This is a genomic window from Levilactobacillus tujiorum, assembly GCF_012641185.1.
Classification (GTDB): Bacteria; Bacillota; Bacilli; order Lactobacillales; family Lactobacillaceae; genus Levilactobacillus; species Levilactobacillus tujiorum.
Genome location: NZ_JAAXLK010000013.1, coordinates 1 through 82,395, shown reverse-complemented (window position 1 = coordinate 82,395; position 82,395 = coordinate 1). Strand labels below are relative to the sequence as shown.

The window sequence follows — 82,395 nt, the reverse complement described above, 5'->3', positions numbered from 1 at the left end:
GGTCCCACTGAGCATCTTCTAGTTCGTATCGTTTAGGTGTTGTCATCGGAATGCCTCGATTCGTTTTTCCTCAGATTATACCTGAATTTTTAGTTTTCAGACAGTCCCTAGTCTCCCCCATTAGATTATCCGCATATTTTCTCTAGTTGTCATTATACCCTTAATGATCATGAAACGGTAGGTCACGGAGACTTTTGGCAATGTCCGCTACCGATTTCTCAGTAGTCGTGTGCTTGGCCTCCGGTGTCGTTGCCTTAGCCTGTGGAGCCTTGGCGGCAGTCGCCTGGGACGGTTCCCGTTGAACCGCTGTCTGGTGGCGCTCCTGTCCCATTTGATCCATCGTCTCATTTAACAAATGATCGACGAACACATTACCTTGATTAGTCGCGTGGCCCTTCGTCCATTGGTAACGCAAGTGGGCAAATTGCGGCAACAGCTGATCGACAGCTTGCCATAATTCAGCGTTAGCCAGTGGCCCCGCGCTACGTTTCCAACCGCGGCGTTTCCAGCCTGCCAACCAGCCCTTGGTGACTGCGTTGAGGACGTACTGCGAATCCAACACGAATTCAATGCTTACCTGCGTCTGCTCTAGCTCAACCAAGCGCTGTAAGGCATTGCGAAAGGCCATAATCTCCATTCGATTGTTACTGGCACCAAATTCACCAGCCGACCCCGTCACCACCTCGGTGGGCAGCTCGATACGGTAGGCCCAAGCGGCCTTATCACCGGTGCGAACGTGGCCGCCAGCCACGTTCCCCGTGTTCCGGGAGCCACCATCCGTATAGACCGTAATCACTACCGGGTCCGCGTGTGATTCAGTTGTGCCGGCTGTTCTGGCCGTTGGTTGCGTTTGACGTTGTCCCGCCGAACTCGCCTGGCCTTTCATAAAGGCGTCAGCGGCACTCGCCGTCGTAAAGCTCTTGTACTGTGCACCGGAGAAGCCCGTCACCTGTGCCTGAGTTTCCGGCCAAGTTCGATAGATTCCCGGTTTACGGCCGCGTCGAACCGCATAGTATTTCTGTGCCAAATTCATTCCTCGCTTTCGACCTTATCTAAATTAGTTTACCATAGTTTGTCACATTCTAAATAAATCCATCATTACCAAGCTTATGAAGCCGATACCAACCTTACTGGCACCTTGAAAACTTTTTTTAACCCCTGACCCCGTCAAACCTTAAAAATCGATAATTTTAAAGTGTAAATTGTTTTCATAACTTTTAGATTATGCTAACCTAGTAAGTGTGAGTAATGGTCGGAGACTGTCTTTTTTTACTTATTTTCCAAATCTTTAAGGGGGTTTTTGATGAAGAATCCAATCCATGCGTCCATAATTACCGTCGACCAAGCCCGCGCGATGCTTAAAGACCAGCGTGATCAACGTGACGAACGTTTCCCACAGCTGGCCCCCTCCGGCCAATATATCTTACCAGACTATCGGTTAACCCGTAAGCGTGAGGCCTTTAAGATTCGGCGGCATACTTTTTTGAAGAAGCATTTCCGTTCCTACGTGGCCTTTGATTCTGATAACGGTCAAACCTTGTGGATTCATAACTTCTCAAGTTTGTCCGAAGCTTGCTTCTGGTTAAATACTGGCCTGAAGCCCAATGACACTGATTCTGCAGGCTCTTACCAAGGCTGGAAGGAAGCACATGTGACTGAAATCGAAGCATTGAAGGATCAGCTGCGCGCGCAACACCAAGAAAAGAAAAAGCCCGTTGCGGCACCGAAGCCGGTTACCGTAACGACCGTTAAAAAAGTAAAACACGCAAAATCTAAGAAGTAATATCGTTGCATCATGATCTTCCGAACCCCGATACCACGGGGACCGGAAGATTTTTTATTTGGATGGGACTGGTCGCCTTACCGTTCGCCAAATTTGAGCTGGAACGCTGTAGGAAGGCCGGTCCGAGCCACAGAACGGTCTCGAACCTCGCTTTTACTAATATAAAAACATCACAACCCCCGCTTCAACGGCAAGGTTGTGATGCTTATTTTATAGCGTATTTAACGCAGCTAATTTACTGTAAGTTCAAGTGAACCTGCTTAGGATCAGTCTTAACGATGACCTTTCCGTGGTGAATCGAGTACAGCACTTCTGAGCGCTGGTTCAAGGCGTTGTAGAAGTTATCATTGTTCATGATGACCAAGTTGGCTGGCTTGCCTTCTGCGATACCATAGTGATCACTGACGTGCATGGCCTTAGCCCCATTGGTTGTGACAAACTTATACGACCCCATAATATCATCGTAACCCATCATCTGCGTCACGTGGATTCCCATGTGAAGAGCGTCCAGCATATTTCCGTCGCCCATTGGGTACCAAGGATCCTTGATGTCATCTTCACCAAATGCCACGTTAACCCCAGCTGCATTGAGTTCCTTAACCCGCGTCAAGCCACGCCGCTTAGGATACGTATCGAACCGGCCACCCAAGTGCGTATTGATTAGTGGGTTAGAAATCATGTTGATATGTGACATCTGCAACAGACGCATGAGCTTGTAGGCGTAGGCATTGTTGTAAGACCCCATGGCAGTGGTGTGGCTGGCCGTGACTTGATCGCCCAAGCCAGTTTCCAAGGCCAACGTCGCCAAAGTTTCCAATCCCCGTGAAGCCGGATCATCAATTTCATCACAGTGTGCGTCGACTAACTTGCTGTATTTTTGAGCCAAATCAACGGCAAAGTGTAGGGATTCTACACTGTATTCCCGAGTGAATTCAAAGTGAGGAATCGCCCCAATCACGTCGACGCCCAATTTGGCTGCTTGTTCCATCAATTCCTTACCATGTGGAAATGACAGAATCCCTTCTTGCGGGAAAGCCACCAGTTGTAATTCGATAAAGTCTTTGACCTCGTCACGAACCTGAATCAAGGCTTTCAACGCAGTTAAGTTAGGATCAGTAACATCGACATGCGAACGGACAAACTGAACCCCATGACTCGCCTGACGTTCTAGCGCTTGCCGCGAACGGGTCTTAACGTCTTCAATGCTCAGCGTCTTCTTGCGTTCTGACCAGATACGAATACCGTCAAATAGGGTCCCTGACTGGTTCCATTCAGGATCGCCCGCCGTCATGGTACTGTCCAAATGAACGTGTGGATCAACAAATGGCGGTAAAATTAATTTCCCCTGCGCATCGATCACCTGTTCATTATCCTTAGGCGTTAAGTGATCGGCAATTGCCGTAAACTTCCCGTCCTCAATTCGAATATCCTGTGGCTGTTGTGCGTTTTCGATGAGACCTTGTTGAATTAACATGCGCGTTAACCTACCTCCTACACTTTTTCATCAGATTAATAAAAACCAGGAATAGTCAGTCCTAACAAAAGGAGCGTACTGTCGGCAACTAACCCCAGTATCACGGCAATCGCACTCACCGTAACCGGAACTAGGCACCACCACGGCCCCCTTCTGCTCGACCAAACCAACCCTATTAAGCTTATCACAGTTAGCGCGAATCCGAACAATAAAGTGAGCGGTTCGTTGGAAATCCAGCGGTAAACTGTGTCAACAGCGCCAATCAACGCGTACCAACTACTCACAAATCCAACCAAGCTCCACCCCAGCACCCGTAATTGTTCACGTCTCATCCGTTTTCACTTCCTCAATCTTAAATACTGCCATCTCGTTTGCTAACTTTGCTCTAAACTTACGCACTTTCTCCCCCGTTTGCGAGGATTCAGTCACCGTTAACCACCTCACTTAACCTAGCAACCAGCACCAATTGTGTTGGCCTGCCGGGGCCCCTTCGCTTATGAATAAATTTATCGAACGTGGCAGTCGTCATTTTCCAGTGGTCTATGCTATGCTGGAAACTATAATATTGATTTCGGAGGTCGATTGACTATGGTAAATTCATACCCACAAGCCCTGACCATTGCGGGCTCAGACAGCGATGGTAGCGCCGGCATGCAGGCCGACCTGCACACCTTTTTTGCGCGTCACGTTTACGGCGCTTCCGTGATGACGGCCTGTGTCGCCGGCAATTCTTACGGCATTCACGCCAGCGTGCCCATGCCCACGGATTTCATCGACCAGGAGTTTAAGGATCTCGCGGACGATTACCACATTCGGGCCGCGAAGACCGGGATGCTTGCCGATTCCGAATTGATCAACACGGTCGTGAAGAATTACCAAGCCGCCGACTACGGTCCGTTAGTGGTTGATCCCGTGATCATGACGAAGCATGGCAATCAACTCCTCGAAGAAAGCGCGTTTAACACGCTCCGAACTCATTTAATTCCACTGGCAACCGTCCTGACGCCGAACTTTTTTGAAGTCGAGAAAATCGCGGAAATGAACATCACGACGGAAGCCGACATGGAAGCGGCGGCCCACAAACTACAAGATATGGGTGCTAAGAACATTATCGCCAAGGGCAGTCACGCCGATCCCCATCAAGCAGTCGTAAAGGATTTCGTCTTGCTGGCATCCGGCGAACACTTCTGGCTAAGTGAACCTTATCACCAAACTGACCGGGTCAACGGTACCGGCGATTCGCTGTCCGCCTGCATCACCGCCGAATTGGCTAAGGGCACGCCCATGAAGCGCGCGATTGAAATTGCCAAGCAATTCGTTAATGCGGCAATTGGCTCCCCCATTGAAGTTGGCCACAAATTCGGTCCAGTCAATCATTGGGCCGCTATGGAGCGCGATTTTAAGTAATCTAAAAGACCATCCCTTTGGAATTTTTTCCGTTGGGATGGTCTTTTTATTTCAACTTATACTTCTTACCAGTGATCCGGCCGCCAAGTCCGGCCATCTACTTCACCACTGAGCTGATCACTGCGGCGTTCTTGTTCAGCGGTGACTTTCTTTAGCGCCAACCAAAACGCCCGCTCCGTAAACTTTTCTTGTTGGCCCGCCAGTTGATCAATCTGTTGGCGTAGCCATTCTGATTGTTCAGTCATCTTCCTGCTCCTTAATCATCGCCAAGGTATCCGTCAGCTGATCCAGCTGTTCCCTATTTTGATCGAACACACTGGCAATCAGCTTTCCCGTTGCCTGTTGTTCCGCCGGCAAGTGGGCCACCATTCCCGGTAGCTGCTGGGCGAACCAGTCCTGCCGATTAGCCAAGCTGTCCGGCTGGCGTTGTGTCAGATAACGCTGATAGTCGATGACCAATTGTAATTTTTCCGGTTCTTCCAGATATCCAAACTGATAAATGGGAAAAACGGGTAGCCACGTCATCCGTGCCCGGTGAGCGAGCGCTGCTAACGGCGCTAATACCGCGTCCAACGTCAGCCCCTCCGCACCACCACGCTGGAACGCCTGTTGCGGCATCCCCGTGGTGACAACAATGCCCAGTTCCTTACCGGCCAAAGGGTAACGATGGTCGCCGTAGACGAAGGTCCGCGTCAAGACCGTATCTTCCCACGTCTTCAGACCAGCCGGTGCCGCATACCAATAAAGCGGAAATTGAAAAATAATGCGATCGGCCTGGCGCAACTGGGCCTGTTCTTGGTCCACATCTAACGCTTGCTGACCCTCGATATGTTCCCATTTGACCCCAGTACTCGGCAAGCTTTCTTTCAAAAACTGCTGACTAGTCGAATCCGCCAACTGCGGATGGGAAACTAAAACTAACGTGGTCATTTAGCCATCAACTCCCTTACGTTTTATCACTACGCTTACTTTAGCATACTTCACGACGTGTCAGCGACCACCACGCTCAGTAGAAAAATGGCCAAAAGAAAAGGCCCTTAGCGCGGAGCTAACGACCAGTTGACTGAATTAACTTAAGCGGCGATTAGAATCATCGTGAAATTTACTTCCGCGGGTTGCCAGGTGCTTACTGTTCTTCCGGAATTCTTCCCGGTTGTTCAGATACAACTGCCCGATCCCGGCTAAAGTAATAATGAACAAAATAATAACTAGTGCTTGCATAGCAAATCCCCCCGTCAACTTTAGATTACAGTTATATTATCTAAATGTTACAGGAATATTGCAAGCATTCCGTTATAAAAATTAGAAAATCTTGGTATTTTTAGCAAATCATTAGATTGTTCACTAATCAGTCGTACTGCTTGCCGATTGCCGCGACTCCCGTTTAGACTGCGACTCAGGCTGGGAATGATGCTGCTGGCCCTTACGAACCTGATTGGAAACTCGATCCGTGGAACTGCCCGTCTTTTGTCGCGACCAGTTTGCTACCGGAGCGGCCAACAATAATACAATCACCGCGGATAAACAGTACACGAAGTTCTGTCGCTTATTTCCCAAGCCCTGTGTGATCTGAAAGAAATAATAGATAATGCAGATTGTGGCAAAGAGAACCACAATTTCCGCAACAACATGAATGACCACCATCACCATACCACCTAGCTGATCCATCTCCACTCTAGCGAACCGTTCGGCGTCCTGTCAACCAGTTTACCCCGCTAATCGGCAATTGACACGGCGCAATGGCTTCTCTATAATTAAGAAGTTGTTGGTGCTTAGCTAACTTTAGGTCGCAATAGCTCAGCTGGATAGAGCAACGGTCTTCTAAACCGTAGGTCGAGGGTTCGAATCTCTCTTGCGACATCATGATCACTGGATCGGGAAAGTCAGTCGACTTTTCCGATTTTTTGTCTCTTTTCACAACTAACTATGAGCCAAAATAAAAAGCCGGCTTAACTTAGCCGACCACGTCTCTATCTACGCTTCGTATTTGCCGACAACTGGTAATTTGGCCAGAACTTTTCGACCATGCGGTGACTGACCATCAATCACGCTGGTCAGTTCTTGCCCGGCTAAGTTTCCGTGGTGCTTACCACCCGCCCAAGCCTCGACACCCGAAACATCATAAACAACGCCATCAATCGCCACGTAGGCTGGTTGACCCTGCTGCCCGTCAAACTTGGCTAACTCACTCTTGGAAAAAATCTTTTCACTCACAACTATCACCGCCTCATTGATTTAGTCCCATCATAAACTGCGGGGCGCAACAACACAAGTAATTCACCTTTCAGCTGATAACTAAATGCACAGAAAAAAACCACCAACCGAAGTTGATGGTTTTTTACGATTTAGGCTAATGTAAATTAGTCAACTACCGTAACGTTAGCAGCTTGTGGGCCACGGTCGCCTTGTTCTACATCAAGGGATACGTGTTGGCCTTCTTCAAGCGTCTTGAAGCCTTCACTGTTGATAGCAGAGAAGTGAACGAAAACGTCTGAGCCGTTTTCCAAAGTGATGAAGCCGTAACCTTTATCAGCGTTGAACCATTTAACAGTACCTTGTTCCATAAGAATGAAACCTCCATGCGCATAGCGCAATAATATTTGCATTTGAAAGCTGGGGTAAAAAGGAGCCATTCTTATAAGAACGTCGAGCCTTTAAAACTTCCGAACCATAAATACATTAACCATAGGATAACAGGTATTTCCCAGAATAGCAAATGCAAACCTCGATATTTTCAAAGTATTTTTGATAAGGTGCTAATTATTTTCCGATAACCAGTCTTTCGCTGCCGCAACTTCTTGGGGCGTCAACATATGACTGCCCCCGGTCTGAAAAAGTGTGGTGTGGACCCCACTTTTCTCACAATCCGCCGCAACCTGAGCGACCGTATCCACAGTAACTAGCGGATCGCGTTGCCCCGCAGATAACCATGCCAAATAATTCTGCCGTTGCACCCGCTGAGGCGTCGCCAACCACAGTGGGTGGAACAGCAGCGCACGCTGGCCGGGTAAATCCCCCGTCCGAATGCCGTAAGCTGCCATGGCCGCGCCATTAGAATAACCGACCGTTACCAGTTCGTCAATTGCCCAACGATGCTGCTGACAGATGCGGGTAACTTCTGCGCCCAGCCACTGCGCTGCCGCGGCCACTTGTTCGGCGTCTACTGGTCCGGCAGCGGTTTGCCGATAATATTGGCGTTCTGCTCCCGTGCCACAGCGGCCAGCAATCGTAATCAACGGACTCTGGGACGCCAATCGCCGCCCAAAATTCAGCATCTCCGTATTAGTTCCGCCGGTGCCTTGCAGGAGCAATACTGGTGGGGCTGTATTCGCACCGGGCGCCGTTTCGATTAAGTCATCAGCCACGTGTCTTCCTCCTAGCGCCGAACAATCAGCTCGATCTGACCCTTTTTAGGGGCGAAATTAAGGCCATAGCACCGTTCCCCTAAGATCTTACCGTATTCTGATAAAACGTCGTCAGGCAACGGCGTATGCGTCTTTAATTGCTCGATCAATCCGGAAGCTGAACTCACGTCGCGCAACGCCACAAACAACAGTGCATTATCAATTAAGTCCCGCAACAGATCGGTCAACAAGCCATTGGGTTTTCCCTTTTCATCCGTCACTACCACCTGATGACTCTCTACTTCCTGATGATTGACGGAAACTGTCTTTAACACATCAAAAATCGTTTGCATGACTACCCACTCCCTCAAGAATCCGTTTTCAGTTTAACTAGATAATACAGCAAATAACGCTCGACTGAAACTAATTCTTTTCGAACGCCCGTGAATCCCGTTGACTAGCAAACCGCTGCATCATTTTTTCTTGCACTTTGGGCAGCGGTAAATCGGCAATCTCAGCCGCCGACACCCATTTTCCCGGGAAGAAATCCAGCGGTCGCGCAGTTGGTAAGTCCGCCATCAAAAGTGTGACCTGCCACCGTTGATGGGTATAGGTATGACTGACTATCCGCCCGCCAACTGACGTCAGGGTCAGTGGCAATTGAAACTCCGCGACCCACCGCCGTTCAATCTCAGCGATATCTTCTGCGACAGTCGCCGGCGCTGTTGATTCGTCGCTCTGTAACGTCTCTTTTAAAATCAACGGGAAAGTCCAATAGCCCGTTAGCATTTCGTTGGCACCTCGTTGGGCCAACAAATACCCCGCTGGCGAATGAATCACTAAACCATAGTAGGCCATTGGCTTGGGCCGCGGTTTCTTCGTCTTAACGGGAAAGTCCAGCACCCGGCCTGCTCGATAGGACGCGTCGAATGCCTTGACTGGCGAATGTTCTGGATCAGGATTCTTCGCGGTCATGTAACTGGACCCGAGATCCATGATCGCCTGATTAAAGGCGCCTGGCCGCTTAGGATCAACGATTGGTTGAATAATCTGTGTAAATAGTTGGCGCGTCTTGGGCTTGGCGATATCGGCGTCAATCATGAGCAGTCGGGCAAAGACCCGAAAGGCATTTCCATCCACCGCTGGCACCACTTGATCAAAGGCAATGCTGGCAATCGCACTAGCCGTGTACGGTCCGATGCCCACTAGGTCTTCTAGTTCTGCGGCCGTCTGGGGCCACTCACCATGATAATCCGTCATCAGTTGCTGCGCTGCCCGTTGTAAATTGCGTGCCCGTGAGTAATAGCCTAACCCCTGCCACACTTTCAATAGGGTCGGTTCGTCCGCCGCAGCCAGATCGGCTACCGTGGGAAACGTTGCTAAGAACTTTTCATAATAGGGAATGACCGTATTCACTTGCGTTTGTTGGAGCATCACTTCGCTAATCCAAGTATGGTAAGGATTACGGCCATGTCGCCAGGGAAGATCCCGGCCCTTCGCATCATACCAAGCCAACAAAGTTTGTCGAAAGTCGCGGATCGTTGCCGCCGACCATTTTTCCATAGAGTGCCACCGTCCTTATTGCCATTATTCTAGCGAATTCCCTGAACCGCGACAAGTTTACTGCCCAACTAATCCTTGACGAGGCGGCCACTCTCCCCTATTATCAGGGAAGAATCAGTCGACCAACCCCGGTGATGGCGCAATTTCGGCGACAGAACGACTTATCTACGCGCCTGTGCCCAGCCATCCAGGGTGACCCGGCCCATTACAAATGATCACGTCAATTACTCAATATCGGAGGAGACACCTTGAAACGTTGGGGAATACTTATTATCTTGTTGTTTTGCAGTATACTCAGTGGTTGTTCGATCAGCCACGAAACAGATACGCCCAGTGATAGCAAGGGCGTGATGGCTAATCATCAAGTGCTCAACTTAGCCTCGAATCATCCCCTAACCACTTTAGATACGGATAAACTGACTCAATTCGGCCGGCTCAACAACACCATTGAGGGCCTCTACCAAGCCAACAGCAACAATCGCACTACCCTGGCATTAGCCAAAAAGGTCAAGATCAGTGCTGATAAAACCACTTACACCTTTACTTTGTGGAAGGATTCTTACTGGAGTAATGGTGACCTCATCACCGCGCCTGATTTTGTCTTCGCTTGGCGCCGCGCTCTGGCACCGAAGACCAAGGCACCTGAGGCCGATCTCTTCGATGGGATTAAGAATGCTCGTGAGATTCTCGACGGCCAATTGCCCGCCCAAGCGTTAGGTGTTTCCGCACCCAGCAAGTTCAAGTTGGTCGTGCAACTCGATCACCCGATGGCAGAACTGCCGCAAAAATTAGCTTATCCGTTATTTGGTCCGCAAAATCAACGAATCGCTGAAAAATACGGTAAACGTTATGCGACTAAGCCCCGCTACCAGGTCTACGCCGGTCCCTTTATGGTGACCACCAAAGGCAGCACCGCTAATCACTGGCACATGGTGCCTAACCCCCATTACTGGGACCGCCAACACGTTTATCTTAGTCGCATTAACGTTAAAACCTACCACACCGCGGATGCCGCTTGGAAGGCTTACGATAACGGCAAGTTGGATGAAATGCGTTTGCTGGGGAAAGCCGACCTGAAATACTACGAAAAACAGGCGGACTACACGGCACGGCCTTATTCTAAGATGCTGTTACTCAATTATCGGCAACACGGTCGCAACGCCCAGGTTAACCACGTCTTGCAGCAGAAACGTGCGCGCCTAGCCATTTCCCACGCCATCGACCGTAAGGCGTTGGTTAAGCAGGTCTATGGCAACACGTCGCTAACGGCTCAGGGCGTGGTTCCGGCGGGATTAAGCCGTGGCCTCAAAGGCACCGCTGACTTTGCCGCAGCGCAACCCGAGCAAAGGGCGCTGGCTTATCAGCCGCAGGTGGCTAAACGAGAATGGCGTCTGGCCCTTAAACGTGCCCATACGGACCGCCTCACCCTGTCACTCAGCTATTTGGATGGCACCAACAGCGCTGCCGCTGCCAAGGCACTCCGGCATCAGCTGGAAAAGCATCTCCCGGGGCTCACCCTTAGCCTAAAGGAACGCGAGCAAACGATTAATACCTTAGCAGCGCCGGTGAATTCAGACCTCACATTGACGACACAACGGGCCCAATATGCCGATCCACTGGCTATTCTGTCCCTATTTACCAGCAATAACTCTGCCAACATCGGCCACTGGTCGAACAAGACTTACGACCGCCTCATTGATCAAGCCAGTAATGCCCCCAGCTTCAATTCTAAGCGGTGGCACACACTACTTGCCGCTGATGGGGTGCTGATGAAGGAACAGGGCGTCACGCCACTTATACAGCCCGCCAGCACCTATCTGGTTAATCCTAAACTCAACGGGGTCATTTACAATACGATCGGAACGCAGTCCAACTTCAAAAGTGCTTACTTTGTGAAATAGTTGAACGACAATAAAAACCGCAACGATAGGGCTAACGTCAGCTAAACTGATGTCAACCGCTTCGTTGCGGTTTTTTATGTGCTGCTCGCGCTCCGGCTACTAATTACCAGTAATAGTTCACGCCATTAAATTGGTGTGAATTGGTCGCACTCCGGCTGTCAGAGATTCCGCCTGCTGTGGGGATCGCCTGCGGCCTGAGAAACGGTCCTCCGGCTCAGCTGGCTCCATCTCTGCCCTCCTACGGCTTTGGTAGTGTTTTACCATACCAATGGTTGAGAAGTGCGGAGCCCCATTCAACTACTAGCGATTATAACGGTCATTATCTCAGCCAGCCAAGAACACCACATTATCCGTGAGGCCGGTAGATATGGGTTCAGGCGCACCGCTCCAGCCCATATCTGCCGACCGGCAAGGCGGAAAGGGCCACCAAGTTGCCCAGTTTTAGATTCACTATTGTTACTAGAGTTGCGCTTGGGCCATCTGTAAGACATCGTCATCGACGAACTCACTGGTCAACCGTGCCATAGGCGTGTACCCATGCCGTTCCTTGTAAGGCACCGGGTAAGCCGCCACAACCGCCACCTTTAAGTTATTTTCCGTTAAAAAGATTTGGCCAACGCCGCGGTACTTGCCCTTACTGTGTCGACCCGTACGCCACGAATGGAGCTTAAAGGCGCCGTCCGGTTCGCGTTTGATTTCATACTTACCAGATGCGTTGGCGGCCACTGGGACGCCCACGTACTGGTTTACTTCATACTTCGCCTTCATACTATGCCTTCTTTGTTAAAATTTCGGTTAATGGTGCGACCGCCGCAGCGCCCAAGATAGCAAGTACCTCTGGCTGCTGGAGGACCGCCTGAATGGCCGCGACCGTCGTTGGCTGTCCGGTCAACTGTTCGGCAATATCGTGGAGAGCATCTGGCGTCCCCACCGTGCCAAATAAGGCAACCGCCCGCAGCTGATCCTGCCGTTTGGTAAAGTTGACGTGAAGTTGTCCCGTGGGCAGCGTTAAGCGTTGATAGTCTCGGAATCCTGGATTAGCGCCGAAGTTCCACGCATCCGTGTTATATTTCTCGGCTAAGCGCTGATCAATCACTGCCCAGTCGTGCTCAGTCAGATGGTAGGTCTCCACCTCATCTAACCGGTCCACCTCGAAAATATGGCAGAGTAAGGCCGTCTTAAACGCCTGGATATCTAAGTTTTGATACTCCGGCGCCAGATACTGGCGAAGATTCGTAATGGGTACCCGGTTAGAGGCCACGCCCCGATGAGACCGTTTAGGCGCCGGGATCAACGCTTGCCGAGCGGCATCAACATTTAAATCATACATGATGGTTCCACCGGCGGCATACCCCTCACCATTTTTAAACATGGTCATGCCGGAAAATTTCCGATCATTAACCACTAGATTACTTTTCTGACTGATAGCTAAATTAGCTACGCCCATGGCTGCCAACGCCTTAAGTACTGGTGCCGCAAAGACCGTATAATCACCAAATTTCGAGCCGTCCTGCGGATCACCATTAACGATGTGCTCGAAGATCAGATTCCGTTCGTCATGGTAGACGGCACCCCCACCAGAGGTTCGCCGAACGAGCTGAACATCATGCTTGGCAAGATAGTGAAAATCCACCTCCGCCGTCACATTCTGATTGATGCCTACGATCACCGCTGGGCGATTAACATACATCATCAGGCCGTGCCCGGGAAGCTGTAGATCGTTGACCAAATAATTATCGATTGACTGATTGACAATGGCATCGGTCACAACCTGACCCTGCCGATTCGTATCAATAAGAAACATGGTGTCGCCCTCCTTGAGACCAACAAATTTGATTTCAGTGTAGCATACCGTTAGGACCGCCACAACTTCAGTGCCGCTAGTTGTCAGCGGTTACAATCTAAGGGTATACTAAGAGACGTATGACCAATAAGGGAGGAATCATCAATGTCTGAAGAATCTAAGCCATCATTTTGGAAAATATTCAAGAGTTTCTTTCGGCGTAAGCCCGTTGAGCCCAAAGTCACGACGCTCAACGGCGTGTGGTGGGAACAGCGCCACAGTATTTACCGGCTCGGCCTCACCAGCGACGCCATTCAACAACTAGGCGAAATAAGTTTTGCCGATCTTATCGTAGCGCCCGACGATGTACTCGACCAAGATGAAGATATTCTCGAAGTTGAAAGCGACAAGGCGGTTCAAAATTTCAAGACCCCCTTTGCCGGTACCGTCGTTGATGTCAATCGTTTTCTGGTCGAAAATCCAGAAGAAATCAACTCCAATCGTCAATTAGAAAACTGGATCCTAGATATTCGCATTGACTTCGACGATTAAAGCAGCTGCTCGTGGGCAATGGCTTTATCAATTTAATTGAACTAACTAGCAAGATACACCACTGCCGGCCAACGGATTATAGTCAAACAATCTTTTCATTCTGTTAGACAAAATATTTACCATTTAGTAGTCAAAGGACTACCATAAGAAATGAAGCCGGTGGTACCCATGCCAATTACAGATCCACTGACCCCAATATTTTTTTGGAGGTAATGGTTATGGCTGTTGTAGAAAAGACTGCTTTATTGGATGAAAAGATGAACGAAGTATTCGATTGGTCCGACGCAACGTTACCAGTTCGTGACGCTCTGTGGGATCACTTCATGGAATCCAATGGTCACAACACCGATGAAACTGAAGCTTCAATGAAGGAAATCGATGCTAAGTCCGACGACGAAGTTCGCTCTTATGTAGAAGATAACCTCAAGAAGTAACCGGCTGTCTCAACCAAAAAATAGCCCTGCCATTCGGCGGGGTTATTTTTGTTTACGTTTTTTTAATTGTCCGCCACTTAAGCACTGAAAAGACGAAACCAGTCACCTACGGCTGTCAGAGATTCCGCCTGCTGTGGGGAACGCCTGCGGCCTGAGGAGCGGTCCTCCGGCTCGGTTCGAAGCCCGGCAGTTCACCGGTCTCCCAACACGTCCCACGGTGTAAGCCGAAAATCGGCTAACACCGTCGACACAGCTGGCTCCACCTCTGACCTCCTCCGGTTAAGTCAGTCTTTGAGTGGTAAATCAACCTAAATAGTTGAAGCATCCACCCCTAATCGACAGCAATTGACACCACCTGTGTAGCCGAGAGTGAGTCAAATTTGGACTCAGCCATGGGATTTACCAAGTGATCTGCTTGGTAAATGGCGACTTGAAGACGCGTTCTTCGGCTTCAAGCGAGGGGCAAGACCGCTCTTTGGCTTGCCCCGTCCTACCCACAGCGTCCCAGTCCAAATTTGGCGAACGGTAAGGCGTCGGCATCATCCAGGTTGTTTCCTCCTCGCTCCTCAACATACGAGATCATCGGCTATAGAGCAAAGACACCTGTCCAACCTTTGGATGGTTAACCGCCAATGGAACGTAGCAGCTAAGCCAATTGAGGGCTGACGCTGTAAAACGACAGGTACCGGTGCCCCGTCTCCGGATCAATCACCATGCGGGTCACGCTGGTATTAGTGGGCTCGGGAAGTGCCGTCGTTGCTGGTGCACCTAGCATCAGTAGCGCGGTCGCTTTGATCGTTAGGCCGTGACTGACCACTAAGATATGGTCGTTGGGGTGATCCACCACCTGCTCGGCCAACCACTGGCCAACTCGTCGTTGAATCGCTAAATACGTTTCGCCGCCAACTGTGGCTAAAACGTCTGGTAGCGCCTCACCCGTCAACGGGTCAAAATCCTCGGGCCGCTCCTCAGCAATCGTTGGCAAACTTTTGCCCGTCCATTCACCGTAATCGGCTTCCATCAGTCGATCATCAAATGACGGCGTTAGGCTCAACATGGTTGTGAGCGCCGCTGTCGTCTGCCGCGTGCGATGCAACGGGCTACTGATTAATTGATCGTAGCGTTGGTTCTGTAGCCACTGGGCAAGGTGTTCGGCCTGTTGCAGCCCTAACACCGTCAAATGAGTGGTCGTGGTATCCAACTGGCCTTGCATCAATTGATCGACATTAGCTTGCGTTTGACCGTGACGAACCCAATCGAAAGTTGTCATTTTTCAGTCACTTCCTCATTCACCATTAAAACCCTTTTTCGACCTTTCGTCGACCCCGTTGCAGTAAATAAATCGCTAAGATAACTAAAACGGAACCGATCACTTCGGCAGTCGAAATTGCCAAACTCAAGAAAACAATTGAGAGGACAAACGTTACCACTGGCTGAACAGCGTCCACGATACTGATCACATCGGAAGGCGCGAAATGCGAGCTATACAGCAATAACGAGAAGGGTAAAATCGTCCCAAACAGAATCACCGTCGCCATCGAGGCCAGCAGCGTCCCTGTCAGTGGTGGCGTGTTCACCCAGACTGGCTGATGAATGTTGAAGACGATCCCGGCAATGAAGGTTCCCCAACCTAATACCGTGATTGGCGCATGGCCCCCATCGCGGACTAAATTCCGTGGTAACACCACGTAACAAGCGGCCGTAATTCCTGAACCAATCCCCCAAAGAATGGAGCTCAATGGCAAGGCTAATTGGGAAAAATCACCACGCGTAATTGCTAGGAAGACCCCAACCATCGCCACGATAAAGGCAATGATATCACTACGGAGAGGGCGCTCGTGCTTAAAGAGCAGACTGCCCAAGACAATAAACAAGGGACTTAAGTATTGCAAAATCGTCGCACCAGCTGCATTCCCCGTCTGTACCGCGATGTAGAAAGTCAGCAGGTTTGCTCCCAGACCGATCAACGCATACGCGACCAACCACCCAATTTCACGCCAACTGCGGAAAACTGTGAAGGTCTGCTTACCATACAAGATTAAACTGATGGCCAGCAGGACGACCCCGGCTCCCATCGTGCGGGCTGATAAGAACCAGCCAACTGGAATGGATTGCCCCTGTGAAATAAACTGTAAAACTGTGCCAGACACCCCAAACATTGCTGAAGCAATGGTGGCCCAGAAAATGCCCTTAATGACGTTTCCCGTCGATACCTCTGATTTTTCCAAACCTGTGAATCCTTTCTCTCTCACACTCACGGCGTGCATTATAATTCTCCAATTTTACCTGATGTTCATTAGAACTTGATGATAAATCGGCAAAAATTCTAGCGCCAGTCAATTTTTTTAGTGGACCCGCGGACTAACGCAAAGTGGGAACAACTCGTTATGAGCTGCTCCCACTTGACTGGCATGGCCTAAGCCGTGTGGTCCACGTGCCGGGCCAGTAAATCGCCAATTAATTGAATTGCAAAGACAATGACCAGAATAATCAACATTGCCATCACGGTCACATCCGTTTCGAAACGACTGTATCCCACGTTGATGGCCAAATTACCTAATCCACCACCCCCAATGGCACCAGCCATCGCGGTCAGGTCAATCAGACTGATTAACGTTAGAACGGAAGACCGAATAATATCGGCCAAGCCTTCCTTCAGGTAAACCCGGAAGATAATGGCAATTGGGCCAGAACCCACGGATTCAGCGGCCTCAATCACACCCCGGTCGACCTCGGCTAAAGCATTTTGAATCTGCCGTGCGTAGAACGGAGCGGAACCAATTACCAACGGCACAATCGCCGCGGTTGTCCCAATTGCCGTCCCCACGATAATCCGGGTCAGCGGTGCAATCACCGCTAGTAAAATAACGAACGGAATTGACCGGCACAGGTTCACGATCTTATCTAAGATGTTGTAAATCACGCGGTTTTCCAAAATTCCACCGGGCTGCGTCACGATTAAACCAATCCCGATCGCCATCCCAATAATCCCAGCAACGATTGCGGTGATGGCCGTCATGTACAGCGTTTCACCCGTCGCCTGAAGGAAATCACCCTTCATTGTTACCGCATTGGGAAAATATTTCGCTAATAAACTCATCTAGGCCACCTCCGAATCATTAGGATTTAAATGGGTAATTTGAATACCGGCGTCTTGACAGTACTGCCAAGCAGCAACCAACTTGTCTGGATCACCAGACATAACGACAATCAAATTGCCTAACGGTGTATCTTGTAAGATCTCCACGTTGCCGTACAAAATGTTGGAAACCACGTTATAGCGTTTATACAACTCCGTAATCAGCGGGGCATCCGTGCTGGCGCCCACATATTGGAGTTGCACCAGCTGTTGGCTTTCGCTCAAGTTCAGCGAAGCAGCCTGCCGGAAAATCTTTTCCAGCGCTTGATTAATCTGCGTCGCCGTGTTGATGAAGTCTTGCGTAAGTGGCTTCTGTGGTCGACTAAAGATTGACACTAAATCGCCCCGTTCAATAATTTCGCCGTCTTCCATGACGGCAACCTTATTGCAGATCTCCTTCACGGCTTCCATTTCATGCGTAATCAGAACCACTGTAAGGCCGAGTTCCTTATTAAGCCGCTTCAACAACGCCAAAATAGAGGAAGTCGTCTTAGGATCCAACGCACTGGTCGCTTCATCACTGATCAAGATCTCCGGATCATTAGCTAGCGCCCGCGCAATGGCGACCCGTTGCTTCTGTCCACCGGATAATTGGGCCGGGTAATCCGTCGCTTTTTCACTCAGGCCAACGAGGTCCAACAGGTGTGCAACCTTTTTCTTACGGTCCTCATGTGATAGCCGTCCCTTAAGGGGGTAGCCCACGTTGTCTGCAATCGTCCGAGAGGCCATTAAGTTAAAGTGTTGAAAAATCATACCAATCTTAGTCCGTGCCGTCCGCAATTCGCGAGACGACAAGTTCAAGATATTCTGGCCGTTAACTTCAACGGAACCAGCAGTTGGCCGCTGGAGCCGGTTAATCACCCGCACCAACGTACTTTTCCCGGCACCAGAATACCCAACAACACCGTAGATGTCGCCACGGTTAACCGTCAAAGAAACCTTTTTGACAGCTTCAACGGTCTGCCCCTTATTATGGAAGGTGACGTCGATATCTTTTAACTGAATAATCGCTTCATTAGTCAAATCTTCGTTCTCCTTACTCGCCTTATGCTGGCAATTTTTCTCTCTACTTATCTTAATACCTTCGTTGTCCGTTGCAAGCTAAATTTGGACTTACTCCCCTAACAACGATCAGGCACCGTACTGTGAGAATAACATCATCAACACAGCGCAGTGCCTGGAAGTCTTCAATTCAGGGCAGCTAGTTAAGTGACAACGCGTTTTTAAAACTTAACCACTAGCCTGCTGTTTACCAAGCAGGAACAGATAACCCGTGGAAGTACTTCTTGATTAACTTCTTCGTTGCTTCAGATTGGTAAGCCTTCACAATCTTCTTGTAAGTCTTGTTATTCTTATCAGACTTGTTGGCAGCAATAATGTTGACGTAAGGGATGGAAGCCTTGTTTAGCTTTTCCTTGTAGATGGTTTCGCTGTTCGGCAACTTAGCTTCAGCAGCAAATTCGTTGTTGATCACGGCTCCCGTGGCATCCGTCAATGAACGTGGCGTCTGGGCAGCATCAACGGCCGTAATCTTCAGGTTCAACTTGTTTTGTGTAATGTTCTTAGGCGTTGGCAATTCAACCTTGGAATCCACCTTAATCAACCCAGCCGACTGGAGTAAATGTAAAGCCCGGCCTTCGTTGGTGGAATCATTAGGGATCGTGATTTGATCACCCTTCTTGATATCCGCTACGCTCTTCACCTTCTTGGAGTATAACCGTAGTGGTGCGCGCACCGTCTTACCAATGGAGACAATGTTACTCTTGTGAGCCTTATTCCATTGATCCATGAAGTAGGTGTGTTGGAACGAGTTAATGTCAATTTCGTGATTAGTCAACGCAGCGTTAGGCTGGTTGTAATCGGTAAAGGTCACCAACTTGATGTTGACCCCTTCCTTTTTCAGCTTCTTTTGAATCGGTTTCCAGATTTTTTCGTCGGAACCCATGATCCCAACCTTAACTGTCTTATCGCTGGAGCTGCTGGACTTGCCGCAACCAGCCACGATTAGTAACGGGATCAATAACACTAAGAGCCAACTGAAACGTTTAAATGATTTCTTCATATCCAAAATCCCCTTTATCTCAATTCATAATATAATTGCTTAATTGTTGCGAGCGAAAACGGTGACCAAAAGAAAAGAGTCCGTTTCTAAATTAATAGAAACGAACTCTGTCGTGGTACCATTCTAATTCAAGTCAGATGCAGACTGACCCCTCATTAACACTCGCCAGCTTACGCCTTAAAGTGCGTGCACGATAATGAGTGCCAAGCATCACCGCCTCATCACTAGAACTTAGCGGTACCAATTCATTTCAGGCCATCTTCACCCCGCCGTGGGTTACCCGCTCTCAGCAAAACGCGGGCTCTCTTGAAACCATTGACGGTGGTTACTCTCCTGATCACATTGTTTTCAATCGCTTAATTTAATTGCAAGTCTAATGCAACTTTAATCCGGTGTCAAGGAAAACCTTCAATAAATATTTTTATAACGAACGCCGTCATACCAGCTTTTGGCCGCCACCACTGAATTCAAATCGGTTTCACCACAACAAAATTTCTCACGCAAATTTCACTTAATCGTCTAAAATCTGTTCACGTAGAATCCCCGCGGCCAACAAAAACATGTGGGTGACGACCGGACCGACAAAACTAAATCCGCGCCGCTTTAAATCCTTGGCGACAGCACTCCCCAGACTGGACTGGTTCGTCAATTCCGATCGCGTAACGGCAGGCAATAAGAACGGGGTCCCATCTACCAACGCCCACAGGTAGGCACTAAAGCTGCCAAACTCTTGTTGGACCTTGAGGATTGCCCGGGCATTCTTGATCACCGCCCGAATCTTACGCTGATTACCAATCATTTCTGGATCAGCCGCGATCTCAGGAATCGCCACCTCATCAATCAACGCCGCAACTTGTGGAATTGCCATCCCCGTGAAGACTCGCCGGTACACGGGAAGCTTGCTAGCCGCTGCCTGCCAGCTCAGGCCCACCTGGAAAACCCCTACTGTGAGTAGTTCAAACAACACGTGGTCATCGTGCGTGGGCGTCCCGAAATAGTCGTGATATTCTTTAACCCCATCGGTCTGCCAACACTGGCCGTCATTTGGTCCAATCGTCATGCTTTCCCCTCCGTTCCGGTCCCATGATACCAAACATTGGTGGCAAGATCTAAACCAATGGTGGCCGCTACTTCAGGTAGGCGTACTTGTAACTCCACTGCGTACCAGCGGTGTTATGGATGACGCCCTTAACATCTGAACGTTGCAGGTAGGCATAGTTGGCTTGGTAAAGGGGCGTGAAGCTCTGCTCTTTATTGATCAGCTTAGCCGCCTGTACCATATCTTGCCAGCGGGCTTCATCATTGCCGGCATCTGCCCCCTGGGCCCGATTGATCAGCGCGTCATACTGCCGATTAGACCATTTGCCATAGTTCAACGCATTGGTGCTTACCGGAATCTGGAGGAAGGAGATCGGATCATTGAAGTCCGCTCCCCAATGCGACAGGTAGAGGTCGAAGTCACCACTGGTTGACCGGGACTGGGCTACCGAAGCCGGGACGTTTTCAATCTTCAAATTAAAGCCGCTCAGATTCTGCTCTAACGCACTCTTCAAATATTGAGTGACCGTGCTGGCTGCAACGTCATCATTACCCGCCATAATGTTTAAGCTAACTTTTTTAAGGCCGAGTTGCTTCAACCCCGCTGCCCACTTTTGCTTGGCTAACGTTGGGTTGTAGGTCGTCGTATTCTTAACAACCTGTTGCTTGGCAAAGTCTTCACCGGACTTAGGATCACGGGCCAAGCCGCTAGCCACAAAGCCAGTTGGCGTAACCGAGCCATCCCCCAAGACTTTCTTCGTCAATTGACGCCGATTAATCGACAATGCGATGGCTTGGCGAATATTGCGATTGCTCATGATCCGCCGCTTCTCTTGATTCTCATCCTTAAAGTTGTACTTCAGATGAATCACAATCGAGTACGGATATTCCTTAAACTCACGGTTATTCTTATAATTTTTGACCTGTTCCGTGGACAATTGCGCAAAATCTAACTTGTGATTCTGGTACAAGCTTAAGCCCGTTTGCGGATTGGTCACGACTTGATAATTAATCTTTTGTAGCTTCACAACCTTTTTGTCCCAGTAATGCGGGTTCTTAACGAAGGACCAGGTATTGCCAGTCCCACTCCAATTTGTTATCTTAAACGGCCCGCTGTACACCATGTATTCCGACTTGGTCGCGTATTTCTTACCGTATTGCTTGACGACCTTTTCGTTTTGCGGGGCAAACAGTGGATAGGCCATTAAAATTTTAAAGTAGGCCATCGGCTTCTCTAGTTGAATCACCACCGTTTGCCGGTTTTTGGCGTGAATCCCAATGGTATCCGGACTAGCCTTACCCGCAATAATCTTGTCACCGTTCTTAATTCCGGAGAACATGGTCGTGTAGGACGCTTTGGTGGCGGGAGTTAGCGTCCGCCGCCAAGAATAAACGAAGTCCTGGGCGGTAATTCGATCGCCATTACTCCATCTAGCATTGTCTCGGATGTGAAAGGTCCACGTCTTCTTATCCTTCGACATTTTGGCAGAATCGGCCAAACCTGGCGCTACTTGGCCATTCTTGCCGAGTCGATAGAAACTCTCGAATACATTTCCCGTTTGACCGTACCCGGTAGCCTTCGCCAAATCAATCGTATCCAATTGTGCTGGTGCCGGTAATTTTAACACTTGAGAAGGCTTAGTCGTCGAGGAAGATTGACCGCAGGCAGCTAAACCCAATCCCATCGCAATGACTGCCGCAACTAAGCCGATACTGGTCCATTTTTTCATAAAATCTTTAGCTCCCTTTTCCTCAAATTTAGTGGTGTGCAATCCCCAAATTCGTCGTTAAGTACAGAAAAAGCGGGTCTCCCCTCACGCTGATCGTGATGGGAAACCCGCTTACACTGACAGCAGTCGCTACCGCTGTCGTCGCTATGTAAGTCTACTGGTTAGCCGGAAAATCACGATTAGACGCAACGCAAATAAGCACGTTACATTGGCAACATGCGGCTAACATCATTTGGTTTTGGCTAGCGTTTAGCATCATCGTGATTTTCCCTCCTTACTTTTTGTAATCGAATTGGATTGCACAAGTTTAAAGATAACCTCTTTCAAGGTGTTTGTCAAAAGAAAAAATCGGTTACTAACATCTCACGGAGGAAACCTGTATACTGGAGACAGTTGAATTGATAGAAAGGATTTGAACGTATGGACATCGAACGAACGCTTGCTGCATTGACGTTACCGGAGAAAGCCGCTATGGTCTCCGGCAAGAACTTTTGGTACACGGCCGCTGTTGACCGTTTGAACATTCCGGCACTAATGATGACGGATGGCCCCTCTGGACTGCGTAAACAGGATCCGAGTGCTTCCGCTGGTGACATCACCAACTCAGTGAAGGCCATCACCTATCCTGCCGCGGCTCTGAGTGCTAGCTCTTGGAATCAAGACCTCATGAAACAATTGGGAGAGCACCTGGGCGAAGAGGCTCGCGCGGAACAAGTGAGTTTATTGCTAGGTCCCGGGGTTAACCTGAAACGTTCACCGCTTGGCGGTCGCAATTTCGAATACTTATCAGAAGATCCCCTGGTTGCGGGTAAACTCGGTAGCGCCTACGTTGAAGGTGTTCAGTCACAACACGTTGGGGTTTCCGTCAAACACTTCGTGGCAAATAACCGCGAAAACCAGCGCTTTACGGCTTCCAGTGATATGTCGGCTCGAACCCTGCGTGAGCTTTACCTTCGGACTTTCGAAATCATCGTCAAAGCGGCCTACCCCGCAACGATTATGACTTCCTATAACCGGACCAACGGTGTCCTTAATTCCCAAAATCGGCATTTACTGCGCGACATTTTACGTGATGAATGGGGCTTCCACGGCGCTATCATGTCGGACTGGGGTGCGGTCGCAGATCATGCTGCGGCACTGACTGCCAGTCTTGACTTGGAAATGCCGGGTAAGGGCCAAGCTTCGGTCGATGAAATTATTCGTGCCGTCGAAACCGGCGAATTAGATATCGGGACCCTCAACAAGGCCGTCCGGCACCTCCTCCACGTGGTCGACAAGTGGAAGCCAGCGCCAACTGCGGGGACTTACGATCACCAAGCGCATCATGACTTTGCGCGTAAGCTCGCCGATGACAGTATTATCCTACTGAAAAATCATCAACAAGAATTGCCACTAACCCCCGGCAAGGCCGGCAAGATTGTGGTGATCGGTGAACTGGCCGAACACCCGCGTTATCAGGGCTCTGGTAGCTCACACGTTAACCCTACTAAAGTAGTCACACCGCTGGAAGCCTTGAAATCCACCGGCTTACAAGCTGATTACTATCCTGGTTATCGACTCGATGAAAGTGAAACGGACGATCGCTTAGCCGATGAGGCACTCACCGCTGCTAAGGACGCCGATCACGTCATTATTTTCGCCGGTTACCCTGCCGCAGCCGAATCTGAAGGCTTCGACAAGACCTCAATCATGCTGCCAGAAAACCAAACAGACTTAATCGGTAGTCTGGCTAAATTAAATGATCACACCACCGTCGTCTTACAAAATGGGTCCGCCGTTGAAATGCCGTGGATTCATACCGTTGCGGCCGTGGTTGAAACTTATTTAGCCGGAGAAGCGGTCGGTGAAGCTACTTGGGATATCCTGACTGGTGCCGTCAATCCTTCTGGTCACTTGACGGAAACGTTCCCGGTTCGCCTGACGGATACACCAATGGCACCAACCTTCGCTCAAGATCCTCGTCACGAGCTCTATTCTGAAGGTATCTTCATGGGTTACCGTTATTACGATACTCATGAAATGCACGTGCTCTATCCGTTTGGACACGGTCTCAGCTACACTGAATTCGAATTTACTAATCTCAGCGTCAAACAGAGTGAACATGGCGCAACCGTTACCTTCGATGTCACTAACACTGGTGATCGTGCCGGTCAGGCGGTGCCTCAGCTGTACGTTGCCAACCATACCTCGCACGCACCAATGCCAACCAAGGAACTACGGGGCTTCGCCAAAGTTGCGGTGGCTCCTGGTGAAACGCAGGCTGTCACCTTAAAGCTGACGCGCCAAGACTTCAGCTGGTGGCGTCAAGGCAAACACCGTTGGCAAGCAGATTCCGGGGATTATGAATTAATGGTCGGTCAATCTTCTCGTGATATTCGCCTGCAGGCCAAGCTGACCATGGACTTCAAGAACTCGCCCGCACCAATTACGGATGAAACTTACTTGACCATCATTGCACAGAACACGCGCCTGCTAGATCTCTTCAAGCAAACGGTTATCCAGCCAACTAGTCAAGGTGAGAACGGCTTGCTCAGTGCGACTGACGAGAACGGTGCTCCAACGGTCTTATCTGATCAAATGTTTCTGAACATGCCACTCCGGGCGCTCATTGCTCAGGGGGTACCAGCTACCTTAATTGAAAACTTTATTCAGGCTGCCAATTCGAAATAACGGTAGTCAAAAGACGCAACTAATGTGATGAACATTAGTTACGTCTTTTTATTTTGCGCTGATTAATTGTCGCTTAATGGCAGCACCATATCTAAATGTGGAATCCCGGTGTCTAGGTACACGGCACTTGTCGGCTGAAAGCCAAAAGACGCGTAAAAAGATTGCAAGTAAGCTTGCGCCTGAATGACAATTACGGTCGCTGCTGGATAGGTGCGCTTAGCCGCTGCCAAGGCGGCCTCAACCAGTTGCCGTCCCGCACCGTTACCCCGATGATCTGGCGCAACCAGGACTCGCCCAATCCGCACCTGCTGGCCCTCATCCATGAGCCGTGCATAGGCGGTCACGCGACCACTAGCATCTTGAGCAAATAAATGCTGGGCGTGCAGATCTAGGTCATCGACCTCTTGGTAGGCACAGGTTTGTTCCACGACAAATACAGCTACCCGTACCCGATAAATTTCAAACAGTTCCACCGGTGTCAGCTGTTCAAAACTTTTCTGTTGAAATTCCGGCATTCCGTCACCTGCTTAGTTCAAATTCTTAATGTGGTTTTGATGCGTTAGTGGATATTCCACTGGTGTATCCCACTCTTCCAACATTTTATCAGTCATGACGACGCGTTGTAATTCTAAATTATCGTATGGTTCCATGTAGTACGCACGTTCATTTAGGCCCATGTACCCGCGATACTGCGTGTAGTCGCTACTCCCATCTGCTTTGAGCTTGACCCCCTTAGGAATTGTGACCCCGTCTAGCAAGTGTTGAAGCAGATTCATCGTCTCTGGCGTATTTGTGGCCGGTTGACTGTAATGCTTATTGAAGACGGTTCGAATAAACCGTGATGGTGATGTGTAATCGCCAGGCATCCCGAAAGCTCCCGTCCCTGGCCCCACCGTTTTCAGGTTAAAGCCCTGATAATCATGCAGTGGTCGAGTGTCGGCCACGAGCGTGCCATACGTGCTCAAATTCTGTAGATGCCAGCTCAATTGTGGCGAATTAGCCATCACCCCAACTGGATCCTCGATTAAATGAAGATCATGATCGGTAGCTTCCAAAACCGCTGTATCACCGGTAGCATCGCTAAAGATAAAGTGCAGGGGAACCGTGATACCTAGCAGCGCTACTGGTTTATCGACAATTTGAACTTGCGTGATCAACTCGCGTAAATCGGCGACGCTCTTCGCATTCCCCAACACCCAAGCCGTCAAGTCGTGGGGCGCAATCCCCAGCTTATCAGCCGGAACCGTCTGCGCGTATTTCGCATAATCTGAGAAATACAAAGCAGCCGCACCAAGGCCATACTCATTAACACCATCAACAAACATATAGTGGCTCAGATTACGACCGGCACCCACGAATCCGTACTTTGTCGTAAACTCGCCCGCATCCCCTTGAATCTTCTGCTGCCGGGGCATAAAAATTGGCTGACCACCCAATTCAAACCCAAAATCCATGGTTCGCGCCAAGAAGTGATCTCCCTGGCTATTTTCGTAGGTCAAGCTCGTACACATTAAAATCATCCCGTTTCCCATTTAGTTAGTCACTATTTTAACCCTAAATAAGATACTGTGCACGGATAATCGTTGATTATATGTTTGATTTTTACGTTTCCTTCCAAAGTGCATCATGACGCCGTTTTACGGTTCAACCCCGGAACTAGAAACGGGTAAAAAGGTTCTCCACCATCGACGCTTAGGTGTGGTCAACCTTGTCACTCAACTTTCATCAATTTGATAGGTAATGCTACTTTCACCGTTACCATTGCTGACGACTTGTAGCTGGTTAGGCACCTGGGCCCGCAATTCACTCACGTGGCTGATAATACCAATCATGCGATGGCGGCCTTCAACGGTCTCTAACGATTCTAACGCCGTCATCAACGCATCTTCGTCCAGTGATCCAAAGCCCTCGTCGATGAACAACGCATCCACGTCAACACTACCCGTGGTTTGCTGAATAACTTCACCTAAAGCCAAGGCCAAAGCCAGCGCGGCGATAAAGCTTTCCCCACCAGACAAGGTGTGCACGCTCCGTTGCTCGCCAACATGATCATCATAAACGTTGATTTCCAACCCCGAGTTTTTCTTATACGTCGCCGGTTGTTCATCCACCAGGAATTGATACCGCCCATTGGTTAATTGTTGCAGGCGCTGATTTCCTACCGTTAAGATCTGTCGCAGATACGTCTGCAAAACATACCGTTCCAATCCGAGTTTACTGTTAGGACCATCGCCATTGACAACGCCTACTAATTCCGTCAACTCTTGGGTCTGTTTCAACGCCACCGCTTGTTGTGCGATCAACTGGTTGAGCTTAGTCATCACTTCGCTATTTCGCTGCCACTGATCTTGGTACGTATGGCGTTGATCCAACAGCTCGTTGACTTGCTTAGTGGCTGCCTGTAACGCCGCTTGCGTCTGTGCCCGATCCGGGATTGGCCGATCAGCGACACGCTTCTTCAATTCGGCAATTGTGGTGGCGACCCGTTCACGTTGCGTCTGGAAGTCTTGCAGCCGTGCCCGCTGCGTTGGTAGCAACGCGACCTGTTCCAGCTGCTGCGCAACGTCTGCCTCAATCGTTGGCGTTACCTGATCAAAGTGCTCTGCCAAAAGAGTTGCCACTTGGTCAGCGGTTGTGGTGACCCGTTGCTGACTCTTGGTGACTTCAGACGTCGCCGCCTTGACCTCCGTAGTCGCGATTGTAACCTGGTTTGTCGCCTTGGTGACCCGTTCAGTGATGGCATCCCAAGCTGCCTGATCGGTAGCCAAACGTTGGCGAAGCGTTTGTTCTTGCGCCTGAAATTCGGCCAACGTGGCCGCCTGCTCCGGTAACTGCTGTTGTTGCGTCGTCAACTGAGCAGCCAACTGATCGACGGCCCGCGTCTTGTCCTGTTGGTCCGCCTGAGCCCGCTGTAACTGTTGTGTCTGTTGCTGGGCTTGTTGAGCGAGCTTGGTTAGCTGTTCTTGTGCGGTTTTAATCTCGGCCAATTGGTGCTGATTTTCTTGCATAGCCCGTTGATTTTGCGCTGCCAATTTTTCAATCTGCTGAGTCAACTCTGCCAGGGCATTATCTGCATTGGAGGACACCGACAGGTCACTTGCCAGCTGTTTCAGCCCAGTTTGTTGCTTTTGCTGATGGTCTGCCAAAGATTGCTGTGAGCTGGTCAATCTAGCACCCAGCTGGGCCGCTTGATCTTGCTGTCGCTGTGCCACCGCCTGTGCTTGCTTAACCTCGGCTTCCGTCACTGTCGTATCCGCCACAGCGGCTGGTGCCGGATGATCCGTTGCCCCACAAATTGGGCACGGACTCCCCGGCTTTAACTGGCCAACCAGTCTAACAATTTCATGATTAAGTAGCTCTTGATTCAACGCTTCTGCCTGTTGCTGCGCTTGCTGGGCCTGCTCCTGTTGGGCCTTTAACTGTGCTTGCAACGTTGTGACCTGCTGCTGAAGTAATTGTTCTTGTTGGTCGCCATCTTGCAAGGTACGGAGCTGACGTTGCCAATCAGTCAATTGGGCTTCCTGTTTCGTTAAACGTTGACTCGCCTGATAGACAGTCGTTTGTTGATCAACGATTTGCTGCAGGTCTTGCTGAGCGTGCTGACTTTGCGTCAGTGTCGTTTGTGCCGCTTGAACCGCCTGCTGGGCAGTCGTCACCTGTTGTTGAGCCGCTTTAAGCTGGCGCGTCAACTCGGCAATCTGCTGATAAATTGGTTTAACCTTCGCCTGCTGGGCCAATTCATCCTTAGTCGTTGCGATGCGCTGGTCAATCGCTGCCGAGTCATTTTGCTGCTTAACCGCGGCTTGCTGAGCCTGTTGAGCTACTGCCAGCCGTTTTTGAGCTTGCTGCACGGTTGCCTGTCGTTGCTTTAGCTCGTGCTGGGCTGCTGTTCGTTCCTGCCACTGCGGCTGAATCGTTTGTACCCATTCCAACTGCTTAATGGTTTGTTGCAAGGTCGTCATTTGTGGCAACTGTTCTGCTAGTCGCTGCTGGCGTTCGACTTGAGCAGCGAGTTGTTGCCGATCTTGAAGCAACTGATCCTCGCGGGTATCTTGCTGCGTGAGGGCGGTAACTCGTTGCTGGGCGGTCTTAAGCTGCGCCGCGGTGGCGGTTACCAGATCTTGCGTCGCTGCCTGTTGCGTCGTCATTAATGCCAGTAACTCGGATACCTGTCGGGCGGTCATGAACTCCTGGGCCGACTCTTGATTATCCGCTGTCCAAATGAGGTCTTGTTCTAACCGCTGAAGTTGTTGTGCAACGTCCTCATTTTGTGCTTGGTCTTGCCGCAGTTTAGCGCGTAGCCGATCGGTCCACTGAGCAAAAATTTCCGTATTAAACAATTGTTCTAATACGGTCGCCTTATCCTCACTAGGTGCCGTCAAAAAGCGCCGAAATTCTCCCTGCGGTAATAGAACAATCTGGGCAAATTGTTTACCGTCCATTTGTAATAGATTTTGCAGATAGTCATCGACCTGCCGTGATTTGGTCAGCTGGTCGACCTCTGTGTCGCCTTCAAATACGGTTAGCTCCACCTTGGCAGCTAACTTGGTCAGACCAGTACCCCGTTTTTTGTGCTGCATCTGCGCCGGTTCGCGAACGATTCGATAACGGCGATCTCGATGGCTAAATTCAAAGGTCACGCGCGTCCGATCCTGCGTCGTGGCAAAGTCCGAGCGCATCGCTTGTGGTTCGCGATCAACACCGGATGACTGATCAAACAGTGCATAGCACATACCATCAAAGATCGTCGTCTTACCACTCCCCGTCTTGCCACTAATCAAAAATAATGGGGTGGCCTCAAACTTCGTAAAGTCAATCGTTTCATCTCGGTATGGCCCAAAGTATTGAAGGTGTAAAGTCAGTGGTCGCATTTACTTCTCCTCCTTCATTGCCTGCTGTAAGGTCGTCTTCGCCCAGCCTGCTTGCTGGGTGGTCAGCGGATGATCCGCGACTTGCCCAAAGAAATCTGACAGCAACGTTAACGGATCGCGCTGAACTTCTTCAATATTCAACTTCTCTGGCGTCACATCTAGCTGATTTACCCGTTGTAATTCAATGATCCGCGGGAACCGGGTCTTTAAGCGCTGCATCACGTTGGCAATTGGGGTGGTGTCCGTCAGATTTACGGCAATAAAGTCATCGCTAGTCACTGGGTATGCCACCTCGGGGTCCATGAGTCGCTCGAAGGAATCGGTCAACACAACCAGATCATTGAGGGGCTTCAATGGCTCAAACGTCACCTCAACAGGCGTTTTATCCGTATCCACAATCCAAACGCCTTTGGTATCTGCTGCTTCACTGGTCGAGAACTTTAAGGGCGAGCCACTATACTTAATCACCGGCTCATTCTGCAGCGCTTCTTTTCGATGCAAATGGCCGAGGGCGACATAATCAAACGGCGCCAGCAAATCAACTGGAACTGCGTTTAATCCACCCACCTGAACCAGGGTCTCCGAATCACTGTGTTGGCTGCCCGCCGCAAAGAAATGGGCCACCAAAACGTGTTTCTTATTGGGATCAAAATTTGCCTGCATGGCGGTCACCAAGCGCGCCATCGCCTCGGCCACCGTCTTAATCTGATCATCTTGAAAATACTGGCGCACGCTGAAGGGCTCAAAGTAGGGTAGCAAGAAAAATTGGGTATCCCCTAATACTACCGGCTTAACCCCTTCGGCCACCGTCGTATTCAGGTAAAAGTCAGTACTTTCAAACCACTCCCGCCCCTGACCTAAGCGTACCGCTGAATCATGATTCCCGCTGATTGCCAGCAATGGCAGGTGCTGACGGCGGTTCAAATCTACCAACATCGCGTCCAGCGCGCTCACTGCGTCTTCACTGGGAAGCGCACGATCATACAAGTCACCCGCAATCACGACTGCATCAACCTTTTGGGCCAGAGCAATCGCCTTGATCTGCTCGTAAGCATCCCGTTGTTCCGTTAGCAAATCATAGCCGTGAAGTTTTTTGCCAATGTGCCAGTCTGCTGTATGTAAAAACCGCATTCTATATCAATCTCCTTGTCGATTCTCAGGGGCCCAATCACAGCTCATCAGGTGATCATTCACCAGACCCGCTACTTGTAAAAACGAATAGATAATCGTTGGTCCCACAAATTTAAAACCGCGCTTTTTCATTTCTCGAGAAATATGGCGCGCCAGATCAGTAGTTCCGGGCATCTCACTGGAACTGGTAAACTGGTGTCGAATGGGCCGATTGTCTACAAACGCCCACAGCCACGTCGCAAAATGATCAGGGCCGGGCCAATTTAAGATGACCCGCGCATTGTTAACCGTTGCCTCGAGCTTGCGGCGATTGCGAATAATGGCCGCGTTCGTCAAAAGCTGCTCAACATCCTGGGGCGTCATGCTTGCCACTGTCGCAATATCAAAGTGATGGAAGGCCTGCTCGAACGCTTTACGTTTATTGAGCACCGTTTGCCAACTCAATCCTGCTTGGTAGGTCTCCAAACACAACAGTTCAAAGAGACGCTGCTCGTCATGCTCCGGTCGTCCCCATTCCTCGTCATGATACCGTTGCATCGTCGCTGAAGACATTGCCCAATCACATCGTTTAACCACCGTGATCCCTCCCTTTTCTAGTTAGGTTTACTATACCAGATTCCCAGTGAGAATGCCCGAACAAATGTTCACGTTAACTATTTTGAAACCGCAACCATTGCTGCCGTCATTGGCATATACCAGCAAAAACATCTGGGCAGCTTTTACTTGACCGGTTCCCTAGAAAAGGCTATGCTATTGTAAATATTTCGTTTTGGGGAAATGAGGAGGTTCGCATCATGCACAAAAATCATCATCTAAGAATGCGGTCGTTGTTGGTTGCTGTCGCCACAGTTATCCTATTTGCGCCGGCAATCGCTACCAGTACCGTCACTGCTCAAGCAGCTAGCGTGACACCCTCGGCAAAAACACTGAAGAAGTCCAACAGTTACTACCGGAAGCACGCCAAAAACTTAGGCAAAAAGTACAAATTCGCTTACAATGCGCAAACCGCGCTGAAGAAGAATGGGAAGGCTACTGTTTGGATCAACACTAAAGATGCCAAACTAAAGAGCAGCGTTAAAATTGCCATGAACTACTGGAACAAAAAATTAGGTAAAAAAGAATTTGTCCAGGGATCCAAGAAACACCATACGCTGACATTTTCCGTTTCTAAAGCCCCAGCAACTAAGGGTGATCAAAGTGATGCCTGGTGGACACCTAGTAACAAGCAACTGCAAGTTCGTTGGTCCTACTATCAAGCAGAGACTAAGAATATTGGCGTTGCGATGACCAATCAGCTGAACGATGCCTTCTACAACAAGTATGCCAAGACCATCGAAGCTCAAGCTAAGTCGAATTTGACGGCCAAGGGTATCACTTCTGCTGACAGCGACTACCAGACTGAATTTAATACTGAGGCTCAAAAGGTCGAGAAATCACTGCCGGCTTATGCCACGTTGGAAAAAGAAGTTAAGGGCGTTAACACTGTGGCCAAGAATGGCCGGATGTATGAATACGCTAGCACTATCGCCCATGAGTTAGGTCACGTCATGGGCTTAAACCACTCACCTAATCGCGCTGATCTCATGTACTTTGAGAGCGGGAGCAACAACGTTTACAGCTACAAGAAGGTTAAAAAAGGCCTCTCTAAGTACAATCCGATCACTAAGACTGATCAGCGACGGGCTAAGTTAGCCTTAAAGATTTACACCGCCACTTACTAATCAAAATGATACTTTGAGCTTGGGATAATCTCCCAAGCTTTTTTGTATTCAGCGTATTTCAACCAACCATCTACCGGGGCTGAAATATTCTTTGCCGTCTTGCAATCGAACTGTAATCAATTGTAAATCTGTAGTAACCTGTCACCCAGCTCGCCCGTGTACAATAAGGGTAAAGACTGAGGAGGATGTCATACATGCAAATTAAGTTACATAAATTAGTTGCTGGTGTTGCGGCCTTTGCTGCCGTATTAGCCGTCGGTGTTAGTTTGAACACGACTACGGCCAACGCGGCTGGCAAGAAGGTTGCCGACATTTCGCAATATCAAGGAAACATCAACTGGAAGAAAGCATCTAAAGACCTAAAGTACGCGATTATTCGGGTACAACATGGGAGTAAGGGTGATGCTGGTTACATGATCGACAGCAAGCGCAACGTCAATGCTGAAGGGGCCTACAAGCACGGCGTTCCGTTCGGTCAATACATGTTTGCTGAATTTACGAGTGTTAAGGATGCCCAACAAGAAGCTAAAGACTTCTACAAGCGCAGTAACAAGCACACGAAGTTCTTCGTCTTGGATGAAGAAAAGCGGATGCCATCAGCTAAGGGCAAGGAACAAACTTACGTTAATGCTTGGCTGAAGACGATGCGTGGTTTGACTGACAAGCCATTAATCATGTACGCCGGCGAATACTACGCCAACTACCACAAGTTAAACTTCGACAAGTTCGATGGTACCTGGATCGCCAAGTACAGTTCCGTTAAGCCTAAGGTTAGTGGGACTTCCGTTGACTTATGGCAATACACGAGTTCTGGCCGCGTTTCCGGTATCAGCGGTAACGTCGACCTGAACAAGGTCCTGAACAGTTCTCAGGTTAACAAATGGTTTGCTAGTAAGAAAGCCCACTCCGCTGCCAGCTACTATAAGAGCATGACGGATGTTTCCGGCATCAAGACCAAGAAGACCGTTTACGAATACAAGGGTACTACCTTTACGAAGAACAAGCGTAGTACCAAGATCACCGCTGGCAAGAAGTTAGCTGTCAAGGCGATCACTAAGAACGGCAAGAACGCTTACCGGTTCCAATTAACTAACGGCAAGTACGTCACGGCCAACAAGGCCTACGTTGCCACTTATTAAACTTTTAAAAACCATCCCTAGTGGGTGGTTTTTTAGTTACAAAACATCTAAAAAAATGTGCCACTGACTAATTCTCCTAGCCAGTGGCACATTGCTTTAGTTATGGCCTATTGTAGGCCCGTGACAACTTGTAAAGTTGCGGAATAATAATTGTGTTTTTCAATCGTTTTCGGTAGTTGCTTGGCGGTGCGCTTCTTCAACGCATTTTGTTTCATGGTCTTCGCTGCGAAATGAACCGGTGCCGTAAAGGCGGTATTCTCGTAATGGTTAACCGCTTTGCCACCCAGGGTGTAGACCGCCGTTACTTTGGACTTCTTGTTAAAGAATTTGAGTTGTTTCAACAAGGCTTTCTTCGTCGTCTTATTCTTGCTTAACTTATACGTCTGAGCCAAGCGCCACGGTACCCGATTGGCATTGTAGCCCACTTGGTTGTCCGTTGCGGATTCAATGCTGTACGGCTTAACTGCCTTCAGTTTAATCGATGCTCCCGTCGCTAAGATAAAGTCTGGGAAGAGTCCCGTCCGGTGCCGCGCACTTAATTTCTTAACAGCCGTCTGGCTTCGCTTAGCTACCTTCGTCCACGTCTTATCATGCGTGTATTTAGCAAAGGTCTTAAAGTACCCCGTCATCAAATCTGATGTCCGTAACTTACTGAGATCATAGCTGTTCGTTGCCCAATTTCCCATAGTTGGCAAGTAGGTCGTGTGGTTAATCTCTTTTTGTTTGATCGCCTTAATCAACTTTTTAGCGGCTGCTCGGTAATTGGTATGCTTGCTCCCCCACTGCTTATCGGCCAGAATCAACGCATAGGCAATATCCAAGTCACCATCGGTCGCAGAGTTCCGCTGTGACCCCACACTCGTCATTTTACCGGCTCGCTTGGTCTGTTGCCACTGCATGAGGGGTGTCTTACTAGATACCCGATGAGCCCGATAATACTTATACATTTGATTAAAAATGGCGTGGGTCTTGGCCCCCTTCTTGGCGGCCAGGACCGTTGCTAACATTCCGTAGCCTTGACCCTCAGATAACGCCGTCGTCGTGCCTTGACCATTATTAGATTTCACATACTTCTGGGTCTTGCCCCCGACATACGTCTTACGCCATTGCTGATACTGGGTCACTGCTTGGCTAGTCTTCGCCTGAGCCGTTACGGGTTGAACGTTGGTTAAGCCCCAAACCAGGCCTCCAACCAATAAGGTCCCCAACAAATAGGATAACCATTGATGTTTGCGCATACTGACTAACTCCCTTTTAAGCGTTTTCTTTTACTCTAATTATGCAACTTTTGACGGTAGCTGTCGTGGAAATTAACTCATCTTGCCAGGATTGACCCACGAAAAAAAACAGCACTCACATCAAAGTAAGTGCTGTCGGATACGTCTAATCGGTAAAAATCTTCTTGGCAATGCCAAACGCGGACCACGCCTTAGGCCAGCCTACGTAGAAAGACAAATGCGTAATCACTTCCGCAATCTCGTCTTTAGTGATGCCATTGCTCTTACCAATCTTCAAATGTGCCGGGAGTTGTTCAAAATTACCAGCTGAGATCAACGCCGAAATCGTAATCAGACTGCGTTGATGGGCTGACAACTGGTCTTCACGTGACCACACTTGACCAAACAACACATCATCGTTTAACTCAGCAAATTTAGGCGCAAAATCACCTAAATTATCCCGGCCAGCCGTTTGTTTCTTTGCCATTTCAATCAGCCTCCTCATCTAAAGCCGCGTAATGCGCATCATCAACGGGTTCCAACCACTCTGGCGTTCCCGCCGTAATGGCAATGTGACTGAACCAACTATCTTTAGTAGCCCCGTGCCAATGCTTCACACCGTCCTTAGTGACGACAACATCCCCCGGATGTAACCGACGGGCAGGTTGACCGTCCTCTTGATACCAGCCTTCGCCACCCGTAACCAGTAGAATCTGAAAACCGTCGTGGTGAATATGCCAGTTATTCCGGCAACCGGGCTCAAACGTCACATTGCCCACGCCAACACTGACGTCGGGATCATTAACTAATCCCTGTAAGTAGCTTTGACCCGTAAAGAATTTTTGATACGCCACGTTCTTATCACCGGCAGGAAAAATAACGCCATCTTTAATTTCTGCATTTTTTACCAATACTATCCGCTCCTTTATTTGTCATCGTTAAATCGCTGTAAATAATCATGGAAACTCTCAGAGTCGGCAATGGTATGATCAACTTTACCATCGTACCAATCGATCTTATGCCCCAGCACTTGTAAGTGCATTTGCAACTCGGCGATATCGGCTTCGGCATCGTCCTTAGCCTTCTGCAACATGGCTCGCCGCGTCGGAATGGTGGCGTCACCTTCAGCTCGCAGCTGCACGTAGCGTTTTAAATCATTAATCCGCATCCCAGTGCCCTTCAAGTGAAGAATGAAACCCACCCAGCGAATATCTCGCTCGGTATAGTAGCGGACACCATTCTCATCTCGATGGGACTTAATCAATCCTTGATCTTCGTAATACCGTAATGTATAGGTGGATAGCCCGACTAATTGAGCGAATTCACCGATACGATAATGCCGTACTGATTCAACCATCTGACGACCTCCTTCGTTTCCTTACAAGCCCTAGTAAACACCTTCGAGTGCACTTTAAGTCAAGACTATTTTGAAAATAACAAAAAAAGCCGGATTTTTAAGTCCGACTCTACTCTAAAGTAATTTGCTCGATGACGAGTTGCATCATCTGTTGAAACCGCTCGTCAATTCGTTTTTGTGGCAACCGCAGATAGCCACCCAGCTCTTGCATGATAAATCCAAACAACGCAGAACGGTACAGCGTTGAGGCAACCAGATTGGGATTATCTGCGCCCTCTAACACGTGAAGACTTTGAAACATCTGCTGATATAAGTCGCGCAAAGCCTGGTGCGTTCGCTTCAATTGGCGAAGTTCATTGGGATTAATCAGGATTGGGGCCAGATGCTTCTTCTGCCGACACCCCTGTCGAAATTCTTGGGCGAAAACCAGCAGGGCTTCCTTGCCACCAACGCCAAATAGGCGATGCATCAACTGATCATTTAATTTATCGACAAACCGCAATCCTACTTGATCTAACAGATCATTGAGGCTATCGGCATAATTGTACACAGACTGGGGCCGAATCTCCAAAGTATCGGCCAATGCCCGGATGGTCAGATTTTCCAGTCCACGCTCCGCAATTAAACGGTCCGCCTGATCTAGCACAATCTCTCTCGTCAGTGTTCGTCGTTTGACCACACCCTCACCTCTTTCTGAAATTTTCTGTTCTTATTATACCTTAACTTAAGCACCAGTAATAGCGGGCATTGTCCTCGCTCACTCAACTAAAGACGTTGATTACCCCGCGAGAATAGGTCTGCCATTGAGGCCCAAGCCTGCCCATAGCCCCCACCAACCAAGCCACTGCCAAACATTGCCAACAACCAGCTGCGCCATAACCACTCCCGTTGCCTAATCAATGACCGACACCTCTTTAATTAATTCTGATCGTACTTAGGTCCATTCATCCGTTTTGTTTAAGTCTACTTCAGTATAGCATATAGTTATCAGCTATGATAGTTAATTCTGTTATTATAATTTTAATAAAGAAACCGGGCTCAAGCTACCCGGTTTCTCACTGATGACTAAGCTCATTTATCCAAATTGATTACTGACGCTTCCAGATCACAATGCCAATACCGCCCAGCACAGCCAGGAGCAAGCCACCCAGCCATACCTCGGCTTGTGACGATTGTTCACCAGTCTGAGGCAGCGTCTTGCCAACATACTCACCTTGGCCAGCACCACTACCTGCGGCATGACCCATACCACCTGCACCTTGACCAGCTGCCTGTGGCTCATGAGTTGCATAAGCGCCCGAACCACTACTTACTGGTTGATGATGTCCACTTACGCCTGGCTTATTGACCGTGACACTAGGCTTGGTTGGCTTAACCGGCTTTTGTGGTTTCTGAGGTTTCTGTGGCTTCTGCGGTTTCTGTGGCTTTTGAGGTGATGTCGGATTCGTTGGGTTCGTCGGGTTCGTTGGATTCGTTGGCCCTGGGTTCGGGTTACCCGGCTCTGTTGGGTTGGTTGGCCCAGGGTTAGGGTTCTCCGGTTCCGTTGGGTTCGTAGGTCCAGGATTAGGATTCTCTGGTTCCGTTGGGCCAGGATTTGGGTTGCCTGGTTCCGATGGTCCAGGATTCTCGCCACCCAGCTTGTCACGAACATCCGTCGCAGTTACCGTTACAGCCGCAGTTTCACCCGCCTTAATGGTGAATGGAATTGGGGTCTTATCAAGTTCAAAGCCAGCTGGTGGGGTGACTTCGACGAATTGATAGTCCCCCGCGGCTAGTCCACTACATTTGATAATCCCTTCCGCATTTGTGACGAGATCGGACTTGACGACATTTCCCTTGGCATCTTGTAGTTCGTAAATTGCTCCTGCCAGAACGGCCCCATCGTCCTTAGCTTTCTTAACCAAAATAACTTCACCGGATTGCTGGTCACCGCCATCGCCGTTACCAGTGCCGCTACCGCCCCAAACGATCTGGGAACCAACATTTTGACCATTCAAGGAAGCATTATTCTTCCAAACACCGCCGGTTCCCCCAACTGTAGGGGTCGTACTATACGTCATATTGACCGCCGTGTTCACGTTCGTAAAGGTAAAGGTTAGGACATTTCCCATAACCCCAATCTCTGGGGTAATCGATCCGCCATCACTAATAAAGGATCCACTTTCATCATATTTTCCAGTATGAGCGACCACACTACCTGGGATATACTCCTGATCTGGTCCTAAACTATCGGTGACGACCGCCTTATCCATATGGCTACCATTGGGATTAAACGCAATATTCCAAGTTAATTTAGCCGGGGTCCCATCAGGGTTGCGTTCTGAGATCCAGCCAATCTTGTTAATTCCCCAATCCAGATTAGTATTGCCATTGTCATTGCTCCCCTTAACATAAAAGTGGAGCGTGCCCTTTCGGTTAGCCGTCGTATTCGCCAGTGCACCATTGAATGTAATGGTTCCCGTCGTTTCACCTTCCTTAAGCGTAAACGTCCCAATCTGCTTGCCGTGATCATCATAGAGTGGGAAAGACACATCGTGACGGCCTACGGCACCGTGTGGCAGTGTTACCGTTGCCGTATCTCCATCTTTAATTGCTTCCCCATCGGGAATACTCCAGTTATAGTCAACCGTATAGTTATCCCACTTACTGAGATCAGTTCCGTTGGTAACGTTGGCGCCGTTAGCATCTGTAATTGTAGCATCACCACCACCTACGCCGGTAACAACTACGCTACCTGCGTGTGCTGTAACCCCTTCTGTGGCAAAGCTACCGACAAAACAGGCAGCAATCACTATCAGAACCCCAATCACGACAGCGGTTATCTTCCTTCGCATCGCAATCCTCCTCCAATCAGTTCTCTCTAGTAGCCTCGCAATTGGCTAAACATCAATCACGATAACTGCTCACCTAACAAAACAGTAGCAGAAACAATACTTTCACTGCTCTAGATTTACTATAACTGCTACCGCGAAAAGGAGGGTGTTTGTGAGAAAAAAATTTCACCGTTAAAAAATGATGCGCTGTGAACTCTTGGAATTCGTTGTTTTTCCGTTGACTAACCCGCAAGATCATCACCACTAATGTTGTGAAAAAGCCATTTAACCTACTAGTTACTGATCGGTTAAATGGCTAACAGCTCTGGCTAACTTATTTAAAAATTGTTCACTAACGATGCTCTTCAACGAACCGCATTAGTGACTGCTGGTGAAGACTTACTCGACAGTTAACGCCCCGGCCTGGCGGCTCACCACTAAGCTCGCTAGATGATTGGCCCGTTGAATGGCCACGTTGGTTGGCTCACCGGTAGCTAAGCCCGCCAAGAGACCGCCGCAATGCGTATCACCGGCACCAATACTGTTCACAACCTGGACGGTTTCACTGGGCACCGTCCGGGCAACGCCGTGTTCCACATAATAAGCGCCCCCGGCATCCAAGGTCACGACCACCAGCGTATTCGTCAACGCATTGAGCCGCTGAGCAGTCTCTTGGTATGACGCCGCTGCTGACCCCAACTGCTCAATCTCTGTTAAATTCCCATGGATAATCACTCCCGGACGGAATAATTGCTGCAAAATGGCTGGATCAATGTGCGCAATCCGTGGGGACGTATCAAACAGGATCTGCAGGTGCGGGTGTTCCGCCAAGGCCGCTAGAATCACCTTGGCGGCCTGTGGATCTTCCAGCTCGTACCCGGACAAATAAACATAGTCATACTCCGCCAACGTCAGTTGTCCGAACCACGCCGCACGCCACCGCCGTTCAACGCCAGCGACCGACAAGAAGGCTCGCTCGCCATTGGCTTCCACGAATGACACGTCCCAGCCGTTATCAACACTGGTATCTTCAATTAGGATGGGAATATCCAAGCGACGTAAAGTCTCGCGGACAATCGTGGCATGTTCCCCTTGTCCCACCGGTACCAACAGATCGGCCGCTACACCAGCGTAAGTCAACGCGCGTTGGACGTTAAACGCTGACCCACCCACTTGGGTACTCCGCCACTCACCAGCGACATCCTCGCCACTTTGCGGCAACCGCTGAACATTTACCACCATGTCGACGTAGGCCGCACCAATGACCAACACCTTAGGCAATTAGTCCACCTCCTCAGACAATTTCTTACCTAGCGGCCGTAACGCCACCATACAGATGACGGCTGCCACGGCTGCGACGAACACCCCTAAACTGTTGTCACGGAAAATTCCGCGGGCAAAGGGCCCATTCCACACCGCGTTATTCGTAAATAGAAATCCGGTGATCACCGCCACTAGCCAGGAGCCGATTCCTTTCCAGTTGTAATGATTAGTGGACGCTAACATCATGTCACTCAGGGCGTACCCGTCCTGTCGATACAGGACACTATCACACAGGAACACGGCGACCCAGGCGGCTAAACAAGTCCCCAAGAATCCTAGGAACAATTCAAAATTCCCCATAAAGTCTTCAGCAATAAACAGCACATACACTGGCAGTGCGATGACAATGGCACTGTGAAGAATTAACGAATGGGCCTGTGACATCTTAATCCCCACGGTGGCCAAATTGATCCGGGCTGAGCGGAGACTGATCATACATTGCGGAATGAGTCCGCCAGCTGCGACTAAAAAGTAAATGACGGTCATCCACGAGGGTAGGGCATGACTCATCACCTCAATCGGGTTGGCCGCACTCGCTAACCCTGGTTCAACGGTACTCAAGAGCACCCCGCCCCACATTAAGATAAATAAGGGCACCGCCCCACCCAACAACGTATGCCAGAAAGTGGCGCTTTGACTGGCCTGCGGCTTAACGTAAGCACTCCAATCCGCTGCTGCCATCGACCAACTGATCCCGGAGCCTGCCGCCACGATCGACACTGCTGGCCAAAATCCACCCAGCCATTTTCCGGCCGGACGAGCCAATGCCTGTTGCCAATCAGCCTTGATCAAGAAGAAAATAAGAATGACGACCGTCAATCCGCCAAAGAGCCACGACAGCCAAGTTTGAATCCGCGCTAAGATCGTCTCGTTGACTAAGCCAGACAGAATCACAATCCCTGCAAAGACCGCTAACGCTATCGCGGTGATTCCGGCGGACTTATTGATGTGCACCACCTGGAGCAATGAGACCAGTAGCAACGTTCCCGTAATCACGTTGATCGCCAACCAGCCGACCATATTCACCCAAGCAATCCCATTGGGGACCTTATTGCCCTGAACACCGTAGGCCGCCCGGGATAATTTAAACGTCGTGACGCCCTCCCGTTTACCGATCATGGCGACCCAACCGGGAAAGACAAACGAGAGTGCGCCCACTAAAGATGCCAACGTGGCTTGAATAAATGATAAATGATAGCTCACAATAATTGCGCCAAAGACAATTCCCATAATTCCAATATTGGCGGCGAACCAGTTATAAAAAAGTTTCCCCGGTGTTAACGTTTTATCTTGCTGTGGTACCTTAATCTTTTCCCCATTCATGCTTAAACCTACTCCTCAAAAATATAGTTGACGCGACTCTTTTCTAACAGTCCAAGCGCGTCACTGATGGTCTTTGACTGAGTCGAGTGACATCACCGTAATCGACCACGATCCCCCTTACCGTTGGCTGCCATCATGGTTAACCAAAACGATCGGTCTGACCTCAACGAGCAATTCACATTAGCCGCAAATAGTTCACGGGAGTTGTGATTGCTCGATAAAGTCCCCAGTATTCTCACGATGCCCACCCAATCTCAAAACCGTCAATGTCCCTACTATACCGGAATCAACTCGCATTGTCAGTGTTAAACACTTATAAATTTATTAATACCATTATTTTTGTCTTATAGCATTTTCAACCGAAAAAAAAGACCGGTACCTCAGTCCCAGTCTTCTCACATATAGATTCAATTTTGGCTGACACGGCCATCCAACTTAACCTGAAAGCGCGTATCCTGTCTAGTCAAATTCCTCATACTCGTTAGGGTCCTGCCCATCCACTCGGCCATCAGCCCGATTCAAGTCATTCAGCGCCTTCATCTCTTCAGGCGTCAGATTGAAATCAAACACCTGCAAATTACTGCGTTGATGCTGTAAATTGCTGGCCTTAGGAATCGGCACAATTCCCCGTTGAACGTGCCAACGCAAGATAATTTGTCCAACATTCTTCTCATACTTCTTAGCTAGCTTCTGAACGAGGGGTTCCTGCAAAGCCGCACTACCGCGACCCAGTGGACTCCAAGCTTCCGTCACGATTCCCCGTTGCTGATCCGCCGTCAGCATGCGCTGATTATTCCAGTAAGGATGGGCCTCAACTTGATTAACTGCCGGGGTGACGCCCGTCTCCGTGATCAACCGGTCCAAATGCTCTGGTTCAAAGTTCGATACCCCAATTGACCGAATCAATCCGCGACGCTGTGCATCAATCAACGCTTGCCAAGCTTCCACGTAATGATCGCGCTTAGGTAATGGCCAGTGAATCAAGAAGAGGTCAAAATAATCTAAGCCCATTCGGTAGAGGGATTCCTGAATCGCCATGGTCGCGTCCGCATACTGGTGATACTTTCCCGGTAATTTAGACGTGACAAAGAACGCCGAGCGACGCAGACCAGACCGCCGGATCGCCGCGCCCACAGCGCCTTCATTGTCATAATTGGTCGCTGTATCCAGGCCGCGATAGCCGTCTTGGATTGCGGCTAAAATCTGATTGACCCCTTGACCGCCGCGTACTTGGAACGTGCCCAAGCCTACCGCCGGCATCAAGCTACCATCATTCAACGTTACTGCTGGTACATCTATCATCAAATAACCTCCTCGTCATATTTAACACCCATATTCACTCTACCGCTCGCTGGCCTAAAGGGAACTATTTTCCCGGTGCTGCTTAATCACTCGGTTAAGAATTAACGCCAAGGCTAGGGAGATGGCGGCGTATACCGCTGCTCCTAGACTGATATGGTTCAAGCCCACCACACCCAGCATTCCTGAGGCCGTGGCTGAACCCAGCGAAATGCCAAAGTTGAAGAAGATAGAGTTCAACGATGACGCCAAGACGGTTGACTGGGGATATTCTTCCTCAGCAATATTTAGGAAGTGAATCTGGATGGGTGAGTTGATAATCGTCACAATCAAGCTCAATACCAATAAGATCCCGAGGCCACCCAACTTAAAACCTAGGCCAATGGGTAAAATGGCCAATAGAATCACATCTGCCACGTAAAACCGCGGCATGATCCGCAGCCCGTTACGTTCGGCCAACATCCCCGACAGCCGATTGCTAATGATACTCATAATTCCGATTAAGAACAGCAGCCAATTCAGGCTTTGCGTACTGAAGCCCAGGGCCGTCGTTAACAGTGGTCGAATATACGTGTAATAAGCATACATGGTGGCGGCGGTGAACAGCACCAAGGCAATGCCCACGTAAATCCGCCGGTCTTTGAGCAAGACCAATTGGTTCTTAATGCTTCCCTGTACTTGCTCGACCTGCCGCGGAAGCAACCACCCTAGCAGGAGGCAGGTCACGGCGCTAATCACAGAAATCAGATAAAAGGCATCGTGCCAACTGTAACTGGTACTAATGGCGGTCCCGATCGGCACCCCAAAGACGGACGCAATGCTGAAGCCAGCAAAGATCCATGACACGAGGCTCGCCCGCTTCTCACGCGGCGCAATGGCGCTGGCAAAGGTCATAATCAATGAAATAATGGCGCCGGCGACCATCGCTGTCATCATCCGTGATAACAACAGCACCGGATAGTTCATGGCCAACCCACTCAAGGTATTACCTACTAAGAAGATGACCATCAGCGTCATTAACGTTTTGTAGCGATTAAAACGACTGGTCAAAACGGTAATAAATGGCGTGCTAACCGCGTACACCGTCGCAAAGATAGTCACTAAATACCCCACGGTCGCCACCGGAATTTGATACTCCTTGGCAATGTCGGAGAGTACCCCGACCACAATAAATTCATTGCATCCTAACATAAAGGCCACCAGGACAAAGACGATGGCTTGCCAACGATACTTGTTCACGATATTTTCTCCTCTGAATCCTAAAATTTTCACTCATTACCTACCAGAATACACTATCTTTCAGAAAATGAGCGGGTAGACGTCTCATGAAAACGTCCCCAAGTCAAACTTATTTTTCATAGCTCACTTTTTGGCGCTGGACCGCAACGACCCGGTTCAAAATAACCACTAGAATCAACGACACCAAGGCGTAACCAGCCGCACCGAGACTGACATTTTGAAGGCCAACCTGCCCCAGCATCACCGACGCCGTGGCCGAGCCCACTGAGATACCGATGTTAAATGAAATTGGACTGACGGACGACGCTAGCATCGTCGCCTGCGGATAACTCTCCTCGGCTACATCCAAGAAGTGAATCTGAATGGGAGCACCCGCGATCGTGACAATCAGCGTTAAGATCAACAGCACGCTCACGCCCAGTGCCTGGCTATTTAACGCCCAGGGTAAGAACAGGAGTAAGGCCATATCTGCCACGTAGAACCAGGGCAGCTTCTGCAAGCCATTTCGCTGCGCTAACGCCCCGGACAGGCGATTACTAATGATGCTCATAATCCCCAAGACGAAGAGAATCCAGTTAAGACTGGCTAGGCTGAACCCCATACTGGTGGTGATCAGCGGCCGAATATACGTGTAATAGGCGTACATAGTAGCGGCCATGAAGAGGTTCACCGCAATGCCGAGATAAACGCGCCGATCCGTCAGAAAGACCAGCTGATCCTTCACACCGCCCCGCACCTGTTGGACGTGGCGCGGCAATAACCACGCCAATAACAGGTAGGTCACCAGCGTGATGATCGAAATCACGTGAAAGGCCGTGTGCCAACTGTCGGCGGTACTAATTGCCACACCGATGGGCACCCCGATGACTGACGCAATACTGAAGCCCGCCGAAATCCAGGCGATCAATACTGCCCGCTCATTGTGGGGCGCAATGTCATTGGCAAAGGCAATGATGAAGGACTCGATGGCCCCCGCGACCATCGCGGTCATCATCCGCGCGACCAGGAGTAGCCCATAGCTCGTGGCAAACCCACTCAAGGTGTTTCCCACGAGAAAGATCATCATGAGCACCATCAGCGTCTTATATCGACTGAAACGATTCGTCAAGACTGTAATGAACGGCGTGCTGACGGCAAAAGTCGTCGCAAAGATGGTCACCAGATAGCCAACGGTCGCCACCGAAACGTGGAGTGACTGCGAGATATCGGAGATGACCCCCACCACTATGAATTCATTACATCCCAACATGAATGACGTTAGGACAAAGATAATCGTTTGTAACCGGTACTTGGACATGGTCGACTTCCTTTCGAGCGCTCAATTTGAGCATAATTCACTTTGAGCCATTCACTAAGAATGACTCCCGCTACTTTCTAGAGTACACGAGAACGCAAAAAACGGCTAGTCCCCTCAGGCAACTAACCGTTTTGTTTCACTGAGTGTTAAAGATCAACTCAAGCGAGCCAACCGCTTTGCACGGCATGATGGCGTCAAAATAGCTAACTATTTACTTTGTTAAAGTTAGTCAAAAAAGAAGTTGTCGTTTTTGAACTCTAGGACTATTGTAGATGTGAACACTAAGAAAAAACTTTCTACTGGGCTCAGCTCACGAGCAGCCATCCCGCCAACACCACTAGTCAGCTGGCCGCTTACCTACTACTGATAAAGCCCACGTTACTAATCACTAATCCTCAAAAAAATTGGGAGGAATTATCATGATCACTTATCATCAACAACATATTGAAGATCTGTCCATTTTCTACAGAGAAGCCGGCGACCCCAGCAAACCAACCATGCTCCTATTGCATGGTTTCCCCTCTGCTAGCCACATGTTCCGTGATCTCATGCCAGCCCTCGAAAACCACTTTCATCTGATTGCGCCAGATCTCCCCGGATTTGGGCAGTCGAGTTCTCCCGATCACGACGAATTCATCTATAGTTTTAAACATCTCAGTGAAGTCATGACTGCCTTTTTGCAGGAACTCCACCTCACCTCGTTTTATATGTATGTCTTCGATTACGGCGCCCCCATCGGCTACTACATCGCGCTTGATCATCCGGGCTGGATTCGCGGCATTATCAGTCAAAATGGTAATGCTTATCAAGAAGGCTTGGGCAGTAAATGGACCACGCGGCAAGACTTCTGGGATCACCCTACGCAAGCTAAACGGGATAGCTACCGCACTGCCTTTGCGCCTGAGACCATTAAGAGCCAGTATCTCACGGGAACGCAACCGAATCGGGTCGCCCCGGATGGCTATATGCTCGACATTGCTTATACCCACACCCCGGATTACGCAGAACGGCAATTGGACCTTATCTTTGATTATCAAAATAACGTCAAGGCCTATCCCTTATTCCAACAGTACTTCCGCGAATACCAACCACAACTACTCGCAGTCTGGGGTAAAAATGATCCTTCATTCATCCCAGCCGGCGCCGAAGCCTTCAAGCACGACGATGCCAACGTTGAAGTTGACCTGCTAGACACCGGCCACTTTGCCTTGGAAACGCACGCCCAGACAATTGCGCAACTCATTATTCAATTCTTTAACAAGTAAGTAGGTGATGATAATGACTTTTAACTTAATTGAAGAGATGAATAAAAATTTTCCACCCCTGGACATCAGCCACGCAACTGCAGAAGAGATTTTACGTCTGCGTATGGTTGGCCTTGTCTATTGAGGATGAAAAGAAGGCTCTCGCTCGGGCTAAGGAATTGGGGATGCTACACCATACTGATCAGCCTGAGGATGCTTCTACTCGAAAAACTGACAAACCACAACTAAAACGTTAAAAATCGCCACTCCCCTTTCAGAGGTGACGATTATCCTCACTGCATCAAATTCAAGGTGACTAATTGATAAGTCGTTTTCTCATGTGTCGTGTGTTGCGTTACCTTTTTGCCCACTTGTTTTAAGATCGTGGTTCGCTCATGGCCGGTAACCGTCTGAACCTTGGTCACCACGAGTTTCGTGTTGGGATTCAAGAGATATTCCTTCTCATCCGAATACTGGGAAATTGGCGCGAGATAAGCGCCATGATACCCCTTGGGAAAATTAATCTTTAACAGAATCTGCGAAGTAAATTCTGTCGCCACGCCATAACTGGTACTAGTGGAAGCAAATCCGGGATCGCTGTAAATGGCGCCCGGCTTTAGTTTTGCTTGATGTAATGCGAGCCGGGCCACCTTTTTAGAAGTCCCCCGATAGACCGTCATCGCGTGGGTCAACTTAAACGTCTTAAGACTGGCCGCCAGATCTCTCACCCGTTGCTTAGTCTTAGCCGTCGCTTTGCGGTTAGGATAACGTAGGGCATTGTTAATCTTATCGGAGCCGTCACCAGTGTAAACACCGATCACCTTAATCTGCCGCTTGCTGAGTTGACCTGCCCAGGCTTTGGATCGTTTGACCATTTGCCGATAGTGTTTCTTAGTCAGTTTAATGGCGCGATTACTGTAGGTCATATGGCCCACATCAGTAACGAGTAACGTCTGCGTCGAGCCCGGTGCGACCACTAAGGCATCATTACCCGTTCGACGGACAATCGACAATGCCGTATTCTTAGGAATCGTCACACTTACAGGTGTCGCTTGATCCGTTGATTGGGTGAGAGCAGTCACTGTGCGGCGCGTAACCACTTGCTGTGTGCCAGCCGAGGTGGTCGTGTTTACATTATCCTCAACGTAAACTAGTTTTGGCGTCTTAGCCTTTACTTTAGCACTGGCAGTCGGCGTTGCACCACCACCCAGGATCAGGCCTACTCCTGCTACCAGTAATCCCTTTAATAGTCGATTCATCAAAATTCCCCCTCCAATGGCAAATGGCTTCCTCGTCAATTGCCCATTTTTCCCATTCCGTTCACAATTATAGCATGATGGTACCGTCATAGAACCTTTTAGGGGCAAAACTTAATCGTTATACAGCGGACTATTCTAGCAGTAATCTTTAGGCGCCGTTCATCCCCAGATATAAGCAAAAAAGCTGAGACAACCACTGCCACAGCTTCTAATCTTCAATTCAAATTATACAAATACGGTTTATGACGCGTAGTAAACTTCGCCGTGGAAACGATGGTTCTTCAATTGCTTGGCGACTTGGCGGGACGGGTAGTAGTGCTGTGTAACCCACACGCCAGCACCACCAGCCTCACTCAACACCGTCATCTTCTGGCCGCGATAGCGTTTGTTGGCAACCTTATAGTAAGTGCCATCCCCCGCCGATTGGTTCCAACCACGCAGGTCAATCCAATTGGCTTGGCGTACGCGCATCTTCTGGCCCACCGTCCACTTAGGATGACGGACTAACCGTGCTGGATCAGCCGTTACCAGCCGCTGTTTGAGCTTAGAGGCGCTAACGTAGCGTTGATTATTATTAAAACCGGCCGTCTTCCACTTAGTCGCGGTGAACTTAACCCGATCAAATTTTCCGTGACCATCGTAATGGTACCAAGTCCCCCGGAACCGTTGCGGATAAACCTTCATGGTTCGCTGAGATGCCGCGTGCGCCGTGGCCGGTACGCCCAGCTGTACGCCACTCAGCGTCAACCCCGCCAGTAGCGCTAATACCCATACCTGTTTCTTCATCAGTAAAACTCCTCCCCAGGAATATGCTGTTTATTAAATACGCAATTAGTATACACCAGTGGGGGGCTTGAAAACCGTATAAATTAATAAATAATGGTCCCGACGATTGCTGGCATTAGCTATCGGCATGACGTCACCTTGTCACTTGGGTTGCTCGTCATCTCCGTAATACTGAGGCGTAGGCGCTTCAACGGGATGAGCGATTAACCAGTCTGCAACTTGCCGACCTAAGTTTTCTCCCATTGGTGCCGAAGCCGCGATCTGAGCCTTAGTAATCTGATTGACGTGAATACCGGCCGTAATGGTACAACTGCCTGGCAACGCGGGTTGAACCACCTTGGCGACCCGTTCACCGACAAAGTTATCCTTGTGGAAACGGCCATCATGGCTGGGATACTTAATGGTTTGTATCGTTGTGTCCTTGGTCAACGTGGTGACATCCCCAATGTGCGGGTTGCTGCCACCCGTGACCACAATGAGCAAGTCCTTGCCAATGACCGTCACGTCCGCAGAAATCGTATAGCCCTCCTGCGTCACACTGAATTTTGGTATCTAATCACCCTCCCAACGTTTGGCCGTCTGTTCATGAATTCCAAAGGCATCTAGGACCTTCATGGTTTGATGATCGACCAGATCCTGAATCGTCCGTGGCTGATTGTAGAAGGCGGGAATCGGGGGAATGATCTGGGCACCGAGCTTCGCTAACTTCGTTAAATTCTCCAAATGAATCACACTCAATGGCGTTTCGCGGGGAACGATAACCAGCTTGCGTTGCTCTTTGATGGTCACGTCGGCGGCTCGAGCCACCAGGTTATCGCCAAAGCCATACGCGATGCCGGCCACGGTTTTCATACTGGCGGGAACGATAACCATCCCGTCATTCAGAAATGAGCCACTAGCAATTGCTGCTCCCTGATCGCGGTCACTGTAAACCACATCGGCTAGTGCTTTGATCTGATCCAACGTATAGTCCGTCTCCAACGCTAAATTTTTCTTAGCCCACGCACTCATCACGAGATGGGTCTCCACATCAGGGATGAGGCGTAATTTCTTTAGCAGATCAATCGCGTAGATCGTTCCCGACGCCCCGGTTACACCGACCACAATCTTTTTCATAAATTACCCGTCCTTTACTTCAAATATTTTTGCCAATCTGGAACCTTCATAAATTGGGCGCGCACAAACTGATCCTTCATATCGTATGGCACAGTGCCATCAATCACGAGTTTGGATGACATGCCACGTGTCCGAATTGATTTAGGATCATAGCCGGGACGCTCTGAAGGATCCAGCGGGTGATTGCGCATCCCCGGTAAAACCATCAGATCCTGATCTGCCTGGAAGCGGGTATTCACGGTCCACATGACATCGTTCATATCGAAAATATCCACATCTTCATCGACTAGAATCACGGTCTTTAACTCTTTGAATGCCGAGAATGCCAGCAATGCCGCTTGACGTTGAATGCCTTCGTCCGCCTCATCATCTTTATGAATCTGCATAATCGTCATCAATTTACCGCCACCTGCTGGCGGATTGTACACATTTAACACTTTTCCTGGAATAGCTCGATTCGTTAACTCCAAGATACTTGCCTCAGTCGGAATACCGGCCATGCTGACATGTTCCTCGGAAGGCCCAATCACGCTTTGCATAATCGGATGCTCCCGGTGGGTCACGGCGGTTACCTTGATCACCTGAACGGCTGGATTCGCATCACCATCGTACCCGGGAAATTCAGGCATGGCTTTCCCCGTATGCGTATTGATATCTTCTTGCATCCGCTCATTAGGCATAATGTAACCCTCCAAGGTAAACTCAGAGCGCGCAATCGCATTTTCATCAACCGTCACAGCAGGCGTTAACCCCACTGCTTCCTGTCGAATCGCACCGGCGACGCCAAGTTCGTTGTATCCCAGTGGCGTGGTAGGTGGCTCAAACGTACAGCCAATGGTAATCGCTGGATCAAGACCAATATTAATGGTAACTGGCATTGGTTCGTTGGCGGCTTCGTATTCCTTAGCAAACGCCCCAATATGCCGTCCGCCAGGCATAATGTATATCCCTAATTTGTCTTTATCTTCAAGAACCATTCGGTGAATTGTCACGTCGCTCATGGTCTTGGCTTTATTAGAACCTAGAACAACGCCCACCGTGATATATGGTCCGGCATCTTCCGGCGTATTGGTAGGTGCCGCAACCAGTTTGCGAATGTCAAAATCAGGATCGGTCGCTTTATGAATCACCTCATGGGCTGGGGCATCGTCGACCATGACAGGTGGCACAGGGTGATCCACAGCATCATTCAGAAACTGGCCTAGCGTATGGAAATCATGATGAAACATCAGGCCAACCCGCTTGCGACTCGCCATTAGTCCAGTTAGGACTCTCGTATCGGGAAAACCCGTAACGTGGTTAAACATCATCGCCGGTCCCTCCTGAGTGGGCCGTTCAACTGTCCCACCAGCGCCAATATACCGGTATACACCCGAAAGCTCAGCATCAGGGTTAACCTCAACGTCCGTGGCGTGATATTGTCCCGGCTGCGTTTTTAATTCAGCTAAGACTTTACGTAAATCATATGGCTCATTACTCATCAAATGACCTCCTGTCGTTTTCTACACTGTTCACCTTACACGCCCATTGACCTTGCAAACAACTCGTATATTGACTAACGTTATGCTTAACTGGAATAATAGATTGCTTAGCTAGCTGGTCACCGTGGAAGGACTGAGTTTAATGACTTTAGATGATTTTTATAGTTTTATCGTGCTCTACCAGACGCGCAACATTTCCGATGCCGCCATTGAATTAAATATCACGCAGTCGGCGCTATCCAAACGACTCCGTAATATTCAAGACGAGCTGGACATGCCCCTCATTTCTACGCGTAATAGGCGCCAATTAACAATTACTGAAGGTGGCGATGTCTTCTTCCATTACGCGCAAACCATCCTCACGCAATATCACCTCATGCAGACTGAACTACAGGATTACCGTGCGCTTAAACGAGGAACGTTGCACATCGGCAGTGTCCCCGTCATGGCTCAGTATGGCCTCACCCGTAAAATGAGCCACTTCATGCATGACTATCCGCAGATTAATATCCGCTTATCAGAGTTGCAAGGGGCCGACCTACTCAAACAATTGCAGGCTGAAACACTCGACTTGGGTATTATCCGTGATGTTCAGAGTCAACGCCTTAACAAATCACAGTTTACCGCCATCAATCTTGACACCGACGAGCTCCGTGTGGTTCTCGATGCAGCCCATCCACTCGCGCAACAATCCACCATCGCGCTAAACGACCTGCGGGATAGCGAGCTGGTAACGCTTAATCCAGGCTCAGGCGTCTACGAGCAAATGGATGCTCTCTTTCAACAAGCTGGTTTTATCCCTAACATCCGCTTTACCACACCCCACATTGAGACTTTACTGGGCATGGTCGCTCACACCCAACGGGTCACTATTCTGTTTGCCAAAGCAGCGCAGCCTTTTCTCACCTCAGAATTTGTCACGCGGCCATTCAGCACACCTTTAATCAGCCACCTACAACTCATCTATCCTCATGGGACATTGAGCCAAGCCGCCCAACGTCTCATCAACTATCTGCGCTAGGTTCCCCTACTGATTACTAATGTATTTTTGCTTAAAAATGTTGCACCTTTTTTGAATTTTCCCATCATGGTAATTTTTCAGAGTTTCCCCTTATCACGACCCTAAAAGAACAGTGCTATACATGCTATAATTAAGAAGCCGCTTACACAAAGTCGGCAATACGACTCACTTGAAAGGTGGACTGGCTCATGAATTATCTGCTACTCCTACGCGGTATCAATGTTGGCGGCAAGCACAAGGTTCCTATGGCTATGTTGCGCGATCTACTCCGCACCGCCGGATTTGACGCGGTTCGCTCTTACATTAACAGCGGCAACCTATTTATCAGTAGTGACCAGCCACAACCGGCTTGTGAGGCCATAATTACTCAACTACTCACTCGTAACTTTGATTTTCCTATCGACTTCCGCTTACTTAGCGAGCCCGAATTCTTGGCCGATCTCGCACTGGCCCCCGACTGGTGGGGTGCTGACCCACAACTCCGGCACAACGCGTTATTTAAGCTCAACACCTACGACCCTAGCCATGATTCCTGGCTGCGAGAGCACGTTACCGCCGACTACGACCAGATTCTGATCACCCCTAACGTGATCTTCTGGACCTCAACCCTGCGCGTCCACTTCAGCCGGTCATTTTATTCAAAGATTATGGGCACGTCATTTTACCGTCAAACCAGTGCGCGCAACTACAACACCACCACTAAACTCAAACATATTTTGGAGGAACCCCATGATTAGAAACGTTGTTCACGACCCCACCCAACTCAATACTAAAGCCCAATTGGCCACTAAACTGGACGCTCCCGTCGTGACTGATTTATTGGACACCTTGAAGGCGAACAGCGAAAATTGTGTCGGGATGGCTGCCAACATGATCGGTATCAATAAGCGTATTATCGTGGTCGACATGGGCATCATGCCCGTCGCCATGATTAATCCCACCATTACTAAAAAAGCCGGCGCCTTTCACACTCAGGAAGGTTGCCTGTCGCTAACCGGCGAGCGATCGACCACCCGCTATCAAACTATCGATGTCGATTTTCTTAATCAGAATTTTCAACGCCAACACCAGACCTTCACGGGCTTCGTCGCGCAAATCATCCAGCACGAAGTGGACCACTGCGAAGGCATCATTATTTAGACAAGGAGATTTTTGTGATGACTGAAGAAGAAAAAATGTTGGCTGGCCAGCTCTACGATCCATCTGATCCTAAGCTGCAAGCTCGCCTGCACTACGCACACCGCTTGTCGCAAGAATATAATCAAACTTTCGACGATGAGACGGCCAAGCGCGAAGAAATTCTGTCCAACCTTATCCCCGATCACGGCGAAAGGACCTACCTGCAGGGACCAATTTTCTTTGATTACGGGTGCTACACCCATTTAGGCCAGCATTTTTACGCCAACGCTAACTTCACCGTCCTCGATTGTGGCCATGTTACGATTGGCGATAGCGTCTGGTTTGGCCCCAACATCACGCTGGTCACCCCCATGCATCCCTTGCGCTACCAGGAACGGAACCTCCGGGCACACGCTGACGGTACGCTATTTGACCTCGAATACCAGAAGCCGATTACGATTGGCGACAACTGCTGGTTCGGCAGCAATGTCACAGTGATTGGCGGCGTCACGATTGGCAGCGGCTGTGTCATCGGCGCCGGCTCCGTAGTGACCCGCGATATCCCCGACAACTCATTGGCCGTGGGCAATCCCTGCCGTGTGGTTCGTGAGATTACGGAAGCAGATTCGATGAAGTACAAGACGGGTATTTAGTGAAATAACAACGTACACCCTATGGAATAAGTTAAATCAGTCGCATAAAACAAGATTGCTACTATAACAGCCATGCTAATTTACTCTATCCTAAGTAATTACCACAGGTTCAGCAACAACCAAACGTTTTGAGCACTAACCATTCTTTAAGGCCATGCGTTCATATGTAAAATATTCTTCAAGGAGGAATAATTATGGATAGTACTGCCGCATTAAAACTGTTGAAAGAGAATGGTCTTGCACACACTCAAGAATCATTAGAACGGCTAATAACCGACGGACGCATTTCTTCCACAGGTTCCATAACACAAAACAATTTAAGAATTAATGATGAGTCTCTACAAGCTTATATTGATGAATATCTTAACTTTTTGGGCTCACAGGAAAAATCCTCAATATTTAAAGGTCCTTTTTCACTCATGTGACACATTTCTTTTGCCCTATATCAACACGCATCTTAATCTAAAGAGGCACAACCTGTTAAACGATTAATATTTCCCAGAGAAATTTGTCCACATACAACTATAAAATAGCCCTCCAAAATTGGTTAACATTCCAATCTTGGAGGGTTATTTCGTGAATACTTTTTATACTTATTTAGTCTTCCACAACTGATAACTCCCCCAGCCAATCAAGCTCAGGTTGAGTAGCATCAGTAATCCCCACAACCACAGGTAATCGGTCAATAGCGGTGAATGTTGAGTACTCACCAAATCATAGGTCATGCCGAGAATGATGATGCCATTCACGATCAACCCGATCCGTTTCGTCCACGCCGTTTTGGCAAATGCCGTAATCACGACCACCACCAAGATCATCGCAACTCCGACGACATCTGGATCATGCCAATTAAAGTCCAAGCCTAGACTGGTTGTTGATGAAGGTTCCAGCGACATCACCAATAAAAAATACAGACTACCTAAACCACTCAGCAATGGCACATACCCGTACAATTTTTGCATGATGTTCACCACCCACGTCTTTGTTTTAGCTGTACCATAGGCGATTTGCGCGGGAAAGTAAACTAATATGCTGGGGTAAGTCCTCGGTCCTCGCATCATCCTCATACTTTTCAAAAAGATGGCATTTTTCGCTTGCCTTCGAGTCGACTCAAAGGTTTACGATGAGATCATCAAATTTTGAAGGGAGCTTTGACTGATATGATCAAAGACAAAGTTGTTTTAATTACGGGTGCCTCCTCAGGGATTGGTGCCGCTACTGCCAAATTACTAGCTAGCAAAGGGGCTAAGTTAGTTCTCGGTGCTCGTCGCGAAGACAAGTTACAAGCACTGACAACTGAAATTAAGGCTGCAGGCGGACAAGCCGCCTACCAATCGCTAGACGTCACGGATGCTGAGGCTAATCGGCAAATTGTTCAGTTCACTAAAGATACGTTTGGCCAGCTGGACGTTATTTTTCTAAATGCCGGCTTGATGCCTAACTCCCCCATGTCAGAACTGAAAACCGACGAATGGAATCGAATGGTTGACGTTAATATTAAAGGGGTATTGAATGGAATTGCCGCTGTGCTGCCAACTTTTAAGCATCAACAATCCGGTCACGTCATCGCGACTTCTTCCGTAGCTGGCCTTAAGGCTTACCCCGGTGGTGCCGTCTACGGCGCGACTAAGTGGGCCGTACGCGATCTGATGGAAGTGCTACGGATGGAATCTGCTCAGGAAAATAGCCACATTCGGACGGCCACGATCTACCCGGCTGCCATTCAAACGGAATTATTAGCTACCACCACGGATGCTGCCACCTTAAAGGGCGCATCAGCATTATACGATCGGTATCAAATCAGCCCCGAACGCGTGGCCAACGTCATTGCCTTCGCCATCGACCAACCTGCCGACACGAATGTTAGTGAATTCACGGTTGGACCAACTGATCAACCTTGGTAACTAGCAGCACAGAGAGTAAATAAGTTTCGGCTAAATCAGTTGGAACCTAAAAGGACCTGGGATTTTTCTCAGGTCCTTTATTGTCATTTACGTTTAAACTGTCGTAGTCTCTTCCGACTTCGATAATTCCAAGGCTAACCGCAAATTCAAACTCGTCTGCGGATTCTTAACCGACTGCCCCAAAATCTTTTCACACTGTTTAATCCGATACTTGATCGTGTTGCGGTGGAGATACAAGGTATTAGCTGTCTTTGTAATTTCGCAATTATAGTCCAAGTAATACTGCAGGGTTTTACGTAAATCAATCGTTGAAGGATCGGTTGGATACGCCAAGTCCTTTAAAACTTTTTCACAATAATAGTGAATATCTTCATCATTGGCCCCTTCAAACAGACTGATCAGGCCGCGCGGATGATAGTAATTCATCATATCGGGATCTTCCTGTTGTTTAACCTCGTCTAATGCTAATTTAGCCTCAATGTACGAACTCGAGATTTCTTCAATTTCATCGTAAGGGTTCCCAAATGAAAAGCTTAAATTAATGTCCAGTTCTTTCCTTAGACTCTTAATTAAAGTTTTGACCGTCCGTTCAAACCCAACCTCTTTTGATTGGAACAACAACGCAATATCATTGCTGTTCTTCACCTTAAAAGTCACGACATCGCGAATCTTCACCGGTAACTGCTCTTGTAACCAGTTATTAGCAACTTCTGCTTCTTCCTTACGATAAAAAATTTGGTTCTTATTTTTTTCATTGGGTACACAATAAACCAAAGCAATCCGGTAATAGTCACTCTGAACCAATCCATAATTTTCTCCTAGATCAATCCAATCCCGATTTTCATTACTCTGTTCTGTCTTGGCTTTAACTAATTGAGATAGGAAATCACTTTTCATAAGATCAAAGAATTCCTGTACCTTTTGATTCTTATAGAGAATAAACGTTAACACCAGAACCGCCTGCTCAATTGCAAATTCTGAAATTGGGTAAGGGATCTGTTCTGGTCTTAAGATCACCAAATAATACGGAAAATGATTGGCCACTTTAACCGGATATCCCAAGACTTGAATCTTTTCATCCTTAACTCCCTTAATTAAAAGAGTGCTCTTACCCTCATTAATTTTCTCGTAATCCTGAGTCGTTAACTGTTCTGTATAAAATGACGCCGGATAATCAGATCCTGAGAAAAACTGCGAATTTCCAATCACCTTATGCCAAGGATTAAGCAGAATCACCGGCGCATTAATAATCTTTCCCAATTCCGCAATAAAACGGCCATTGCTGACATCGTGCATCAATAAATTGGAAAAACTCTTTTGAATGTCTAACGCATATGTAAGTTGTTCAGTCTTAGTATCCCATAAGTAACTCTGCATTTGATAAAGTAGCCCACCCAGTGGTTGGCCACTTGGGATCTTAATGAGTGGTAAGTCAATCTCCGTGGCGTACTTGACCACTGCCGGATCAATCGCTTCAATGAATCGGCCGACCTTGATCCCCAGAGCAGTCACATGCTGCTGTTTCAACGAGGCTAGAAACGGCTTTAGCTTCTCCTGACCATTCCGGAAAACCATCGCCGTCGTTAAGATAATGACATGTTCGGGAATAAAATTAGCGACATCGGGCGTTTCCGTAATTTCAACGCTTTCGACTGGGCGATCCATGTCTTTGTGAATCGACATGACCTCCAAATCAGAAAAACGCGGCAAGCTCAGTAACTCCTTTAACGTGCTCACTTTAGTTAACCTCCTCAAATAAAAGTTAGCGCTTTCATTTATCCAATTAAAACACATTTGGCTAAAATAGACAAATATCATTAATTTATGGTGCAGAGTATGCAATGAATTTCTTGTGAATCTCCTTATAATTATCACTGTAAGCGTTTACATATATGGTGAAATTGGAGGACTTATCATGGACAAAGTTACAGAAAAATCAGGTATGGCCTATTGGAAGAAGATTGTCATCTTACTCTGTGCTGGCTGGATTACCATTTGGATTTACCGTTCTGCCCTTGCACCGGTTTACCCCCAAATCCGTTCATCACTCGGCGGTGGGGTATCCGATACTGCCTTGGGATCAATTTCTAGCTTTTATTTTCTTGGTTATGTCATCATGCAAATTCCCGCGGGGTTCCTAGTCGATAAGATCGGGAAGAAGCGGGTCTTGATTCCCGGATTTATTTTATTCGCCATCGCTGCTTTAATCGTAGCCATGGCCAGCTCCATTCAAATGATTTACGTCGGGTCCGTACTAGCCGGCTTGGGCTGTGGGTCCTTCTACGGCTCAGCTTATTCTCTGACCTCGCAAAATATCCCCGCCAATAAAAAGAGTTTCTCTACGGCCATCGTGAACAGTGGTTCCGCCGTCGGTTCTGGCCTGGGGATGATCCTCTCCAGCTTCCTAGTTGCCCAACAAGGCATGCCTTGGCAAACGATGATGTACATCACAATTGTCATGATTGTCTGCATGGTCATCGCATTTCAAGCCATTATTAAAAGTAACAAAGACGACATCGTGAATATTCAGGCTGCCGAAGAAGCGGCTAAGGCTGAAACCCCTAAGGTCAAAGAAAAAGTCTCCTTGACCACCCTCTTTCAACCTAAGATGCTCTTCGCCTACATCCTGTACTTCGCTACCTGCTACGCCTACTACATGATCGTAACGTGGCTTCCTAACTTCCTAGCAACAGAACGGGGCTTCCACGGTGCCGCCATTGGTTTTTCATCCTCTCTGGTGGCCTTCGCATCCATCCCCGGCGCCCTTTTCTTCAGTAAGTTGGCTGATAAATACTTAACTAAAAAGATTCAGTTCATCGTGGTTTTGGAATTGCTCTCCGCGGCCATGCTGCTATTAACCGTCCAGGCGACCACTTCGGCCTTCTTACTGACCGCACTGATCCTATACGGATTCCTGGGTAAACTAGCGGTTGAACCCATCATCATTTCTTGGCTTGGTGAAAATGCCCCCGCTGTCGGTGTCGGCACAACCTTAGGTGTCTTCAACTTCTTCGGAATGATGTCTTCAATCATCGCCCCTGCCCTAACTGGGAGTATCTCCGATGCCACTGGTTCCAAGGTCTTAGGCTTCTACATTGCCATCATCCTACTAGCAGTGGGTACGGTGCTATTCTTACTCGCTAACTTGCGTAAGAAACAAGCCTAAGCTCAGTCCTCCGCTAATTTCAATCTTAACAATCGAATAGTTTCCGTTAAACACCCATAGTCCTTGCTACTCACTGCCAGATTGCATCACCGATCGTGAGTGGCAACGACTATGGGTGTTTAATTCTTACGCCCACCTGACTGGAGGTCTTCGGTGTGTTCAAAAAAATCAGCTATATTTTTGTTTTTGCCTTTTGTGGCAGTCTCTTACGGCTAGGCTTGACGGCGATGACTAGCCATCACTTGACCACCATTCTCTTGATCAACGTGGCCGGATCTTTTCTACTGGCGTTTATCTCCAAATCACTCCCCACGCTCATTCCCCTCTCAGAGGCAGCTATGGCCGGTCTGACTGTCGGTCTAGTCGGTAGCTTCACGACCTTTTCAACCTTCTCAATGGACGTTGTCCACCTCCTACAGCAGGGGGCCATGGGTCTTGCACTCACCTACTGGTTGGCCAGCCTGCTACTCGGTTGTGGCGCCGCTGTTTTAGGCTTTCGTTCAAGTGCTCGTGTGACTGAAGGGGCGTGACGGCATGTTGGCGATCCTCTACATTTGTTTAGCGGGTAGTTGCGGGGCGCTCACGCGTTTCACCGTGGGCTACGTCACTGACTTACTCATCCCCCCAACCCACTTTCCCGTAGCAACGGTGTCCATCAATATCTTAGGTTCCAGTCTACTAGGAATTGCAACGGGGTTACTTGCACCGACCGCGCTACTCTTCCAGGTTGCCAGTGGCTTTCTGGGAGGGTTTTCCACCTTTTCTACGTTTACCAACGACTTTATCAAGCTGATTGATCACAAACCCATTACCGCTATGAGTTATCTGATGCTATCCGCCACACTGGGCGTCGTCAGTGCCTTTGTGGGTTATGAACTGGTCATTTAAATTGGCTTGCCGATCACCAAGTAATCAGGCAGTATTAAGTTATTCGCGAGTCTAGGTGCGGTTTTACCGTACGCGAAGAAGAAGCAGTGGTCGCCTAATTAACGACCGTCGGACTGCTTCTTTTTTGTATTCGTTTAGATTATTAAATCATTAGTGAAAGCGTTGTCCCCAATGACCACCCGGCGTATAATATGGGGTAACCGCAAGTCTAGTGTGGTGTCGTGTGAGGGAGCAGTGGTGGCTGCTCCCTTTTTTGCGTGTCCTTTAACTGTTATGTCTTTTTGCTTTACTAGCCGCTGAACACTTTTGGCAGGAATGGAGGATACCCATTATCCAGAGATTACCATTGTTCACATAACCGAAGAAGGCCAGAGATGGCGGCAGCAGTGACCGTGGTGTTAGCCGATGTTTCCTTGGCCACCGCGCCAGCAGACCGCTTATCCAGCTGCAGGCGGTCTCCATAGTAGCCAAAATCTCTGGCAGCCACAGGTGACGGCTAAAACCCAAAATTCAGGTTGGCACAAGGCAGGGCAACCTTTTCCAACAAAATTACTGATCACACCAAAAAAACGGGACCAACCCATGTCTGAGCTGATCCCGTCAAAACTATTCTCTAGTCATAATATGAAGGTGGTTCTAATTAACGATGTGCAGTGGTTCTTGTCCTTGATCAACCCGAACGGTATTCTTGGCAACGATCGCAGCCATCGCGTCCCGTGCTTCGACGGTGGCGTTCCCTACATGGGGCGTCAAAATGACATTGTCCAATGCCTTGAAACCATCATCAACGTTAGGTTCTGCTTCGTAAACATCCAACGCTGCGCCAGCCAATTCGCCGGCCTTCAACGCCTCGAGTAAAGCAGCCTCATCAATGACTGGTCCCCGTGCGGCATTAATCAAGTAGGCAGATGACTTCATCTGCTTGAATTCTGGTGCACCAATCATGTGGTGGGTCTTGTCGTTCAGTGGGCAGTGCAAGCTCAGCACATCGCTGGTTTTAATCAACTCTTCCAAGCTGACAAATTTAGCCCCAAACTGCGCTTCCACTTCTGGATCAAGCTGGGTCCGTTGCGAGTAGATGATGTTCATATCGAACGCCTTCATCCGCTTGGCAACGGCTTGACCAATTTGCCCCATACCGACAATCCCTAAGGTCTTACCAGAGAGTTCATGGCCTAAGAAGAAGAGTGGTGACCAACCATCGAAGCCCTTCGTCCGCATCAACTTATCGCCTTCAACCATCCGGTGGGCTAACGTAATCATCAGCCCCGTCGTCACTTCAGCGGTTGAAACGGTCGAAACTTCTGGTGTGTTGGTGACAGGAATCCCCTTTTGCCGAGCATACGCCGCGTCAATATTATTAAAGCCCGCACCGTAGTTGGCAATAATCTTCAGGTTAGGATCGGCATCAATCACGTCCTTGTCAACCTGTGTTGATAGTGGCGTAATCAAATAATCCTTTCCCACGATTCGTTTGACCAATTCTTCTTTCGTGATTAATCCACTGCCTGTATAGACATCGATATCCAAATTGGCTTCCTTTAAAATTGCCAAAGCCGACTGTGGAATTGCTGCAGTTACTAAAACACTAGCCATGACTATCACTCCTCTAGTAAGATTTGGTTTACAACTCTATTGTATACGTTTTCAATTAGCGATGCACTGCCAGTTTATTGAGCAGTGTAACCCCCGTCCACCACGAATTCTGAACCAGTTGCGAACTTAGATTCATCTGACGCTAAGTAAACACAGATCCAAGCAATATCGTTAGGCTCACCAATGTGGCCCATCGGCGTCTTTGTCCGGTCTGACATCGCCGCTTCAGCACCCGGCAGATCGTCAACTAACGGTGTCTTGATATAGCCAGGGTGAACGGTATTAACCCGGACATCGTAGTCCTTCAGTGCACAGTCGACGGCTGCGGACTTAGACATGATCCGCACACCACCCTTGGATGCATTGTAAGCGCCCAGATTAGGGTCGCCGACAAAACCTTCGATGGAAGACATGTTGATAATGGATGCGCCCAAGTGCTTGTTCTTCATCCGTTGAATCCCCAACCGAGTGCCATAGAAGACCCCATCCAAGTTAACAGCCAGTTGTTGCTTCCATTCCTTGGTTGACGTGTTTTCGATACTCTTGTTAACGGCCATTCCGGCGTTATTCACTATCGTAGTCACTGGGCCAAAAGCTTTTTCAGTCGCATCAAATAAATCAAGCCAGCCTTGTTCATCCGTCGCATCGTGCTGGAAGAACTGAATCACATCAGGACCGCCGATACTTTTAGCGGCCTTCTCGCCAACATCCGCGTGGCGTCCGGTAATCATGACCTTGCCGCCTTCTGCGACGAACTTATCAGCAACGGCTAACCCAATCCCTAGGGTTCCACCCGTAACAATGGCAACTTTTCCGTCTAAACGATGACTCATCTCATTCTACCTCCCGAAGTTAACTCTAGTTGTGTTGTCTTTCACAATTCATTGCGGTGAAAATCGAACCGCCAGACACTTGGCAGTTCGATCTCTCTTTCAAAACAGTACTGCCGCAGAAGCCGACAGACACCGTCCTATTTAGAGATGGTCAGTCAATCTACAACTTCACGTTGCACGGCAAGTTCACTGACCATCACCACAAACTTTCAAGGATCAAATTTCATCAATCAATCTCTAAGTCTAAGCCTGATTAAAACAGCTTCTAAGCGTAACTGATGCGCGTTCCGGCCTTGCCCTGTAAGGCTAAGTCAGCCTCATCCAGGGAGCAGATAATCGCAGTTCGTCCGGTTTTGGCGAACGCAATCGCTGCTTCAATCTTCGGCCCCATACTTCCGGCGGCAAATTGCCCGTCGTCCAGATGTTTTTGCGCCTCTTTAACGCAGATGTTTTCCAGTTTCTTTTGGTTAGATTTGCCGTAGTTGACGTAAACATTGCTGACATCCGTTAAAATCATGAAAATATCAGCATTGACTTGTTCTGCCAATTTCCGACCAGTCCGGTCCTTATCAATGACCGCCTCTAAACCTTGGAGGAGACCGTCCTCAGTCTGGTAGACTGGGATACCGCCACCCCCACCAGCAATGACGATGATGTTTTGTTCTAACAAATGATTAATCGAATCAACACCATGAATCATAGCCGGCATCGGTGAAGGCACCACTCGTCGGTAACCCCGACCCGCATCTTCCTTCATGATCCACCCTTTATCAGCTTGGAGCTGCTGGGCTTCCTCTTCAGTGTAGAAGACACCGATGGGTTTGCTAGGATTCTTGAAGGCTGGATCGTCACGGTCAACCTCCACTTCCGTTAGCAAAGTGGCCACGTTAGCCGACGACTGATTCTGTCGCAAGGTGTTCTTTAGACTCTGCTCCAACATGTACCCAATAAATCCTTGGGATTCTCCGTTACAAGCATCCAGTGGCAACGCTGGGACGGTGTGCTTAGCCAATTCATTCTGTTGGAGAATATTCCCAACTTGAGGACCATTACCGTGAGTCAACACAATTTCGTAATCCATGGCTTCAATCTTCGCAATTTGCTCAGCACTCTTCTGAACGTTAGTCATCTGAACATCAAATGTTGGATCTTGCTTGGGTTGGAGAATCGCGTTACCACCAACCGCAATGACAACTCTTTTAGCCATCGGGATTCCCCCCTTTCTTCCGTTTCAAAATCAAATCAATATTTCAAGTCGAGGTCGAGATTAACCTGCTTATAAACCAAGGCTGAGACAATTCCTGCCAAACAATCAATGCCCGACGTGTTGCCGTATTCAATGGCTGCCGCTAATAAATCATCTAAATTTTCTAGCGGTTCATTGCCCTTCAGGTAGCGAACAATTCCGAGCAAAGCACTACTGAACCGGCGCCGCAACGCATAGTACAGATAACTCCGACCAACATCCGTCGTGTAACGGGCATCCTCAATTCGAGAAGCCACCGCCGCACGGAGTTCTTGATGATTGCCACTGAGCCAATCAATGAGAATCCAGCCTAACAAGAAGTCATCGCCCGATGGGGTGAGCCCCCTGCCTCTGCCAATGAAGAAGTCGACCCCCCATTGGACGGTAACTGCATTTGTTAACCAAGATGTCTCTTTTTGATAAGGCGACGTTGCCGTCGTCAAGAAATCCTGAAATGGCTGGTCAAAGCCTGTCTGTCGTTCGATGTTGCGGCAATTATTCAGTAAGTAGCCTAGCCGATCTGAACGAATCCCTTCAGTCAACAAGTCGGCACGAAACGTGTCAACAATCTTGAGTTGCCAAGTCTCCTGATACGTCTCGATGTAAAATGCCGCATCGTGAAACTCAACCTTACGAGTATCTCGAATCTGACTCAATAGATCGGTAAAATCGCGTGGCGGAAGATAGAGTCCACCTGGTAAAAGTTTTGAGCGGTCGCTGGTCAGAATCACCAACGGCGTGTGCTGCTTGTCTGTTAAATTAAAGGTATGTTCAAAGACGCTATGAACATACCAATCTCTATCTTCTAGAGCCAGAAGTACGTGGTCACCCAGAACTTCTACTTCACGCATTTATTCCTCAAAACCTAACTTCTTCGCGTAAGCCAGGACAGCTTTTTCGAAGGCTTCCATCGGTGGATTAACGGTTCCAGCCCCGATTTGTCCTAACCCAGCTTTCTTGTTGGCAATCCCCGTATTAATGACCGGGAGAATGCCCGTTTCAACAACTTTTCGCGCATCAATCCCAATGGAGATCCCGCGGAAATCCCAAGTTGGGATCGGGAAGTTCGGGTTAGATGCCGTGGTAATTTCTGTCATATCTTCACTGGTATGCAGGGCATCGAAGAACCCACCTGTGCCGACGAACCGGGTTACGGCAGGTGCAGCGATCATGGCGAACCCACCAACCCCAAACGTTTCGGTAATGGCACTATCACCCATATCAGGTGACGCATCGTCTTCAGAAAAACCAGAGAAGTAGAGTCCGTGCGGCGTGTTAACCGGACCGGTGAACCATTCGTCACCCATCCCAGCAATCCGGATACCAAATTCATACCCGTTCCGGCACATGGCCGTCACGATCGTCCCTTCCTGAATCTGACGGGCGCCATCCATCACGGATTTAGCGGAGGCCATCATAATATTCAAGAAGAATTGGTCGGTATCGGCTAGGAATTGAATGACATCTTCCTTGTCCTTCTGGTCAATGTCTAAGGCCACAATACTTGGCGACATTTCCTTCAAGAATGCCAGTGACGCTGCGATATTCCGTTGATGGAATTCATCACCCATGGCAATCGCTTTGGCAATTAAAACGTTTACATTCAATGGTTCACGCGTTTGCAAAGCTTTGCTCAAGACGGGACCTAAGACATCGCGCATCCAGCGCAACCGATCAATGACTTCGGGACCGTTCGCACCAAACCGCAGGACCGCGCCAATCCCTTCGTTCATCGTGCAGTAAGCGCGGTTACCATCCGTCCGGTTTTCAACGACCACCAGTGGCATGTGGGCTGACGTAATTCCACCCATTGGGCCAACTGCATCAACGTGGTGGCAAGGAATGAGGGTGACTTCGCCGCTTTCCATGAGTTTGCGCGCGTCAGCTTCATTATCTGCCCACCCTTCGAACAGTGCGGCACCAATGCAGGCACCTTGGACGGGATCAATCATTTTGTCATAAGTAATTGGTGGACCAGCGTGGAGTAAGACTTTACCGTGTTTGAATTCATCAATCACATCGATTGCGGGAACAACATCCAATAGGAATGGTGAACCGGCAATAATTTTTGAGACGACTGCCTGATTGGCTTCGTCGATACTTTTATAAACCATTCATTACACCCCTACTTTCAAATCAACTTTACTGAGGAAGAGCAGGGCCTTTTGTAGCTCAACATTTCCTCCGGCGATTGGCTTCCAGTCAAACTGAACAGCACTTCCGCCGCTTTCGTTAATCGCATCCGCAAAGCTTTCCAGCCCTACATTCAAGAAACGAGTGGCCGTCAGCATTTCCTTCAGTCTGTCAGACACAGCAGGCATCTGCACGTTCGATGGTTTTTCTGGCAGAATTGGGAGTGGTTTTTCTTCCACTGGATGTCCCACAATCGCTAAGGCCGTCTTAACGGCTTGAGCGTTGTTTTCACACAAGATGACGCCAGCTTCTTCCAATGTCTTCTGTTGTTGACTGTAGTCTTGTGGATCCATGTCGGTTCCCACGATGGTGACAATCACGGCAATTTCACGACCCTCAGCCTTGGCATCTGCCTTAACCTTAATGATCGTATCTTTCAAATCACCTGCCATGTCATCCGTCGTCCCGTAACCCAGCACGATATCCAACAGGATTGCAGCAGTCTCAGGATCTTGGCCCGCCGAAACCATCATTTCTTTCCGCTTCGTCGCGTCGATCATTGGGTGTGGCCGGCCCTGTGTAAAGACGTCATCCCCGAGGTCCAAGACTTCGTAGCCGTCCTTCTTCAAGATAGAACCGTCAACCCCATTTTCGGCGTGCAAGCCTAAGGTATTGTTCATCAGCGTTGCGGCTTCATAGGCCAAGGTCCCACCAGAGTAGTAACCCTTGATGTACTTTTGCTGTGGTTGCAACGTCACGGTTGGTACCTTAACGGCAACATCTTCGTTACCAGTAGGTTCCTGTCCGTGAAGCAAGCCCACCGCAATCTTAGCCGTTTCTTCCAACGTGTAAGCTCGGTAAAGGCCCTTTTCGTGGGCTTCCGGCTTTTCACCTAAGAAGATGGCTACGACTGGCTTCTTAGCTGCCCGTAACAGGTCAACCGCGTCGTCGCGGACTTCCTTTGCAGGCGGCTTGGAAATAGCCACGATCACCTTAACGTCTGGATCTTGATCCAGTAAGGCAATGCTGTCTTTGAAAGTAATCCCTTGAACCTGGGCCTTCAAGTCACGGCCACCGGTTCCGATGGCGTTAGTCACCCCTTCACCCATCTTGTGGATGATGGCAGTGACTTCCTGAATACCAGTCCCAGAAGCCCCAACAATCCCGATACTGCCCTTACGAACCCGGTTAGCGAAAGCTAAAGGTAACCCATTGGCAATCCCGGTCCCACAGTCAGGGCCCATCAGCAGTAGGCCTTTCTCGTGAGCCATCTGCTTCAGCCGCGCTTCGTCTTCAATCGTCACGTTATCACTGAAACAAAAGACGTTCTTGCCGGCATCTAAAGCTTTTTCAACTTCACTAGCGGCGTAAACACCAGGAACGGAGATCAACGCTACGGGCGCGTCCTTAGCAACTTCTAAGGCTTTATCCCAAGTCTTAACCCGCTCTTCACCGCTATTGTCGTCATCGCTACCATTGGATTGTTCATCCAAGTAGACTTTGGCTTTCTTAACGACATCATCAATCAAGTCTTCGTTGTCAACATCGAGGACAATCACCATGTCGTTAGGGGTAGCGGCTTCCAGTTCTTCGGTAGCCAAGCCACCGGTCTTAAAGATATCCTTGTTAGCAGGGGTTCCCATCATGACTTGTACATTGTTGACGCCATCCAGAGTTTCCAGATAGTTGGTCAACAGCATGAGCACGATGGAGTCCTGATAACTATTCTTTTCAATCACCGTGTGCAGCATATAGTTATCAACTCTCTTTCGTTAAAATTATTCGGCGAAGGCACCTTGCCCATTGTACTTATCAAAGTGAACCGTATCGCTCTTCAAGTAATCGTAAATTTCAGTTGCTACTTCAATGCCATCCTTCATCGCTTTCTTCCGGCGAATCTGGCTACGTTCACCTGGCAGGTAAACTTGATCGAAGCCTTTAGCTGGTTTCATGGCGTGTAATTCTTCCGTCATCTGTTGCACTTGCTTAGCAAAGGCATCTGGGTCCGTGAACTTCTTAGGATCGATCAGAATGTAGAATTGACCCAAGTTCCGTTTTTCTGTCAAGTCGGCGTACATTGAGGAGACGTGCTTCCCAAATGGCAAGCCCAACAGTGAGCCGGCAACCACGTCAACCAACATCATCAAGCCATAACCTTTTGGCCCAGCAATTGGCAACAGTCCACGAACATCATGTGGATTAGTGGTTGGATCACCGTTGCCATCAACAGCCCAGGTGTCCGGAATGGAACGATTCTTCGACCGGGCATCCAAGACCTTACCCCAAGCTTGAACGGTGGTGGCCATATCAAAGACTAGGGGTTCGCCGCTTGAACGTGGTGCGGAGAAGGCAATTGGGTTCGTCCCAAAGTAATTTTCACTACCGCCATAAGGCACCACCATTGGATCGGATTGGCACATGGCAATGGCAACCAAACCTTCTTCGGCAGCCCGCTTAACGTAGTAGGAAAGCATGCCACTGTGCCCTGTCTTCTCTACGCCAACCGCTGCTAAACCGGTATCTTTAGCCATATCGATCGCGTAAGTCAGCGCTTCGTTGCAGACATATTGGCCCATTCCGTTGTCACAGTGCACGACCCCGGTAGACGTCCCGGTCTTTTCAAATTGGATGTTCGGGTTGAGGTTAACCCCACCCTTGGCAATTCGTTCGGCGTAGTAGGCTACCCGGACCGTCCCGTGAGAGTGAATCCCACAAGCATCGGCATAAGTGAGGTGGCGCGCCGTTTCTTCGGCGTGTTCTTTAGGTAACCCGGCGGCAATAAATTTGTTCATCATTAAATCTTGTAGTTCTTGCGCATCAACTAGCGTAATTCCTGAATCTGACATATGCTGTCCCTCCGAGTCTAGTGTGAGTGTGTCGTCGTGTGTTAGATTTCTGGATCGCGGTTAGCATCCTTGGAGTAAACGTAAGCTAATGGTTCGCCACGACCTACGGCATAAGCTGCTTGTGGTGAGTAAGAACCCATGTAGAGGTAGTCCCCTTTTTCAACTGGGTACCAGCCGTTGTCCAAGTTGTACATCCCAGAACCACTGATTAAGTAGGCACCGTGTTCTTGGTAATGGGTTTCAATGTAAGCATGGCTAGCACCTGGTTCGAAGGCCAGAATGTGCATGTTCATATCGAAGCCTAAATCATCCGTTGGTAAGAAGTCCCACAGGTGAACATCGGTCATGCCTTCGTAGTCTTGTGGCGCACGGTCATGGGTGTTCCCTACAATCTTGTAAGCCTTGTGGCCAGCGATTGGTTGGTAACGCTTCTTGTACAGGAAGACTTCGGTTGGTTCATCTTGCGCGTTTTCCATCGTCATGATGACACTTTCAGGGAAGTAAGCGTAGCCGCCATCCGTCAAGATATTTTCTTCCTTGCCATCAGAAACTTTTAACTTACCGGAAACAACGTAAGCTACGGTTTCAATCCCTTCGCCACCAAAGCCAGTGTGCTTACCACCCTTTTGGAAGCTGGCAATGTAGTCAACGAAGTGGGCGCCTAAACGTGGAGTCCCCATGATGGAAACATCGACATTTTCAAATCCCGGAACGTTGTTCTTAACTAAACCATCGTTAGGAATCAAGGCAAAGTTGCCTGCTTTAACGACAGAACGTGAACCTAATAATTGCTTTTGGTAACCGGTACGATTGTTTTTGTAACTCATGATCAAGTCTCCCAACTTTTTTTAATAGTTTTGTGTGGTTTTGCTAAGTACGTTATTTGTAAGCCAATTGGTAAAGTGTGTCGGCCATCAGCTTCACGCCTTCAACTAAGTCTTCAAACTTGGTATTTTCGGCTGGGTTGTGGCTAACCCCATTGATACTTGGAACGAAGATCATCGCCGTTGGGTACACGGGCGCAATGATTTGAGAATCATGGCCGGCACCACTGTGCATAACGCGGTACTTGTAGTGGCCCGCCTTGGCTTGGCCTTCGATCGTGTCCACGATATCTTGGCTCATTGGCACTGGTTTTTCATCCATCCACAGATCAATGTTGATGTCTAAGCCCATTTGTTTGGCAACGTCGCGCATCATATTCTCAATCTCAGTGGTGAATTTAACTAAGTAATCGGCATCGGTATGGCGGCAATCCATCGTGAAGAGAACTTCGCCAGGCACCACGTTAACCGTGTTCGGCTTAGGGACAACTTTCCCAAACGTTAAGACCAGTGGATCACCAATCTCGTGGGCTTTATCCAAAGCTGTGTTCACGATCTTAGCCATGCCATAGACGGCATCATGCCGATAACTCAGTGGCGTCGTCCCAGCATGGTTGGCTTCACCTTTCAAGGTGATGTCGTAACGCCGTTGACCAGCAATGTTGTTCACAACCCCGATCTGTTCATGTTCTCTTTCGAGGATGCTACCTTGTTCAATATGTTCTTCCACGAAGGCTTTGATATCATCCCGTCGCGTTTGCTTATCGCTAAAGTCAAAGCCTTGGCGGTGCATTTCGTCAACGAACTTCTTGCCTTCAGCATCGGCAACATCTTTAACCTCAGCATTGTTGGCAATCCCGACGAAATTCTTACTGCCCCAGAATACGGTTGGGAAGCGGCTACCTTCTTCTTCGGCCATAGAAATGACTTCCAGTGACCGTTTAGGCGTGCCATATTTCTCTTGCAGGAACTGTACTGCGGTCAGTGAGGCAACGACCCCAAATTGGCCATCCAGCTTCCCACCGTTAACCACCGTATCAATATGTGAACCCGTCATGATGGTTTCTTCAGGCTTCTCGGACCCTTCGATTCGCCCAAACAAGTTACCAACGTCATCGAACTTCGTCGCCATCCCCGTGGATTCCATCTGAGCCTTAACGTACTTTTGCGCTTCCAGCCAAGAATCGGAGTAAAGTAACCGTGTCATCCCACCCGTAGGATCGCTACCGATCGATGACAATTTCTTAAGTCGTTCATCAACAACTTTTTCGAGTTCCATAACCTTTTGCCTCCTTCATATTATGTTACAAGCTTATTGTATGCGCTTTCACTCCAATCATCATTGGTCATTTTGACCAAATTCAATCGTGAAATTGTTGCATTCCTACTAGATTTAGCTAAAAGTGACAAGATCTACGTCTTTTGCCACCAATTTCCGGCCAATAACGGCGTGCGCTTGCAAAATCCCATGGCTGATCACCGCTTTCTTGGTGCTACCAGTCCTGTTCACAAGTTTCTAGATCACTAGCAGTCACCTGCGGCTGCCAGAGATTCCGGCTGCTGTGGAGATCGCCTGCGGACTGAGAAACGGTCTTCCGGCTCGGTTTGAAGCCCGCAGGCGATCTCCAAACACGTCCCACGCTGTAAGCCGAAGAATCATCGGCTAACACCGTTGTCACAGCTGCCTCCACCTCTGGCCTCCTCCGGTTATACGAAGCATGCACACATACTTGGTGCCAATCTGATCCTGACACGGTAGCATTGCCAGTGTAGCCGTGAGTGAGCCCAAATTTGGCGAACGGTAAGGCGACCAGCACAGCAGCCGGAATTATTGGCAGCCGTAGGTCACGACAAAACAAAACGACTTGCTTCGAGTCTTTTCGAGAACAAGTCGTTTCGCCAGCTATTAAATTGCTGGAGTTAGTTCAGCTTAAACCGTGGCAGTAGCCGTCTTGGCTGCCTTTTCGATGAACTTACCAGGGAAGTTTGACGTTACGCCGGCTTCCTTACTGTAGATGGTTTGACCACGTAAGATGGTTTGCATGACTTGCGCACCAATTTCACGGCCAATGTAAGGACTGATTTGGTTCCGGTATTCCAAGTCTTCCGCCTTCAGCGTGTATGGCGCATTTGGCTTGATTAGAACGAAGTCAGCATCCTTACCAACACTGATCCGGCCCTTGTCATCCAAGTTGTACCGGTCGGCTGGGTTCGACGCAATGATTTGTGCGAAATGAGTCAATGACATGCCGCGCTTTTGAACGGCTTCATCGTACATCACGTCAACATCGTTTTGAACACCAGAGATCCCGCCCCAAGCATCGAAAGCATTGTCGGTATCCTTCAAGTCTGGCGTACATGGTGAGTGGTCGGAGGTCACAAAGCTGATTGCACCAGATTCAACCCGCTTCCACAAAGCATCTTGTTGCGCTTGTTCACGGATTGGTGGTGAACACTTCACTACGGCACCAATTGCATCCAGCTCATCCTTCGCAAAGTAGAGGTAGTGAACACAGGTTTCACAGGTAACGTCGACACCTTCAGCGCGACCTTGGATAACTGCGTCGACCCCTTCTTGGCAAGCCACGTGACAGATGTGAATCCGGCAACCCGTTTGCTTAGCCATGAAGATGGCCTTCTTGATCGCCATAACTTCGGTGAAGGCTGGACGCGTATCAACGTAGTCGGCCAACGTGGTCTTACCTTCTGCCTTAGCAATTTCACCTAAGCGATCGGTAATGGCTGCGTCTTCGGCATGAATGGCTAAGACCTTACCCGTCTTGGCAATCTGTTTCATCCCTTCGTATAAGGAGTAGTCATCGACATTTTCAAAGTCACCATCGATTGACCGATCCCCACAGGTTGCTAAGAAACACTTATAACCTGCGACGCCGCCTTCATCTAATTCTTGAATGCCGCCCTTTAAGTTGGAAGGCACTAACCCACCAAAGGATCCAACATCCACTTTTAACTCATCTTTGTGTGAATACTTTTCTTCAAGGGTCTTGCCATCAACTGTAGCTGGCACTTGGTTCAAAGGCATTTCCATAAAGGAAGTAACCCCACCTTTGGCACAAGATGCCGTTCCAGTTACGTAGCCTTCCCATTGATCCCGGTACCCACCACCCATTGGGGTAATATGTACGTGGGCATCAACCATCCCAGGACTAACAACTAAGCCCTTGGCGTCGATAATCTTACTTCCCGTTAGGTTCTCCCCAATGGCAGTAATCTTGCCGTTATCGACGGCCACATCAGTGTGGGTCTCGCCACCTTCAAGGATGACTAACCCGTTTTTAATGACTAATTCATGACTCATGTTTATTCCTCCTTTATGTCTTGGTTTAAACTTTGGTTAACTGTTGCCGGTTCTTTTTTCGACACCATTTTCTTTAACCCAAGGTAAATCAGGAATGCAGAGATAAATCCAACAAACCATGACAAATCAGAAATAACTTTAACGGCTGGAATAAATTGACCACTTAGTGACAAAATAAGTGCTAAGATTGTCGCAACGTAGGCCTCTTTATTGACGCCATGATAACGAATCTCTTTATTCCCGGTATTCAGATCCATATACAAGGTATCCAGATTTTCATGCCGATAATGAATGAAGAAGTAGTTAGCAATCATCACACCAGCAACTGGTCCTAAGACAGCCCCAATCCCGTTAAGGAAAATGAAGATACTGTCAGAGTTTTCCATCAACTTCCACGGCATGATCAGGAAACTAATGATACTAGCGATAATCACACCACTCTTGTAATTTAACTTCTTAGGAAATAACGCCGTCAGTTGATAACCAGCGGGAATGATATTCCCAGTGGCGTTCGTCGAAATTGTCGTCAGCAGGAAGACGGCCATGGAAATTAAGATCGCCGGTAGACTGTCCCACCGTTCAATAATGTTCAACACGTTCCATTCCTGGATGTTGTAATGAATGGATCCCCCGATCAAGATCACCACACTGGTGAAAGCAAAGATCAGGTAACCAACTGATAATCCTAACGTTTGACCAATGGCCTGAGCCTTCGTGGACTTGGCATTTTGCGTAAAGTCCGCGATACTGGTCCCAGGTGCTGCCCAAACAGCAATCACAGAGTTGAAGATAATGAAGTAAACCAGAAGCGGGTTGGCATGTGAGGTAGCATTCACGTGGTAGGCCAAGATTGGTCCTAATCCACCGGCACCCCAGATAGCCCAGATAGCCATCCCACCAAAAACGACATAAATCAGTGGGCTTAAAATCGCGGTAAATTTGTTTAAAATGCTACCGCCACCAAATCCAACTAGAACATTTAAGATCCAGAAGATGGTGAATGAGATCAAACCCGGGATACTGATTCCCAAAATCTTGGTTGAGCCACCAATCTCAAGGAAGCCCGGCCAAATCTTACCGATCATAATCAGTAAGGCTAGAGAACCTGTATACGTCTGTAACCCAAACCAGGCAATCGCCGCGACACAGCCACGCAGGAATCCTGGTAGCTTTGCACCGAGGTTGCCGTAGGCCGAACGAAGGTGCATCGCGAAGGGAATGCCGTACTTGGATCCGACGATACCGTTTATGGCCATAAACGCGGAGACGAAGAATGCACTCAGGAATATGGCGATCATGACGTTAAGCGGTGATAACCCTAAGAACAAGAAGCCACCAACGGCCGCGTAATTAGGAATGTTATGGATGGAACCCATCCACAGGGTGAAGAAGTTGCCGACCCCCATATTACGTTTATCCCCGGTCTTAGGGAGAAGATCATCGTTGTAGCCGCGCTCTTTGAACGTTGCAATTTGCTGCTCAGTTACTTCATACTCGTTCGTTTTCACCTTCAAAACCCCTTACGAATGTAATAACCACCTTCGTTGCAGAATAGTCTCGATAAACGGCTAAGCCTCAAGTCCTCAAAAGTAATTGTTCGCGCGAACGGGTAAGGAGACTGATCAGTTGCAGACACCACCGTCTGCCCATTGGACGTTAACTATTTATCACCACCCATTGTAAGCGGTTTCTTTTTGGCGAGCATTGTTCAAAATGACTAGAAAAACATTTTCATTTGTCACTTTGACGCCTGAATATTTGGTACAATGTAACCGATTACATTTATAAAAGGAGTGCGGCCATTATGAAGACAACCCAGATCCCCCTAAATACTTACCAAAACCTTTCGCTCAACGCCACCTGCTATACCCCTGATACCAGCCCTACCACGACCGTACTTTACTTACACGGCGGCGGCCTGGAGTTTGGCAATCGTGATGATCTGCCATTGGATTATATCGAACGCTTCGTAGCCGCTGGCATCCAGCTCGTTACATTTGACTACTTATTGGCGCCAGAAGTTAAAATTGACGTCATCTTACCAACCCTGCAGGAATCTTTACAGGTTGCGGCGGATAAAGGCTACCTGACTTCTCGAGTCATTCTGATGGGACGCTCGGCTGGAGCCTATCTTTGCTATCTTCTCTTGCGCGACGGCTTTAGGGCAGATGGACTCGTTGACCTCTATGGTTACTCTGGTTTAGATTACCCAGAATTTCATATGCCAGCCGGCTTCTACGAGGACTTTCCTAAAGTCCTCCCCATGAATGCCCAGGCGATGATTCAGCGCCAACCACTAGTGACCGGTGACATGAAGGACCGTTATCCCCTGTACGTTTCCGGCCGTCAATTTGGAACCTGGCTCAGTCAATTCCTGCCTAGCATGCGTGACGCCGACGCCTATTCGCTGACGCCCGATCAGCTCCGACAGTTGCCACCAACCTTAATGATCCACTGTACCGACGATCCCGATGTGCCGTTCGCAGCTGCCACCCACGTTGCCGACCATCTTCCAAGCGCCAAGTTAATTGCTCTCCGGCAACGGGAACATGACTTTGACCGCGATGTCACGGCAGCCAACCTTGCCATCTACGAGCAAATCATCGCGTTCATCACTGCCATACCGGCCAGAGTGCGCGCCTCAGCATAATTCGATTTCTGACTTAAACCAAGAGATACCCGCTCCGTGCTGTTCACCGAGCGGGTATTGCGATACGTAAAACGTTTTATGTACCCGATCACCCACCAACTATGGTACGATCTAGCTAAGCAACTAGAGTCAAATAGGAGGCGCTTTCATGACCGTCATTACTGATTATATCGAAGAAGCCGATCCAGCGCAACAAGCCCAACTAAAAGCGATGTACCAGATTCTCAAGCCCTTACTCCCTGACGCCACGGAAACTCTGAGTTATGGCATGCCCGCTTTTCATCAAGAAAAGGACATTGTCTACTTTGCCCCGATGAAAAATCACCTGGGCTTTTACCCCACCGATAAACCCATCGCACACTTTGAAGATGAACTTGAAGGACGCTTTAAATACTCCAAGGGCGCCGTCCAATTTGACTACCGCCAACCGCTGCCCGCGGAACTCATCACCAAGATGGTCCGCTACCGGCTGAGTGAGGTGCCGGGTTAACCCTATCTCAATCCTGAACTATTAAACAAAAAGCCGTCGTAAAATCGTTATGATTTTACGACGGCTTTTCATAATAATTTTAATCTTCACTGCCCATCATCCGACCAACAAACGCGGCCAGAATTGCACCAACTTCTGGCGCCAAAATGTAAAGCCATAAGTGAGAAAGTGCGCTGCCACCGGCAAACACGGCTGGTCCGAATGACCGTGCTGGGTTCAACGACCCACCGGTAAGGTTCAAGGCGACAATGATCAGGAAGGCCAACGTTACCCCGATCGTTATCCCGGCAAAATCACCATTACCGTGCCGATCACTCGTCACATTTAAGATCACGAGCAAGAATAAGAAGGTCACTAACGCTTCTACCAGAAACGCCAAGCCCGCGGAGATCTTCGGAAAGTCCGTTTGGCCCAACTGGTTTGTGGCTAAACCTAGGCCGCTCACAAATAATTTCATAATTGCTGAAGCTGCAGTAGCTCCCAAAACCTGCGCCACTACGTACCAAAGAGCATCGCGGCCGGAAATCCGCCGATTAATCAGCATTGCCGTCGTCACGGCTGGGTTAAAGTGACCACCGGAGATGCCACCAAACGCATACGCTGACACTGTAATCGCCAAACCAAAGGCTAAGCCAATTGTCAACGTACTCCCAGCAGCCACTGTGACTGCTCCAGTTCCAAGGAACACCAGCATGAAGGTGCCCAAAAATTCTGCAGTATACTTCTGCATCATCAATTCCTCCCATCCAATTCTCTGTTAAACTACTGCTATTATAATATAAATTATAAAACGATGCCGCCAATATGCTAATTACTTAAGTGCAACAACTATTAGCTTGTGAATTTGATGTTGCAAGCCCCCCGCAGCCAGTTAGAATTGGCAGATTGATGGTCATGCTACTCTTGAAAATAATTTAGTACTTCAATTAAAAAACGAACGTAAATTCGAGTCGTTCTTTTAATTACAACCATTATGAAAACGGCCTATTACAAGACATTTTATAGTTGCTAGTCTCAAAAGAGAACACCATGTATCAATTCAGTATGGTTCATGTATCGTTTTGCCTAAGCCCGCTGACAATTGGATTCAGATCAGGTATGCTAGCTTTGTAATAAAAAATGAAAACGCACCCTCAACTTTGAAAGGTAGGCTTTTTTCATGAAAATTAGAAAGCAAGTTTGGACTAAGCGGGCAGCTGCTATGCTTTCCTTGGTCGCTGTGACATTACCCATGGTTACCAATGTCACCACGGCTAGCGCTAAGAGTAAGTCAACGAATGTTGCGGCACTACTGCAACCACACCAAGCAGATTATGGTTGCTTAGTTGACGAATATCACCACAATCTCGATAACATGACTTATATGACCCCAACGAGCGATCCAGTTATTGGTGTCGTCAACGGATTTACGAAATATTGGAGCAAGGGGCAAGTCGTCGACAAAGCTATGATCGATCTCAACCTCGCCAAAGCTGCTAAGGTCACGCAAGAACGTTCTGAAAGTGAAATGGAACGATCATACTTCTCCGACCGCCGTGATCTTCGCTACAACCTAATCTCTGGCTTAGGTCCCTACGCACCTGCTTTTATCAAAAATGCTAATGCCCAAACTAACTACCTTTCAATGCCCAGCACGCCACTTCCTGCAAAATACAGTCCAAAAAGCCCAACCTGGGCTTCACCAGATTCTAAGTTAGGGCCTCTGGTTAAATTGGTCAACGTTGCTGAAGGTTCTCCTTACTCTGGAATTAATTCACCTAAACATTACCTTGCGATGCCGCGGCCTTACCGCCTGAGCACTGATGTTAAGCCTTTACCTGCCATCAAAGAAATCATGGCCCACGCTAATCCAACTTCCTTTGACCTGCCTAGTGGCCATACTACGGCTGCATTTGATAGCGGTATCGCTTTTGCCTACGCATTACCACAACGTTTTCAAGAATTAGTCACACGCTCCTCCGAAGTCGGCTACGATCGTATTCTTGCCGGCCGGCATTCACCACTGGCTGTCATGGGTGGTCGGATGACTGGGACCGCTATCGCAGCTGCCGTCCTTAACGATCCCGCGAACCAAGACATTGCCAAAAACGGGTATCAAGCTGCACAGTCTTCTGACCTTTTAGGCAGCAAAGACACAACCGCTCAAGATGACTTTAAGAGTTATGAAAAGAACCGGCAAGACTATCGTTATCGCATGACCTACGGCTTCGATCAAACTGGTGATACTCATCAAGCCATGCGCGTTCCTAAGGGGGCCGAAGTTCTTTTGAAGACACGCTTGCCTTACCTAAATGACACGCAACGTCGTGCCGTTCTTTTCACCACGGGAATGCCATCCGGCTATCCTGGAATGGATGATGCTGAAGGTTGGGGTCGTCTCGACCTCTTCTCTGCTGCTAACGGCTACGGCGCCCTCTTGGACAATGTGAAAGTTAACATGAACGCTAAGAAGGGAACGTTCAACGCCAAGGATACCTGGAAGAACAACATCAGCGGTACCGGTCACCTCACCAAAGCTGGAACCGGACAACTAACCTTGAGTGGCGCCAACAAATACAGTGGCGGAACGACCCTACAAGGTGGTACCTTACAAATTGCTAACACCAAGGGATTGGGTGCTGGTAGCGTTCAGCTCACCAAAGGTAACCTGAAATTAGCCACCACCCAAGTGACGATTCGTGGTCAGTTCCAACAAGCTAAGGGCGGTAAGTTGACATTGAGTCGTGCCAGTCACTTGACCATCAAGAAGAATGCTAAGCTGAACGGAACACTGAAGTTAACGCAAGGTCATCTAAAGAAGGGTGCCAAGTTAATCACCTACAAGAAACACACTGGTAAGTTCAAGCACGTGCAAGGTCTGCCTAAGGGCTGGCACGTCGTCTACACGAAGCATGCTGTTAAGCTCACCAAATAAACCATTCCTCCACATAATGTTGGGGACCGAATCGGATTAGATTCGGTCCCTTTTCTGACAATTCAAAAAGACGCTCCCCATTTAGGAGAACGTCACCAGTAATTATTCTTTGAACTGAATCTTCACATAATCGTGGTACAACGGTAGACTCGTCATCAGTTCCCGATGAGTACCATGTCCACTGACATGACCGTCCTCGATGAAGTAGATGTTGTCAGCATCAACGATCGTGCTTAACCGGTGGGCAATAATCAACGTTGTCCTGCCCTTCATTAACTCAGCCAGAGCTTGTTGCACCATTGCTTCCGATTCGGAGTCCAGACTAGCCGTGGCTTCGTCCAACAACAAAATCTTAGGATCACGAAGAAAGGCCCGGGCAATCGCCAAACGCTGGCGCTGGCCGCCACTGACTTTGACGCCGCGCTCCCCGACTTGTGTATCCAATCCTGCCGCCATCTTCCGTACAAACTGGTCCGCCGACGCCAACTTCAAGACATGCCACAATTCTTCATCCGAATACTCACGATCTGAGCCATACGTCAGGTTATGCCGAATCGTCCCCGCCATAATGGCCGAGTCCTGACTCACATAACCAATCTGGGAACGCCAATCGCTCAAGTTAAAGTCCTGAACGTTAGCCTCACCGATCGTCACCTGCCCATTTTTAGGCTGGTAGTAGCGCTCCAGCAAACCAAAGATCGTGGACTTACCACCACCTGAAGGGCCGGCAAATGCAACCACCGTATTCGGTTTAGCTTCAAAGTTAACATCATGTAACACGAGCGCCCCCTCATCCTCATAGGCAAAGTCCACGTGCTTCATCGCCAACGTTTCATCACTAACGGATTGGGGCGCACCAGCAGTCAGCGCTTCTTCCGGTTCGTTCAACAGATCGCGGACTCGTTCCGTTGAGCCGTTGGCCTTGGACAAATCAGTAAAGAATCGCGCCAACGTCCCCGCCGGACCGATAATTTGGAAGAGGTACATCATGAAGGAAAACATCGTCCCCATACTCATGGTCCCAGCAGAAACTCGGATCGCCGCATAGGCCAGCACACCGACAAAGACTGCCAACATACTGGTCGTCATCACTGGTCCCGCAATGGCGTCGTAGATCGCTTCACGCAGCCCAATGCGATATAGGCTCTGAATTTGTTGATTACCCGATTGGGTTTCGTAGTTCTCGGCATTTGAAGACTTAACCAATCGAATCTCACTCAGCGTTTCGTCCGTTTCACCACTCAACGTTGCCATGGCGTCTTGCCGCTGATGGCCGATCTTACTGGATTGCCGCATGATCGGGAACATCACTAGCATTACCAGGGGCACCGCGATAAACATAATCGCCGTCATACGCCAATCCATGATTAGCATAATGACCAACGCACCCACAAGTTGTAGTAGCGACGTCACCATTTGGGGAAACGAGTTCGCCAGCAAATTTTTAATCTGCATGGTGTCGTTCACCAACCGCGACGTCATCTCACCCGTCTTAACGTTATCAAAATAACTGACACGCAACCGGACTAGCTTTTGCCAAAGGGTCTCCCGCAAACGTGCCACCACGTTCTCACCAAAGAATCCCAGCAGAGCGCCCGACACGGCACTCACCAAAGCACTCACGATGAACAGCACAATCACCGTGATCAACAGTGGCCGATTCAACGCGTGGCCCAAGCCATTAATGAGCGACTGCGCCAACTTGGGAACGGCCAATTGCGCACCAGTTGCCAGCAGTCCCAGCAACAGTCCGACCCATAGTTGCCAATATTTCGGCTTGGTCCGCCGAATCAAACGTAAAAATCCCTTAACGTCAAACTTACCCGTTGGCCGTCGCTTAGCGGTCCGTGGCGCTGACATTCTTTGTTCCATCTCTCTTTGCCTCCGGTATCTCTAAAATTTAAAAGTGCGGATGGTGGGGCATCCCCATGCCGTCCATTCCCCGGTGAGGCCAACCTGGCCGCCCCATGACATCTCCCCAATCCAGATCACCAATCTGATGGGAAAGTTTCGTCAACAGCTGGTCAAGTTGGGCCTGTTCATCGGGCGTCAGTCCGCCAAACAGTTCATCGGCCGTGGTATCAACCTGCTCATCAAATTTGGCAAACAAATCGCGCCCCTTTTCACTCAACCGGACGATCACAGCCCGCTTATCCGTTGGGCTAGGAATCCGTTCCACAAAACCCGCGTCCACCAAACGACTGATGGTGGCGCTCACTGAACTAGGCCGGATATCTAGAATCTCAGCGATCTCGGCATTGGTCAGTCCATTAGGCGCCTGCGCCAACACCTTTAGCAACTTTCCTTGTCCGCGATTACCACCTCTAGGGCCACCATTTCCATGGCCTCCCATACCGGCTTGCCGCCCGACCGCCATTAAAAACGCACGATTCTGGAGCAACTTTCCAAAACTCTTTAATAAATCTCGACTTGCATCGGTCATCTTCAATTCCTCCTCGTTTTCTTGATGCTGATTATATTAGCATCATACTTAGCTTTTGTAAACCAAAACTAACTAAAAACTAATCATTTATTTGAAATACGCATCTTAAATCCCACGATGCCAGGCTTTACCGTCACAAAAAAGTGATGCCTCAGTAGCATCACCCCATTCAACCACACTATTTAGCTTCACCAATCACAAAGTAATTTCCCTCGGGATCACGAAAATTAAATGTTCGCGTCCCGCTATTCTCCACAATCTTACCAGCCGTCGTTAGCCGATCGTGCAAGCCTTCAAAATCGCGGCTATACAGGATCAATGACGGTGTCGCCCCCAACACCTCCGGCGAATACTGTCGGATAAACGACTTCGCAAAGAATGACAATTCAACATTGGGCGCTACCGTGACTACAATATTTTCCGAATCATCGGGGAGGGCATTTACTTCAACGACTTGGGCCCCTAACTTATTTTGCCAAAAATCCACAACCTGCTCGACGTCATCCACATACAGCATGGTTCGTACCTTTTGCATGACCGCTCACCTCATCGTCTTATTTGGTTATGCCCATCCTACCACGAAAAGAATTTACCGCCAATTGCAAATTTAACTAGCTATTCGCTAAGATGTCGCGTACACTAAGTAATGCAGGCCACGCCTGCCCAGTTGCTCTGTACATTCCAGATGCAACCTATGGATCAACTGGTGCCCTCATCTCGGATTGATGAGGGCTTTTTTGCATGACGAATTGTCAAATCAAGTGTAACGATTGCCCAAAGAAGACTTCTGCTGGAGACTTCCAGCCTAAGACCTTGCGTGGTCGATTGTTTAGGTCTTGGACGAACTTGGCGAT

At 48.9% G+C, this 82,395-nt stretch carries 82 protein-coding genes and 1 tRNA gene; 22 read left to right on the top strand and 61 right to left on the bottom strand.

Translation table 11 applies throughout. From position 1 onward, the window contains the following. Positions 1-160: 160 nt before the first annotated feature. Entirely contained in the window at positions 161-1,027 is an 867-nt protein-coding gene (locus HF569_RS07830) for a ribonuclease H family protein (RefSeq protein WP_168901991.1), read from the bottom strand. A gap of 276 nt (positions 1,028-1,303) precedes the next feature. On the opposite strand from HF569_RS07830, the gene HF569_RS07825 reads away from it, so the two are divergent. Continuing rightward, on the top strand, positions 1,304-1,783 hold the full coding sequence (locus HF569_RS07825) for a hypothetical protein (protein WP_168901990.1): 480 nt from the start codon (positions 1,304-1,306) through the stop codon (positions 1,781-1,783). A gap of 235 nt (positions 1,784-2,018) precedes the next feature. Here HF569_RS07825 and codA read toward each other — a convergent pair whose 3' ends face one another. Beyond that, positions 2,019-3,257 (bottom strand): cytosine deaminase, encoded by a 1,239-nt coding sequence (codA, locus tag HF569_RS07820; protein WP_168901989.1) that lies wholly within the window; start codon positions 3,255-3,257, stop codon positions 2,019-2,021. A 588-nt stretch (positions 3,258-3,845) separates the two neighbouring features. On the opposite strand from codA, the gene thiD reads away from it, so the two are divergent. Then, on the top strand, positions 3,846-4,664 hold the full coding sequence (thiD, locus tag HF569_RS07815; protein WP_168901988.1) for a bifunctional hydroxymethylpyrimidine kinase/phosphomethylpyrimidine kinase: 819 nt from the start codon (positions 3,846-3,848) through the stop codon (positions 4,662-4,664). Between the two features lie 65 nt (positions 4,665-4,729). Here the strand turns inward: thiD and HF569_RS07810 are convergent, their stop codons facing one another. The 4 genes from HF569_RS07810 to HF569_RS07795 form a co-directional block, all read right to left on the bottom strand. Beyond that, the gene (locus HF569_RS07810) at positions 4,730-4,909 is read right to left on the bottom strand and encodes a hypothetical protein (protein ID WP_168849395.1); all 180 of its coding nucleotides are present in this window, start codon (positions 4,907-4,909) and stop codon (positions 4,730-4,732) included. Continuing rightward, positions 4,902-5,594: an NAD(P)H-dependent oxidoreductase gene (locus HF569_RS07805; RefSeq protein WP_168901987.1), complete on the bottom strand. Its 693-nt coding sequence runs from the start codon at positions 5,592-5,594 to the stop codon at positions 4,902-4,904. The genes HF569_RS07810 and HF569_RS07805 overlap by 8 nt, the downstream gene beginning before the upstream one ends. A 138-nt stretch (positions 5,595-5,732) precedes the next feature. Further along, positions 5,733-5,885, bottom strand: a complete 153-nt coding sequence (locus HF569_RS07800) for a hypothetical protein (protein WP_168849397.1) — start codon at positions 5,883-5,885, stop codon at positions 5,733-5,735. A gap of 123 nt (positions 5,886-6,008) precedes the next feature. Further along, positions 6,009-6,308 (bottom strand): hypothetical protein, encoded by a 300-nt coding sequence (locus tag HF569_RS07795; protein ID WP_168901986.1) that lies wholly within the window; start codon positions 6,306-6,308, stop codon positions 6,009-6,011. 142 nt (positions 6,309-6,450) lie between these two features. Between HF569_RS07795 and HF569_RS07790 the strand changes: the two genes are divergently transcribed. Then, positions 6,451-6,524, top strand: a tRNA-Arg gene (locus HF569_RS07790). A 114-nt stretch (positions 6,525-6,638) separates the two neighbouring features. On the opposite strand, the gene HF569_RS07785 is transcribed toward HF569_RS07790, so the two are convergent. The 5 genes from HF569_RS07785 to HF569_RS07765 all read right to left on the bottom strand — a co-directional run bounded on the left by HF569_RS07785 (position 6,639) and on the right by HF569_RS07765 (position 9,571). After that, entirely contained in the window at positions 6,639-6,878 is a 240-nt protein-coding gene (locus HF569_RS07785; protein WP_168901985.1) for a cytochrome b5 domain-containing protein, read from the bottom strand. Positions 6,879-7,024: 146 nt separating this feature from the next. After that, positions 7,025-7,228: a cold-shock protein gene (locus tag HF569_RS07780; protein WP_024746588.1), complete on the bottom strand. Its 204-nt coding sequence runs from the start codon at positions 7,226-7,228 to the stop codon at positions 7,025-7,027. A 192-nt stretch (positions 7,229-7,420) separates the two neighbouring features. Then, the gene (locus HF569_RS07775; protein WP_168901984.1) at positions 7,421-8,029 is read right to left on the bottom strand and encodes an alpha/beta hydrolase; all 609 of its coding nucleotides are present in this window, start codon (positions 8,027-8,029) and stop codon (positions 7,421-7,423) included. 11 nt (positions 8,030-8,040) lie between these two features. Next, positions 8,041-8,361 carry a hypothetical protein gene (locus HF569_RS07770; RefSeq protein WP_168849401.1) on the bottom strand — a complete coding sequence of 107 codons (321 nt, stop codon included), beginning with the start codon at positions 8,359-8,361 and terminating at the stop codon, positions 8,041-8,043. A gap of 70 nt (positions 8,362-8,431) precedes the next feature. After that, on the bottom strand, positions 8,432-9,571 hold the full coding sequence (locus tag HF569_RS07765) for an A/G-specific adenine glycosylase (protein ID WP_168901983.1): 1,140 nt from the start codon (positions 9,569-9,571) through the stop codon (positions 8,432-8,434). 350 nt (positions 9,572-9,921) lie between these two features. Between HF569_RS07765 and HF569_RS07760 the strand changes: the two genes are divergently transcribed. Further along, entirely contained in the window at positions 9,922-11,472 is a 1,551-nt protein-coding gene (locus tag HF569_RS07760; RefSeq protein ID WP_168901982.1) for a peptide ABC transporter substrate-binding protein, read from the top strand. Between the two features lie 459 nt (positions 11,473-11,931). Here HF569_RS07760 and HF569_RS07755 read toward each other — a convergent pair whose 3' ends face one another. Both HF569_RS07755 and HF569_RS07750 read right to left on the bottom strand, forming a co-directional pair. Continuing rightward, positions 11,932-12,240 (bottom strand): DUF7671 family protein, encoded by a 309-nt coding sequence (locus HF569_RS07755; protein WP_168901981.1) that lies wholly within the window; start codon positions 12,238-12,240, stop codon positions 11,932-11,934. 1 nt (position 12,241) lies between these two features. After that, on the bottom strand, positions 12,242-13,276 hold the full coding sequence (locus HF569_RS07750; protein ID WP_168901980.1) for a lipoate--protein ligase: 1,035 nt from the start codon (positions 13,274-13,276) through the stop codon (positions 12,242-12,244). 144 nt (positions 13,277-13,420) lie between these two features. Between HF569_RS07750 and HF569_RS07745 the strand changes: the two genes are divergently transcribed. Further along, positions 13,421-13,807 carry a glycine cleavage system protein H gene (locus tag HF569_RS07745; protein ID WP_168849406.1) on the top strand — a complete coding sequence of 129 codons (387 nt, stop codon included), beginning with the start codon at positions 13,421-13,423 and terminating at the stop codon, positions 13,805-13,807. Between the two features lie 218 nt (positions 13,808-14,025). Next, the gene (locus HF569_RS07740; protein WP_057735131.1) at positions 14,026-14,241 is read left to right on the top strand and encodes a P8 family protein; all 216 of its coding nucleotides are present in this window, start codon (positions 14,026-14,028) and stop codon (positions 14,239-14,241) included. Between the two features lie 399 nt (positions 14,242-14,640). Here HF569_RS07740 and HF569_RS07735 read toward each other — a convergent pair whose 3' ends face one another. The 8 genes from HF569_RS07735 to HF569_RS07700 all read right to left on the bottom strand — a co-directional run bounded on the left by HF569_RS07735 (position 14,641) and on the right by HF569_RS07700 (position 22,210). Then, positions 14,641-14,784 carry a hypothetical protein gene (locus tag HF569_RS07735; protein WP_168901979.1) on the bottom strand — a complete coding sequence of 48 codons (144 nt, stop codon included), beginning with the start codon at positions 14,782-14,784 and terminating at the stop codon, positions 14,641-14,643. Positions 14,785-14,887: 103 nt separating this feature from the next. After that, a complete protein-coding gene (locus HF569_RS07730) occupies positions 14,888-15,511 on the bottom strand; it encodes a histidine phosphatase family protein (RefSeq protein ID WP_168901978.1) in 624 nt (207 codons plus the stop codon). Between the two features lie 25 nt (positions 15,512-15,536). Beyond that, a complete protein-coding gene (locus tag HF569_RS07725) occupies positions 15,537-16,508 on the bottom strand; it encodes a DMT family transporter (RefSeq protein ID WP_168901977.1) in 972 nt (323 codons plus the stop codon). A 149-nt stretch (positions 16,509-16,657) separates the two neighbouring features. Further along, positions 16,658-17,341, bottom strand: a complete 684-nt coding sequence (locus HF569_RS07720; protein ID WP_168849410.1) for a methionine ABC transporter permease — start codon at positions 17,339-17,341, stop codon at positions 16,658-16,660. Further along, positions 17,342-18,403: a methionine ABC transporter ATP-binding protein gene (locus HF569_RS07715; RefSeq protein ID WP_168901976.1), complete on the bottom strand. Its 1,062-nt coding sequence runs from the start codon at positions 18,401-18,403 to the stop codon at positions 17,342-17,344. It lies immediately after the preceding gene. Between the two features lie 226 nt (positions 18,404-18,629). Beyond that, positions 18,630-19,442, bottom strand: coding sequence for a MetQ/NlpA family ABC transporter substrate-binding protein (locus tag HF569_RS07710; protein ID WP_168901975.1), 813 nt, complete (start codon positions 19,440-19,442; stop codon positions 18,630-18,632). A 511-nt stretch (positions 19,443-19,953) separates the two neighbouring features. Next, positions 19,954-20,502: a DNA-3-methyladenine glycosylase I gene (locus tag HF569_RS07705; RefSeq protein ID WP_168901974.1), complete on the bottom strand. Its 549-nt coding sequence runs from the start codon at positions 20,500-20,502 to the stop codon at positions 19,954-19,956. 67 nt (positions 20,503-20,569) lie between these two features. Beyond that, complete coding sequence (locus HF569_RS07700; protein WP_168901973.1) at positions 20,570-22,210, bottom strand: peptide ABC transporter substrate-binding protein; 1,641 nt, start codon at positions 22,208-22,210, stop codon at positions 20,570-20,572. A 420-nt stretch (positions 22,211-22,630) separates the two neighbouring features. On the opposite strand from HF569_RS07700, the gene HF569_RS07695 reads away from it, so the two are divergent. Next, complete coding sequence (locus HF569_RS07695; protein ID WP_168901972.1) at positions 22,631-24,880, top strand: glycoside hydrolase family 3 C-terminal domain-containing protein; 2,250 nt, start codon at positions 22,631-22,633, stop codon at positions 24,878-24,880. A 62-nt stretch (positions 24,881-24,942) separates the two neighbouring features. Here HF569_RS07695 and HF569_RS07690 read toward each other — a convergent pair whose 3' ends face one another. The 5 genes from HF569_RS07690 to HF569_RS07670 form a co-directional block, all read right to left on the bottom strand. Further along, entirely contained in the window at positions 24,943-25,395 is a 453-nt protein-coding gene (locus HF569_RS07690; RefSeq protein ID WP_168901971.1) for a GNAT family N-acetyltransferase, read from the bottom strand. Between the two features lie 12 nt (positions 25,396-25,407). Next, positions 25,408-26,391 (bottom strand): choloylglycine hydrolase family protein, encoded by a 984-nt coding sequence (locus HF569_RS07685; RefSeq protein ID WP_168901970.1) that lies wholly within the window; start codon positions 26,389-26,391, stop codon positions 25,408-25,410. 204 nt (positions 26,392-26,595) lie between these two features. Continuing rightward, positions 26,596-29,751: an AAA family ATPase gene (locus HF569_RS07680; RefSeq protein ID WP_168901969.1), complete on the bottom strand. Its 3,156-nt coding sequence runs from the start codon at positions 29,749-29,751 to the stop codon at positions 26,596-26,598. Next, a complete protein-coding gene (locus tag HF569_RS07675) occupies positions 29,752-30,882 on the bottom strand; it encodes an exonuclease SbcCD subunit D (protein ID WP_168901968.1) in 1,131 nt (376 codons plus the stop codon). A 6-nt stretch (positions 30,883-30,888) separates the two neighbouring features. After that, complete coding sequence (locus HF569_RS07670) at positions 30,889-31,434, bottom strand: DNA-3-methyladenine glycosylase I (protein ID WP_168901993.1); 546 nt, start codon at positions 31,432-31,434, stop codon at positions 30,889-30,891. 242 nt (positions 31,435-31,676) lie between these two features. On the opposite strand from HF569_RS07670, the gene HF569_RS07665 reads away from it, so the two are divergent. After that, positions 31,677-32,603 (top strand): matrixin family metalloprotease, encoded by a 927-nt coding sequence (locus tag HF569_RS07665; RefSeq protein ID WP_168901967.1) that lies wholly within the window; start codon positions 31,677-31,679, stop codon positions 32,601-32,603. 194 nt (positions 32,604-32,797) lie between these two features. Continuing rightward, positions 32,798-33,742, top strand: a complete 945-nt coding sequence (locus HF569_RS07660; protein WP_168901966.1) for a GH25 family lysozyme — start codon at positions 32,798-32,800, stop codon at positions 33,740-33,742. A 107-nt stretch (positions 33,743-33,849) separates the two neighbouring features. On the opposite strand, the gene HF569_RS07655 is transcribed toward HF569_RS07660, so the two are convergent. The 12 genes from HF569_RS07655 to HF569_RS07605 form a co-directional block, all read right to left on the bottom strand. Beyond that, complete coding sequence (locus tag HF569_RS07655; protein WP_168901965.1) at positions 33,850-34,980, bottom strand: glycosyl hydrolase family 8; 1,131 nt, start codon at positions 34,978-34,980, stop codon at positions 33,850-33,852. Positions 34,981-35,125: 145 nt separating this feature from the next. Continuing rightward, positions 35,126-35,446 carry a carboxymuconolactone decarboxylase family protein gene (locus HF569_RS07650; RefSeq protein ID WP_168901964.1) on the bottom strand — a complete coding sequence of 107 codons (321 nt, stop codon included), beginning with the start codon at positions 35,444-35,446 and terminating at the stop codon, positions 35,126-35,128. A gap of 1 nt (position 35,447) precedes the next feature. Continuing rightward, positions 35,448-35,870: a cupin domain-containing protein gene (locus tag HF569_RS07645; RefSeq protein ID WP_168901963.1), complete on the bottom strand. Its 423-nt coding sequence runs from the start codon at positions 35,868-35,870 to the stop codon at positions 35,448-35,450. 14 nt (positions 35,871-35,884) lie between these two features. Continuing rightward, the gene (locus HF569_RS07640) at positions 35,885-36,316 is read right to left on the bottom strand and encodes a MerR family transcriptional regulator (protein ID WP_168901962.1); all 432 of its coding nucleotides are present in this window, start codon (positions 36,314-36,316) and stop codon (positions 35,885-35,887) included. A gap of 109 nt (positions 36,317-36,425) precedes the next feature. After that, positions 36,426-36,995, bottom strand: a complete 570-nt coding sequence (locus tag HF569_RS07635) for a TetR/AcrR family transcriptional regulator (protein ID WP_168901961.1) — start codon at positions 36,993-36,995, stop codon at positions 36,426-36,428. An 86-nt stretch (positions 36,996-37,081) separates the two neighbouring features. Continuing rightward, a complete protein-coding gene (locus HF569_RS12520; RefSeq protein ID WP_269801553.1) occupies positions 37,082-37,216 on the bottom strand; it encodes a hypothetical protein in 135 nt (44 codons plus the stop codon). A 188-nt stretch (positions 37,217-37,404) separates the two neighbouring features. Next, positions 37,405-39,150, bottom strand: coding sequence for a SpaA isopeptide-forming pilin-related protein (locus tag HF569_RS07630; RefSeq protein WP_168901960.1), 1,746 nt, complete (start codon positions 39,148-39,150; stop codon positions 37,405-37,407). 378 nt (positions 39,151-39,528) lie between these two features. Beyond that, positions 39,529-40,401: a PfkB family carbohydrate kinase gene (locus tag HF569_RS07625; RefSeq protein WP_332870968.1), complete on the bottom strand. Its 873-nt coding sequence runs from the start codon at positions 40,399-40,401 to the stop codon at positions 39,529-39,531. 9 nt (positions 40,402-40,410) lie between these two features. Then, entirely contained in the window at positions 40,411-41,775 is a 1,365-nt protein-coding gene (locus tag HF569_RS07620; RefSeq protein ID WP_168901958.1) for a purine-cytosine permease family protein, read from the bottom strand. A gap of 459 nt (positions 41,776-42,234) precedes the next feature. After that, complete coding sequence (locus HF569_RS07615) at positions 42,235-43,077, bottom strand: aldo/keto reductase (protein ID WP_168901957.1); 843 nt, start codon at positions 43,075-43,077, stop codon at positions 42,235-42,237. A 54-nt stretch (positions 43,078-43,131) separates the two neighbouring features. Beyond that, positions 43,132-44,313, bottom strand: coding sequence for an MFS transporter (locus HF569_RS07610; protein ID WP_168901956.1), 1,182 nt, complete (start codon positions 44,311-44,313; stop codon positions 43,132-43,134). 109 nt (positions 44,314-44,422) lie between these two features. Continuing rightward, a complete protein-coding gene (locus HF569_RS07605; protein ID WP_168901955.1) occupies positions 44,423-45,610 on the bottom strand; it encodes an MFS transporter in 1,188 nt (395 codons plus the stop codon). Positions 45,611-46,029: 419 nt separating this feature from the next. On the opposite strand from HF569_RS07605, the gene HF569_RS07600 reads away from it, so the two are divergent. Then, positions 46,030-46,875, top strand: a complete 846-nt coding sequence (locus tag HF569_RS07600; protein ID WP_168901954.1) for an alpha/beta fold hydrolase — start codon at positions 46,030-46,032, stop codon at positions 46,873-46,875. A gap of 272 nt (positions 46,876-47,147) precedes the next feature. On the opposite strand, the gene HF569_RS07595 is transcribed toward HF569_RS07600, so the two are convergent. From HF569_RS07595 to HF569_RS07575, 5 genes are all read right to left on the bottom strand, one after another. Further along, entirely contained in the window at positions 47,148-48,113 is a 966-nt protein-coding gene (locus HF569_RS07595; RefSeq protein ID WP_168901953.1) for an ADP-ribosyltransferase, read from the bottom strand. A 240-nt stretch (positions 48,114-48,353) separates the two neighbouring features. Then, entirely contained in the window at positions 48,354-48,899 is a 546-nt protein-coding gene (locus HF569_RS07590; RefSeq protein WP_168901952.1) for a hypothetical protein, read from the bottom strand. Positions 48,900-49,040: 141 nt separating this feature from the next. After that, positions 49,041-49,451 carry a prenylated flavin chaperone LpdD gene (gene lpdD, locus HF569_RS07585; protein ID WP_168901992.1) on the bottom strand — a complete coding sequence of 137 codons (411 nt, stop codon included), beginning with the start codon at positions 49,449-49,451 and terminating at the stop codon, positions 49,041-49,043. After that, the gene (locus tag HF569_RS07580; RefSeq protein ID WP_168901951.1) at positions 49,452-50,015 is read right to left on the bottom strand and encodes a UbiX family flavin prenyltransferase; all 564 of its coding nucleotides are present in this window, start codon (positions 50,013-50,015) and stop codon (positions 49,452-49,454) included. It lies immediately after the preceding gene. Between the two features lie 14 nt (positions 50,016-50,029). Next, positions 50,030-51,496, bottom strand: a complete 1,467-nt coding sequence (locus HF569_RS07575; RefSeq protein WP_168901950.1) for a UbiD family decarboxylase — start codon at positions 51,494-51,496, stop codon at positions 50,030-50,032. Between the two features lie 142 nt (positions 51,497-51,638). Here HF569_RS07575 and HF569_RS07570 point away from each other — a divergent pair, with 142 nt between their 5' ends. From HF569_RS07570 to HF569_RS07550, 5 genes are all read left to right on the top strand, one after another. Then, a complete protein-coding gene (locus HF569_RS07570; protein WP_168901949.1) occupies positions 51,639-52,517 on the top strand; it encodes a LysR family transcriptional regulator in 879 nt (292 codons plus the stop codon). A gap of 188 nt (positions 52,518-52,705) precedes the next feature. After that, complete coding sequence (locus HF569_RS07565; protein WP_168901948.1) at positions 52,706-53,254, top strand: DUF1697 domain-containing protein; 549 nt, start codon at positions 52,706-52,708, stop codon at positions 53,252-53,254. Beyond that, complete coding sequence (locus HF569_RS07560; protein WP_168901947.1) at positions 53,247-53,657, top strand: peptide deformylase; 411 nt, start codon at positions 53,247-53,249, stop codon at positions 53,655-53,657. The genes HF569_RS07565 and HF569_RS07560 overlap by 8 nt, the downstream gene beginning before the upstream one ends. A gap of 17 nt (positions 53,658-53,674) precedes the next feature. Then, a complete protein-coding gene (locus HF569_RS07555) occupies positions 53,675-54,289 on the top strand; it encodes a sugar O-acetyltransferase (protein ID WP_168901946.1) in 615 nt (204 codons plus the stop codon). Between the two features lie 194 nt (positions 54,290-54,483). Next, positions 54,484-54,714 carry a hypothetical protein gene (locus tag HF569_RS07550; RefSeq protein ID WP_168901945.1) on the top strand — a complete coding sequence of 77 codons (231 nt, stop codon included), beginning with the start codon at positions 54,484-54,486 and terminating at the stop codon, positions 54,712-54,714. Between the two features lie 168 nt (positions 54,715-54,882). On the opposite strand, the gene HF569_RS07545 is transcribed toward HF569_RS07550, so the two are convergent. Continuing rightward, positions 54,883-55,251 (bottom strand): hypothetical protein, encoded by a 369-nt coding sequence (locus HF569_RS07545; protein ID WP_168901944.1) that lies wholly within the window; start codon positions 55,249-55,251, stop codon positions 54,883-54,885. A 198-nt stretch (positions 55,252-55,449) separates the two neighbouring features. Between HF569_RS07545 and HF569_RS07540 the strand changes: the two genes are divergently transcribed. After that, on the top strand, positions 55,450-56,193 hold the full coding sequence (locus HF569_RS07540; RefSeq protein WP_168901943.1) for an SDR family oxidoreductase: 744 nt from the start codon (positions 55,450-55,452) through the stop codon (positions 56,191-56,193). A gap of 93 nt (positions 56,194-56,286) precedes the next feature. On the opposite strand, the gene HF569_RS07535 is transcribed toward HF569_RS07540, so the two are convergent. Next, positions 56,287-57,930, bottom strand: coding sequence for a PucR family transcriptional regulator (locus HF569_RS07535; RefSeq protein ID WP_168901942.1), 1,644 nt, complete (start codon positions 57,928-57,930; stop codon positions 56,287-56,289). Positions 57,931-58,108: 178 nt separating this feature from the next. On the opposite strand from HF569_RS07535, the gene HF569_RS07530 reads away from it, so the two are divergent. From HF569_RS07530 to HF569_RS07520, 3 genes are all read left to right on the top strand, one after another. Beyond that, positions 58,109-59,359 (top strand): MFS transporter, encoded by a 1,251-nt coding sequence (locus HF569_RS07530; protein WP_168901941.1) that lies wholly within the window; start codon positions 58,109-58,111, stop codon positions 59,357-59,359. A gap of 155 nt (positions 59,360-59,514) precedes the next feature. Further along, complete coding sequence (locus HF569_RS07525; protein ID WP_168901940.1) at positions 59,515-59,889, top strand: fluoride efflux transporter FluC; 375 nt, start codon at positions 59,515-59,517, stop codon at positions 59,887-59,889. Positions 59,890-59,893: 4 nt separating this feature from the next. Next, a complete protein-coding gene (locus HF569_RS07520) occupies positions 59,894-60,247 on the top strand; it encodes a fluoride efflux transporter FluC (RefSeq protein WP_168901939.1) in 354 nt (117 codons plus the stop codon). 636 nt (positions 60,248-60,883) lie between these two features. Here HF569_RS07520 and HF569_RS07515 read toward each other — a convergent pair. From HF569_RS07515 to allW, 12 genes are all read right to left on the bottom strand, one after another. Further along, positions 60,884-61,843, bottom strand: a complete 960-nt coding sequence (locus tag HF569_RS07515; protein ID WP_168901938.1) for a 2-hydroxyacid dehydrogenase family protein — start codon at positions 61,841-61,843, stop codon at positions 60,884-60,886. 74 nt (positions 61,844-61,917) lie between these two features. Next, positions 61,918-62,676, bottom strand: a complete 759-nt coding sequence (locus HF569_RS07510) for an SDR family oxidoreductase (protein ID WP_168901937.1) — start codon at positions 62,674-62,676, stop codon at positions 61,918-61,920. Positions 62,677-62,941: 265 nt separating this feature from the next. Beyond that, entirely contained in the window at positions 62,942-63,883 is a 942-nt protein-coding gene (arcC, locus tag HF569_RS07505) for a carbamate kinase (protein ID WP_168901936.1), read from the bottom strand. A gap of 35 nt (positions 63,884-63,918) precedes the next feature. Further along, positions 63,919-64,773: a DUF2877 domain-containing protein gene (locus HF569_RS07500; protein ID WP_168901935.1), complete on the bottom strand. Its 855-nt coding sequence runs from the start codon at positions 64,771-64,773 to the stop codon at positions 63,919-63,921. Further along, on the bottom strand, positions 64,774-66,036 hold the full coding sequence (locus HF569_RS07495) for a YlbE family protein (RefSeq protein WP_168901934.1): 1,263 nt from the start codon (positions 66,034-66,036) through the stop codon (positions 64,774-64,776). A 3-nt stretch (positions 66,037-66,039) separates the two neighbouring features. Continuing rightward, complete coding sequence (gene fdrA, locus HF569_RS07490; RefSeq protein WP_168901933.1) at positions 66,040-67,806, bottom strand: acyl-CoA synthetase FdrA; 1,767 nt, start codon at positions 67,804-67,806, stop codon at positions 66,040-66,042. Positions 67,807-67,833: 27 nt separating this feature from the next. After that, positions 67,834-68,901, bottom strand: coding sequence for an ureidoglycolate dehydrogenase (gene allD / locus HF569_RS07485; protein ID WP_168901932.1), 1,068 nt, complete (start codon positions 68,899-68,901; stop codon positions 67,834-67,836). Between the two features lie 41 nt (positions 68,902-68,942). After that, positions 68,943-69,728: a (S)-ureidoglycine aminohydrolase gene (gene allE / locus HF569_RS07480; RefSeq protein ID WP_020090390.1), complete on the bottom strand. Its 786-nt coding sequence runs from the start codon at positions 69,726-69,728 to the stop codon at positions 68,943-68,945. Positions 69,729-69,780: 52 nt separating this feature from the next. Continuing rightward, entirely contained in the window at positions 69,781-71,004 is a 1,224-nt protein-coding gene (gene allC / locus HF569_RS07475; RefSeq protein ID WP_168901931.1) for an allantoate deiminase, read from the bottom strand. 214 nt (positions 71,005-71,218) lie between these two features. Further along, on the bottom strand, positions 71,219-71,416 hold the full coding sequence (locus tag HF569_RS07470; protein WP_168901930.1) for a hypothetical protein: 198 nt from the start codon (positions 71,414-71,416) through the stop codon (positions 71,219-71,221). A gap of 239 nt (positions 71,417-71,655) precedes the next feature. After that, positions 71,656-73,044: an allantoinase AllB gene (allB, locus tag HF569_RS07465; RefSeq protein ID WP_168901929.1), complete on the bottom strand. Its 1,389-nt coding sequence runs from the start codon at positions 73,042-73,044 to the stop codon at positions 71,656-71,658. 2 nt (positions 73,045-73,046) lie between these two features. Then, a complete protein-coding gene (allW, locus tag HF569_RS07460) occupies positions 73,047-74,552 on the bottom strand; it encodes an allantoin permease (protein ID WP_168901928.1) in 1,506 nt (501 codons plus the stop codon). Between the two features lie 296 nt (positions 74,553-74,848). On the opposite strand from allW, the gene HF569_RS07455 reads away from it, so the two are divergent. Both HF569_RS07455 and HF569_RS07450 read left to right on the top strand, forming a co-directional pair. Then, positions 74,849-75,694, top strand: a complete 846-nt coding sequence (locus HF569_RS07455; protein ID WP_168901927.1) for an alpha/beta hydrolase — start codon at positions 74,849-74,851, stop codon at positions 75,692-75,694. Between the two features lie 148 nt (positions 75,695-75,842). Next, on the top strand, positions 75,843-76,184 hold the full coding sequence (locus tag HF569_RS07450; protein ID WP_168901926.1) for an iron chaperone: 342 nt from the start codon (positions 75,843-75,845) through the stop codon (positions 76,182-76,184). A gap of 79 nt (positions 76,185-76,263) precedes the next feature. Here the strand turns inward: HF569_RS07450 and HF569_RS07445 are convergent, their stop codons facing one another. Continuing rightward, positions 76,264-76,914, bottom strand: coding sequence for an MIP/aquaporin family protein (locus HF569_RS07445; RefSeq protein ID WP_168901925.1), 651 nt, complete (start codon positions 76,912-76,914; stop codon positions 76,264-76,266). A gap of 429 nt (positions 76,915-77,343) precedes the next feature. On the opposite strand from HF569_RS07445, the gene HF569_RS07440 reads away from it, so the two are divergent. After that, positions 77,344-79,098, top strand: a complete 1,755-nt coding sequence (locus HF569_RS07440) for a phosphatase PAP2 family protein (protein WP_168901924.1) — start codon at positions 77,344-77,346, stop codon at positions 79,096-79,098. Positions 79,099-79,200: 102 nt separating this feature from the next. Here the strand turns inward: HF569_RS07440 and HF569_RS07435 are convergent, their stop codons facing one another. From HF569_RS07435 to HF569_RS07425, 3 genes are all read right to left on the bottom strand, one after another. After that, positions 79,201-80,970 carry an ABC transporter ATP-binding protein gene (locus HF569_RS07435; protein WP_168901923.1) on the bottom strand — a complete coding sequence of 590 codons (1,770 nt, stop codon included), beginning with the start codon at positions 80,968-80,970 and terminating at the stop codon, positions 79,201-79,203. 28 nt (positions 80,971-80,998) lie between these two features. After that, positions 80,999-81,541, bottom strand: a complete 543-nt coding sequence (locus HF569_RS07430) for a MarR family winged helix-turn-helix transcriptional regulator (protein WP_168901922.1) — start codon at positions 81,539-81,541, stop codon at positions 80,999-81,001. Positions 81,542-81,719: 178 nt separating this feature from the next. Next, positions 81,720-82,076: a VOC family protein gene (locus tag HF569_RS07425; protein ID WP_168901921.1), complete on the bottom strand. Its 357-nt coding sequence runs from the start codon at positions 82,074-82,076 to the stop codon at positions 81,720-81,722. Positions 82,077-82,395: the final 319 nt, after the last annotated feature.

Excerpts from the sequence above, each read along its gene's own strand:
- HF569_RS07825 (WP_168901990.1), top strand. The coding sequence starts at position 1,304 with ATGAAGAATCCAATCCATGCGTCCATAATTACCGTCGACCAAGCCCGC.
- codA (WP_168901989.1), bottom strand. The coding sequence starts at position 3,257 with ATGTTAATTCAACAAGGTCTCATCGAAAACGCACAACAGCCACAGGAT.
- thiD (WP_168901988.1), top strand. The coding sequence starts at position 3,846 with ATGGTAAATTCATACCCACAAGCCCTGACCATTGCGGGCTCAGACAGC.
- HF569_RS07810 (WP_168849395.1), bottom strand. The coding sequence starts at position 4,909 with ATGACTGAACAATCAGAATGGCTACGCCAACAGATTGATCAACTGGCG.
- HF569_RS07805 (WP_168901987.1), bottom strand. The coding sequence starts at position 5,594 with ATGACCACGTTAGTTTTAGTTTCCCATCCGCAGTTGGCGGATTCGACT.
- HF569_RS07800 (WP_168849397.1), bottom strand. The coding sequence starts at position 5,885 with ATGCAAGCACTAGTTATTATTTTGTTCATTATTACTTTAGCCGGGATC.
- HF569_RS07795 (WP_168901986.1), bottom strand. The coding sequence starts at position 6,308 with ATGGTGGTCATTCATGTTGTTGCGGAAATTGTGGTTCTCTTTGCCACA.
- HF569_RS07780 (WP_024746588.1), bottom strand. The coding sequence starts at position 7,228 with ATGGAACAAGGTACTGTTAAATGGTTCAACGCTGATAAAGGTTACGGC.
- HF569_RS07770 (WP_168849401.1), bottom strand. The coding sequence starts at position 8,361 with ATGCAAACGATTTTTGATGTGTTAAAGACAGTTTCCGTCAATCATCAG.
- HF569_RS07765 (WP_168901983.1), bottom strand. The coding sequence starts at position 9,571 with ATGGAAAAATGGTCGGCGGCAACGATCCGCGACTTTCGACAAACTTTG.
- HF569_RS07760 (WP_168901982.1), top strand. The coding sequence starts at position 9,922 with ATGGCTAATCATCAAGTGCTCAACTTAGCCTCGAATCATCCCCTAACC.
- HF569_RS07755 (WP_168901981.1), bottom strand. The coding sequence starts at position 12,240 with ATGAAGGCGAAGTATGAAGTAAACCAGTACGTGGGCGTCCCAGTGGCC.
- HF569_RS07750 (WP_168901980.1), bottom strand. The coding sequence starts at position 13,276 with ATGTTTCTTATTGATACGAATCGGCAGGGTCAGGTTGTGACCGATGCC.
- HF569_RS07745 (WP_168849406.1), top strand. The coding sequence starts at position 13,421 with ATGTCTGAAGAATCTAAGCCATCATTTTGGAAAATATTCAAGAGTTTC.
- HF569_RS07740 (WP_057735131.1), top strand. The coding sequence starts at position 14,026 with ATGGCTGTTGTAGAAAAGACTGCTTTATTGGATGAAAAGATGAACGAA.
- HF569_RS07735 (WP_168901979.1), bottom strand. The coding sequence starts at position 14,784 with ATGATGCCGACGCCTTACCGTTCGCCAAATTTGGACTGGGACGCTGTG.
- HF569_RS07730 (WP_168901978.1), bottom strand. The coding sequence starts at position 15,511 with ATGACAACTTTCGATTGGGTTCGTCACGGTCAAACGCAAGCTAATGTC.
- HF569_RS07725 (WP_168901977.1), bottom strand. The coding sequence starts at position 16,508 with ATGCACGCCGTGAGTGTGAGAGAGAAAGGATTCACAGGTTTGGAAAAA.
- HF569_RS07720 (WP_168849410.1), bottom strand. The coding sequence starts at position 17,341 with ATGAGTTTATTAGCGAAATATTTTCCCAATGCGGTAACAATGAAGGGT.
- HF569_RS07710 (WP_168901975.1), bottom strand. The coding sequence starts at position 19,442 with ATGAAGAAATCATTTAAACGTTTCAGTTGGCTCTTAGTGTTATTGATC.
- HF569_RS07705 (WP_168901974.1), bottom strand. The coding sequence starts at position 20,502 with ATGACGATTGGACCAAATGACGGCCAGTGTTGGCAGACCGATGGGGTT.
- HF569_RS07700 (WP_168901973.1), bottom strand. The coding sequence starts at position 22,210 with ATGAAAAAATGGACCAGTATCGGCTTAGTTGCGGCAGTCATTGCGATG.
- HF569_RS07695 (WP_168901972.1), top strand. The coding sequence starts at position 22,631 with ATGGACATCGAACGAACGCTTGCTGCATTGACGTTACCGGAGAAAGCC.
- HF569_RS07690 (WP_168901971.1), bottom strand. The coding sequence starts at position 25,395 with ATGCCGGAATTTCAACAGAAAAGTTTTGAACAGCTGACACCGGTGGAA.
- HF569_RS07685 (WP_168901970.1), bottom strand. The coding sequence starts at position 26,391 with ATGTGTACGAGCTTGACCTACGAAAATAGCCAGGGAGATCACTTCTTG.
- HF569_RS07680 (WP_168901969.1), bottom strand. The coding sequence starts at position 29,751 with ATGCGACCACTGACTTTACACCTTCAATACTTTGGGCCATACCGAGAT.
- HF569_RS07675 (WP_168901968.1), bottom strand. The coding sequence starts at position 30,882 with ATGCGGTTTTTACATACAGCAGACTGGCACATTGGCAAAAAACTTCAC.
- HF569_RS07670 (WP_168901993.1), bottom strand. The coding sequence starts at position 31,434 with ATGTCTTCAGCGACGATGCAACGGTATCATGACGAGGAATGGGGACGA.
- HF569_RS07665 (WP_168901967.1), top strand. The coding sequence starts at position 31,677 with ATGCACAAAAATCATCATCTAAGAATGCGGTCGTTGTTGGTTGCTGTC.
- HF569_RS07660 (WP_168901966.1), top strand. The coding sequence starts at position 32,798 with ATGCAAATTAAGTTACATAAATTAGTTGCTGGTGTTGCGGCCTTTGCT.
- HF569_RS07655 (WP_168901965.1), bottom strand. The coding sequence starts at position 34,980 with ATGCGCAAACATCAATGGTTATCCTATTTGTTGGGGACCTTATTGGTT.
- HF569_RS07650 (WP_168901964.1), bottom strand. The coding sequence starts at position 35,446 with ATGGCAAAGAAACAAACGGCTGGCCGGGATAATTTAGGTGATTTTGCG.
- HF569_RS07640 (WP_168901962.1), bottom strand. The coding sequence starts at position 36,316 with ATGGTTGAATCAGTACGGCATTATCGTATCGGTGAATTCGCTCAATTA.
- HF569_RS07630 (WP_168901960.1), bottom strand. The coding sequence starts at position 39,150 with ATGCGAAGGAAGATAACCGCTGTCGTGATTGGGGTTCTGATAGTGATT.
- HF569_RS07620 (WP_168901958.1), bottom strand. The coding sequence starts at position 41,775 with ATGAATGGGGAAAAGATTAAGGTACCACAGCAAGATAAAACGTTAACA.
- HF569_RS07615 (WP_168901957.1), bottom strand. The coding sequence starts at position 43,077 with ATGATAGATGTACCAGCAGTAACGTTGAATGATGGTAGCTTGATGCCG.
- HF569_RS07605 (WP_168901955.1), bottom strand. The coding sequence starts at position 45,610 with ATGTCCAAGTACCGGTTACAAACGATTATCTTTGTCCTAACGTCATTC.
- HF569_RS07600 (WP_168901954.1), top strand. The coding sequence starts at position 46,030 with ATGATCACTTATCATCAACAACATATTGAAGATCTGTCCATTTTCTAC.
- HF569_RS07595 (WP_168901953.1), bottom strand. The coding sequence starts at position 48,113 with ATGAATCGACTATTAAAGGGATTACTGGTAGCAGGAGTAGGCCTGATC.
- HF569_RS07590 (WP_168901952.1), bottom strand. The coding sequence starts at position 48,899 with ATGAAGAAACAGGTATGGGTATTAGCGCTACTGGCGGGGTTGACGCTG.
- HF569_RS07580 (WP_168901951.1), bottom strand. The coding sequence starts at position 50,015 with ATGAAAAAGATTGTGGTCGGTGTAACCGGGGCGTCGGGAACGATCTAC.
- HF569_RS07575 (WP_168901950.1), bottom strand. The coding sequence starts at position 51,496 with ATGAGTAATGAGCCATATGATTTACGTAAAGTCTTAGCTGAATTAAAA.
- HF569_RS07570 (WP_168901949.1), top strand. The coding sequence starts at position 51,639 with ATGACTTTAGATGATTTTTATAGTTTTATCGTGCTCTACCAGACGCGC.
- HF569_RS07565 (WP_168901948.1), top strand. The coding sequence starts at position 52,706 with ATGAATTATCTGCTACTCCTACGCGGTATCAATGTTGGCGGCAAGCAC.
- HF569_RS07560 (WP_168901947.1), top strand. The coding sequence starts at position 53,247 with ATGATTAGAAACGTTGTTCACGACCCCACCCAACTCAATACTAAAGCC.
- HF569_RS07555 (WP_168901946.1), top strand. The coding sequence starts at position 53,675 with ATGACTGAAGAAGAAAAAATGTTGGCTGGCCAGCTCTACGATCCATCT.
- HF569_RS07550 (WP_168901945.1), top strand. The coding sequence starts at position 54,484 with ATGGATAGTACTGCCGCATTAAAACTGTTGAAAGAGAATGGTCTTGCA.
- HF569_RS07545 (WP_168901944.1), bottom strand. The coding sequence starts at position 55,251 with ATGCAAAAATTGTACGGGTATGTGCCATTGCTGAGTGGTTTAGGTAGT.
- HF569_RS07540 (WP_168901943.1), top strand. The coding sequence starts at position 55,450 with ATGATCAAAGACAAAGTTGTTTTAATTACGGGTGCCTCCTCAGGGATT.
- HF569_RS07530 (WP_168901941.1), top strand. The coding sequence starts at position 58,109 with ATGGACAAAGTTACAGAAAAATCAGGTATGGCCTATTGGAAGAAGATT.
- HF569_RS07520 (WP_168901939.1), top strand. The coding sequence starts at position 59,894 with ATGTTGGCGATCCTCTACATTTGTTTAGCGGGTAGTTGCGGGGCGCTC.
- HF569_RS07515 (WP_168901938.1), bottom strand. The coding sequence starts at position 61,843 with ATGGCTAGTGTTTTAGTAACTGCAGCAATTCCACAGTCGGCTTTGGCA.
- HF569_RS07510 (WP_168901937.1), bottom strand. The coding sequence starts at position 62,676 with ATGAGTCATCGTTTAGACGGAAAAGTTGCCATTGTTACGGGTGGAACC.
- arcC (WP_168901936.1), bottom strand. The coding sequence starts at position 63,883 with ATGGCTAAAAGAGTTGTCATTGCGGTTGGTGGTAACGCGATTCTCCAA.
- HF569_RS07500 (WP_168901935.1), bottom strand. The coding sequence starts at position 64,773 with ATGCGTGAAGTAGAAGTTCTGGGTGACCACGTACTTCTGGCTCTAGAA.
- HF569_RS07495 (WP_168901934.1), bottom strand. The coding sequence starts at position 66,036 with ATGGTTTATAAAAGTATCGACGAAGCCAATCAGGCAGTCGTCTCAAAA.
- fdrA (WP_168901933.1), bottom strand. The coding sequence starts at position 67,806 with ATGCTGCACACGGTGATTGAAAAGAATAGTTATCAGGACTCCATCGTG.
- allD (WP_168901932.1), bottom strand. The coding sequence starts at position 68,901 with ATGTCAGATTCAGGAATTACGCTAGTTGATGCGCAAGAACTACAAGAT.
- allE (WP_020090390.1), bottom strand. The coding sequence starts at position 69,728 with ATGAGTTACAAAAACAATCGTACCGGTTACCAAAAGCAATTATTAGGT.
- allC (WP_168901931.1), bottom strand. The coding sequence starts at position 71,004 with ATGGAACTCGAAAAAGTTGTTGATGAACGACTTAAGAAATTGTCATCG.
- allB (WP_168901929.1), bottom strand. The coding sequence starts at position 73,044 with ATGAGTCATGAATTAGTCATTAAAAACGGGTTAGTCATCCTTGAAGGT.
- HF569_RS07455 (WP_168901927.1), top strand. The coding sequence starts at position 74,849 with ATGAAGACAACCCAGATCCCCCTAAATACTTACCAAAACCTTTCGCTC.
- HF569_RS07450 (WP_168901926.1), top strand. The coding sequence starts at position 75,843 with ATGACCGTCATTACTGATTATATCGAAGAAGCCGATCCAGCGCAACAA.
- HF569_RS07445 (WP_168901925.1), bottom strand. The coding sequence starts at position 76,914 with ATGCAGAAGTATACTGCAGAATTTTTGGGCACCTTCATGCTGGTGTTC.
- HF569_RS07440 (WP_168901924.1), top strand. The coding sequence starts at position 77,344 with ATGAAAATTAGAAAGCAAGTTTGGACTAAGCGGGCAGCTGCTATGCTT.
- HF569_RS07435 (WP_168901923.1), bottom strand. The coding sequence starts at position 80,970 with ATGGAACAAAGAATGTCAGCGCCACGGACCGCTAAGCGACGGCCAACG.
- HF569_RS07430 (WP_168901922.1), bottom strand. The coding sequence starts at position 81,541 with ATGACCGATGCAAGTCGAGATTTATTAAAGAGTTTTGGAAAGTTGCTC.
- HF569_RS07425 (WP_168901921.1), bottom strand. The coding sequence starts at position 82,076 with ATGCAAAAGGTACGAACCATGCTGTATGTGGATGACGTCGAGCAGGTT.